Raw genomic sequence first — 109,421 nt, forward strand, 5'->3', positions numbered from 1 at the left:
AACTTTAGGTCGCTCATTATCTCGTAGAACTTCTCCTCCGCCTCCTTCACAGCCTTCTCGTCCTTTCCGTACCTCTCCTCGACCTTTGCTAAGAAGGAGGACACTCTCCTGAACATCATCTGTGGGGTCTCAATGTACCTCAGCGTGTTTGGGTCTTTCAGTAAGTATCTGGCCTCTAGGACCTTGAGGGAGTTATAGGTGAGCAACAAGTCCTTCTCGTTGAACTGCTTCCATCTACCCTTGCCGAAAACGTGGTTGTATATCCTAGCGAGGACGTACCTCTTAGCGAGATCCATTAGCTCAGGGTGCTCTAAGGAGTTCTCCACCAAGTTCCTCTCCACGATGTCGGCTATCGTCCTCGTGTCTATTACGTTGTCCTTGGCAAGCTGGAGGACGTCCTGTGCTATGCCGTCCATCACCTTGTCTGGGACGAAGCCGAGCTTGTTTAGTATCTTCTCGAACTTAAACTCCTCCTTTCTACCGTCTCTCTTCAGTACGAAGAGCTTGTTTAGAGTTGCTAAGCTAATGTTAGCTAGCATTTGAATCAAATAATATTTATCAGTTTACGCTAAATAATCTTCTCCATATGACTGGTGGTATGACCTTTTCTCCGTACAAGTTAGAATAGTAAGCAGCAGTAGTACTGGTTACTCATAAATAGATACATGATTTATATATAATATTGATTTGGGGAAAAATCTATAATATACGGATAAAAATCTTGAGAAGCTTAACCGCTAATGGACGTTTAATTAACTTCTTAACTATCAAAAACTTAACCAGTGCTCTGAGTAGCCATACTTGTAAATGAGGATTAAAAGGATGCAGATGTGGGAAAACTCCTGGACAAATATTTGATGACAGATAAAATTATTCGTTTCTGCTTTCCCATTTATTACCTACGTAAAATCCTTTATGGAGGTATGCGGACCCGCCGGGACTCGAACCCGGGACCTTGGGCTCCGGAGGCCCACGCTCTGTCCTGGCTGAGCTACGGGTCCGTTACATCTTAGTCAAGGGTTTTATACCCAAAGATTTTAAACCATTTCTTAGCACTGTCTCTACTCCCTTTACGAGGAATATCCTCGTGACCCTCTTCTTTTCGTCCTTCTCTTGGAGCACTCTCTCCTTATCGTACCACGCGTTAAAGAGGTCTGAGAACTGCCTCAGGAAGACCGTCAGTACCTCCGGGCTCATGTCATCTGCTGCCTTGGCGAAGACCTCGGGGAACCTAGCTATCATCATGAGGATTTTCCTCTTCTCGCCCACCAGCTCCGAGGGGTCAACGTTACTTACATCTAGGCGATCTGTTACCTTAGCTAGTATGTTGTAGGCCCTGGCGTAGGTGTACTGTAAATAGGGCCCGCTATTCTCCTCCAAGTTAGTTACCTTGTTTACGTTGAACGTAACTGGTTTGTTAGCTGACACGGACACTATGGCGTACCTTATTGCTGAGTTAACTATCTCGTCTAGCTCCTCCACGTTGCCCTTCTTCTCCCTGACCTTTGCCTCAACGACCTCCTTTACTTTCTCGTACACTTCATCAAAGGAAACGTACCTCCCTAACCTCCCGCTCATCCTCATGCCTTGGAGGCTCACCATTCCGTAGGAATAGTGGATCAAGTTCTTAGCGTGCTCCGGGTATCCGAGCAGGTAAAGCGTTGCCCTCAGTTGCATTTGAGGTACTGCCTGTTGCTCGGCTATTACGTTTATCACGACGTCTGCCTTAAAATCCGAGAATTTCTTGAAAGTGTAGGCGACGTCCCTTAAGGTGTACAAGGTCGTCCCGTCTGACCTCATTAACACTAACGGCGGTAGCTCTAGTCCTTTCGGTATCCTGAGCTCCTCCTTGACTGACTCGTCTACAAAGTTCTCTAGATCCAACGCCCAAGTGCCCTTGTAGTTTACCCTAGCCCTCGAGTCCATTGTCTCCTCGAGCACCTTCTTGACGTCCCCGTTCCAGAGGAGGTCGCTCTCATAGTCGAAGACGTCAAAGGATATTCCGAGCTTTCCAAGGCTTTCCATAAAGCCCTCTAAGGCGTAGTTCACGTATTTCCTTACTATCTGTTTAGTCCTTTCGTCCCCCCTCTCATACCTTTCGATTATGTCGAGGATCACCTTCTCAGGGTCCTCTTCCTTCATTATGCCGTCAGAGAGTACGTCAAAGTACTCCTCGTTCCTCTCCCTTAGTCCTTGTGCCACAGCAACTAGCTCGTCCCTCTTGGATATCTTTTCCTTGTACTCGCTCTCACTAGCGTTCTTTAACTCCTGGGTTATCTGCCTTATCTCGAGGATAACGTTGGTCATGGCGTAGATTAGACCTAGCCACTCGTCTTTTTTTACCCCAGCAGATGGCTCTGGGTAGTTCAGCTTGGATAGCCCATATATGAGTATCGCCACCTGCCTCCCGCTATCGTTGACGTAAAACCTCGAGTTCACTAGGTGCCCCCTGGCCCTTAGAAGTCTGACTAAAGTGTCCCCCAGAATAGCGTTCCTCAAGTGGCCTATGTGCAAGGGGTGTATTGGATTGGCACTAGTGTGCTCCACCACTATCCTCTTTGGCTTGTCCACCTTCTCTAGCCCGTAGTCCTCACTTAAACTGGAGAAGACGCCGTTAAACACGCTCACCTCGTCTAGATTGACGTTTATGAAGATGCCGTCCCTCCTGAAGGACTTGACGTACTTACCCCTACCGCTAACGTCAACGTTGAGGTTCCTCGTGACAGACGGCAGAGGGAGCGAGAGGTCTCCTAGTCCCTCCTTTGATGGGTATTCTATGTTATTAAAGACTTTTTCCTCCTCGACGTTAATAACCTGCGATATTACCTTGGCCATCTCCCTCTTTGCTTCCCTTATTACGTTCACATGTGTAATAGGGTGTGTAGCTTTTAATTCTTTGCTAGCTGAAGTTGTAAAACATGAAAGTCGCGGACGTGTTGGTGGTGGAAAACGAGGGGCAGAAGGTAAACGATGAGAAAATAAGGGAAGTGATCGAGAGGGTAAGGTCGTCGGTGGACAACGTTATTATCACGAGAGTCCACCTCCCTGGCTCAAAGGACGAGGAAGGGCTATTGGGCATACACCTCATAGTGAGAGACGTTGCAGAAGCGTGAAGTGTGCCCCTATTACAAGAACGGCTACTGCACTTCACCTATGCTCGATACTCCGTCAGACAGCGTAGTTAGCCCCCAGAGGTGCTTTAAGACATACAAGGGCTGTAGGTTTTACGTTGACAAGGGAGAAGAGAAACAAGGTCTTGAAGTGTACGACGAGGAAAGGATAGAACAGGAAGTGAAGTTTTATCCTAGAGTAAACGTCTTGATGGAAAAAGTGGACAGCGAATGTCAGTTTTTCCAGTTATTGAGGACAAACTCGGGTTTCATTGCTTATTGTAAAGTCCTGGGGAGGATCTTGACTGAAAGCTCCGCTGAGCTGTGCGGCAAATACTGGCAAAAATGCCCAATAAGGGGTATTGAATAATAGAAGTCTTACTCGGTACCTAGCTTTGCGTATCTACCGTCTTCCAGTAAAGTTACCTGCCCTTTTTCGGAGAGGCTGGCTAAAGCCCTCCTTATCTTGTCCTCACTGGCAATACCAGACAGCTTACTGTGTAACTCCTTCAAGTTCATTGGCTTCTCCGACAAGAGGTCCAACAAGATCTGCTTTAGCTCCTCCTCGTTGGGAGCGGTCATTACAACGACGTCCTTATCTGAGTAAACAACCTTCAGCTTACTCTCTACTTCCTCTGTGTCTTCGGTATCAACCTTCTTTCTCCTCTTCCTAGCACTCATTATAGACACTATGATAAATATGTAAAATTTACTTTTAAATGTTCATTAAGAGTTTCGAAGCATCATTATATTGAAGTCTTTTATACACGATAGGTAATAAAACATTAATAGGCGGATTGGATTGGACCAGCCAGATTTCCTGAGGCACGTGGCGAGCAAGGTATTAACGCCCAACACCCTCGACTTAAAGAGGTTGGATGACGTGAGGAGGTTGCTCGCCAACGCCGAATCCAAGTACAAGTTTTCCTCTTATGGAGGAGACCCAAAGAAGTTAAAAGATTACCTCTTGAGCTCCGAGTTCACAGACCTCGTTCTGATCATTGGGGTAGAGTTGGCCAAGAAACTCCTCCAAGAGGTGATAAGCAGTTACACTGACCAGGAAATCAAGTCTGCTGCGGAGAAAGTCCTCCAAGAAATTGACGGTTATAAAGACCTTGAAGGATCGGACACTGTCGTGATGTATAAGAAGTTCTAAAAATGAGGTCTTAGCTTAGGGAGGGAGTGGGGGAAGAACTCTCTTCTCCTTCTCCCTTCTTCTCTCCTTCCTTCTTCTCGCTCTTGAGCTGGGAAGCTGCAACTAAGTCGTCTATCTTCAATATGGAAGTGGCCGCCTCAGTAGCGCTCTTCAGTACTTGCCTTGTTACCCTTATGGGCTCTACCACGTTAATTGAGTACATGTCGTCAATTATCTTTCCGTTAATTACATCAACGCCAGCGTTTACTAGCCCTTTCGCGTGCCTCGCCCTCATCTCCATTAGGGAGGACACGGGCTCTAGGCCTGCAGTCTCGGCCAAGATTACAGGGATCTCCTCTAACGCCTCAGCGTAGGCCTCGATAGCTAACTGCTCTTTCCCTCCAACAGTCCTGGCGTAGTCCCTTAGCCTCGCTGCGAGCTCTAGCTCTACAGCTCCTCCGCCGGGCAGGATATATGGCTCCATTAGGATGTTCCTTAGAGCGTGTAGGGCATCGTTAATGCTCCTCTCGGCCTCGTCTAGGGCCATGTCGTTGGAACCCCTCAGCAAGATGTTCACGGCCCTCGGGTTCCTCGCCCCTTCAATGAATACCATCTTGTCGTTACCTACCTTCCTCTCCTCCACTAGCTCAGCGTAACCGAGGTCCTCTGGCGTGGCGTCCTTGATGCTACTTATTATCCTAGCGCCAAGTGCCTTCTCCAGCTTCTCGATGTCGCTCCTCTTCACCCTCCTAACCGCTAGGATTCCCTTCTTGGCGAGGAAGTGCTGGGCTATGTCGTCAATTCCCTTCTGACAGATCACCACGTTAGCGCCAATTGACGCGAGCTTGTCGACCATCTCCTTGAGGTACTTGGCCTCCTCGTCTAGGAATGCCCTTATCTGCTCTGGGCTAGTTATGCTTATCTTAGCTGAGATCTCTGGCTTCTCCACCTCTAGTGCAGCGTCAAGTACGGCTATCTTTGCCTTTTCTACCCTCCTTGGCATCCCCGCGTGCACTACTTCCTTGTCAAGCACTATACCGTGGATGAGCTGGCTGTCCTCAATTGTCCCTCCCTTCTTCTTATCGATCTTTATCAAGTCAAGAGGAACGTTATAGCCTCCGGTTGGCAAAGGCTCTGCTACAGTGGTCACTGCGTCGATAACTATGTCCATTACCTTGTTGAGCTCGCTCCCCTCTGCCATGAACTTGCTGGACATAGTGGTGTAGGTTATCTTCTTTAGCGCCTCCCTAGCAGCTGGGGACTTTAGGTCACTGAGATCGATCTTAGTAGCTATCTGTGGCAAGAGCTCCACTGCCTTGTTAAAGGCCTTCTTGAACCCCTCAATGATTATGGTTGGGTGAATGTTCTGGTCAAGCAGGTTTTCTGCCTTCTCGAGGAAGAGGCCAGCCAACACTACTGCGCTGGTCGTTCCATCTCCCACTTCTGCATCTTGGGCCTTTGCTGCCTCAACTAGAAGCTTGGCAGCGGGGTGCTGTATCTCCATCTCCTTGACAATTGTCGCACCGTCGTTAGTTATCGTCACGTCTCCGAAGCTATCGATGAGCATCTTGTCAAGTCCCTTTGGACCCAAACTTGACCTCAGCATCTCGGCTAAGGTCCTTGCCGCTAGTATGTTGTTCCTTAGCGCGTCCCTACCGGTAGACCTAGAAGTACCCTCTTTAAACAGTAAGACTGGAACGGATGCCATTTTACGACACCTTTTCTGGAGACCTTTAGTATCGCTTATATATAAATTTTTCTTTATTTACGTCGTTAAGATTAGGGACATCTCTGGATCTAACTTTTTAATTTACAGGGTAAAAATAAGGAGGTTGTGCTCTGCATAAAGTGCAATAGATTTGATGGAGAGGTAAACGTTAGCGGGAAGTTGCTCTGCGTTCAGTGCGCTAGGGACGAAATCGTGAAGAGAGTTAGGAGGGAGCTGTCGTCCACCGGATTCCTGGAGAAAGACGACAGAGTACTCCTAGCTTATCCCACCTTTTACGGAAACGTGGCAGTCCTAATAAAAGAGATCGTGAGCAGAATATGTAAGGGATGTAACTTGACAATCGACGAATTGAAGGTGGAACCTAAGGGAGACATAAACGAGACATTATGGTCTCTATTTAAGGAAGTTTTTGACCTAAACTACAAGAAGGTCATTTTGCCCTTAACAGCCGACTTCTTCCTGTCGTACTTGATATACTCTATCTCGTCATTAAACCACGGGTTCCTGAGCTACTATGACCTAGTCACGGAGTTCAGGGGAGTGAAGTTTTTTATTCCCCTCTTCTCCACTCCGTTACAGGAGCTTAAGGGGTTCTCTGAAATAACCGGGGAGTTAAACACAAAAGACGAAGTTTTAGATGAAATATTGAAATGGTCCCACAAGGAGTTCCAAGATAACGAAATATTCCACACATTCTTGAACTCTTTGACTATATTCTCTGGAGAGAGATGTAAAATATGTGGAGCTTACGTAAGGCCTAACGAGGAGTACTGCCAGTACTGCTTAAGGCTTTCTTCTCAGAAGAGCTGAGCACTATCTCAAAGAAGAGTGCCCCAGGCTCGGGCTTAAACTTAGAAGGAGGGACAACTCCTGTGGCGGTGTAGTAAAAGTAGCCTGTGCTGAGGATTTCCTTAAAACCCTCTGGATCCAGGCTGCTGTAGTCCTTCAAGAGGCCTATCAGGTCTATCTGGGCCTTCACCTCTTTCATGCTTATCTCGTAACCGCATACCCTGCACGTGAAGTCTGGCATTATCGAGTTGAAACCGCACTTAGTACACTTTATTGGAGACCTTATTCCATAGGTGTCCCACTCGTACCTGAGGATGTCCACCAAGTCGCTTCTACCTCTCTTTACTGCCTCCTTATAGAGCTGGGGAGCTAACGCTACTATTCCTTTCTTGGTGTTGTAGACAACGAATTCTAGTTGCTCGTCGGTCATCTTCTCAATTTCCCTTATCCTCACAAGCTTCATAGCTAAGTACTCCATGAATCCATCTCTGTTGGCCAATAGCCTGTTCACGATGGTCGAAAGTTTCGGCTTACTCTTGACTTGACCCACTGCAGCTATAAAGGGTTCCTTTATGAGCTCCTTGTACTCGTCCCTCTCGAGCTGTAAATTGGAAATTGAGAGGGCGGTTACAGCGTCGTCTAGGTACTCGTCCAGTAACTTCTCAGGGTCCACATACTTGTCCTTGTTTGGCTTCTTCTTGCCCTTCTCGGCCTTGTCCTCCTTGACGTCAGCCTTCTTCTTGGCCAACTCCTCCACATTATACTGTTTGAGCCAAGTCTAAGAAATCTAGCGGAAGTATCTTCTTTTTCGCCGTTAGCTCCTGGTACTTATCCTCAAGGAACTTCATAAAGACTGGGCAGTTGTCGTACCTCCCTTCCCTAGTACACTTGTTCGCTAGGTCTAAGAAGCAATTAGAGGTCTTTTTGTCGTAATATGGACATACCTTGTAGTAGGTTTTAGCGCTCTTCACCATCTTCTCTATCCATATTCTCTTATGGTCCTTTTTCTCGGCCTCTTTCTCGGCCTTGGCAAGGGCCTTATTTATTTCCTCTTCTGACATCTTAACGGACTTATTTGAAGACAAGAATTCTCACCTTATACCCTATTTTCAGGATTTTGTATTATATACCTTGCTACTCTTACCTTATTAAACACTACTATACGGGGCCGTAATTTTTTGTCAGAAGAGTAAATAGAGTTTGTATAATCTAAACCTTAGCAACAACAAACACGCAATTCTTCACAAAACCAAAGAAGTAGATTTTAGCAGTCCTCTAGCTTCTTCTTGACAACTTGGGAGAAACCAACCCTGAAACCCAACTTGGGGTCGTTGTATAAGTAGACGATCCTCTTAGTCTGAAGCCCCCTCAATACCTTGAACAGCCACGCTGGATCCGCTTTGTACTCCTCCTGCAACTGGTCCAAGTATACGTATGTGGAGCCCCATTGTTTGTACCTAGATATTAAGTAAATTAATATTTCCCTCTCATCCTCATCTAATTTTTGAATGATTTCCGATAGACAAACCGTTGGGTCTCCTTTTTGTTGTTTCTTGATAGCCTTACTGGTTTTGTTGTCAATAAACGACAAAACTTCCTTGGCCTCTTTTGTCTCGTCTTGTCCCTTTTTGTTGTTTATTGGTTGATTAACAGGATCGATGAGCTGTTTAGCTATTGCCAGCATTTCCTTGAACCTAGAGTTGGAGTAGGAATCGATGATCGCCTTGGCCAAGTTCTCGCCATCTGGAGTTAAGTACCACCTGCCTCCCTCTTGGTAGACGAGGCCCTTTTTCTTCCAGTAGCTCAAGTAACTGCTTATGTACTTAGTCTCGTAACCTAAGTTCGTGGCTATCTCAGAAGTCCTCAAGGGCCTCGCGTGTAGGAGGACAACAACTGCCTCAATCAGTTTGGACCTAGGAGAACCCCTTAGGTAGGTCTTCGAAAGGTTCTCTGCAACTTCGTCGATAGCCTTGTCTCCCATCGCCAATATGTTTTCGCGAAGTTTTAAATGCTGTACCAAAATGGGCTTGTGTGTTAGCGAAGTAATATTTCTCTCATGTATTACTGCACGTTTTCACTGGCATAAACTCATTGTAGCCTACGATCACGTTGTAAACCCCCTGGAGGAGTCTGTCCACCTCCGGGTCCCCAGTGTCAATCCTCAAGCAGTCTATGCTCCTCAGCTTTTCCCTTGAAGATACAACTATGATTCCTTTCTTCCCCACTCTCTTTAGTACTTCAGGGCCTATCTCTTGGTTCCCTCTACCTATCAAGAACCCTTGACCACCGATAGGCGACAGGATCACCTTTAACTCCCCGGTTAAACCAATCAAGTCAAAGTAGCTGACCCCGGCCTTGACCAGCTTCTTGCCTAGGAATAAGTCAGTAGATAGGAAATTAGTAAAGTAACCTAGCCTTTCCTCAATACTTTTTACAGTTTTTCCTGGCCCCATAGCGTAATATACGTTATCCTTTATCATGTCTATTACAAACTCCGAAATGTCGTCGGTGTCGGAAGAGGAGTACTCCTCCTTGCTCGGGGTTAACAGATTCCCTGAGGATATTGTGCTAACTACGAAGAAGAGTTTGACCACGAAGTTCCCCCTTCTGTACTCCTCCTCGTCCACGTCCAAGACTTCAGCTTTGACCACCCTCGCGTTCCCCTGGACGTAATCGCGTAGGATCCTTGCTGCGGCTTCTGGAGTTGTAGCAAAGACCCCGCTGTGCATCTTTACCCCTGCTGGTATTCCGAGAATGGGCAGGTTCCTAGTTAGTGCTCCCGCTACGTCTCTAGCTGTCCCATCTCCTCCCACGAAAGTTATTACGTCTACTACGTCCTGAAGGATCTTCACGCTAGCTATCGTGTCTTCCCTAGTCGAGTTGTCCCTGCCGGCGTCAATGACCTCGTAATCGAAGTCTGTTCCTCTGAAGTAGACTTCCCCCATCTTCCCTCTTGGGACAAAGTACTTAACCCTGAGGGCGAGGTTGAGGAACCTCTTTACCCTAAAAGGCACCTCCGGGTTCTCAACCCTGAGGTCGTCACTGCCCTTCCTCCCGATCCTCCCGCCTGATCCCGCGTAAGGGTTAACTAGAAACCCGACCTTCATATTTTACCAAGTTCACAGCAACCTTATATGCGATGTACTTGTTCTGAGGGGTAACGAAGACTATTAGATCCTCTGGGACACAAGTGGGACAGCTTTCCCTTATTTCCTGTAAGAGGTTTCCCATGGAAAGTTCGTCGGTCTTAGGAGGGAGTTCTATGCCCTTGTCTGTGACAACAGCGATCAGCGTAGACTCGGCGCCGTTCTTGATTATGGCGTCCCTGAGGTTTATGATCCCCATCCTTTCTAGGATCTTCACGCCCCCACTAATCACGATCTCCATGGTGTCCCAGTTGATCGAGTTTAACCTAGCCGAGTGGATCGAAACTGCCCTTTTCCACTCCTCTACCGCCTTTTTACCCAGTTCGGTGAGCTCTGCCCCGCCCACTTTGTCAACCTTGATAACGTTTAGCTCCCTCAACCTCTTCACTAGCGTCTTTGTGGGCGCCTCAGAGAGGTCTAACCTCTTCATTATGCTCATCCTCCCTATGGGCTGTTCCTGCATTATTATCTCCAAGGCCATTACCACGTGGGCCTCATCGTACTTTGGCTTGTTCCCCTGCCTAGCCTTCACGGCCTCCTCTGCGATCTCTAGGATATCCATATTAATCCCTAATTCCATGAAGGTTTATGCTCAAAGGTAAAAATCTGTTATGCCTACTTGACCTAGAGAAGGAGGAGATAGAGAAGATAATGGACGCCTCCTTTTTAATGAAGCACTTTGTGTACTCCAATTCCGTTCCTAAGCCATTACAAGGTAAGAGGGTTGCCCTTATCTTCGAGAAGCCGAGCACTAGGACTAGGGTCAGCACGGAACTGGCTGTCAATTTACTGGGTGGTTACGTGATAGTGCTAAACAAGTCGGAGATACAGTGGAGCAGGGGCGAGCCGGTGGAGGACACCGCCAGGGTTCTGGGCAGAATGGTGAACGGCATAGGGGCGAGGGTCCTCTCCCACGATAGCCTTGTAAAGTTGGCAAGTTTCTCAGGCGTCCCCACCATAAACCTCCTGAGTGACCTCTCCCACCCCCTTCAAGCCCTAGCTGACTACATGACAGTTAGGGAGAAGTTCGGCGGGTACAAGGCTATAGCCTTTGTAGGCGACGGGAGCGACAACGTGCTGGTCAGCTTAATGGCCTTCGCCTCAAAGATGGGCCTAGAGCTGAGGGTCGCGTCACCGCCTGGGCTGAGGCCTAGGCCAGACATATGGAAAAGGATAGAAGAGGAGGCGGAAAGGTCTGGTGCAAACATAGAGTTCTACGAGGATCCCTACGAGGCTGTTAGGGGAAGTTACGTGGTATACACTGACGTGTGGGTGAGCATGGGTCAGGAAAACGTGGCCCAGCAGAAGAAGGAGATACTAAAGGACTACAAGGTGACGGAAGACCTAATGAGGTACACTGCCTCTGGGGGAATATTCATGCACTGCCTACCCGCTGTGAGGGGAGAAGAGGTGGAGGCAAGCGTAATAGACGGCAAGCGGAGTGCTGTGTGGGATCAAGCTGAGAACAGGCTCTACACGTCAATGGCGGTGTTCTCCTTGCTCATTTGAAGAAGGAGTCTATGGTCTTTTGGGCCAGCACAGAGCGGATGGACTTTACCTCCGTCAAGTTAACTTTTCCCCTTATCCTGGACTGGACGAACTTTATCGCCTCCTCGACTGTGTCGAAAGTAGAGACCTTGTTCTCCATGGCCTTCCTTACCGTTTCCCTAATGTGCCAGTTTCCAAGTGGGGCGAAGTACTCGGGAGTTATCTCCCTGATAATGATCACCCCTGCGCTCCTCCTCATCTTGCTTAGGTACTTCAGGACTGAGGTCCTTGCAGCAATGTACCCCCCGTCCATGAAGTCGTACTCCCCCCAGAAGTTCTCCCTTAAGTCTGAGACCACGAGCTCGCTGGACCAGAGGCTCAAGGGGTGCCATATCTCCATCCACGTCACGTTATATGCTGAGGGGTAAAGGATGACGTGGAAGTAGTTGCCCAAGTACTTTTGATAGTATACCTCAACTTTGTCTACAGACTCATACCCCCTTACCTCCTCTAGGAGTTGCTTCCCTATTGCGGAGTCCACGGCGGTAATTGCCCACCTAGTGGGGACCAGCCTCCTGTTCTTCTTCCTGCCTAAGAGACCTAGGGACATAGCGTTGATTATCTTGTACACCTCTTCCCCAGAGGAGTAGAGTTCCCTCACAGCCTCCTGGGCGTTCACGTCGTCGAAGATGAGCCTATCGAATGCTTTCGACAGCTTGGGGTTGTCAACTACTTTGACGTCCTTGGCCAGTACTGAGGGGCCTCTTGGCATCACGTAGCCGTCAAAGCGCAACTTTGCCTCTACATTTCCCTCTATCAAGCTCTCTGATCCCACCGGCGTATGAGAAATAGCAGTTAAGGCTATCTCCTTGTCGTAAAGCTCCCACACGTCCTTTACTTTAGCCTTTATTACGTTAGAGACAAGGGACGCGCGGTATGATATTATCTCGTTTATGGACTTTCTTCCCCACCACTCCCGTGGATTCTCGTACTCCTTCGCCTCGTCTCCAAAGACCCCAGGCGGGAGGTTAAAGGACAGGGAAACAGTGGGATAGCCCTTCTCTCCTACGACGACGCTGGGGGGAGTTGCGCCGTCAAGCCTTTTTGACTCGAGGTCTATTCTAAGCGTAGTATTTACTACTGCCCTAAACCTCTCTAGAATGGGGCAGGAGCTCAACCCACAGAGGAGCTTTTTCCCCTTACACCTCACGCACAGCTCTGCGGGTATTTTTCTCAAACAGCTTCCTCTGTATATACCATTCCGCGATCATTATTTTAGCCTTTACGCTGAGCCCTATCCCTATGGGCTTAGACCTCCTACTTCTCAAGGCCTCAAGGACTTCGTCCACATCGAATCCCTCCACTTCCACTTGGTTGTATGCAGAGCCTATTGCCTCCTTTACGTGGGAGTCGCTGTTTGCTAGCCCGAGGAGATGTAGGCGTTCTGAGGCCTCCTTTGCCTTTGCGTTGGCCCAGCTGGGTGCCTTTGAGTTAAAGACCTCTATTGCGTTGAACTTGTACTCGTACAAGTGATCCCCTATTCCCTTTCTAAATAGATCGAAAGGGTGAGATGGGAAGACGAAGCATGAGTTTTCCTTGGCGTAATCAACTAGCTCCCCAATTTCCCTCGGAGGAGAAGGGGGAAAGCTACACAGGATCACCACGTGTCCAAACCGGGTAGTGACCTCCTGGCCAGGAATAACCTTTCCCTTTACCCTCTCTATTCCTCTAGAGGTGTCGTGGTCGGTAATGGCTAGGTATATGCCCTTCTTCCTGGCGTACTCCACTATAGTCTCGGGGGACTCTTTTCCGTCGCTGAAAAAGGTATGAACGTGGAGATCTACCCTCATATGTACCCTAGCTCTCTCATTAGCTCTACAGTGAGTATGGTTATTCCTGCTGCCCCCCTAACTAGGTTGTCTCCCAGCACGACGAACCTCAGGACGCCGTTCTCAAACTTGAACCGCCCTACGTGGACTTCCATCCCGTTTCCGGTCTTTAGGTCAATCTCTGGCTGTGGCCTGTCCTCCTGCTCGTGGAGGACGATGGGCTTGGCTGGGGCAGTTGGTAGACCCCTTTCTTGGGGTAACGACTTGAAGGAACTCAAAGCCTTCTTTATCTCCTCCACTTTTCCCTCTTCAGTTATCACGTTGACCACGCCCATGTGGCCCACCTTCGTAGGTACCCTAGTCGAGGTGATAGTGGCGTCTATGCCGGCTGGGACTATTGAGTCCTCCTTTAGGCTACCCAGCATTTTGTTCATCTCCTTTGGTATCTTCTCCTCCTCTCCCTTAATGTAAGGTATGACGTTGTTCTCTATGGACATAAAGGAGAGCCCGTTGTAACCAGCACCGCTTACTGCCTGAAGCGTGGTAATTATGACCTTGCCCATGTTCAAGCTCTTTAAGATAGGCTTGAAGGGAATCGACAAGATCGAGGCGGTGCAGTTGGGGTTCTTGACTAGCAACCCCTTCCAACCCCTCTTCGACCTCTGGGTCTTTAGTAGCTCCAAGTGTTCCCAGTTTATCTCTGGGTTGATAAGGGGCACTTCTGGATCCATCCTAAATGGGCTAGCGTTGGACACTACGACCTTCCCCTCCCTGACCAGCTTTAGCTCTACGTCCTCTGCTAACTCGTTGGGAAGGGCCGAGAGCACCACGTCTACGTCCTTGTGGTCTTCTGGATTGGTGGACACAATCCTTAGATCCCTTATGCTCTCTGGGATCTCCCCTCCTTCAACCCACTTTACCGCCTCTTGGTATTTTCTACCTATTTTTGAGGGCGAAGCGCTGACCTTAGTTAGCTCAAGAAATGGGTGAGGTGCCAAAAGCTTTACCATCTTTTGCCCTACCATTCCGGTAGAGCCAAGTAACGAGACCCTTATCTTGTCCATTTTAGCACAACCTCGTGTAAATCTTTAGCTAGGTTTAAAGAGTCGTCTTTTTTCACTATAAATGTAACGCTCACGTTGTTGAGCCCCCTGGATACGGAGATCACGTTGTAGTTGGACGCCTCCCTGAGGACCTCCCTGTATACTTCCTTGAACTTGAGACCGCAACCAACTACGTTAACCGCGTCCACGTCTTCGAGCTCCACTCTTTCCACCTCAGGCAACTCCGTTAGCCTCTTGGAGAGCAGTTCAGCGTACTGCGAGTTTACAACTAGCTGTATCGTAGTCTCTGAAGCAGGCTGTGAGATGGACACGATGTTTACTCCAGAGTCCTTTGCTTCTTTCATTACCTTGGCTGCAGATCCAACCTTTCCCACTATGTCCGTGCTCTCTACAGTAACGAGTTTTAGCTCGTCCACCACCGCTATGCCCTTTATTCCCTTATCGTTGCTGCATTCCCCCTGCACGACTGTGTAACCCTCGTCGTAGAGGCCCTCAATTATAACTTGAACGTTGCTGTTCAACAGGGGCTCGAAGGTCCTCGGGTGGAGCCTTTTAGCCCCCATCTGCGAGAGCTCTATTGCCTCCTCCAACGACAGCCTCTTTATGGTCACAGCGTTTGGGAACTTCTTGGGGTCTCCGGTCATTATGCCGGGCACTTCCGTGATTAGCCTTACCTCTTCTATGCCCGTCAACTTCCCAAGAACAGTTGCAGTGTAGTCGCTACCTCCTCGCCCCAACGTAGTATACCTGTTGTTCTCGGTCTTCCCTATAAACCCTGGAACAACGACTACGTTGGCATTTAAGTCCAAGATTTTCTTTACCTCTAACGCGGAGAGCTTCTCTATGACCTTAGCGTCCCCAAAGTTGTTGTCCGTGACAAGTGGAGGCTCGGGGTACGCGATTGACTCTATCCTAGAGGAATTGAGGGACGCGTTAAGGACTATTGTGGCCATCCTCTCGCCGAAGGACAGGATGTAGTCCCTAACCCTCGGCGTCATCTCGTCGAGTACCCTTATTGACCACGCTATTTTAAAGAGTTCGTCGGCGAGCTTGGATATCTCCCTGAAGGCTTGTTCAAACGCGGACCCTTCAGTGACCTTAGAAAGGAGTTTGACGTGCTTGTCGTAAATGTCGCTGACTATGTCTACTGCCTTGTCCCTGTTCTCTGTGGCTGAGATCAGCTGGTTGGTTACTCCCTTTAGGGCTGAGGTGACCACTATGGTCTTTCCTTTAGCGTAACTCCTTATTTTCTCCACGATCAGCGAGAAGTCCCTTTCGTCCTTCTGTATAGAACCGCCTATTTTAACGACTGGCACTTACCTCACCTAATATGACCCTCTCAATCTCCTCCGGATTGAGGGAGACTATCCTCTTGTCTTGCCTTAGCATTGCGTCGGGATCCTTTAGAGCGTGACCGGTTAAAATTAACGCCACCTTGTCTCTCTTGTCTAGAATCCCCTCCCTCAATAGCTTATCGTACCCGGCCAAGGACGAGGCTGACGCTGGTTCAGCTCCAACTCCCTCATTTCTGGCCAACTCCTTTTGCGCCTCCATTATCTCGTTGTCAGAGACAGTTATTGCGTAACCCTTAGACTCCTTGATTGCCTTCATCGCCTTCATCCAGTTAACCGGCTTACCTATCCTTATGGCAGTGGCTATGGTCTCGGGGTTTTCCACGAACTCTGGCTTGTCAAGCCCCTTAATGATCGCGTTGGCGATTGGGGAAGCCCCCTCAGCTTGAACGCCTATCATCCTGGGAACCCTATCTATGACTCCAGCCTCCATGAGCTCCATGAAGCCCTTCCATATGGCGTATATGTTCCCAGCGTTGCCAACTGGAACTACTACTGCGTCTGGAACACCCATGTCTTCCACTATCTCGTAGGCAATGGTCTTCTGCCCTTCAAGCCTCCACGGGTTAAACGAGTTTAAGGGGTACACTATGCCAAGTTCTCTATAGATCTTCATTACAGAGCTCATGGCAACGTCGAAGCTTCCGTTTACCTCTATTATTGTGGCACCGTAAAGTACTGACTGGGCGAGTTTGCCTAGGGCAACCTTGCCTTTGGGCAAGAGGAGGAAAATCTTTAGCCCTGCCCTCGCTGCGTAAGCAGCGGCAGAGGCAGCAGTGTTGCCAGTTGAGGCAGCTACTACTACCTTGTGGTTCGTGTTAACGGCTGAGCTGATGGCAACAGTCATGCCCCTGTCCTTAAAGCTTCCCGTGGGGTTGGCTCCCTCGAACTTGTAGTAAACTTCTCCCCTTTCCCTTGACTTTATTAGAGGAGTACCTCCCTCGTTCAGCGTTATAACTTTGTCATATTTTCCGGGAATAGCTTCCCTATACCTCCAGACCCCCCTCCCTCTTAAGTTGGAGAAGGAGAAGGACTTGAGCTTTACGTTTATTTCCAGTATTCCCCCACATTTGGGACAAGTTATAATCCTTTGATCAAGGGGGGACTCATAGCCACAGCCCAAACACCTCATAGAGCCTTCTAGGCTGTTTCCAACCTTTATTCACCGTCAGCAAATGCTCATTTCCATAAAAATATAAGCTTTTTGTATTATTCTAGTTTATAATATGACTTTCAAGGATCTAAGAGATTATATAAAATTCATGGATGAAAGAGGCAAAATTATACACATTGAAGACGAGGTCGACCCGGTTTTAGAGATAGCGGAGGTGAGCAGAAGAGCTACTTACGCCAACTTACCCCCACTGCTCTTTGAGAGGGTGAAGAACTACGAGGGGTGGAAAGTCCTCACAAACGTGTTTGGCTCAATGGAAAGCGTGTACGACGTATTTGGTACAAGGGATCTCGAGGGGATATCTCAGTCGTTCCTCTCCATCTTGGGCGAGCTTCCCGTAACCCTGCTTGACAAGGTCAAGTCATTGGGCAACGCGTTGAGGATGGGCAAGTTCATGCCAAAGTCAAGCAGTCCTAAGTTCGAGGAGAACCCAATTGGCCTTACCGACGTTCCTGCGCTCAAAACTTGGCCAAAGGACGCTGGGAGGTACTTTACCTTTTCCATAGTTATAACTAAGGATCCCTCCGGCGTCAACAACCTAAGCGTCTACAGAGTCCAAGTGCTCAACGAAAGGGAGGCCATAGTGCACTGGCAGGCGTTCAAGAGGGGCTCTTTGACTGCCTCAAAGTACAAGGAAAGGGGCGTGACCAAGATACCCGTGGCCATAGTCAACGGAGTGGATCCAGTAATAGCGTTTACTGCCTCGTCTCCAGTACCTCCGGGGCTTGACAAGTACCTCTTTGCTGGCATACTGAGGGGAGAGGGCGTGGACGTCCACGAACTTAGTAACGGTATCCTAGTTCCCTCCCATGCAGAGTCTGTCTTCGAGGGTTACGTTGACTTAAACGACGTGAGGTTAGAGGGACCTTTCGGGGACCACTTGGGCTACTACACTCCGCAGGACTACTATCCCGTGTTTAAGCTGGAGAGGAGCTACGTCAGGAAGTCGCCCGTCTTTCACGCCACTTCAGTGGGTAAGCCTCCACTGGAGGACGCGTGGATAGGGAAGGCGGTGGAGAGGCTGTTCTTACCATTCCTTAAGGTGATTATTCCCGAGCTAGTGGACATGAACTTGCCAGAGTATGGTCTGTTTACGGGCATTGGCATCTTCTCCATCAGGAAGAGCTACCCGGGACAGGGGAAGAGGGCCATGATGTCAATATGGGGAACCGGGCAGTTGAGCTTACTCAAGGTGGTCATAGTAGTTGATTCCGACGTCAACGTGCACGATTTGAACCAAGTGCTCTACACTATAGCCTCAACCGTAGATCCAGCAAGGGACGTCTTAGTGATCCCGAACGTCCTCACAGACTCCCTAGACCACACTACTCCACATCCCCCTCTAGGGAGCAAAGTGGGAATCGACGCAACTAGGAAGTTCAAGGAAGAGCTTGGAAGGGAGTGGCCAGAGGAGGTTAAGAGCGACGAAGAGGTGGTAAAGAGGATTACGCCAATTTGGGAAAAGATCAGAGCGAAATATCCTCCCTTAAGGTAATGTCGCCGTCTTTAAAGATGACGGAGACCTCGACGACGTCGTTAGTTGTCAACGGTAACTCCATTTTCCCGTCTTTCTTGAGCTCCCCGTCTACCTTAACCTCGTCGGTTATTGTCCTAACTCCCACGTCTCCCTGTGGCGTCACTACTGTTACCTTGTACTTAACTAAAACTTCCCTTACAAAGAGGTTCTTACCTGAGATGTTTTCCAATATAAGCTTTCCTCCAAGTAATTTAGCTGTGAACCTCCTGGACATGATGCCCTTTCTCGCGTGTATATTATGGGATTCCCGTATTAAATCATACTACCATACAAGGTAATAATTAGACCCGTATGGCTAACAAGGTAGAAGAGTTCGTTAAGGGTTGGAACGGAAAACAGGAACCCAGTCTAGGGGAGAAACTAAAGGGCGCTTTCACCTCAAAACAGCCTCTAAGGTACAAGCTCGTGATGGCCCACTATAAGCTCAAGTCCACGATTAGTAGGCTAGAGGTATACATATCCAAGATGCAGGAAAGGGACAGGGTCCTCTTCGAGAGAGTAGTAGACGCCAAGATGTCTAAGGACACTGCAAGGGCTGCAATGTACGCCAACGAAATCGCCGAGATCAGGAAGGTCACGAAGCAGTTAATAGCGACCCAGATAGCGTTGGAACAAGTGGAGCTCAGGCTTGAGACTGTGACGGAGCTTGGAGACGTGTTCACAAACTTGATACCCGTAGTCGGAGTGGTAAAGGAGCTGAGGAACTCCATACGCGGCATGATGCCGGAGCTAAGCTTGGAGCTAGCTGACGTGGAAGAGGGCTTGCAGGAGGTCGTAATAGAGGCAGGAGACTTCACTGGTGCTAACCTAGAACAGGCACCGGCTAGCCCAGAGGCTAGGAAGATACTGGAGGAGGCCTCTGCAATAGCGGAACAGAGGATGAAGGAGAACTTCCCAGAGTTGCCTTCCTTCGTGACCAGTACGCAAAAGAGCAACGCTTCTCAAAAATAACCATTTTCACAAATTTTCTCTATATAATCTATTTTTTGTTCACTTTTACATTCTAAGCAAACTTTTAAGCCATAAGCTAGAGATTATTAATGGTGGAGGGTTATTGTCGAGGAGGTAGTAAGCGGTGGTTACATTCTCGACATTTCTAAGCTTAGAAAGGACATGATAGATATAGCAGGAGGAAAGGGGGCGAATTTAGGCGAACTGGTGAGCTTTGGTATAAGGGTTCCTCCAGGGTTTATAATTACCTCCAAGGCTTATTACTACTTTATTTCGTATAACAATCTTAACACGAAGATAAAGGAAATTTTAGACCAGGAAAAGGACGTAGAAGAGGCTAGCAAGAGGATAAAGGAGCTTATCTTAAAGTCAAAGATCCCAGAGGACCTCGAGCAAGCTATATTCTCTGCCTACGATGAACTAGCCAAAAGGGTCGGGACGGAGATCTTGGTCGCAGTGAGGTCCTCAGCTACGGCAGAGGACTTAGAAAACGCCAGTTTTGCGGGCCAGCAGGACACCTACTTGAACGTTACTAGGCCAGAGCTCCTCAACAACGTAAAAATGGTCTGGGCCAGCCTTTTCAACGCTAGGGCCATAGAGTATAGGAGGGCAAAGGGAATAGACGTGGAAAAGGTTGGAATAGCCGTCGTCGTACAAAAGATGGTGAACTCCAGATCAGCAGGCGTCATGTTCACCTTACACCCAGCCAACGGGGACAGGAACTTCGTAGTAATAGAGTCCTCGTGGGGTTTAGGAGAAGCTGTAGTGGGAGGGAAGGTAACTCCTGATGAGATAGTGATAGAGAAGTCCACTCTAAGGATCGTGGAAAAGAGGGCATCCCATAAGACCCTTAAGATCTACTATGATAGGGTTCAGAAGAAAAACGTTGAGGCAGAGCTAAAAGGCGAAGAGGCGGACAAGATTAGCTTGACCGACGAGGAAGCCATAGAGCTGGCTAAGTTGGCTTTGAAAATAGAGGAGCACTACGGCAGGCCAATGGATATAGAGTGGGCAATTGACGCCGACATGAAGTTCCCGGATAACGTGTTCGTAGTGCAGGCGAGGGTAGAGACTTTCTGGAGCTCTAAGGCTAAAGCCCAGCAAGAGGAGAAGAAGGTAGAGGTTCCCGAGAGGAAGGTTCTCATCAAGGGACTCGCTGCAAGCCCCGGTATAGCGAGCGGGAGGGCGAGGGTCATACTAGACGTTAAGGATACTAAGGACTTCCAGAAGGGCGACATACTGGTCACAAAGATGACGGATCCAGACTGGGTTCCAATCATGAAGATTGCATCAGCGATAGTCACAGATGAGGGAGGAATAACCAGTCACGCAGCGATAGTCTCTAGGGAACTTGGGATACCAGCGGTGGTTGGCACTAAGGAGGGAACCAAGCTCATCAAGGACGGGCAGGATATCACGGTAGACGCCACCAGAGGAGTGGTCTACGAAGGCAGGATAGTAACTGAAAAGGTAGAGGAGAAGCCAGTAACTGCCCAAGGTCTGAGCAGGGACATCCTCCTCAGTCTTTACCCAATAACTGGTACGAAGATTTATATGAACCTTGGCCAACCAGACGTAATAGAGAAGTACGTGGACCTCCCGTTTGACGGAATAGGCCTCATGAGGATAGAGTTCATAGTGAGCGAGTGGATAAGATACCACCCGCTGTACCTCATCAAAATAGGAAAACCGGAGGAGTTCGTGAACAAGCTGGCCGAGGGAGTAGCTAGGGTAGCTAGCGCAATCTATCCTAGGCCAGTGGTGGTTAGGTTCTCGGACTTTAAGACCAACGAATACAAGGGGCTCATAGGAGGGGAAGAATTCGAACCGGAGGAGAGGAACCCAATGTTGGGATGGAGGGGCGTCTCGAGGTACATTAGCCCACAGTACGAACCAGCATTCAGGCTAGAGGTGAGGGCAATAAAGAAGGTAAGGGAGGAGATGGGGTTAAACAACGTCTGGGTAATGTTCCCGTTCGTGAGAACGCTGACGGAACTTAGGAAGGCAATGAAAATAATGAAGGACGAGGGACTAGAGAGAGGCAAGAACTTTAAGGTCTGGGTGATGGCTGAAGTACCATCAGTTATTATGCTGGCTGATGAGTTCTCCAGGCTTGTGGACGGTTTTAGCATAGGAAGTAACGACCTAGCCCAATTAACTCTTGGCGTTGACAGGGACTCGGAGATCTTAGCCAGGACTGGATACTACGATGAAAGGGACCCAGCCGTGCTGAGGTCCATGAGAAAGTTGATAAGAGTAGCTCACAAGTACGGGAGGACTGTCTCCATATGCGGGCAAGCCCCCAGCGTTTACCCAGAGGTTACCGAGTTCCTGGTCAAGGAAGGGATAGATAGCGTGAGCGTCAATCCGGACGCCGTGGTCAGCACTAGAAGGTTGGTAGCTAGCATAGAGCAGAAACTAATGCTTCAAGGCTTGAGAAGAAAGTAAATTTTTCGCGCACTCCTTACATATCCTTCTACTTCCGTCGTAAAAAGAAGTACACTCTTGGCAAACGAGCCTTCCACAGCTTTCGCAATACCCTAGTGACAACCTTTCTCCGCACAGCTCGCATAGGCTCATCTCGCAGATCTTACAAATCCCTTTAATTGGGACGAAGTCGTCTTCGCATACCCTCCTCTTACACAGTCTGCACTCTCTGATGCTCTCCTTCTCCTCGCAAATCTCACATAACGAACTCCTTAAACCACCTGTATGCCTCGTCATCGTCCTTAGCCTGTACTGGCGGGTGCTTAAAGTAGAACGCAGATACCTTGTCCAAGGGCCCGCCAACTTTCCTGTCTAACGCGATCTTCACCGCCCTTATTACGTCTACTAATACGGCAGCGCAGTTGGACTTATCGTCTACCTCGAGGCTTGCCTCAACCTTAATGGGTATGCCAGCGAAACCCGAGCCCTTAACGTAAATGTAAGCAACTTTAGTGTTGCCGAGGAAAGGAACGTAGTCGCTGGGGCCTATCCTTATTTTTCCCTCGCTCTCTATCTCCACTGCGTTGTCCAACGTGCTAGTTACCGCTTTTGTCTTGCTTATCCTCTTAGAGTAAAGCCTCTCCTCGGTCTTCATGTTCAAGAAGTCGGTGTTCCCTCCAACGTTTAACTGGTAGGTCTCCTCCACCTTTACTCCCCTTAGCCTAAAGAGCGATGTTATGGCCCTGTGGAAGATCGTGGCCCCTATCTGTCCCTTTACATCGTCCCCAGCTAACGGAATGTTCTTAGCCTTAAACATCTTAGGGAACTTTCCAGTGGGGTCGCTGGCTATGAAGACCGGTATGGCGTTGACGAAGGCCACGTTAGCTTCTAAGGCAGCCCTGGCGTAGGCTCTTGTTGCGTTCTCACTACCTACAGGTAACATGTTGACGAGGATTTCAGCCTTGGAGTCCTTCAGTTCCCTTACCACGTCCTCTATTTTTCCGTCAACCTCAGGGTTAAACACGTTAAACATGTGAGGTGCGACGCCGTCTAGTACTGGCCCCTTACTCACTTTTACTCCCAGCTTTTTCATTTCAACGATCCTGGGGGTTATGTTGGGCTTCTCAAATATGGCCTCTGCCACGTCCTTCCCCACCTTGTTCTTGGAAACGTCAAATGCCGCTACAACCTCTATGTCAGTGATGGAGTAGTTTCCCACAAACGGTGTAATTAGTCCCTCAGTGAAGTTCCTTCCCCTCTGCTTGTAGTACTCTATACCTTGGATTAACATGGAGGCGCAGTTTCCTAGTCCTGCTATTGCTATCCTGATCATAATTTTTAAGCATGACAAAGAGTTAAAATATGTTTGTGATGAAAGGGAAAACCCGGACCAGTGAAGAAGTGGAGCGACACTGAGGCGATGTGTATGTTGAGGAGAATGTACATAAGGGTTTACGGTCTAGTGCAGGGAGTAGGGTTTAGGCGTTACGTTCAAATTAACGCCGCGAGGCTGGGGATAAGGGGGTACGCTAAGAACCTTCCAGACGGTACTGTGGAGGTGGTAGCGGAGGGTTACGAGGAAGCGTTAAACAAGCTCCTCGAGGTCGTCAAGAGGGGTCCCCCACTGTCGAAGGTAGAGAAAGTAGATTATCGCTTTGAGGACTACAGGGGAGACTTCGAGTCCTTTGAGACGTACTGAAATTCTTATATATCCGAACTTTTATTAACTTCTTGGTGTTCTTGTTGTACCAATGGTAGAAAGAGAGGAAATCTTACCGAAGTATTGGTATAACGTAATACCAGACCTCCCTAAGCCTTTACCTCCACCTAGGGATCCACCGGAAGCCGAGTTCTCCAGGATAGACCTCCTGAGGAAGATAATGCCAAAGGAGGTGCTAAGGCAACAGTTCACAGTCGAGAGGTTCATAAAGATCCCCGAGGACGTGAGAAACGCTTACCTTAACATAGGAAGGCCAACACCGCTGTTGAGGGCAAAGAGGCTTGAGGAAATGCTGGGAACCCCCGCTAAGATATACTTTAAGTTCGAGGGGGCGACGCCGACTGGCTCTCACAAGATAAACACAGCGTTGCCTCAAGCGTACTTCGCTAAAGAGGAAGGGGTGAACCACGTAGTTACGGAGACGGGAGCGGGCCAGTGGGGAACTGCAGTAGCGCTGTCCGCAAGGATGTTCGACATGAACGCCACTGTCTTCATGGTTAGGGTCAGCTACGAACAGAAGCCCCAAAGGAGGACCATAATGCAACTTTACGGAGCTGACGTCTACGCCAGTCCTACAAACTTAACGGAGTTTGGAAGAAAGATCTTAGCAGAGAACAAGGATCACCCAGGCTCTCTGGGTATAGCAATGAGCGAGGCAATAGAGTTTGCATTAAAGAACGAGATAAAGTACCTAGTGGGAAGCGTGTTGGACGTGGCGATCCTCCATCAAAGCGTAATCGGACTCGAGGCCATAAGGCAATTGGACGAGCTAGGCGAAGACCCAGACGTGCTAATAGGATGCGTTGGAGGGGGGAGTAACTTTGGTGGATTTGCATTTCCGTTCTACGGTGCTAAGAAGGGCAAGAAGTTCATAGCAGTAGGATCTTACGAGATCCCCAAATTCAGCAAGGGAGATTACGTTTACGATTTCCCGGACACCGCGGGTCTATTACCTCAAGTTAAGATGATAACCCTCGGCAAGGACTACGTGCCTCCGCCAATTTACGCTGGAGGACTTAGGTATCACGGTGCAGCACCGTCTCTGAGCTTGTTGATAAAGGAAAAAGTAGTGGAGTGGAGGGAATACAGCGAGCCAGAGATCTTTGAGGCGGCAAAGCTGTTTATGAGGGCACAAGGTATAGTACCTGCCCCAGAATCGGCTCACGCCATAAAGGCTGTCATAGACGAGGCATTGGAGGCTAAGAGAGCCAACGAAAAGAGGGTCATAGTGTTCAACTTAAGCGGTCACGGGTTACTCGACCTGCCAAACTACGAGTCAATGATGAAAAGGTCTTTGAAATGAGAAAGATGCTAGTCTCCTATATGACGTTGGGTTACCCAAACGTGGAGGGCTACTTGGAGTTCATTGACGGAGCTATTTCGCAGGGAAGCGACGTCCTAGAGGTGGGCATAAAGCCAAAGTTTGCCAAGTACGACGGTCCCGTCATTAGGAAGAGCTATAAGGCTGTTAACCTTAGCGAAGGCGAGACCTGGGAACTGCTAAAGGAGACGAGGAAGAGAAGCAACGTTCCAGCGATCGTGTTAACTTACTTGGAAGACTGGCTGGGAAAACTGGACGAGTTTCTGTCCAAGCTTAGGGAGGTAGGAGTTAACGGGGTGCTTTTCCCCGACTTGATAATAGACTTTACAGATGAGTACGAGAAGTACGTGAAGGCAATAAGGGATCACGGGTTAAAGGCTGTGATCTTCACCTCGCCCTCAGTTCCGGACACAATGATCCACGACCTCTCCAAGAACTCCGACCTTTTCCTGTACTACGGCGTGAGGCCTACCACGGGTGTCCCAATACCCGTGAGCGTAGACTCCTTGATAACTAGGGTAAGGACACTTGTGGAGAACAAGCTTGTGGTGGGGTTTGGCTTGTCTGACGTCGAAGACATGAGAAAGGCATTGAGGGCTGGGGCAGACGGAATTGCGATAGGGACTGCGTACATAGAGGAAGTGGAGAAGAGGGGAGTAAAGTCGGCCATCTCCCTAGTCAAGTACTTTAGGGGGGTGTTGGATGAGTTTTAGGGATCTCCTGATTAAGGTGACTGAGAGGAAAGATCTTACAGAGGACGAGGCTAGGGAACTCGCGGACCTGATGTTCGAGGGAAACATCAACGAGATAGTGACGTCCGCCTTCCTAGCCTCCTTGAAGACCAAGGGCGAGACCGTGGACGAGATAGTGGGGTTTGCCAGCTCAATGAAGGCCCACGCACTTAAGGTAGGTCCTCTAAACGCCCTAGACACAGCGGGTACTGGGGGGGACGGACTGGGGACAGTTAACGTGAGTACCGTATCAGCGATAGTTGTAAGTCAAGTTTACCCTGTAGCAAAACACGGCAACAGGGCGGCTAGTAGCAAGAGCGGTAGCGCGGACGTGTTAGAGGCATTTGGATACAACATTGCTGTCCCTCCTGAATCTGCAGAAAAGCTGTTAAAGAGGCACAACTTCGTCTTCCTTTTTGCGCAATTGTACCACCCAGCTATGAAGAACGTGGCAAACGTCAGAAGAACCTTGGGGATAAGGACAATATTCAACGTGTTGGGCCCCCTTACTAACCCAGCAGGCGTAAAGAGGCAAATGACCGGGGTCTTCTCTCCCTCGTTTATGGAAAGGATGGCCCTAGCAGGAGTCAAGTTGGGTTACGATAGGATGCTACTGGTTCACGGTGAACCCTGGCTTGACGAGGTTAGCCCATGTGGTAAAACGTACGTCTACGAAGTAAAGGGAAACAAGGTGGAGAGTTACGTGGTTGACTACTCCGAGTTTTTGAGGGAGAAGATACCAATTGAGAAGCTTACAGTAAAGGACAGCAAGGACTCCGCCATAAGGTCTTTGAGGGCCCTCTACGGTAAGGACAAGGAAGTAAGGGAGTTCATCAGGATTAACACAGCGTTCGCCCTTTACGCCTCCGGGGTGACTAAGGACTTACGTGACGGCTTTGAGCTCTCCGCCCAGCTTGTGGACACGGCGAGCCGTAAACTGTACGAGATAGTCGAAGGGAATGGAGACGTGTCTAAGCTCAAGGCCCTAATGGCAGAGGCGGGTATAAGTGAAGGTTAAAATCTGCGGTATATCCACCCTACTCGACGCGGTAAGCGTTTCCAAGATGGACGTCGACTTCCTAGGCGTTGTGATAGACAACGTTAGCCCTAGGTTCGCTAAACCCGAGTTCGTCTCCTTCAGCAAGAAGGTCTCCGACAAGCCCATTGTCGCAGTCAAGGTTAAGGGTTCAATAGGGACAATCGTGAAAGAAAGTGGGGGAGCTGACTTCATTCAAATACACAGGGTTCTCTCCGACGGCGAACTCGAGGAGCTAACCACGTATAATAGAAAGTTCATACTTTACGTCCCTGGAAGCGCAGAATATTATAAGTACGTGGGCAAGGCGTTTATGCACTCTGATCTAGTCCTGCTGGACTCGCCCAGGAAGGGTGAGAGGCTAAACTTGGAGTACGCTAAGGGGGTCTTGAGGGACTACCCAGACCTTGGGCTAGCTGGGGGAATCAACGAGGAGAACGTCAAGCAGTTCGTTGACCTAAACCCGGGGTGGATAGACGTATCAAGCGGGGTTGAAGCTTATCCAGGCAAGAAAGACCTTAACAAGGTCAAGAAAATCATAGGTGTTGCGAAATGGAAGTCCACCCAATAACGTCTTTTGCCCAACCGTACGAGGTTTTTAAGTGTATAGAAGGCTCAGAGGACTACGTTGCCCTCTTGGAAAGCGTCAACGGTCCCTCAAACCTGTCGAGGTACAGCATTATTGGATGGGGGACAAAGAGGTACGTTAAGGTAGACGAAGGGGACTCGCTGGAGGACAAATTGCTGGGCGCCCTACCACAGCAAGACCCCGAGTTCAAGTTCCTCGGCAACATGGTAGGTTACGTTTCCTATGACGCAGTAAGGCAATGGGAAAGAGTAAGGGATCTGAAGCTTCCCGCTGAGAAGTGGCCCTACGCAGAGTTCTTCTTGCCGGAAAACCTCATAGTTTACGACCACCAGGCGGGTAAAGTTTACCTCGACGGCGATATAAAGTACTACAACTGCGGAGAGATAGGAGAACTAAAGGTAGAGAGGTACGACGAGTCGATGAAAAAGGGCGAGTTCGAAGAAGGGGTTAAGAGAGTCCTGGAATACATAAGGGCAGGGTACGCATTTCAAGTGGTCCTCTCTAGGTTTTATCGTTTCTCCTACAAGGGTGACCTAATGAGGTTTTACTACAATTTGAGGAAAGTGAACCCGTCTCCTTACATGTTTTACCTTAAGTTTGGAAAGAGGAAGGTGATCGGATCGAGCCCCGAGCTACTCTTCTCGGTGAATAGGGGAATAGCGGAAAGTTACCCAATAGCTGGCACCAGGCCTAGGGGGTCGACCAGAGAAGAGGATCTGGCCCTAGAACAGGAGCTACTTGCGTCGGAGAAGGAGAGGGCAGAGCACCTTATGCTAGTTGACCTAGCAAGGAACGACTTGGGAAAGGTGTGTGTGCCAGGGACGGTTAAAGTTCCCGAGTTTATGTACGTGGAGAAGTACAGCCACGTCCAACACATAGTTAGCAAGGTTGTGGGGACGTTAAGGAAGAACTTGACCCCAGTGGACGTCCTTAAGGCCACGTTCCCTGCAGGGACAGTTAGTGGGGCCCCGAAGCCAATGGCAATGAACATTATCGAGGAGATAGAGCCGTTTAAGAGGGGGCCTTACGCGGGGGCCGTTGGTATCGTCTCCCAAAGCTCCGCTGAGTTCGCCATCGCCATAAGGACCGCGTTTGTCAACGACGACTTAATAAGGGTACAGGCAGGTGCAGGCATAGTGTACGATTCCGCGCCGGAGATGGAGTACTACGAGACTGAGCACAAGATGAAGGCATTACTAGTTTCCTTGGGTGAGAAAGGTGGACATAACTCTGATAATTGACAACTACGATAGCTTCGTCTACAACATTGCCCAGTCAGTGGCGGAGCTGGGCACTTACCCAATCGTGGTAAGGAATGACGAAATCACGCTGAGCGGAGTGGAGAGGATAAACCCAGACAGGATAATAATCTCCCCCGGGCCCGGATCCCCCGACAAGAAGGAGGACATAGGCATAGTTATAGACGTAATAAGAAAGCTGGGTAAGAGGATCCCTATCCTTGGAATATGCCTTGGTCACCAAGCCATAGGCTACGCGTTTGGTGCGAAGATAAGGAGGGCAAAGAAGGTCTTCCACGGCAAGCTCAGCAACATCGTGCTCCTGAACCAGTCCGTGCCAATATTTCAAGGCCTGCCGAGGGAGTTCAAAGCCACTAGGTACCACAGCCTTGTGGTCGATAACGTGTCATCGCCGTTAATACTCGACGCTAGATCAAAGGAGGACGACGAGATAATGGCCCTCCACCACGAGGAGTTCAAGATATACGGAGTGCAGTTCCACCCAGAGAGCATAGGGACTTCTGAAGGTCAAAAGATATTTTATAATTTCCTAAATAGGGTATAGAGATGCCCAGATATCTGGAAGGGTGGCTCAAGGAGGTCGTGGAAAACGCTCTTAGGAGGCCATACGTAGATGCCAAGAGGAAGAGGCCGATTTTCCCCTTATATAACGCCATCCTCAGGACTAAGGAGAGCGGAAGGAACGCTATTATAGCCGAGTACAAGACTAGGTCTCCCTCTGGTTTTAAGGCCGAGAGGGATCCAATAGAGTACGCTAAGTTCATGGAGGCTAACGGAGCCACCGCCCTTAGCGTTTTGACGGAGGACAAATTCTTCGGGGGCTCATACTCCACTTTAATTAGGATAGCCGACGAGGTTAGCATACCCGTGTTGATGAAGGACTTCGTGGTAACTGAAAGTCAAATAGACACAGCCTACAACATAGGGGCAGACTCAGTCCTTCTAATTGTGAGGATCTTGACGCAGAGAGAACTGACCAACCTAATAGAGTACTCTAGGACTTACAAGATGGAGCCCCTCGTGGAGGTACACAACGAGTATGAAGTAGAGATTGCGTTGGACAGTGGTGCCAAAATAATTGGCGTAAACTCTAGAGATCTCCAGAGCCTAAAGGTAGATATAGGGAGAGTTAAGAAGCTCTTGCAGTACATTCCAAACAAGATGATGAAGGTAGCGGAAAGCGGGATAGACAACAGGGAGACTATTAACGAGCTCAAAAAGGCTGGGGCGAACGCTTTCCTCATCGGTTCTGCCCTAATGACGGATCCAGCTAAAATTAAAGACTTGGTTTAACGATTTTTCCCAAATGATAACAGATTTCGCTAGTTCCTTGGGCAATCTAACGGGTGAATCAACCCTAGTTTACCAAGAAATAGCGAGGAAGGTGGAGAGGGAAAAGGGAATAAAGACCATAAACTTTGGCATAGGACAGCCAGACGTCAAGACCTTCCTTAGGATAAGGGAAGGGGCAAAGAGGGCGCTGGACGATGGGTTTACTGGCTACACCTCTGCGCTTGGAATAGACGAGCTAAGGCAAAAGATAGCCGATTACTTGTCCTCAAAGTACGGCGAAGTGAAGAAGGAGGAAGTTGCGATTACGCCAGGGGCTAAGACGGCCCTCTTCTTGACTTTCCTCCTTTACGTTAACCCCGGAGACGAAGTGATCTTGCCAGACCCGGGCTTCTACTCCTACGCAGAGGTGGTTAAATTACTAGGAGGCAAACCAGTTTATGCAAAGATGAGCTTCTCGGAAAGCGACGGCTTCTCGCTGAACGTTGAGGAACTGGAAAACTTGATCTCGAGAAAGACCAAAATGATAGTCCTCAACAACCCACACAACCCGACAGGCATGGTGTTCAAGCCCAGAGAGGTAATAAGGCTTCAGGAGATCGCCAGGGACAGGGGTATAATACTCCTATCGGACGAGATCTACGACTACTTCGTTTTTGAGGGAGAGATGAGGAGCGTACTCCAGGATCCAGCATGGAGGGACTACGTAATATACGTCAACGGTTTCAGCAAGACCTTCAGTATGACTGGCTGGAGGCTTGGTTACGTAGTTGCCAGGAAGGAGGTCATACAGAAGGTTGGTATACTAGCTTCAAACATATACACGTGTGCCACCAGCTTCGCCCAGAGGGGGGCTCTGGAGGCGTTTAACTCCTTTAGCGACGTGGAGGAGATGATCAAGCTATTCAAGAGGAGGAGGGACGTGATGTATCAGGAGCTCAAAAAGATCAAGCAATTTAAGGTGTACAAGTCCTTGGGAACTTTCTACATGTTCCCTGAGGTGAGCGATCTGCTAAAGCAGTGGAACACTGACACAAAGGGCCTTTCGGTGAGGTTAATAGAGGAGGCTGGCGTCATCACAATACCTGGAGAGGTGTTTCCTCTAGAAGTCGGAAAGAGGTTCTTGAGGTTCAGCTTCTCCATAGACGAGGAGAAAATTAAAGAGGGCGTAAACAGGATAAAGGAGATAATAGAGACTGATGAGAAAAAAGGATCATGACTGGTGATTGGAACTCCCATGGTCTGACTTCTCTATTTCCACCTTCTCCTCTTGGGACTCCACGTACTGCAACTCTACTATCTTAAGGGTTCTTGTAAGATCTTCTTCCACTCTCCTTATTTTTTCCAAGAAATCCTTACTGCCGTAGATCTTAGCCTTTATTGGCGCGTTCATAGCCAGCCTATTGGAGATCTTTGCGTTCCTGATCATAGAGGTGGCCCTCTTTAGGGTGTTGCCGACCTCTATGGCTTCTTCGTCCTCTTTTACGTCGTCCACCTTGGGAAGCTCCTCGAGCAGGATGCTTACCTTTTCTCCGTACATCCTCGAGTATATCTCCTCTGTTATGTGTGGGGCGATGGGGTGGAGGAGAATCAGTATGTCCTTCAGTATCCTCCTCAAGGTGTATATTGCTGATGGGTCGTCCTGGAATAGCCTGTACTTTACCAGCTCGAGGTACTCGTCTGCAACTATCTCCCAGAAGTAGTTGTATAGCTCTTGGAGGATGACGTAAAATTCGAAGGAATCGTAAGCATTTATAGCCCTTTCCACGAACTTCTTGTGCTCCGCTAACACCCATCTGTCTATTATGTGGAGGGAGCTTGGCTTCTCCACCTTCCGACCGCTAATGAACGGGTAGGCCAACCTACTCGCGTTCCAGAGCTTTTGCAGGAATAGCTTCTTACTCCTAACCACTTCCCACTTGAACGGGAAGTCGTCCCCAATTGCTGCGTCTAAAAGCGCCATCCTGATTGCGTCAGCCCCAAACTCGTCAATCCTATCCATTGGCGACACTACGTTACCCTTGCTCTTACTCATCCTAGTGCCGTCAGGGCCCAGGACTTGTCCGTTAATTAGGACCTGCTTAAAGGGCACGTCTCCTGCTAGCGTTAGCGTTCTAAAGAACGTGTAGAACAGCCACGTCCTGATTATGTCAGTTCCCTGTAACCTCAGGGAAGCTGGGAAAGCCTTAGAGAACCTCTTTTTGTTACTATAAAACCCAGAAAGGTAAAGGACAGTTACGCTGGAGTCTATCCAGACGTCGGCTACGTCAGTTACGGGCTTTAAGGGCAGGCCACACTGGGGACACTTCTCCGCAGGAGGTTTAGCCTTAGTAGGGTCTATTGGCAGGTCTTCTTCCCTTGCAGGCACTAGGTGGTTGTTGTCGCAGTACCAGAAAGGTAACGGAGTGCCGTAGGCCCTCTGCCTACTTATGTTCCAGTCCCAGTCTAGGCTTCTAATCCAGTCCTCAAGGTAGTACGACATTCTCGGGGGCTTGAACTTCATCTTCTTAGACTCCTCGAGTAACTTATCCCTAAACGGCAACACCTCTATGTATACTTGTTTCTTTGTTAAGAACTCTATGGGCGACATACAGTCGCTCCTTTCCGTGTGTGCAAGTACCCTGTGCTTTATCTTCTCCACTTTCCTAACGAAGCCCTTTTCCTTGAGTATTTCAACTATCTTCTTCCTGGCTTCCTCTACCTTGAGCCCGTCCACTATCCCAGTACCCTTCATTCTCCCCTTGTTGTCTATGAGCTCCGTAGAGGGCAAGTTGTACTTCAGTTTCCACTTTATGTCTTGAGGGTCTCCGTAAGTGCTTATCATGACAGCTCCAGTCCCAAAGTCCTTTTCCACCTCGCTGTCAGCTATGATCTTAACCTCCTTGTTGAATAGGGGGACTATTGTCACTTTCCCCACAAGGTTCTTGTACCTCTCGTCGTCTGGGTGGACTGCGATTGCCTGCGTTGCCCCTATCAGTTCGGGCCTAGTGGTAGCTATCACTATCTCTCCCCCTTCTTTCAGGGGGAATCCCACGTAAACTAAGATGCCCTCCTTCTCTATGTATCCCACTTCGCTCAAGGCCAGGGCCGTCTCGCACTTGGGGCACCAGTACACAGGCCCTTCCATCATCTTCACTAGCCCTTTACTGTACATGTCCAAGAGGCTCTTCTGGATCACCTTCCTGTACTCGGGGTCAAACGTCCTGTACTCAAACTGTTCCCAGTTCGGCCTATAGCCAAGCCTTATCATTGCCTTCTTCATTCTATCGATCATGTCGTGAGTCCACTCTACGCACTTCTGTAGGAAAAGTTCCCTGTTCTCCTTTGGAATTCCCAGCCTATACTGGACCTTGAGTTCAGTGGGTAGCCCTTGTGTGTCCCAGCCCTGTGGTAAAAGAACGTTGTACCCCTGTAGCTTCTTGAACCTACCGATTGTGTCGGCTATTGTTACCCAGTACGCGTGTCCCATGTGGAGCTCTCCGCTTGTGAACGGTGGGGGAGTGTCGATGAAGAACACGGGTTTGTTTGAGTCTTCGTCGAACTTGAAAACCTTCTCCCATACTTCCTGGCTTAACCAGAGGTTTTGCCACTTAGGCTCAATCTGTTTCGGTTCGTAATGTTTGGGCCACTCCTCCATCTTTTTGAGAACGTATTCTTGACTCAACAATAACTGGTCACCGCGTAATTAAGAGTTTTAAAACAAAGGTTCTTTTATACTTTACCTAAATATTCCTAATATGCAAATTGCGGTGATTGGCGGAGGAGTGGCCGGCTCCTACTTGTCCGTTCTCCTTCAGAGGTCCGGCCACGACGTCACTTTATTTGACTTGAAGGGTAAGTACTTTAAGCCATGTGGAGACGTCGTTCCCAACGTTTACGAGCCAAAGATACCTTGGAGGGTAAAGTTCAGGATAAAGAACTTTGCCTTCTACGTCGACGGGGAAAAGGTGTACGACGTGAACTATAGGCATACAAAGTGGAACGTTATAGACAAGGCTGGATGGATAAACTCCATGATAGAAGAGGTGAGGAAGAAGGTAATCGGAAACATCAAAGTGAACAGCAAAGACTTTGACCTCGTAGTGAAGGCTATGGGGCCTTACTTAATGGACAGGAAGGTAGTGTACACCACGAGGTCGATAATAAAGACTGAGGAGTTCGACGACGTGGCTGTCCTAGAGTTCGACACCAAGTACACAGGTTTCTACTGGATATTCCCAGACGAGGATGGGGTGTACAACGTAGGAGCGGGTTTCCTAGAGTACAAGAACTCAAAGGAGTTGTTGTTCAACTACCTCAAGTCCAAGTTTAAGAAGTACGAGATTCTCGACACCAGGGGAGCGCCAATTACTGTGGATTTAGTTAAGGAAAAGGACTGGAGGATTGGCGAGGCCAGAGGGCTCGTCTTTCCCATGAGCGGGGAGGGAATTAGGCCTTCCGCGATATCAGCTGAAGAGGCTTTTAACGTAATTGTCAAAGGAAAGGAGTTTAACGAAGCCCTAAACCAAGGGCTAAGGAAGCTGGAGAGGAGGATAGCTATCCAGTACTTGTTGCTAAGAACATATATAAATTCAAATAACTATCTACGAAAGAAAATGCTCAAGACTTTCCTCTCCAACGGCGTTCTAGTGGACGCGTTTTTAGAGGACAAAATAGACCTAGAGGGCGTAGCGGAGTCCATGAGGGAGTTGAAGAATGGTTCAGCTATTATTAGATAACTCGAAGAGTAGGTCGGGAAAACATGTGATGAGGACAGTGCTCTTTAAGATAGACGGAGTTATTGAGGAGGTAACGTCAACGGGAATCGAAGTAACGCCAACGTATAAGGTAGGGAAGGCATTCATGGTCGACCTACCCTCAAAGGGGATCTTCGTTTACGTTATACTGATAAGGAACGTTTACAACAGGGTAAGGGGGAAGATCCTTGTGATAAAGGACGGGAACCCGGTGCTCGTGCTGAACTATAGGAAACTGAAGATAAAGAGGGTAAATGGAGATCCTTCCTTCTACGAGTATGTTAAGAAGGTAATAGAGCAAACTAAAATACCCGTAAAGAGGGTAAACTTGAAATGACGTCTAACTTCTCCGTAAGTTTATACGTTCTGACTGAACCTCAGAGAACTAGGGAAGTGTTCTTAGGGCTAGACAAAATGCTGAGCGACATGTGCAAGCCCATTAGGATTGGCGCCTCGTACATATGTTCGCCCTCAGATGACGTGCTAGTCTCAGTTTTTCTGAACGACGACGTTAAACGCTTTGCCATGGTAATAAAGGTTGAGGGCAAGAACGCGAGCGAGCTAGTAGACGTTGTATCTAAGATAAACGAGAAACTGAAGGAAATGGGAGTTCACGCCAGTTTACTTAGCTCTTTTAAAAGCTCCCTATAGGCGTCTTCAACGTTTTCGTCACTTATTTTTTCCACCTTAGCTATTGCGTTACAAATAAAGCTATATAGGCCGTTGCAAACCACCACCCTTACAACCTTTCCGTACTTGAAGTCCACATTAACGTTAACGTAGTCTATCTTACTCTTTCCCTTCAACTTTCTAGTTACGATTTCGGTGTCAGCGTATAAAATGTCCTTGTCTAAAATGAGGAAAACCCTTTTGTTGTCTACCGAGTACCTTTTTATCATATTACAGGTACCAGTTCAGTTCCACAGTAGGGGCATTTGCCCTTAAGTCCTCTCTTGTCAGCTTCGCAGAAGTAAGCCTTGTACTTCTTTTCGCACTTAGGGCACTTGTAAATTACGTCGACGCCTATTTTTAGCGACCTATTGCAAATCCTGCACTTTACAGTAAACCAACCCATGTGGCCGTAGGAGTTTATTCCTCTTGTCCTTATGCTCATGATTATCCACAACTTATGGATACACTTGTTATTTATACTTTTCGCGTCATCTTCCTCGGTTTTACTCGTGTTATTATGCCAGAATTTTAATATGCGTTTTTCAATAATATAGAGTAGATCTAATTGAGCGTGCTCGCTGAGTATTATAGGCCAGAGTTGATTAAAGTAAACGACTTCATCTCCTTCATCTCTTTAGTTAAAGAAAAGGAGGAAAAGGTGTCCAATTCCTCTAGCTTGGAGGATAGCTTCGTCGAGGGAAAGGTCGTAGTGTTCAACGTCAAGGACGGTAGGGTCATAAACAGCAACCTAGACGTTACCTACAAGTTCCCTTACCCCGTTTACGTCAACAAGGTTAGCGTGCCAAAGGAAATCGGCGAGACTGTGAAGTTTGACGACTTTCCAATAAACGTGGAAAACCCAGTGCTCGGAGTAAACGTGGACTTTTCCAAAGTCCCCTTCATAGTCGTTGAGACGTCCAACGGCTATAAAGTAATAACCAAGTCAGACGTGGAGGAAGTTAAACCAGTTAAGGAGAAGCCTAAAAAGGCAAAGGCTAAGAAGAAAAAGCGTGCTAAGAAGTCTGCTAAGAAACGCAAAATTAAGGGCAAGAGTTCTAGAAAGGGCTGAGGAGTTTAAGTTAAACAACTTGGGTGGCGAAGACCTCTGGTTCAGGGAGCTAGTTTTCTGCATATTGACTGCCAATTCCTCCTTCGTTTCCGCCTACTATTCCCTTCAATCTTTGGGCGACAATATATACGTTGGCACAAGGGAGGAGATAGCTAAGGCGCTGAAGGAGAGCGGTTATAGGTTTTACAACTTGAAGTCAACTTACATAATCAAGAATAGGGAGCTCATTTACGGTAAACTGAAGAGAACCGTAAAGGAAATTGCCGACGTAGACCAGCTAAGGGCACGCGAGTTCCTGATTAACTTACATGGGATAGGGATGAAGGAGGCTAGCCACTTTCTGAGGAACGTTGGTTACTTTGACCTAGCCATAATTGACAGACATATCTTGAATTTTATTCAAAATTACTTAGTTATAAGCAATAAACATTTGACAAAAACTAAGTATATTTATTTAGAATCAGTTTTAAGAGGAATCTCAGCTAATTTAGATATTCAACTAGGTCTTCTTGATTTGTTCATATGGTTTAAAGAAACTAAAACGTTAGTAAAGTGAATAAAAGTATATATACTAGTAGTTGCACGAATATGTGAGGTAAAAATGGACACAAAGGGACTAAACCTACATCTCGTAAAGTTAACCACGTTCAAGTTCATTCTGTCCTTTTCGTCAGTTTCCCTTTCATCATCATGTTAAACTAATTCTCGCGTTTGAGGTGATCTAAATGGCAGAGACCATAAACTCCGTAAAATATAATTCTATAAATAGAGAAAACCTTAGGATCTTGATAACAGACCCCATAGACAACTACATGTTAGATACATTGAAGAGCAATGGATTTAACGTCACCTACCTGCCCGACATAAAGAGAGAAGAACTACTGAAAGTTATTGAAAACTATCACGTCATAGTGGTCAGGAGCAGAACCAAGGTAGATAAGGAGATCATAGAAAGAGGTAAGAACCTCAAGATAATCGCTAGGGCCGGGATAGGCCTGGACAACATTGACACTGACGAGGCAGATAAGAGGAACATAAAGGTCGTCTATGCTCCTGGTGCTTCCACCGATTCCGCGGCAGAGCTAACAATTGGGCTTATGATAGCAGCTGCTAGGAACATGTACACGTCCATGAGCCTGGCCAAATCTGGCATCTTCAAGAAGGTGTCCGGAGTGGAGTTAAGCGGCAAGACAATAGGCATCATAGGGTTTGGTAGGATAGGAACAAAGGTAGCCCTAGTAGCTAAGGCAATGGGCATGAACGTTCTTGCCTACGACGTAGTTGACGTGAGGAAGAGGGCGGAAGAGATAGGAGCTAGGGCAGTAACTTTGGACGAGCTCTTGGCAAACTCCGACGTTATAAGCTTGCACGTCACTGTGGGAAAGGACGCTAAGCCTATTCTAAATAGGCAAGAGTTCGAGAAGATGAAGAATAACGTAATAATAGTGAACACTAGTAGGGCAGTCGCTATAGATGGACCTGCGTTGCTTGAATACGTAAAGAAGGGCAAAGTGTTGGCATATGCTACTGACGTGTTGTGGAATGAGCCTCCTAAGGATGAATGGGAGTGGGAACTGCTAAAGCACGAGAGAGTAATAGTGACTACTCACATAGGGGCCCAAACTAAGGAAGCCCAGTATAGGGTAGCAGTAATTACGACCCAGAACTTGCTGAACGCCATCAAAGAGATAGGTGTAAAGTGAATGCTTCTTATACCGGGCCCCGTTAACGTTCCCAGAAGCGTGGAGTTTGAGGCCACTAGGGTAGTGAACCACAGGTCGGACGCCTTCAGAGAGGTAGTGTCCCAACTGGAGGGAAAGCTAGCTAAGCTCTTCTCCTCCGATAGGGTAGCGTTGCTGACTGGATCTGGCACGCTAGCGGTAGAGGCAATGGTCTACTCTTTGCTCAGAAGGGGAGAAAAAGTTGTGGTGCTAACGTATGGTGAGTTCAGCGAGAGGTTGCTGGACTCAGTTAAGCGTAGAGGAGCACAGCCAGTTGTTTACAGAAAGGCCCCCGGAGAGTCGTTTAACGTAGAAGAAGTAAAGAAGGTGGTAGAGGAGAACAAGGACGCCTCTGCAGTGGCATTGGTCCATAACGAGACGAGCACTGGTATAGCGTTTAGGGAATTGAGGAGTGTGGTAAAGGCCATTAAGGATTCGGGGAAGAAGGCGCTGGTGGACTCCGTCTCCGGTTTCGCTGCCTATGAACTGCTGGTAAACGAGTGGGGAATCGACGCCGTGGCAACCGGTAGTCAAAAGGCCTTGGCGTCCGTGCCAGGTATGGGACTGGTAGCCCTATCCAAGGAAGGGATATCCAACTTGAGCTCAGTAGACGTTCCAGCATTTCACGACATACAACTCTACTTGAAGTTCCAAGACAAACACGAGACTCCCTTTACTCCAGCAGTAGGGGTATTCTTTGCGACCCTAAGGGCTGCAGAGCTTCTGGAAAGGGAAGGAATCAAAAACAGGTGGGCAAGACACGAGGCATGTGCCCGGTATCTCAGGAAGGTAACCACTGAGATTGGCTTCTCCCTTCTTGGTAACGAGTCCAATTTCTCCAACACTGTAGTGGCAGGCGTTCCCCCAATATCCCCCAAGTCCTTAATTGCCGAACTGAAGAACAGGGGCATTGAGGTCTCTGGGGGCATGGGAGAATTACGTGAGAAGATAGTCAGAATAGGCATACTGGGAGTAGTTGACGATAGGGCAATCCAAAAGCTTGTGACCGCGCTCTCTGATATTCTGAAACAAGAGGTAAGTCTAAAGGCGCCTTCCCAGTGCTCTCTGCCGGACTTCTTAAGGGCTGAAGTTGAATGGTAAGATTTATTTTTAGAAGTCAATCCCTATTTTCTAGTATGTCTGATAGTGAGTATTTAACTCCCTTAAACAAGACGTTCGCGGAGAGCTGGAAGACTAGACTTACCCTTTACGAGAGGGCAAGGGTGATCAGTGCTAGGGCCTTACAGCTGGCCATGGGTGCTCCTCCCCTTATTGACATAAGCAGTATGGATCAGAAGAGCCTTACCAGTATTGCAATCGCCCAAGAAGAGCTTAGGAGGAGAGTCCTCCCCATAACAATAAGGAGAAGGTACCCCAACGGCAAAGTAGAGTTAGTATCTCTGAGAAACCTATAAAGCGGTGTGTTATTGGTTGACAAAAAACCTTACGTCGTTATAATAGCTGAAAAACCTAAGGCTGGGAAAAAGATAGCTGAGGCCTTCGGAAAGTACTTCCAGCTTTCCTATCGTAGCGTAAAGTATTGGAAAGTGAGCTTTAATGGAGAACAGATAGTAATAGTCACTGCTGCAGGGCATCTTTACGGGTTACATGGAGCCAGCGGGTTTCCTGTCTACGATATGTCGTGGGAACCCTTGTGGAGAATAGACAAGAAGGCCTATTACACCAAAAAGTACATGGACGTGATAAACTACGTTGCGGGTAACGCTAAGTTCTTCGTAAACGCTTGTGACTACGACATCGAAGGTTCAGTCATAGGTTACCTTATTATAGACAAGCTAGGGGGCATCGCCAACGCAAAGAGGATGAAGATCAACGCGTTGACTAAGGACGAGATACTAAGGGCTTACTCTGACCTTCAGCCTCTTGACCTAACTATGGTAGACGCGGGTATAGCCAGGCACAAGGTAGACTGGTTGTGGGGGATTAACGTCAGTAGAGCCCTCATGTTGTCAGTAAAGAAGGTTTCCGGTAAGAGGGTTATCTTAAGCGCTGGAAGGGTTCAGAGCCCGACTTTGCTCCAAGTAGTTAACAGGGAAATGGAGAGGTACTTACATTTACCCTTACCGGAGTTCAAGGTCAAGGTAAAGGTGGAGGTAAAAGGCAGGGTATTCGATGTCCTCTTGGAGGGGAGATTCAACGTCCTTTCCGAGGCTAAGGAGTTAGCTGAGAGACTTAAGAGGGACGTACTGTTCGTGGAGGGGGTTTCGGTAGGCAAGACAAGACTAGTTAGACCTCCACCTTTTAACTTGATAGACCTACAGCTAGAGGCGGGGAGGCTCTTCGGCTTCTCCCCATATAAGGTGGAGAGGCTAGCAGAGGAACTTTACTTGGACGGCCTAATAAGTTATCCAAGGACTAACAGCCAGAAAATACCCCCGACAGTAAATGTGAGGGAAATAGTGGAGGGGATCTCCAGAGGACCCCTAGGTTATTTAGTCTCTCTCCTAAACAAGCTTACTCACGGGAAGTACGTTGTAAGGCAAGGGGAAAAGGACGATCCAGCTCACCCCGCAATCTACCCTACGCAGTACTTTGGCTCTAGGCTACCAAGGGATCAGTACAAGCTCTACGAGCTCATAGTAAGGAGGTTTCTCGCCTCCATGTCCGTGGACGCGTGGGTAGAGAGGCAGAGCGTTGCTTTGAGGTTCAAGAAAAGCGGGCTAAAGCTTAACCTAAGCCTCCAGGGGGTAGTGGAGAAGGGATGGCTGGAGATCTACCCTTACGTAAAGGTTAAGGACGAGGCCCTCCTTGAGGTTAAAGAAGGGGAGGAGGTAAACGTCAAAGGGATTAGCGTGGTTACCTCCCTGAGTAAGCCCCCACAGAGGTTCAGTAAGACCACGCTCTTGAAGTGGATGGAGAGCTCAAACTTGGGCACTGAGGCTACTAGGGGTATGATCATAGAGACCCTCTTTGAGAGGAAGTACGTAAAGCTGTCTGGGAGGTCGATAGTCCCAACCAAGCTAGGAATAGTTATAGCTGAGGTGCTAGGCCAATTCTTCGGCGAGCTGACAGACGTTAAGATGACTGCAGACATGGAACAAAAGCTAAACGACATAATATACGGTAAGACTAACTCAGAGGAAGTAGCAAACGAGATGAGGGAGAAAATAGCCAAGTACGTGGAGGTGTTTGACAGCAATAAGGAAAAGATAGGGGAGAAAATAGCCAAGGGACTTGGATACCTCCAGTACCAAAGGTGTAAGTACTGCGACTTCGAGGCAGAAGAGGGGGGGCTATGCAGGTATCACTTAAACGCTATGGAGAAGGTCAAGGAAGGGATAAACGAGTGGATGATAAGGACGGGCTATCCGAGGGACCGCGTTATCAAGTCGCTTGAGAAATCAAAATATACTGGTAAGTTCGTATTAGATGTAGTTAAAGAGATGATGTGAGACATGCCAGCCCGATCGGTGAGGTCCAACCCGAGGTATCTGAGATTTCATAGTGCCTTGAACTTCTCATACCAACTCTCGTAGGCCTTTATTATGTCCTGGTTTACACTGGGCTTCCTGTACTTGAGCACTTCTAGCAGGTCCTCAGTAGTCAACTCCCTAGGTGCCTGTAATCCCTTCTCGAATACTTCCTTCACAATCTTCATGTACGCAGTCTGAACCACGTCTCTTATGTCGCTCGCAGTATAGCCCTCGAGTGCCCTGGCTACCTCGTCCACGTTCACATTATGGGAAGGGATCTTGGAGAGGTAGTAATTGACTAGAGACTTGCGTTGCTGAAGGTCTGGCAGAGGGATGTAGACTCTCTTCTGGAACCTCCTCAGGAAGGGCTCGTCTAGTCTCCAGGGCTTGTTTGTCGCCCCTATTACGTATACCTTGTAGTTCTCGCTCTTATCTAGGAGCCCGTCCATCTCCTTCAGGAACTGGTTCCTAACCCTGACCTCTCCTCCAACCTCGTTACCGAAAACGCCTAACAGTGCGTCTATTTCGTCGATGAATATGATGGAAGGCTTGTTCTCCTTTTTGGACAGCTCTCTGGCTGTATTAAAGATCTTTGCTACGTTTTTCTCAGCTTCTCCTAGCCACTTCGACATAATCGATGCGGCATCAACTTGAAGGAAGTTGGAGTCTATTTCGTTAGCTACGGCTGCGGCTATCATAGTCTTCCCGCATCCGGGGGGGCCGAAGAGCAGTATGCCCCTTGGCCATCCTAGGGGGAACAGCTCTGGTCTCTTGGTGGGGTAAACTATCGCCTCCTTTAAGGCCTCCTTAACCTCGTCTAGTCCTACCACGTCGTTGAAAGATACCTTAGGTTTGTCCTTAACTACTAGCTCGTCAGTTGCATCACTTTTACCGTTATCTACCGTGGGCACTAACTCGGTGAGTACCTCAATTCTTCTCTTGTACTCGTTTATCATCTGCTCATACGCGTGCCTAGCAACGTGGTCTGGGTAGAGGGTTATTATCTGGGTTAAGATCTCGATGGCTTTCTTATAGTAGTTTACGGCTTCCTCAGCCTTACCCTCTTTGTCCGCCTTTACAGCTAAGATGGCGTACTTTCTTGCCATGTCCTCCAGCATTACCTGGGCACTCATGGTTAAGCCTCCAGGCTAATTAGTCCCTTACTCGACATCTCCCTTAACAGGTTTAGTACCTCTTCCTTCCCCACTCCGTACCTCTTTGAAACGTAGTCTAGGTCTAGGTAACCACCGGTCTCGGATATGTAGTTTAGAATTTCCTTCTCGTCCAGCCTCTTCTTTACCTCCACTTTGGCTGGGATCTCCGAGGGTGGGTGTGGTAGATCTGGTAGGAGCTCCCTTACCTTTTGCTCGGCACTCTTCTGGGCCTCCTCTAGGATCTTCTTTGCTTGTTCATCGATTACCGCGGGCACAACGCTTCTGTCGCTTATCATCCCCGTCTCTGTAGCTATGCTGTTTACGCTACTGGTTATTGAGTCCAAGGTCATGGCTATTTCAGGAGAGATTGTCTTTATCTGGTCCTTTAGCCCTTCAAGGATCCTCACAATGGGGAAAAGCACCAACGACACTCCTTGTACTTCTTGTACCGTGTCCAACCTCAGCCTTACTTTTTCTATTGCGAGGTAGGCAGTGTAGAAGACCTTTATTATTTTCCTTATTTCGGAGATCTCCTGGGCGTAGATCGTGGCCTTTGCGAAGTCGCCGTCTATCTGTGCCCTCACCACCTTGTCAAAGAGCTCCTTGTCCCTGTCTTTTAACCTCCTTATTGACTCGTCAATCCTCGTCTGCTGGTCCTTGAGCTTAATGGATATTTCAGTGAGAAGCCTCCCTAACTGTTCCTTCTTTTTCTTGTCGTTGTTAAAGTAAGAAACAAATAACTTTTTCAACATCCTATTTCACTGGCTTGGTCATAAAGTATTTATTACCTTTACTGGTATTGGTACGGGTAATTCCGAGTTGTTCTGAGAGGGCTTACTCCCCTGGTCTGAGGAACCAATTGTCTGGCTTGGAGCTTTTAAGTCGATTCCTTCCTTATCTAGTAGGTCCAGCTTTTCTAACGTTTTCCTTATGTCGTCCTTTTCCAGCATGTAACTGTCCTTAGCTAGCCTCAAGATCTCCATGGAGTTCTTATATGACGCCTCAGAGAGCTCAGCCGAGATGTAGCTCATCTTGACGGACATGATAGCCTTTTCTATCTGGGCTAACTGGTCCTCTACCTCGTTTAGCCTAGCCTTTAGGGAGTTTTTTACCTTTATGTAGTCGTCCTTGACCTTAAGCATCTCGCTGTCCAGCTTCCTCCTCATTTCGTCGTAAGTGGACTTAGGCACTTCTTGCTTGGAGTAGAGCTCCTCTAACGCCCTCTGCCTTTTCCTTATCTTTTCCATTAGCGTTAACGCCCTTATTGCTGCAGCCTTCCACTCTGGCAGGACCACTATGGAGTCTCCGTCCGCCTTTACCCTGGATGGGTCAATCGTGGTGAACGTATTGCCTTGGGCCACCTCGATCCCAGTTACTGTGCCGTCAATCTCGGTGTACACGAACACGAGGTAACCAAAGTCCCTGTTGTAGGGATCCTTCACCTTTTGCCCTATAAATTTCGTTAATACGTCTGCCGACACTACCATGGGTATTACTCCTCAAAAATACCCTTTGTCTCGGTATTTACTTAAAAGGGTTAGGGCTCCTCAGCAGGCATTTCTCTTCACCTTTAAGCGCTTTTAACCGTCATCATCGGTTTACGTCACAGTACTTGTATTATTGAGTCCCAGCCTATAAATAAAATTGATTTGGATATATTAGGTAAGGGAAAATGTCTCTTGGGACTCTGTATAACATAACTTCTCAAATTTTAGGTAACCACGTGAACTCCGGCTCCCTCTCAGAGATACTAGTACTAATCGGGTTGGCGATAATAGTATTGATGGTATTTGGAGGCATTGTGTACGGTCTCTTTAAGGTGTTCTCCCTAATACCTAGAATGACCACGAAGCAGTTCCTGCTGTTCCTGCTAGGCATAGCGCTAGTGCTAATTGCTATAGGCATACTCTTGCCTTAAACCCTTTTGTACCTAAAGCCATATTCTTTCTCTATTTCTAGGAGTCTGTTGTACTTGCTAGTCCTCTCTCCTCTAGCCGGCGCTCCTGTCTTTATGAAGTCGCTGTTGAGTCCCACCGCCAAATCGGCTATGAAGTTATCCTCAGTCTCCCCGCTCCTGTGGCTGACTACCGTCTTGACGGAGTTCTCCCTAGCCAAGTCGAAGAACTCCAAGGTCTCTGTCACAGTTCCAACTTGGTTTAGCTTCACTATCACCCCAGTTGTGGACTTAGCCTCTATGCCCTTCTTTAAGTACTTGGCGTTTGTCGTGTAGAGGTCGTCTCCTGTGACGATTACCTTTTTGAGCTTGCTCTGGAGTACGGAGAATCTCTCGAAGTCGTTCTCGTTAAATGGGTCCTCGAGGTAAAGTATTGGGTAGGTGTCAGCTAGGTCCTTGTAGAAGTCGATCATCTCGTCCGGAGTCTTCTTAGATCCGTCTATCTCGTACACGTTTTCCCTCTCGTTGTAGAAGTCAGATGCCGCAGCGTCCATTCCAAGATATATCTTGTCTTCGTAGCCGGAGTTCTTCACTGCAGTGTAGACGAGGTCTAACGCGTCCACCGTCTTTGAAAGGGGCGGAGAAATTCCCCCTTCGTCACCTAATGCCGTGTAGATCTTCCCATACCTCTCCGTTATCAAGTTCTTTAACGTCTTGTAGACCGCGGTAGACGCTTTAAGGGCCTCCTTTAACGAGTCGAAGCCCAACGGAATCACGATAAACTCTTGAATCTTCAATTGGTTTCCTGCGTGTTTCCCCCCGTTTAGTATATTAAGGAGGGGCACGGGGATGGTATGGGTTCTGAACCCCCCTATGTACTCGAAGACCTCCACCCCTAGGGCCTTGGCTGCAGTCTTGGCGACCGCTATGGAGGTGGAGATTATGGAGTTACCTCCTAGCCTAGACTTGTTCTCGGTGCCGTCAAGCTTTATCATGGTTGCGTCTACGTCCTTTTGGTATCTGACGTCCATACTGTGAAGAGCGTAGTTTATGTAGTAGTTCACCGACTCTACAGCTTTCCTAACTCCGCCGTCCTCGTCTCTCAGCTCCACAGCTTCCCTAATACCTCTAGAGGCGCCTGCAGGCGCGTCGCCGAAGTCCCTTATGCCTGCCTTAGTGGTGACGAAAGTCCTTACGGTGAAGTTGCCCCTAGAGTCAAGTATTTCCATTGCTTCTACCTTTTTTATTTCAAACCCACTACTCATTCTTTTAAATCACTTCTTTACTTATAGAGTTGAGAGTTTTAATGTACTACGCCTTCCTCATAATGCTGATCTATGGCTTGCTCTCGCCCATTTACTTCAGACTCCTGAGGGGAAAGTTAAGCAACGAGAAGGGCTTTTACGTTGTGTGGGTTACTGCCCCTTTCTTGGCATCATATTTTTACCTGTCCTCCTCCTTCCTTTACGCTTCGCTAATTGCCATAAATGCGTTGGGGTACTACTTGGTGTACAAGGGAATGACGTCCCACGTTTCTGACGGACTGTTATTCCTTTTGACATCGGTCATTATAATGTTATTTTATAAACTTTAAAACAAAGGTTTTTCACATGCCTAAGAAACAGAAGGACTCCAATGTTTGCCCAAATTGTGGGACTGTAGTGGATAAGCCAGTAAAGACGTGGAACTTGGTTTCTCCTTTGCCAGACGCCTACGGGAGGATAACCATAACCGTAATGGGTTCATACGTCTGTCCAAACTGCGGTCATCGGTGGAGGGCAGTAGTGTCTAAAATCAAGGCAGGAGGGGACTCAGTAGAGATCGAGGGGAAGAAGGGCGTGAAGAAATTCGGAGAGGAAAAGGGGAAGAAGGAAGAGGACAGGGGAGAGATAATAGAGTTGGACATAAGTGATTTGGATGAAGAAGAGTGACATCCTCATCGTTGGGTTTATAGTGCTCATTTACGTTCTCTACTTCTCCAATATCATCAGCTCTGCCAGCGTAGAAGGTGTCTCCATGTACCCAACGTTCCAGAACGGGGCCTTAACTTTCTACACGTCGCCTCATAACGTCTCCCTTGGGAACATAATCATCTACAAATCCCCTACCGTAGGAGCTTACGTTATACATAGAGTTGTCAGCGTGAACTACTATAACGGAGAAAAGTACTACGTTACGCAGGGAGTCGACAAGATATCGAACCCAAAGCCGGACAACCAAATAGGTCTAGAGCCACTGCCCGGAATTCCCTCAAACTTGGTGTTGGGGAAAGTCGACGAGTACCACGGGGTCATCTTCTCGATCCCTTACTTAGGCTATATATCGATATTGCTCAACTCGCTTATCTGAGAGCTCCTATTTTGTTCTCCTCCCTTAATTTTTTCACGAGGTAGGTTGGAGTTACCGTGGTTGGGTGGTTAGCCGTAACTTGGTCTAGTCTTCCCACAGAGGCATTGAGAGGGGTTCCCGAGATCTTCTTTGGGTCAGAGTAAGCCTCTGCTAGGATTTCCTTTAGGGCGTTTGCGAACTTGTCTAAAGTCTCCCTAGTCTCGGTCTCAGTTGGCTCTATCATTAAGGCCTCCTCTACTATGGGTGGGAAGTATATGGTGGGAGCGTAGAACCCCCTGTCCAGGAGCGCCTTTGCGACGTCAAACGCGGTGACTCCTGTGTCGTTCATCAGGGGCTTTGCACTGAACACCACTTCGTGCTTCCTGTACTTGCCGGGGAAAGGTAGCTCCAGTCCCCTAATTCCCCGTAGCCTAGATATTAAGTAATTGGTAGCCACTGTGCTCATTTTGCCTACAGCAGAAACACCTTGAGGTCCTAGGCCCAGTATATACGTGTAAGCTCTAGCTACGTTGCCCACGTTGCCGAAGAACGTTGAGATCTTTCCTATGGACTTCTTTGGGTAATAGAGAGAGTAACCCTTACCGGACTTTTGCACAATGGGGTAAGGTAGGTACTCTGCCATCTCACCTTTTGCACAGATAGCTCCAGCACCAGGCCCTCCTCCCCCGTGGGGTACTGCAAAAGTCTTGTGGAGGTTGACGTGTACTACGTCAAACCCCATATCGCCTGGCCTTGCAACTCCAAGTATTCCGTTTAGGTTTGCCCCGTCGTAGTAGAGCATTCCGTCTACGCTGTGGATTACCTTCGATATTTCCAGGATCTCCTCTTCAAAGAGGCCTAGAGTATTTGGGTTAGTTAGCATGAACCCTGCGACATTTTCGTTGACCACCTCCTTAAGGATGTCTAGGTTCACAAGCCCCCTGTTGTTGGACTTTATGTAAACCACCTTGAAACCTGCCATGGACGCACTAGCAGGGTTTGTTCCGTGGGCAGTGTCAGCCACGAGCATCTCGTCCCTTCTCCTTCCTTTTTCCTCGTGGTACTTCTTGATCATTAAGACCCCTGCCAGTTCTCCCGCGGAGCCAGCAGGCACTTGGAAACTACACTTGTCCATTCCTGTGACCTCGGCTATCCACTCCTGCATCTCGTAAAGCATCTCTAGTGCTCCCTGGACAGTACTGACGTCTTGGAGAGGGTGGAGGTTCTCCACCAGTGACTGGGACATCTCCTCCACCTTCGGGTTGTACTTCATGGTACAGGAGCCGAGAGGCATCATCCCTGTGTCTACCCCAAAGCTCATCTGGGACAGCCTTATGTAGTGCCTTACCGCCTCTAGTTCGCTCAGCTCCGGCAACTCTGCCTCCCTTTTCCTCCTTATCTTATTAGGGAGGCTAACGTTTACCTCTTTCCTTATCTCGTCTTCCCTAGGTATCAGCATCCCTCTCCTTCCCTTTCCCTTGTATTCAAAAATTAACGGCTCGTCCCACTTAGCTTGTCTCCACACCTTTGACCACCTTCTCCACCTTATCAACCAGCAAGTCTATTGCCTTCTTGGGGTGCACTTCCGTGAAGCAGAAGACCGCGGAGTAGTCGTCTATTCTAAGTCCTCCGTGTAGACCAGCCTTGAGCAACTTCTCGTGAATCCTTTGGTACTCAACAGGGAAAGTCAGCGTCACTTCTTCAAAGAAGTCCCCGAGGAACTTCCTCTTTCCTATGCCTCTGCTCTCCACCGACTTAGTAGCGTAGTGACTCCTCAAGTATACCTCTTCCGCAAGTTCCTTTAAGCCGTTCCTTCCCAACAAGGAGAGGTAGACCGCGACCGCTATCGCCATGAGGGCCTCGTTTGTGGTTATGTTCGAAGTGGCCTTCTCCCTTCTCGCGAACTGCTCCCTTGTCTGGAGGATTAACGTAAACCCCTCTTTTCCAAACGAGTCCTTAGTCAACCCCACTATTCTCCCCGGCATCTGCCTCACCAACTTTGCGTCCCACCTAGTAGCAAAGACGCCAAGGGAGGGACCGCCCATGCTTAATGGTATGCCCAGCTCCTGCGCGTCTCCAATAGCTATGTCAACGTCGTACTCCCCAGGAGGTTTTATGAGGGCTAGAGCCAACGGGTTAACGCCCATTATAGTTAAGGCACCCCTTTTCCTCGCAAGCTCCACCACGCCTTCTACTTCGGTTTCGAAGACTCCAAAGAAGTTTGGCGTCTGCAGGTACACGGCCCCTACGTCGTCTGTAAGCTTCCTCTCTAGGTCTTCAACGTCAATCTTTCCCTCTTCGTTGTACTTCACTTTCACTAGCTCTATTCCCTTTCCTCTCGCCCATGTCTCCGCCACCTTTAGGTGGTTTGGGTTTGCGTTGGCTGGTACGAGAACCTTCCTTTTTCCGTTTATCCTGTTGGCCATTAATATCGCCTCAGCTAAAGCCCCGGCCCAGTCGTAGAGGGAGGAGTTCACGACCTCCATCTGCAGTAGCTCGGCCATGTAGCTCTGGTACTCGAAGAGGGCCTGCAGAAGCCCTTGGTTTGCCTCTGGCTGATAGGGGGTGTAAGCGGTGTAGAACTCTGACCTAGAGACTATCATCTTCACGGCATAGGGCACGTAGTGGGGGCAAACCCCGCCCCCTAGGAAGGGAGGGTAAAGTAACTTCGCGTTCCTCTCGCTAAGTTCCTCGAGCCTCCTGGCGATCTCGTACTCCGACAGCGGTCTGCCGTAACCTACGTTTAGCTCCCTCTTGAGGACGATCTCCTTTGGAACGTCGCTGAAGAGCTCCTCAACGTCCTTTACCCCTATTTCCTTCAACATCTCCCTCAAGTCGCCTAAGTTCGGAAGCCAGGGATGCATTTCCATATAAATATCTTGATGAGATGTATCTAATAGGTAATAATGTTAAGTACACCCCTTTATGACGTGGAGGAAAAGGTGGGGGCAAGCTTTGGGGAGTTTGCTGGTTGGAGAATGCCGATGGAGTACTCCTCGTACCAAAAGGAGCACATGGCGGTTAGGCAAGAGGTAGCGTTTTTCGACCTCTCCCACATGGGCAGACTGAGGCTCAAGGGGAAGATATCGGAAGTGGAGACCCTAGTGGCCAAAACGGTCTCAAGGAAGGAAAACAACGTCATGATTGGACCCACAGCCTTCCTTAATGACAGGGGGGGTTTCGTGGACGACGTAATGGTTTACAAGCTGTCAGACGACGAGTTCCTAGTAGTTACGAACGCTGTAAACAGGGAGAAGGATATCCAGTGGATCAGGAAGAACTCCTCGCTGGAGGTAGAGGACCTAACCTTTAAGTACGTCATGCTCGCTATACAGGGGAGGAAGGTTTGGAACTACTTGGCTAGGGTTGACCTAGAGCCACTGCATTTCAAGCTCAACGCCGAGTTCATGGGAGAGAAGGTCTTCCTGCTCAGCAGGTCTGGGTGGACGGGGGAAGAGGGGGTAGAGGTTTGGGCCGACGTCGAGACGGGGAAGAGGCTAGTGGAAAAGCTAATCAGTATTGGAATGACCCCCGCAGGGCTCATCACCAGGGACAGCTTAAGGCAGGAGATGGGCTTCGTCCTCTATGGGGAGGACATCGACGAGAGCGTAAACCCCGTTGAGGCTAGGTACTGGGTGTTCTCGTTGGAGAAGGACTTCATAGGAAAGGCAAAAGTGGAGGAGTACTTGGCCAACGGCGTCGAGAAGTTGAGGGTGGGATTTAAGATGAACAAGGGAGAGAGATCGTTGCCAAGGAACGGCAACAAGCTGAAGCTTCTGGACAAGGAAGTAGGTTACGTCACCAGTTCCACCTATTCTCCCTACCTTTCAAGGGTCATAGGCATGGGTTACGTGAATTCGAGGAACTTCGTCCTAGGTTACAGCGTCCATGTTGAAGTGAGGGGTAAAAAATATTCGGTAAAGTTAACAGACTTTCCACTGGTGAAGGTACAATGAAGGTAGGGAAGTACGAGGTCTTGGAGGACAGATATTACACCGAAAGCGACGAGTGGGTAAAGATAGAAGGCGAGATAGTCACTGTGGGTATAACCGACTACGCCCAGAAGAAGCTCAGGGACATAGTTGGAGTGGAACTGCCACAAGTGGGAAGAGAGGTGAAAATGGGGGAGAGCATAGCAGTGGTGGAGTCGGTAAAGGCCGCAGCTGATATTTACTCCCCGCTCAGCGGAACCGTAGTTGAGGTAAACGAAGATCTCATAAGCGAACCAGAGTTAATAAACAGGGATCCATACGGAGCTGGGTGGATATTTAAGCTAAAGGTGGCAAACAAGGCTGAGGTAGAAAAATTATTAACTGCAGAAAAGTATAGTGAGAAGATAAGGGGAGATTGATGACCCCAGAATTTGAGGTAATAGAGCGCATTACACCGGTTATTTCAAAGCCCACTTACTTGATTGTGGGCCTTCCGGATGCAGGACTGGTTGGGTCGATAGCCACGGAGTTCTTGATAGAGAACTTCGGCCTTAAGGAGTTCGGGGAGGTGTACTCGACAAAGTACATCCCCCCAATAATGCACGTTACTGACGGGATTGCCAGGTCGCCATTAAGGCTTTACTACTCCCAGTCGCCAGGGATAATAGTCTTCCACGCTTGGACTGCCCTTCCCTCAAACGCTATTTACCCCTTGGCGAAGCTAGTCGTTGAGTACTCAAAGAAGTACGACGTCAGCAAGATAATCTCGATCACCGGCATTCCCATACAGAACAGGCTAGAGATCGACAGACCAAACGTTTACTGGATCTCCAACAACGCCCAACTTTCGGTAGAACTAGAGAAGACTGGGCTAATGCAGAAGTTCGGGGACGGCTACATAGCTGGGCCCTACGCTCCAATACTCATGGAGTCGGGGAGGGCAGGCATAGACAACTTTGTCATAGCAGTAGAGTCCTTCCTTGACCTCCCAGACCCAGAGGCGTCGGCTGTAGCCTTGGATATCCTTTCTAAGTACATAGGCTTCAAAGTAGACGTGAGCTCCCTCCTACATCAGGCTGAGGAGATAAGGGAGAGGATAAGGGGCCTCATGGAACAGACAAAGAAGGAGCTCCCCTCGTATACCCTAGGGAAGCCAATGACCTACACGTGACCTAAGATGCCTGCCACGTGGGATCTTTACGAGCTATTTAAGAGGCTAATGCGAGAGCAGGAGAAGGAGATGGAGGAGTTCTTCGAGGAGATGCAAAGGACCATAGAAGGCTTGACCCCCCTTTATACGATCTATGAGCAAGGGGAAGCCCTATACTACGTAGTCGACGTGCCCTTCGTGAACTACTCCACCGTCTACGTAAAGGCGGAGTCCAGAAGTCTCTTCTTTTCCTGCCAAGACAAAAAGGGGAGGAAGTACTCCTTGAGGTTACCGATTCCAGAAAAATATGATAAGTATGACATAAAGGTAGAAAATAGTAAAGGTTTCATAAGAATTATCATAAAGAAGGTTGAATCTTAAAAATAGGCTTTCATAACCCGTTATATACGATTTGCAACACATTTATAAACGGCGTTTAACATAGAACATATTGTTGACTCAAATTGGAGGAAGTAGACAGTTCCAAGGACATTGAGACTAGGAAAGTCCAAAAGTTGGGTTCATCCTCCCTGTTTATCACCTTACCTAAGAAGTGGATAAACCGTTGGAACATCAAGCCCGGGGACAAGATCCTCATTGAGGTATCGGAGGACGGGTCGTTAAAGCTCTTGGCGGAAAAGGTCAAGACCGTGGCCAATAAGAGGTCAATAAAGATCGACATAGACTCCTTAAAACAGCCCATGCCCGGCATCATACCTTGCCTTTACTCCCTTGGTTACGACGAGATCGTGTTCGAGTCCAAAAAGCCTTTGGTACAGAAGGACGTAGAGGAAATAGTAAACGTTACAAAGCAGATGGTCGGTTCAGAGGTAACAGAGGTGTCTGAGGGCAGGATAAAGGTGGAGTGCCTACTTGACTCCGAGAAGGTGGGCTTAGAGTCGTTGCTGAGGAGGATGCTTAACGTAATATCCAAGAAAGTGGACGAGATAGTCGCCTACTTGAACGGCGAAACTCCGAGGGAGTCTGCAAACAGCGACGACCTAAGGAGGATTTACTACATGTTGCTAAGGCGTATAGTGAGCGTAAGGTACGACACCGCGAGGAACATGACAAAGAACTTCTTCATAGTCATGAACGCCATCCTTCTCCTCAACACCGGGAACCTGATCAGCAAAATATACAACGTAGTTAAGTCGGAGGAGCTTGGAGAGGTGGAAAAGGGAGTAATCAAGGAGTCACTGCAGAGGATAAACGACCTATTGGACGAGGTTGTCATGACCGTGCTCTTCCCGAGCATAAAGAGGGTCGCAAACGGCCTCTCTATAATAAAACAGGTAAGGGCCAACATGACCACCGTAGACCAGAAGAAGCACCAGTTGCTCGTCAACTACATGGAAGACCTAGTCAGCTCCCTGGAGTCAGCACTGGACAACTCTTCGTGTACACTGTTCCTAGAGGACATGCCGTGGATAGAAAGAAACTTAACTCCATGAGGTTAAAATAGTGGTGAAATCAAATGTCAGTACTTAAGATCGAGGACCTTCACGTAGAGGTAGAAGGCAAGGAAGTGATTAAGGGTATCAGTCTTGAGGTGAAGAGCGGAGAAATACACGCATTGATGGGCCCCAACGGCTCCGGGAAGACTAGCTTGTCGTTGGCCATAATGGGACATCCTAAGTACAAGATAACAAAGGGGAGGATAACGCTAGACGGAGAGGACATAACTAGCCTAGAGACTGACGAGAAGGTAAAGCGGGGGCTTTTCCTAGCTTTCCAGAACCCTGTAGAGATCTCTGGTGTAAAGCTCTCCACCCTCTTGGTAGCAGAGCTGAACAGAGTGAGGGGTTCCAGCGACTCCGTAATGCAGATGTTCCAGACCATTAGGGAGTACGCAAAGACTGTTGGGATATCAGAGACCTTACTTAACAGGGGCATCTTTGAGGGATTCAGTGGGGGCGAAAAGAAGAGAACTGAAATACTCCAGATGCTCATTCTAAGGCCCAAGTTCGCCATCTTGGACGAGCCTGACTCAGGGGTAGACGTTGACGGGCTCAGAGTAATCTCAGAAATAGTTAACAAGCTTAAGAAAGAGATAAACACGGGGTACTTGATAATAACCCACTACAGGAGGATCTTGGACTACGTCAACGCTGACAAGGTCCACGTGCTTTACAAGGGGAAGATTGTCTCCTCTGGAGACATGAGCCTCGCTAGGCTCATAGACGAGAAGGGGTACGAGAGCGTAATTAAGAACTAAAAGCATAGGTTTATATTTTTTCTTTAACATAGTTAAAGGTGGAAGATCGAAATGCCGGAAGAAAAGCTTTCGTTGGACATAAACGAGATCCTTAACGCCTCGATAGAAGCAAAGTACGAGAAACTTGACGAGAAGGAATTCCACAGGAGGATTGTAAGCTCAGGCCTCAGCAGGAGCACGATTGAGGAGATCTCAAAGCTCAAGAAGGAGCCCGAGTGGATGCTCAGGCTAAGGTTAAAGTCGCTGGAGCTCTTTGAGAAGCTACCAACTCCCAACTGGTTACCGGACTTCCTCGGTTCCCTTGACGTTTCAAGCCTAGAGCTCTACGTAAAGCCCGGGATAGAGAAGACTAACAACTGGGACGAGATACCCAAGGAGATAAGGGAGTACTACGATAAGCTCGGCATCCCAGAGTCGGAGAAGAAGTACCTGGGAGGTCTAGTAGCCGTCCTGGAGTCTGAGCCCATTTACGCCAACGTAAAGGAGGAGCTCAAGAAAAAGGGGGTAATAATGATGCCACCGGAAGAGGCTGTCCAGAAGTACCCAGACGTGATCAAGGAGTACTTCATGAAGATCTTCCCTGCTTCAGACCACAAGTTCGCCGCCCTTCACGGGGCTCTGTGGAGCGGGGGAGTGTTCGTCTACGTCCCAAGGGGCGTCAAGATAACCACCCCAGTTGAGGGCTTCTTCGTGATAGGCTCGGAGATGGAGGGCCAGTTCGAGCACACTCTAGTCGTTGCAGACGAGGGGTCTTACATCCACTTCATCGAGGGTTGTAGTGCCCCTCAGTTCAAGAAGTTCTCCTTCCACGACGGGATGGTAGAGCTCTACGCTAAGAAGGACGCCCACATAAAGTTCACCACCGTGCAGAACTGGAGCAAGAACGTTATAAACTTCAACAACAAGAGGGCGTGGGCTGACGAGAACGCCAACATCGAGTGGGTAGAGGGCTCTCTGGGTTCAAAGTACTCCTTTGTCTATCCCTCGACCATACTCAGGGGAAGGAACGCCACCTCTACTAGCTTGGTCGTGACCATGGCCTCTGGGGAGGGCGAGTGGAAGGACAGCGGTTCCAAGATGATCCACGCAGCCCCCAACACCAGGAGTAAAGTAGTTAACAAGAACATAGGCTTTAATGGCGGAGTCAACATTTACAGGGGGTTAATTAGGGTAAACAAGGGTGCCACGGGGGCGAAGGCCTTTGTGAAGTGCGACTCCCTGATGCTTGACGAGAAGACCAAGGCCTACACCTTCCCGCACAACCAAGTGTTCGAGGACGACGCTGACGTGGCCCACGAGGCACACACCTTTAGGATGAGCGAGGACCAGCTGTTCTACTTGATGAACAGGGGGATAAACGAGAAGGAGGCCACCTCAATGCTCGTGCTGGGCTTCATAGATGAGATAATGAGGGAGTTGCCCTTCGAGTACGCCACAATGCTGAACAAGATTATTAAGCTGGAGTTGGAGAAGTTAGGGGCTGTAGCTTAAATGGGAGTAGTGAAAGAAGAGTCGGCCAAGGGCTACATCAAAAGGCTTGGTCACGAGGCAGAGAGGGAAGAGCTTTATTTAACGTACGTGAAGTCCCCTTACCAAGTAATCAACGACTCTCCGACGCTTAAGCACTACACTAACTGGAACGCCTTCGACTCCCTCTCCCTTGAGGTAAGGGAAGGGAAAAGGAAAGCCGACCTCACACCTCCCCTCAAGGACTACAAGCTAATCCTCGTCGCAAACAACGTAATAGAGGGGGCCGAGACCCTGGACTCTCCGGGAAACGCGGGCATCTCGCCAAAGGAGCACAAGCTAGTGGCCCTAAACTTGGCCCTCTCTAAAAAGGTAAAGATAGATAGGCCAGGGAGGTACCTCATTTACCACTACGCCGACGAAGACGTGTACTCCCCAATCAACGTGGAGGTGGAGGCAAAGGAAGACGTGTTTGAGGTGGTGTACTACGCTGAGGGCTACGGCAAGGCCACACAGAGCTCCACGATTTACATAGACGTGGGGAAGAACGCTGCGGTGAACTTTAGCTTAATCGTAAAGGGGGGAAACTCGTCTAATGTATTCTCTTACTCTAAGGCTAGGGTAGAGGGCTCAATAAGCACGTCAATATTCGTCACTGGCACTGCAAACGCACACGTCCAGTACAAGTCCCTCTTACAAGCGAACTCATCGGCCTCCTTCAACGCAAAGGCCCTTGGCACTAGGGACAACAACATAGACGTGGTGACTGACGTGATCCATGAGGGAGCTAGAAGCGTGAGCAACGGAGTTATGAAGTCAATAGCCGCAAACAACTCCCTCTCCGTCATAAGGGGAGACGCTAGGATAGAGGAAAACGCCTTTGACTCCTCGACCTCGATAATAGGAAGGGCGCTGATGCTAGGAAGGGACGCAAAGGCAGTTGTAGCACCCATGCTCGAGGTGAGGACTGGAAGGGTAGTGACAGCAAAACACTCAGCCTCCATTTCCAGGGTCAACGAGGACCAACTGTTCTACCTCCAGAACAGGGGGTTTGACAGGAAGGCAGCTGAGGGGCTATTGATCAGGGGATTCCTGAGTGACGAGAACGACTTGAGCGTGGTCAAGGACCTCGTCGAGAGAATAGTTTCTGAGCTCGGCTATTAGTTTCGCCCACCTCTCAATTTACAAATGAAAGAGATTTTTCATATATTCTCCTTGCTAGAAGGTAATACTGAGGGATCCATGCGAGTGATCACTTTTAAGGCGGAGGAAGACCTAGTGACAAAGCTAGACCTATACGCCATAAACAGGAGGATCTCCAGGAGCGAAATAATAAGGGAAGCCCTCAAGAGGTACTTGGAAGCAGAGTAGAGCCACCGGCGGGATTCGAACCCGCGACCACCGGCTCTCCTGCTGTACCTTACAAGGCCGGCGCTCTAGCCGGGCTGAGCTACGGTGGCATGAAATTAGTTGCCATTTTTGGAATTAAAGTTTACTTCGCTTTCCACTAGGCAAAAAATGCCGCCGCGGGGATTTGAACCCCGGACGACCGGATATCCCAGAGCACCGTATGAGTCCGGCGCTCTAACCAGGCTGAGCTACGGCGGCAAGTAGTTATATTCGTCCAAGAGTTAAAAATTTTGTGCGGTTTACTGGTCAACACTGGACGTAAGTGTGCATGAAGTTCTCCCAGATCAGCGGGATTAGGGCCTTTGTCCTAAAGTTGTATACGTCTATCTCCACTTCGTTCTTCATGGGCCCGCTCCTCTTAGCGTTGACCTTTACCTCAAGAGGGTCGGAGAAATAGGCCATGGCGTACTTTAGGCTCTCGTACTGTGGGGGGTTGTCGCAGTTAGCAATGATCCTCGCGTGCTTAGCGTCTTGGATCTCGAAGTCGGCCACGCAGTTGGAGGTGGTCAAGTTGCTCAACATCTCTGAAAACAGTTCCTCCGGGGTGTAGGGTATCTCGGACGCCCTAACCCCTAATGGGGGAAGGAGGAGCTTTACCGGGTTTCTGTGGTTTTTCACCTTTCTCAGGACTAGGTCGAAGTAGATGAAGATGAAGAGCTCCCCGCATAGCCTCAGCTTGCTGACCTTGGTCTCGCCTAGGAGGCCGAAGTCCTCTGAGACCTTTCCCAAGTACTTGGAGATGTCCTGTTCCCTCACGTTCTGCCTCGAGACTACTAGCGTCTTGCAGGAGACAAAGTTCTTTATCTTGTCGTCCTTGTAGAACTCAACGATGTAGGCGTCGAATTTCCTGCTTCCGGCCTTCTTCAGCGTGCTCTGGACGAGCCAGTAAAGGAAAGACATCTCAGGGTTCTTGGATATGACAAGCCACTCTCCTAGTTCGTCCCTTAAGTTGATGTCCTTGGGGTTGGCATTCCTCCTGAGAAAGTCAAACAAAAGTTGTACCCTCAGTATTCTGTTGGCACCAAACTTTAAAACCTTGTAATATCAAAGGACGGCCCGTCAAAGAGGCCGTTTTAGGTAAGGCCAAGGCGGTACTCACGCTAGACCTTAAGGTGGGGGTGTCCTTCAATCCCTCTTTGAGTTAAGGAGCTTATATACATGTGAGATAGAGTGTGCGATAACTCTGGGCTAATAGAGGTAGTAGCCTTAGGGCAATTACCAGTTAGTAGCCATCTTAGCTGTCGCTTTTAGGAAAGCGCTAAATACTTTCAGTATAGGGGTGGGAGTGTGGGGGAGTATCCTAGTAGCCGGGCCCGGATTCGAACCGGGGTCCCAGGGGCCAGAGCCCTGGATCCTTGGCCGCTAGACTACCCGGCTACATAAAGATACAACACCGGTAACTAAAAAGCTTACTTTCCGCTTAAGGCAAGCGACTCTAGATAGGACGTGCTGAGCCCACCTAGGGCTAAATATAGTAACATCAGAACGAGGCTTCGGGGCAACGCAGAATGGGTGGACGTACGTGGTTACCTTATACCCTACTGCCTCTCCCCCTCAGTACCCACAGCACCAATAGGACTAGCAAGCTGGCAATTCCGATAGGTAGGACGTAGAGGAGCCCCCATAACCACAACAAGTAGTTGACTACCGAAGCCCCTACGCTACCTATGGTAGCAAGGTGGCGTTTGCCCTTATCGGCTAGGAGGTATACGATCCCCGTTATGGCGAAGTACACGGCAAAGCCCAGCAGGGTTCGGGAGGTGGGCGAAGACCCATTAGTTATAGTTGACGTCGATGAGGTCGTAAAGGACGTCTAAGTGGAGCTGGCGTTAAGTACTAGGCTGTTCTGCGTGGTTAGGTTTGTCGCTACTATTATCGTGCTGGTCCCCGCGTTAAGGTACGCTGACACTTGAACGACTTTGTAGGGCTGAGAATAATTGACTTACTGTACATTTAAGGGCTGTCCATTTACGAAGACGCTTACGTTGTTGTACGTGGTCTCTAGGTAGAGAGTAATGCAATTGGCGTTACTCGTGTATATGTCAATTGCCAGAGCCGTGCAGTTCCATTTGACGTCTGTCATAAGCTTCGGTTTCCCATGTTGTTGGCGTAGAACGGGTATAAGTTGGGGGTTGATAGACGAGTCAGCTTCGATAGCGGCTATACCCCACGACTGGGTCTCCGAACTAACTGGAAGTCAGTAGGCTGGTTGTTACCTACGAGGAGCTCCAACACGTCCAAGTAGTTGTACTGTACTCCAACGCCGTTGAGGAACCTAACAGGGTCTAGGTGGGGAAGCTCGTTGAGCGCATCAAAGTCCACGTAAAGCTCCTCTGAAGGGACTTTAAAGAACGACAGCCCGGTTAAGTTTAGGTAAGTCCTTGCGCTGTTGGCTATGACTACCTTGGAGCCGTTAGTTACGTTTCCGGTAAAGCCCTCTCAGAGAGGGTTCTGTCCATCAGACCCACTGTCGATTATGAAGTCCTCCATCCCTTGGTAACCAAGACCCCGTCGGGTAACCTGACTACAATGGGCGAGAGGTACGCCAGGGGCATTGCGATGTTGTAGCGAGTCGAGGCAGAGAAGTTCATGTATAAGAGGTTATCCCCAGGGTTTTAAACCAGTTTATCCACGTGTTAAAGCCCAGTCTCTGTAGGGTACTCGAAGTGCTTTATGAACGACCCGTTGATGTCGACCTCATGTAGGAACTGCAATATTGAGTTAACGCGTCTCGGATACGTCTGCCAATACTGGGGACAGCCTGCAGAAACTTAGCCTGGTCGTCGAGTCAGAAGTTGTTGTTCGCTTTGTGCGATTCGTAAAACTCGTACGAGCCTGTTAGCGACTTTGACTAGAGGTTCTTTACCTCTGTGATGGCTGCTTGGGACAACTATTGCAGAAGGGGGAGCTGAAGGGCACTTTGTAACAGCTGGGAGAACTGTCCCCATTACTGTGAGGAGTAGAAGGGGAAAGAGAGAGCCTACTCATACCTCACCACTTGAGTTCGCTGGCCCATCAAGGAGATGTGGTGCGGGGGAACCCCCGCCACAGTGCTCCGGCCGGGATTTGAACCCGGGTCACAGGCTCGAAAGGCCTGCATACTCTCGGTGCCCTAGTAGATGGCAGGGCTTGACCGGGCTATACTACCGGAGCACTGTGATAATAATTGAGAACTTAGATTTAAAGTTTTCTTGTACTAACGATCTACGCTTCGTCCTACTGTAACGTGCTGACATCGGGCTTGTGTCACGCTTAAATTTCCCCGTTTCCACTTATTTTTCGATGGTTTTATACGTTACCTTGAGGTCTCCGCAAGAGGACTGGACCAGGGGGATTGACTGGACTAAGAACTCCTTGATCGTGCTTGACGTAAAGGAGTCCAACGGGTTGGCTAGGCTCCTCGCGGAGTTCAAGGGCGACGAGGGAGCTCTCCAAAAGCTCAACGGCAAGTTTACAAAGGTCTCCAAGTTCAAGTACCTCGGCACCATAGAGCTAGACACTCCCGTCGAGAGGATACTCTCCGGTTACATAATCCTAAACGGAGTTGTGTGGCCAGAAGAGGTCAGATGGACGGTTATACTAAGCGACTACGCTGAGCTGAAGAGACTCCTCAGGGAGTTCGTGGACAAGAAGATTGAAGTAAAGATAATCCGGGTCGTGAAGGCGAAGTCGCAGGACGTGCTGACTGCAAGGCAAGAGCAGATCTTGAAGATAGCCTTTGAAGCAGGTTTCTTTGACTACCCAAGGAAGATAAAGATACAAGAGTTAGCTGAGAAGCTCAACATGAGCGTCTCCAACTTGTCCGAGATCCTCAGAAGGGCGGAGAAGAACGTCATAAGCAACTACTTGGGGGAAAAGGACTTTGATCCACGGAGGGGGTAGGTGGGAAAGGGGGAGGCCACCGGAGGTCAAGGACTTCAGCGTTAACTTGAACCCCTTAAGCACTCCTGCTTTCCTTGAGGAGCTAATCGAGGAGGCGGTGAAGAGGGGAGTTCACAAGTTCTATCCTGACGACTACTCATCCCTTAAACAGGTAATTGCAGAGGTGTATGGCGTAGACCCAGGGCTGGTGGGCGTGTTCAACGGGGCTATGGAGGCAATAAGGCTCCTGGGAAAGGGCTTTTCTGTGCCGGAGCCCAACTTCGTAGAGTACCCGAGGTCGTCAATATACTTTGCGGAGGAGGTAGGCGACTCCTTCCGCTTCCCCATCAGGGGAGAGAAGGTGATAATTTCCAACCCCAATAACCCCACAGGGGCAGAGGCTTCCTTTAACGAGGTTCTCTCCGCCCTCCAGCTAGGGAAGGAAGTAGTGGTGGATGAGTCCTTCGCCGACATAAGCCCAGTCAAGAGCTTCGCTAAGTACGTGGAGGAGTTCCCCAACCTCCTCGTAATCTCTACTTTTACCAAGTCGCTTTCCGTTCCTGGTCTGAGGATAGGGTTCACCTTGGGGGCTAAGTCGAGGGAGCTGGAGGCAAAGGCTATCCCATGGAGGGTGAACTCCATTGCCTACTACGTGTTCTCGAACGTGGACCCCAAGGAGGTCAGGAGGTTCTTTGCAGAGAGTAGGAGGAAGGTGGAGGGGCTTTTGACTATCTACTCCTCCAAGAAGTTACCGGGTAAGGCATACCGCAGTAGGGCCCCGTTCTTCCTGTGGAGGACACCTTGCACCTCTAGGGACGTCGTCCAGTACTTATTAGGAAAGGGGTACCTAGTGAGGGATGCCAGCAACTTCGTTGGTCTGGACTCTCACTACATCAGGGTAGCCCTAAAGGACGGGTTTGAGGATATAATACAATTTGTATTAAATCTCTGCGAAAATTACCAAAGGGTTTTAAAGGGAAGTTTCAAAGTTTTAGAGAGATGAGCAGACTGCTTAAGTACGCGGTAGTCGGCGGACTAGGTACATTGGTGAACGAGGGCGTCGTCCTCTTTACGGCAAAGTTGCTCCCCCTTTCAGTTTCCCTTGCCCTCGCAATAGAGGTGTCAATCCTCTTTAACTTCGTCTTGAACGACTTTTGGACCTTCAATGACAAGAGGACTGGGAGCGTTTGGAGGAGGTTGGGCAAGTTCCACCTCTCCTCCCTCTCCGGCGGAGTGGTGCAGTACATTGTTGTGGTGGCCCTCCTAATTGCGGTGCTACACTTCGGCAACTTAACGGAGATCTTGAGCGTCCTCTTCTTCTCCTCTTTTGTGAAGTTGCAGTCCATCTTGCTTGGCGCTATCAACTTCGTTGGCATAGCGTCGGGGTTTCTGGTCAGGTTCCTCACTAGCGTCAAGTTTGTGTGGTCTTGACGGTGTAGTAGACCCTCTTCCTCCCCTTCCCCCTGTTCTCTACCTTTAGGATCTGGATCTCCCCTATCTCCCTCGTGTTCTTCACGTGTGGCCCCCCGTCTGCTTGGATGTCCACTCCGGGGATTTCCACTATCCTCCAGACTGGCACCTCTGGGGGGTTCCTGCCCATCAGCTTCACTATCCCGGGTATCATCATTGCCTCCTCCCTTGGGAGGAAGTACACCTTTACCTCTATCCCCTTCTTGGCGACCTCGTTGGCCTCCCTCACTATTTCAGCTAGGACGCTCTTGTCCTCCACGTTGAAGTCGTCCTTAGCGTACTCTGGCGTAATGCTGCCTCCAGTAACCATCGCGTTGTACTTGCTGAAGGCTATGGCCGAAATTATGTGGGAGGCGGTGTGCAACCTCATCATCGCGTACCTTCTCTCCCAGTCTATCACTCCCTTTATTACCGCCCCCTCCGGCACCTTTTCCTCGACCTTGTGGACTATTTCCCCGTCTTTCCTCTTGACCTCAGTTACCTTGTACTCCTTTCCCTCAAAGATCAGCTTTCCCACGTCGTTCTCTAGCCCTCCCCCGCCTGGGTAGAAAGCAGTCTTGTCCAACACTACCCCTTCCTCCGTTGACTTTACTACCATAGCCTCGAACTCCCTCACGTACGAGTCCTTTAAGAACAGTTCCTCTGTCATCGTTAACTGTTTATTCTCCGGGAATTTAAAGGGGTTTGTCCTCTTTTGTATTCCCATAAAAGCCTTTACCCGTTTCCAGTCCCCCTTAAACGCGAAAATACCTCCTCATTACCCTCCGTTCACCAACTTCCAGGAGGAGTGAAAACGTCCTAGGAAAACGTCGGTTGAGAAGGGCACCATATTACATTTCTTGACTCTTAAAAGCCAAACAGAACAATATTGTAGTTAAGATGCTCGGTAAAAACTTCCAAAAGTATTGGGCTGGATCGGAAGAAAAGGCCATTTGGGGAGGAGTAAAGGGCGTATTTAAGGGGAGGCAGCCCCTTAAGTACAAGCTCGTTCAAGCTCACTACCAGTTGCGCTCCATGATAAGCAGGCTCGACGCTTACATAGGGAGGATGCAGGAGAGGGACAAGATACTCTTTGAGAGGGTCGTTGAGGCGCAGATGGCTAAGGACACAGCAAGGGCAGCGATGTACGCAAACGAGGTGGCTGAAATAAGGAAGATAAGCAAACAGCTGTTGATGACGCAGATAGCCCTTGAGCAGGTGGAGCTAAGGCTCGAGACCGTTAGCGAGATAGGCGATGTCTTTGTGAACCTAGTGCCAGTGGTGGGAGTGATCAACGAGCTGAGAGGAGTGTTGAAGGGAGTTATGCCGGAGCTATCCGTGGAGTTAGGTGCCCTAGGAGAAGGGCTACAGGAGGTGGTAGTGGAGGCCGGAGACTTCGCAGGAGCCTACTCGTACTCCTCGGCGCCAACTGCGGAGGCAAGGAAGATTCTGGAGGAGGCATCTGCCATTGCAGAGCAGAAGATGAAGGAGAAGTTCCCCGACCTTCCTGCAGCCACCCTAACCCAAAAGGCATAAAAACGCTTTTTTATTCTACTCTGTATCCTCATTTTTGTGGAAGGCGAAAATTACACTGTTACTCCTTGGGAAGTTAAGGGTAAGGTGGACTACGACAAGCTCATAATCCAGTTTGGTACACAGAAGGTCACCGAGGAGCTGAAGCAGAGGATATCGAGGCTAGTTGGAGGAGACCTTCACGTAATGTTGAGGAGGAACGTGTTCTTCTCCCACAGAGACCTCGACCTAGTCCTAAAGGACTACGAGGAGGGGCGCAGGTTTTTCCTCTATACGGGGAGGGCGCCCTCACTAGGGATGCACATAGGCCACCTCATCCCCTTCATATTTACCAGGTGGCTCCAGGAGAAGTTCAAGGTAAATCTCTATATAGAGATCACAGACGACGAGAAGTTCATGAGGAACGTTGACTACACGCTGGACCAGACGAGGCAGTGGGCCTACGAGAACATCTTGGACATAATAGCTGTCGGCTTCGACCCAGACAGGACTTTCATCTTCCAGGACACGGAGTACATAAAGAACATGTACCCCATAGCCGTTAAGATAGCAAAGAAGCTGACCTTCAACGAGGTAAAGGCGACCTTTGGGCTGGACACCTCTTCTAATATTGGCATAATCTTCTACCCTGCCCTCCAGATAGCCCCGACTATGTTCGAGAAGAGGAGGTGCTTGATCCCTGCAGGTATCGACCAAGACCCCTACTGGAGGCTCCAGAGGGACATAGCGGAGAGCCTTGGTTATTACAAGGCAGCGCAGATACATAGCAAGTTCCTCCCACCGCTCACGGGACCAGAGGGGAAGATGAGCTCCTCAAACCCGGAGTCCGCCATCTACTTGACGGACGACCCAAAGACTGTCGAGAGGAAGATCATGAAGTACGCCTTCTCCGGTGGCCAGCCAACAATTGAGCTCCACAGGAAATACGGCGGTAACCCAGACATCGACGTGCCTTTCCAGTGGCTCTACTACTTCTTTGAGCCCGACGACAACAGGATAAAGAAAATAGAGGAGGAGTATAGGTCTGGGAAGATGCTCACGGGGGAACTAAAGCAGATCCTAATAGAGAGGCTAAACGAGTTCCTGGAGCAACACAGGCAGAAGAGGGAGGAAGCTAAGGACAGGGTAAGGCTGTTCAAGTACGAGGGCAAGTTAGCTACTGAGATGTGGAATAAGATTCATGAGTAGGCTTGTAAATGTTTAGTTTCTTTAAGTAATACACTACAAGGTTTGTGGAGACGTCTAGCTGTTTGGCTATCTTGTAGATGGACGCCCCGCTCTTGTACATTTCCTCTATCACCTTGATCTTGTCCTCGCTCAACCTCCTCTTCCTCTTTACGAGGCCGTACCTCCTCAGTATCCTGAGTACAGTGTTGGAGTTCACTCCAAGCTCCTTGCTTATCCTGTTTGCGCTGTAGCCCTTCTTCCCCAGCTCTACTATCTTTTCCTCGGTCTCCTTGGGCAGTTTCCCCCTGAACTGGACCCCCGCGTCCTTGAGCAGTTTCCTAGCCCTAGAGTAGCTGAGGTTTAGCTGTTGGGCTATCTTCCTTATGCTCATCCCTGCCTCGTACAGCTCCTTAGCCTTCCTAATCATTTCCTCCTCTTGCATAATTATGCCTCTCCACTATGCTCTTTAAATTTTTTCCAAAATCTTTTTTAATACATGACGCATTTTCTCGTCTCATACAAAATAAAAATTCTTAATGTTGAATTTTTTATGTTATTGGGTAATTTTGAAAGCTTTTAAGCGGAGTTGGAGATGCTGATGTAATGAAAGTTGGAGTTTGCTCCGTGAGTAGAAAGTACGCGAAGATTTTCGACGTGCTCGAGGTCCAGAAGACCTTCTACGACGAGGTGAGCCAAGAGGAGCTCAAGAGGTGGAGGGGGTACAGCGATAAGGTTGAGTACACCGTTAAGGCGTTACAAGTCATAACCCATACCTACAACTCCAACTTCGCCAAGATGAGGAGGTTTAAACTAGAGGACAAGGCAAACGCTGGTGACTTTAAGCTAAACAAGGACACGGAGAAGGCGTTGGAGGTCACCTTAGAGGAGGCTAAGGTTCTAGGCTCAAGGATAATCGTTTTTCAGAGTCCGCCCTCCTTTTCCCCGACTAGGGAGAACGTGGATAACATAAGGCAGTTCTTCTCGGTGGTGGACAGGAACTTCATTTATGGCTGGGAGCCAAGGGGGGTGTGGTACGCTAACGTGGATCTACTTCTCGAGGTATTAAGGAACATCAAGGCGATACACGTAGTTGACCCGTTTAGGCACGACCCCCTCTACGGGGAGGTAAAGTACTTCAGACTACACGGCATAGGGGGAGGAGAGGTTAACTATAAGTACGACTACACGGAGGAGGACTTGCGCAAGCTCAAGGAAAAGGTGGACGAAAAATCTTATGTCCTCTTCAATAACGTATACTCCGTCAAAAACGCTCTGAGGTTCAAGGAGATCACGTCATGATATCCTTCGCGCTAGGTGTTTTGCTCGGTATGTCCATGGCAGCTCCACCTGGTCCAGTTAACGCCATGATCTTGAGGGAGTCGATGAAGTCCAAACTCCACGGCAGTAGCGTGGGATTTGGCGCCATGACTGCGGACTTCATATTCTTTCTAGTGGTCTACTTCATAAGGGCCGACATACCACCGCTGGCCTTGAAATTCCTTTACTTGGTGGGTGGGTTACTCCTGCTGTTTTTAGCCTACCTTACCCTCAAGTCTAGTCCCTCCGTCAAAACGTCTGTCAGGGGGAACTACTTTACCGGGCTTGTTATGGGCTTGACCAATCCATACCAGATCAGTTGGTGGGTGACGATAGGGATCTACATGATAGACAGTTTGGGCGCGTTGAGCGTCTTGGGCTTCTTTTCTGGGATAGTGGTCTGGGTCCTCACATTTCCCTACTTCTCCAACTTATACGTAAAAAGGTACGTCAAATACGTAAACTTTGTGTCCTTTGTCATCCTGGCTTCTTTCGGAGCTTACATCTTGATCCAGGGTATAAGGCTTTTATAAAGAGCGGATTATGTTTTCGAGGTCCTTGCAGAGCTCCTTTGCCCTGCTGATCATCTTGGAGATCACTTCGTCCTTGTTTATGTAGTATATGTACTTTGGCCTCCCGCCCTTAGAGCCGGAGCTCTTCTGTTTCTCCACGAGGCCGGCGTCGGAGAGGCGCTTTAAAATCAAGCTCGCCCTGCTCTTGCTTATCCCCAGCTCGGAGGAGACGAAGTCCACGTCTTTTCCTTCGTTGCTCTTGACTATTTTCATGAACGCCTCTACGTCCGCCTCGGAAAGGCCGTATCCCACCATCAAGAATCTCTTTAATATGACGCTTTTTTCAGTAATTTCAATACTCATTTAACTTTTCACCATAAAGATTTTAGTTTTTATTGTTTTTAAAGTTATTTCCATAAGCGTAACCTTAATTTTTTATTGGTGTAGCAGGAAATAATACCTATGAACCAAGAGCTGAAGGAAAAAATCATTGAGGTACTCAAGACAGGGGACAAGACCTCCACGGAGATCATGAGGGAGCTCCTCAAGCAAGACGTCAACTTTAACGCAGTTGAATTCAGGGAGACCTTGGCTGAAATGGTAAGGGAGGGTATAGTGGAGAAGTACCCAGTCTACGAGACCAAAAGGTTTTACTTCCGCGTTAAGAGGTAGTGCCCTTTTCCACTATGTTGATTACCCTGTCAGCTATGTTAAGGAACTCCTTAGAAGTGGGAGAGTCGACGTACTTCAGGAAGAACGGCTCCCCAGCGTCATTTGCCTCAGCTATCCTCGGATCTAATGGCACTTGTCCTAAGAGGGGAACTCCCATCTCCTCCGCCATCTTCTTTCCCTTGTTCTCTCCGAAGATGTAGTACGGCTTCCCGTCAGATGGGCACACGAAGTAGCTCATGTTCTCTACTATGCCGAGTATCCTGGTGTTTACTGTCTTTACGAAAGTGATCGACTTCTTAACGGCGAGGGTAGAAACCTCAGAGGGTATTGTGACTATGACCGCTCCAGTTATGTCCGGGAGTAGTTGGGCCACAGATAACGCCTCGTCTCCTGTGCCCGGGGGCATGTCCACCACTAGGTAATCTAACGTCCCCCAGTTTACGTCGCCTAGGAATTGCTTTATTGCAGTGTGCTTTATCGAACCCCTCCACACCACTGGGGTGTCGTCCCTTGGAAGGAGGAAGTCTATTGAGACCACCTTTATTCCGAAGGGTCCCTGCACTGGGTTTATTCCCTTGTCATCTGCGGTGAGTACTTGCCCCCTTACTCCTAGCATTTTGGGGACCGAGGGTCCGTGGAAGTCGACGTCTACTATACCCACGGTTTTTCCAGAAGCGGCCAAAGCCATAGCCAGATTCGATGAGACGAAGGACTTGCCAACGCCTCCTTTTCCGCTGAGCACGATTATCTTGTACTTCACGTTTTTCATCCTCATCTGTATCTTCATGTCTGCTGCAGGGACTTGTGGCTGGGCCTTCCTAAGGTCCCTTGGTTGCCTTTGTGGTTGCTGTGGGGACTGGATCCTAAACGGATTACTGCTCATTATGATATACGTTATCGTGAGAGGTAATAATTTTATCTAATTTGAGCAGGAGATCTTCGACCTCAGGGGAGGAAAGCCAGTCTACGTCCTTGTTGCACTCACCTTTCTCTACCATGGAAATTACCTCTTCCGTCGTCTTCTCGCTTACGTCGATCTCACAGACGCTTTGGAACCAGTCCTTAGCCTCCTGACTCACCACTCCCAAGATCTCCGCCTCTACGTTCTCCGCTACCTTGAGGTCGTTCCATCCCCTCTTCTTAAGCTCTTCGTATAGCTTTAGTGGGTTCTTCCTCAGGAGGATCACCTTGTCCGCCCTGTCCAAGAGCGAAGGGTATATGGTCTCTACGACGACGTCGCGTAGGCGTTCCACTTCCCTGTTGACCTTCTCTATTACGCTCTCGTCTATGTTGTACGTCTGCCTTTCCTCGTCGTAGTTAACGTAGAGTTTGTTTTCTATGATAAACTGGGAAACCGAAAAATAACTCAAGTTGTACCTCTTCGCCAGTTCCTTGGCTACAGTTGTCTTGCCTACTCCTGGAGTTCCCGAGACTAGAATTATCATCTATACGCTAGGATGAACTCAATAATAAATAACGCTAACGAGGTGCCTATGAGGAGCAACTTCACCTGCTTGTCTCCTTCCCCCTTGGCAATCTCGTAGAGTCCGTAGGGCATCATTGCTATGCCTATGATTAGTAGAGCCTCTTCTATTAAGTTCATGAGGTCTAGGCTTCTCCGCTTCTCTTTAAAAGATAAGGGGTCGCTAAAGCCAGTAGTACTCCTGTGAGAATTCCCCCCAGATGGGCGACGAAGTTGACGTGGGGTATGACGTCGCTCAAGATAAATACGAAGAGCAATATGCCCAAGCCGTTGTAGTCGACCCTGTGCATCTCTACCATGTCTTCTATCACGTAAAAGGCAAAGACGCCGAATATCCCCCCAGAAGCTCCCTCACTTGCAGTGAAAGGAGGGAAGAAGAAAAGGGTAAAGACGTTGCCTACTAGCCCAGAGAGGAGGAACACCAAGTACTCGAACTTCCCCGCCCTCGATCCAAACAAGTAGTAGATAACGCCTAACGAGAAGAAGTTGAAGAAGAAGTCCAGGAAGCTGTTTGTCACGAATATTGAGGTAAGCAGGCTGAAGTAATCCCCTCTGAGTACCAAGTAGTTCACTTGTATTAGGTAGTAGAAGGTAGGGTTGCCAGTTAAGTAGAGGAGATTTCCTACTAAAAAGCCCAGGAGGACAGCTATCATTAGGGCTATCGTAGTTTTCATATCTGACCAGTGAAGATCATCATAGCTACAGCCGCTATAATCATTGCTATCCAGGCACCTATGTTCCACCTAAACACCTTAAGCCCGTCCAGTATCCAGAAGGGTAACAAGTTGAAGAAGGCCACCACGGCGTTAAAGGCCGATATATAGAATAGAAAGAAAGACGCTAGGCCAGAGGTAGTCAAAGCTAGTATGTACGTGGCTAGTATGTACGTGAGAATGGAAATAGCCAAGTTGGTCGCAGGACCAACAGCAGCGGACTTACCCTCTATCTCTCTATTTGTAGAGAAAAACCTACACGAGAGTAGCGTGTACCCTGAGAAGAAGACCAGCCCAAAGACGGGCAATATGTTGATTAGTAGCGTGTACCCTGAGAAGAAGACCAGCCCAAAGACGGGCAATATGTTGATTACGGTGGTGGTCAGAAACCCGGTGAAGCTAACGGTAAACCTGGAAAAGCAACCGTATCTTCTAGCCATTTGCCTGTGCGCTAGCTCATGTGGGATTACCGCGATAACTGCCGCAGTTATTACTGCCGGTATGACAAACGGAGCTAGTGGACGTGAGATGATGAAATATAGCGGTATTGCTTTCACAGCTATCGAAAGTATAGCTAACAGGAAGGATGTCGGCTCACTTAAGTTTCTAAATCTCCACTCTAACTCATCCAAAGTAGCCAAATTTGGTCATAAATGTATGGATTTTCAGCTATAAAATACTGCTCACGCCCAAGTTTTCTTTCCCAACGTCGTTCACGTACTTCAGGTTGGTGGAGTCCACCATCCATATGACCGCGTTAAGGTCCTTGTTGACCGCAAGCAGGTAGTCACTCTGCTTGGCTCTAACCAATCCCTCAAACCTCAGTTCCTTCATCTTTCTAAAGGCGTTGAATGCCTCGAAAACCAGGAACTTGTAGAGAAATGGCATAGTTATTAGAGCGTCCTTATACTTATTGACGTCTTTCATGACTTTCTCCACTTCCATGTTTATCAATTTCGAGTCTATTAGGGTCACCTTGCTGACGTCCTTGAAGTTGCTTATGACCGCGAAGAGCTTGGTTTGATAATTGGGGAAGTTGACCCAAAATTCGAACACCCTAGAGAACACCTCTGGTCCCTCTGGAACGTTTAACCTCTTATAATACACTGAGTAGCTAGTGACCCTCTCCTCGAAGTACGCAGTGACCCAGTTTGCGAAAGCCTTACTCCCTATTCCCAAGTTCCTCAGTTCCTCGGCCATACCCTTGGAGAATGCAACTAGGTGCCCGTCGTCCGTTATTACCTTTTCCTCTGAGTTGACTATCATGTCTACGAATATCTCAAACATTCTAAAAGAAAAGTTTCAAACAGACGTTTATAAGCATTTTCTGTAATGAAGAAAAAGACTTTACATTTTCAAGTACATGGAGTATATCTCTGCCTCTATTTTCATGTTCTTAGCAATGATCTCGTTAATTACCCTCTTGTCCTCCGTCGTCGGGTTGGCGGAGCTTATGATCTTCTCCACTTCCTCGAGTAGTTTAAGGGCGTCCTTTAGAGACGACATAAGTAATTTCTTCCTTCATGAGATAAATAGGTTCCAGTCGTAAAATTGGTATTTCCCAAACGATTTTAGCAAAGCTATTATCAATTATACATGTGTACTCCAAACTACTTTTACTCGTCCCTTGGATAGTCCTCCTAGTTATCCTAGTCCCTTTCGCGCTTAACATACAGAAGGACTTCGTGTACAGCGACTCACCCTTTCTAGGAAAGGAGTACCAGAGCGTCGTGGTAGACTACATCGTTTCTCAGTACTTTAAGCTAAGTGAAAACTCAAGCATATACGTAATAGTAAACGGAACGTATAACCAGAGCTACGAAGAGGTTAAGTCAAACTTGAAGTACCTCCAAGACTACGTCCTAATAACGCCTTACGAGTACGTGGAACAGGCAAACAAGACCTATCTAAAAGAGGTCTCCCCTGAAGTAGAGAACATCACCTCGTCTCTGGAGCCGCTTCACCAACTTTACTTGAACTTGAGCAGAGAGAGACAGCTCCTCCTGGACAACTTCACTTACTTCGAGTATCAGCTCAACGTCACCTACGGTATACCTACAGGGAGTTTCCACTCCAATTCCTCAGATGCGCTAACCTTCAGCCTGGTATATCAGAGGTTGCTAGAGGAGGGGTACTCACAGCTCGACGCTTCGAGGAAAGCTGGGCTCTTCGTGTTCAAGGACCCATACGTCTTGCTCTTCTCCTTTAGTAACTACAGCAATTTTTCCCACGCCTACAACGCGTTATCGTCCTTCAATAACTACTCTTACCTAGTCTACCTGCTCACCGGTAAGCCCGTCCCAAACGAGGCGTTAATAGATCCGGAGCAGTTTGCGGTAAGCGAGATAGAGAAGGAGCTACCCCCTCCGCCAATTTCGATCTCCGACTTCCACAAGGGCAACGAGTGGCTCTTCATAGTCGTGGTTCCGAAAAACGAGAGCTTGACTTCAGTGGAGGAGTTCATACAGCATGTTAACGGGTCTGTAACAGGCCACTTGGCCATCTACGCCCAGTCCGCCTATTACACTCAAGGTAACTTGGAGATTATAGACGTAGTGACAGTTCTGCTGGTGGGGGCCCTCCTCATAGCGTTGTTACGCTCCCTAGTGCCCATACTATTGCTCATCACTTCTGCAGTAATCGGAGTGGTTCTAGCTTACGGAATTCTGCACATCCTAACGCTCTTCGGCTACCAAGTTTACTACATCTCTGGGTTAGTCATCCCTCCCATAGTATTTGGAATAACCGTTGACTACTCCATCCTCTTCGTCTACCGTTACTTTGAGGAGATAAGGAAAGGTGCAAAAGACCCGCTGAAGACAGCGTTTAAGACAGCGGGTAGAGGTGCGATCTTTAGCGGGATAAGCATAACAATAGGCTTTGCCTCCTTTGTAATCTCATCATCCCCTCTATTGAGGAACATAGGGGAGGCGTTAATAGTAGCGTCGGTATCCTCCATAGTTCCCGCAGTCATGTTCAACTATACCGCGTTGATGGTAATCCCCCAGAGGGTGTTGGGCTTCCCTAGGAGGGAGGTGCCCAACCCCACTGATACTAGGCAAAAGTACTTGGAGAGCGCGGCTAGGTACTCCATATCCAAGAAGGTGGTAGTTGTATCAGCGATGCTAGCCTTAGCCCTGCTCTCCTACTTTATCTTCGCCACCCATCCCAGCAACGTGGACGTGAACGAGATCGTCCCGAGCTACTCGTCTTCAGTTAGGGGTCTAGGACAACTGGGCTCGCTCTTCAACTACAGCGTTGACTATGTGTTAATAAAGGGGAACCCTAACTCTACCTACGGAGAGGTCGCAGCTCTAGCCAAGAAGGTAATTTCCGAGGGAGGGCTAGCCTATAGCCCCTTCTCTATAGGCAAGAAAGTCCTTAACAAGAGCGAATACGTGGGAGGCTTCTACAGTCACAACTACACTCTAGTTGAGGTTTACATACCTTACCCAGTGTTCAGTCAAGGGGCAATAAACTTGACAAGGGAGCTCATAAACCAAGGCTACATGATGGGGGGAAGCAACGCCCAGAGGATAGACATAGTAGATAACACAGTCTCCATTTACTACTCCGAGGTCTTGCCCCTCACAATAGGTCTCATAACCTTGTACCTCTTCCTGGTACTGGGCTCGGCAATAGTCCCAATAAGGCTAAGCTTGACCCTCTTGGTCAGCTCCCTAGTAGGGGTGGCTGTAATGGATGCGGTGTTCCATAGTCCCTATTGGCTGTCGCCCTTAATAGTGTTTGCCCTGCTCTTTAGCCTTGGAATAGACTACGACATGTTCATTATCTTGAGGATAGTGGAGGAAAGGGGAGAGGAAGAGGAAAGAATAGTCTCGGGGGTAAAGAACACTGGCCTAGTGGTAACTACCGCAGGCCTTATACTCTCGGGTGCCTTCTTCTCCCTCGTGTTCACCAACATGAAGTTCCTGCAGGAGATAGGCTTTGCCGTGAGCTTCTCGGTGCTCTTCGACACGTTCGTGGTGAGACCCATCTTTGTACCGGCAATCATGGCAGTGCTCAAGAAGTACAATTGGTGGCCTAGGGTTAGGAGGCTGTTATCCAGCTAAATAGTTCACGTGTTCTTTGGCTGAACCCCCCCTTCTAATATCTCCCTATACCTTCTGGAGACGTTTATCACCTTTCTCGCTACCTCCAGTGGGTCTGAGCCAAAGACGTAGGTTATCGGCTCGATCCCCTTACCTCCCAAGTGTATAACGGCGTCTTCCCCGTTGTAAGCTTTTACTATCTCCTCAGCTATCTCCTCATCGTTCGCGTAGTCTCTTGGTCCCGCTTCGACGTATCTCAGCCCTACACTCTTCATGGCCTCTAACACGTTTTTATCGAACTTTATATTCATGACTGACCTAACCTTGGGGAACCTCTTGTTCACGTGAATGAGTATGATTGCCAAGTGCCTGCTCCCTCCCCACATTGGCTTCGATACTGGGGTAGGTAGCCCCCTGACCTTTGCTATCCTGCCGGGTACAGCTATCACGTCAGCCACGTCATGGGGGTTCCTCTTGGAGAAAGCAATGTTACTAAGTACCTCTGGGATTAGGAGCCCGATCGTTTCGTTCTGCAACATGGATATAGCCAATGAGATCTCCTCTTCTTCGTCCTCCCTGTAAAACGACTCGCATATGTTACAGTCCAGGGGTATTGTGGGGTTTACGCGCCTATGGTAATTACAGAACTTCAGCTCGCTCAGCATCTTCAAGCCCTGCATGGTCACGAAGTACATGGTATCCTTGACGTTGTTCTTTACCAATATTTCGGTAAGCTCATCTAGGAACTCCTGGATTTCCTTGTCACTGAGCCCAAGTTCCCTGAGCTTTTCCGAGTATATCTCCTCCTTCACGTCTAAGTACTGCTTTACTGCAGGTTGAGTGACTCCCAGGAGGGAGGCTATCTTAGTCTGGCTTATGTTCATGGTTCTTAGTCTCTTCGCCTCCAAAGCCCTTATATTCGGCAGGAGAACATTAGTAATCAGAGATATGGGAGTTTCCAATTTTATCAGATTGAATATGAACTCCGTCCACTCTTTTAAATTATCTCTAACTGCCGTGGACGGTAGCCTCCACGAGGTTTACACGAAGGAGGGAGTCTTCTCCTACGTTGTTGCAGCCAAGGTAGACTTTATGCTAGAGGGGGAGAGGCTCAAGTTCTCTTCTTACGAGGTTAAGGACGATCTCGTTGAGGGGCAGGGAGATGAAGCTATGCGGAGGCTTGAGTACGAGCTAGCTAATTCCTCTAACGCCGAAGTCGTCCTTATGGACAGGAAGCTGACCATGGACGTGGAGAAGGGGTACTCAGTCCCCAAGCACGCCATAGGGATAGTAAAGGACTTCGACCCAAAGGTAAGGGCACAGCTTGACGGTACGTTTAACGAGTACCCTTGGCTCTTGGTGGAAAAAGAAGGGGAACTGACTACAGGCTACTTCAAGCTCAACAGAGTTAGCTGGGTCTTCAGGGTAGAGACAAACTTCAAGAATTCTGAGGAAGTGCTCTCGTTCCTCTACGTTTGTGGCAACTACCCCATACCAGAGGCGTTGGGCTACAATTACCCACTCTTCGTGGCAGACAAGGTAGTCAAGCTGTTCAGGAACAGGATGCAAAGGGCCGTAGAGCTGGGCGTGGGGAAGACGTTAAAATATAGGGAATTTAGGAGTTTAATTGAACAGCGTAGGGCGAAGAACAATGGATGGCGTTTTTGAGGAAATAAGGGGTAGACTCAGGGAGGTAAAGGTACTAACTAGGCAGACCGCTGACGGAAGGGGTTTCGTGAGTTTCAGGAGTTTTTTGGTTGAGATGCCGTTCACAGCAGGGAAGGCGCTTAGCATAGGAAAGCTCTTGGCTGTGAAGACGATGGAGGAGAACTCCTATTTACTACTCGAAGTGGTGGACTTCCTGCCAATGCACTACGGCATGCTAGAGTTAGACCAGTCAGTACCTAGGGAGATCAGGGAAGAGGTGATGAGGAGGGTGGAGGAGAACTGGGGGAGCGAAGACCCAAATGCTTGGATTGAAGTGCACGCTTACCCTATAGGTTATTTACTGGAGGTTGACGGTGGCGTAAAGTTCAAGAAGGGTTACGTGCCTCCATTGCTTGCTTCTACAGTATATGTGTTGAACCAGGGGGTATTCAAGAAGTTCGTCTGCGAGGAGAAGGGAGTAAAAATAGGGGAGATAATAGGTGAGGGCATCCCGCTGACAGTCGACCTAAGGAGAGCCATAAACTACCACATAGGAGTGTTCGCGTTTACTGGGTCAGGTAAGTCCAATTTGACGTCTCTGCTAATAAGAAGGGCTTTGAGTAGTTTGGACGTAAAGGTCGTCGTGGTGGACATCTCGATGGAGTACGCCGTCCTATTGTTGGACCAGCTACTGAAGCATGAGTCGAGGCTGGTTACCACCGAAAGGCTAGCCCTCACCCCAGAGGAAGGGGCTAGAAGGTTCCTGAGAACTCACGTTATACCTGAGGAGGTGGCAGACCTAAGGGACAGGATTAGGCAAGCGTCTGTCGACGTTTATCCGAAGATGAGGCACCTCTATGTGCCTCCTGAAGAGTTCCAGTACTTAACTTACGGGGATCTGTTGGCAATGGTAAGCGCCCAGATAAGCGATAAGTACACTTCCTTCGCGCAGAAACCCTTGTTCGGGCTACTCCTGAAGAAGTTGGACTCCTTTATGAGGGAGAGGAAGCTGAGCAAGGAGGACATAGTCGACGACTCAGTCTCCCAGATATTGGACCAAGTGGAGGAAGAGGCGAGGGCCAGCGGCCTGAAGGAGAGCGCGACCATCTTTTCCTTTTTGTCGGGGCTGAAGGCTTATTTCAACGAGCCCATTCAAGAGACAGAGGACTACGACATAGAGAAGCTCGCAATAGAGGTCCTTGATTCGTCCCCTTCTTCACCTAGGCTGTTTGTCCTCGAGTTGCCCAACATAGACGAGGCTAGGGGGATAGTGGCCTCGCTGATCAACGAGGTGATGAACAGGAGGAAAAGGCTCTACTCCGCCACCCCAGTGCTCTTCGTCATAGACGAGGCCCAGGAGTTCATACCCTTCGACACTAGGCAGAAGGACAAGAGTGAATCATCTAGTAACGCCATTGAGAAGCTGTTGAGGCACGGTAGGAAGTACCACCTCCACGCCTTGATAAGCACCCAGAGGCTCGCTTACTTAAACACCAACGTGTTACAACAGCTTCACACCTACTTCATAAGTACGCTACCTAGGCCCTACGATAGGCAGTTAGTGGCGGAAACCTTTGGAATAAACGACGCCCTAATGGACAGGACCCTTGACCTAGAGGTGGGGCAGTGGCTTTTGGTTAGCTTTAAGGCGGCTCTCCCTCATGACGTACCTGTCCTCTTCACTGCCGACCACAACTTAGAGGAGCTCAGAAGGGGATTAAACGGAAGCTAAAACTCAGCACTCAAGACCGTCTTCATCCCTCCGCCAATTTACCCACCGCTCATCATTGAGTAGTTTTATACTGGTAAGTTAAAACGCTTTAGTAAAAGGCGAAAAGAGATTTTTGCTAAACTATAGCTTGAGAACAAAGGATCTTTCCTCGTCAATGACTGCGAGTTGCTCTCTCCATAACGATAATCCGCCCTGTTAAGGCAACATCTCACGTTACGTAAGCTTTTACCTCTGGCTACCCATGGTTAGCTTGAGCAATAAGGCAACCGTCAACAGGAAAAGTTCTGAGCCCAGCAGGTAAGACACGTAGATGTCGCTAAAGGAACCCAATAATACAACCAACGAAGAGGAAACAGGCCGCTCAAAAACGAGATCAGGGAGAAGCTGGTGAGAATACGTCAAGTGTTATTGGAGATTGTCTCGCCTAGCAACAAGTTTGAGGCTGGGAGATAGCAACCCCCATGCTAGCTTGAAGATGAGCAGCCTATCACAGACGCTAAGGCTATCGACAGGAGGGAGATTGTAGTAATCGATGACCACACGGAAAGCTTTATCCCAGACCTTGGAGTTCAACTTATACGATAAAATCCCTTCTAAACTGAGGAGGTCAAGTAGGAGTACCAAGGATAGGCCCAAAGTCTCTTTCCTCATAACCCTCGACAAGATTGATCGAGTTCACTCGTCTAGCTACTTATCGTTTTCTGAAGATCTGTATGGTAGACGGAGCACATGAGACTCACCTATGCAGTGTAGCGTTAAACTTGTGTAGCTAGACTTTTATCTGCTCTCCTCAAGATTTCCTCAATTAATATTCTTATGTGTTCCGTAGCTACCTCGTCACTCCTAAATGCGCTTAAGACCCCCTCCTTGTCAGGACCGTTATATTGGTAATCGTGAACTTGTAGGGCAATTGCCGTTATCATGGCTGCGTCCTTACCTATAAGTAGCGAGAGCTCTTCTAGGTAAGAAGTTGGGACTATAGCTATTAGCCAGTCAGCCTTTTCAACTGCCTTCCCGCCTTTTATCTTCTTCCTGCCTGGGTACTTCTTTATCAGCTCTTCCCGTTTGTCAACAAGCATTGCCCCGATCAACGCCTTCCAGGCTTGAAAAGCCTTCCCTGCAGCGTTTCTAACAAGTCCCTCTTCTAGGAACTTCTGAGCTAAATTAGCCTCAAACTTGGCCTCCTCTAGCCTTATCTGCTTGTAACTTTTAAGGTCAAACCAAGGCTTCGGAAGTTCCTGCACAGTTATTTTTACGGTTTACGAGTTAAAAATTAGTCACATGTCAGAGGAAAGGGTTTAAACGATCTAAAGTAATGCTATTATAAACACATGGCATACTAAATAATTTACGTGATTGAAACGTACATTAAATCGAAAATAGCAGTAAGGGGTGTCCCCCTATGCGACCGCCGGGATTTGAACCCGGGACCTCCTGCGTGGCAGGCAGGCGTCCTATCCAGGCTAGACTACGGCCGCAATTAAAATTCGCTAAACAGGGAATATATTTTTAACTACCTACTTCGAGGTAACCTACAACTCTTGGCTTTCCCTGCCTTACATTGACGTCTATGACTACAAACCTCCTTGAAGCAGGGACGTCAAATGGTAGCCTAACTGTCGCTTTTTCTCCATCAACCTTAAGCTCAGCCACTGCGGAGATCCCGTTACCTACCATGTGGTACTTCTTCTCCTCTACCTTCGACCAAGGGTACACCTTTATGTTTGCCGTGAACTCCTTAAGAGTCTTAGCCCCAGGTTTAACTAGCGCAAACGAATCCTTTAGCTCTTCCTCCTTTACGTTTCTCAGTGCAAACCCTATTCTAACGCCTACGCCTACTTCTTGCTGATCCTCGTCAAGCACTTGAATGCTCTTGACCTCGACCTCCTTTCCCTGGGGTAGGACTTTTAGTTTGTCGTGGACTTTAACGGGGGTGTATGAAAACCCGGTCACGACCACTCCTACTCCCTTCACTACAAAGACCCTGTCAATATAGACGAAACCTCTGTCCTCTTCCTTTACTTCTACTTCCCCCACTTCTTGGCGTACTTCAAAGACCTCAAGGCTTGTCCCTTTAAAGAGCTTCTTCACGTTTGCCTCTGGCAGAGGGGTAATTAATGCCCCCCTTACCCCAAGGGAGTCGACCAGCAAGGCTAACTCCCCTTCAGTCCACTTCGCCTCTAGGGGAACGTGGATAAACGAATAGGAGGAGAGACTTAGGGCTTCTGCTGCAGTTAGTATCCTCTCTGGGTACTCTGTGGGCACAAGCACTGACCTTATGTAGTCGCCGTTCCTCCTGTAGTATATCCTGATCTTGCCGTCCTCATGTAGTTTTCCGAGCTTTTCCGCCATTTTTCCGGTTTCTTCCTTTTGCGAAGATAATATTGATATTATTCCACCGTAATACAAATAAGCGTCACCGTTATAAGTATTAGTTGAGGAAAGATAGTTATGAGATTAACCATCATAGGCATTCTAGTAATCCTCTCTGGGATGGCGATGGTGATAATAGGCAGTCTCTCCTCTATGCCTACATCTGTGCCACAGACAGCGTCATCTCAGCCCACCGTAGGCGGAGTAGTGCTGATAGGCCCATTCCCCATAATCTTCGGCTACGGCAACTCAGCCCAGATAACGCCCTTGATCGCCCTTGGAGTAGTCTTCACGCTAATAGTCTTGGCTTTCTATCTCATTAATATTTACGTGATGAGAAAGATGGCGGAAAACAGATAACGGCGTTTGCGTAAAAATATTTTTTCCTCGTAGAACCATTTGTATACAGGGTGTTCAGTAATAGGGGTTGATAAAGAAAAGTTGTTAAAAAGAGCCTTGGAGGTAGTCGGCAAGGCAAAGGACAAGGGAGTAACGCTTAGGCTGATAGGAGGGGCAGCCATAGCCTCCATAGCTCCAAGGGGGGCGGAGCTGTTTCCTAGGAGCTACAAGGACGCTGACTATTTCGGTCTCTCGTCCCAGAGAAAGGAGATAATCTCCGTCATGGAGTCCCTAGGCATGGAACAGAACAAGAGGTTTAACGCTCTTCACGGCTCGATTAGGCTAATGTTTTACGACCAAGTCCTAGAGACCACAGTGGACGTGTTCCTGGACGAGTTCATGATGTGTCACAAACTGGTGCTGAAGGACAGGCTCCCAATATACTACCCGACGATACCTCCTTCTGACCTCCTCCTCACTAAGATGCAAATAATAAACCTCACGGAAAACGACAAGAAGGACGTCGCAGCCCTGCTCTACGACTTTGAGGTAGGCGATAAGGACTACGACAAGACCCTTGACTCCAACTACATAGCCGACCTCCTCTCAAACGACTGGGGCTTCTATAAGACCTACACAATAAATCACGACAGGATGCTGGAGTTCTTAAGGGAAAGCCCACACGCAGGGGTGATAGTCCCCAAGTTGCAGAAGCTGAGGGAAAAGATAGAGGCCCATCCAAAGTCGATGAAGTGGAAGATGCGCGCTAAGATAGGGGAGAAGGTAAAGTGGTACGAGGAGCCCGAAGAAGTCAACACCAACTTTAAGGATGCGGGGAGTGGGACTTGAACCCACGCAGGCCTTCGCCAGTAGGGCCTAAGCCTACCCCCTTTGGCCTAGCTCGGGCATCCCCGCACCTTAAAATATTTCTTGTTGCCTAATAAACTCAACGCCTAGGCAAAGGCATCGAGAAAAAACTTTAGTCCTTTACAGTCTCTAACACGGAGACCACATTCCAGATGGAGATCCTAGTATGCGTGGGCATGTTGGGGTCTTGGCTTATCTCCTCTAAGATCCCTATCGCGTTAGCGGCTCTCACGGCGGGGCTTGAGCTTTCGTCCTTTAGGTTCCTTATGGCGTCAGTGGCCGCCCTCCTAATGTTCCTCGGGACACTGGTGTCGTTGACTATTTTCTGAAGGAGTATGATTGCTTGCCTAATCTTTGCCTCGTTATCGTACAATGTGGCCATAACTTCATCACCAGTTATTTTTTTAATTTACTAGGATTTAGGTTTACTTTAGAACTAAAATGAGTAGCGATCATCTTGCAAAGAAGGGGGCCGAGCTATTAAGGCAAGGAGCTACCATGTTGAGCGAATCTTGCCCCATCTGTCACTCACCTCTATTTAGGTTAAAGAACGGAGACGTCGTGTGTCCGCTACACGGCAAGGTATACATTGTGAAGAGCGACGAGGAGGAAAAGAAGGTAAAGAAGGACCTCGTCCTGACTAGCACAGAGGACGAGCTAATAGAGGGGCTAAACCAAATGCTGAAGAAGCTCAAGGAAGATCCAAAGGACTCTGAGGCACTATTACAGGTTATAAGGTACCTAGACGCGATCGAAAGGATTAGGCGTATCCTAGGAACTTCTCAACAGAGTAAATAACTTCCTTGGACACCTCCTCGAGCTCCCTCTCTCCGTTAATTACCTTGAATCCCTCCCTCTTGGCCAGTTCTAGGTATTTTTCCCTTACCTTGTTTAGCAACTTAAGCTTCTCCTCGAAGTTGAATATGTCCTTCTTTTTGCTCAACCTCTTCATAGCAGTTTCCACTTTCACGTCGATCAGGATGGTCATATCGGGCTTTGGAAACTTCGAGTTGACCTCAAATATCCATTCCTCCTCAGCACCCATGGCAGACTGATAGGCTACGGAAGAATAAAAGTACCTGTCCGTAATAACCACTTCAGCGTTCTTCGACCTTATCCAGTCTAGATGTATTGATCTGTCCGCCGCAAACAGTAGTGTAAGCGTGATGGGGTCCTTCCATCCCTGGCTCTCTATTAGTTGGGTTATTTCCTTAGTGAAGGGCTCTTGGGTCAGCAAGGCGTTAATTCCCCTTCCGGCTAAGTAGGAGAAGAGAATCTGCGAAAGGGTAGTCTTTCCAGCTCCGTCTATACCCTCAAAGGCTATGAGTATCATTACGCCTAAATATCTTTTGTGTCCAATTCATTTAAGCCGATATGCCCGTGCCGTCGTTGACTGCCCTTAGCGCTATTAAGTACGCTGCCCTAACGTCCTTGTCCTTGATCCTAGCATATGGGTTTCTGGAGCTAGTCTTGTTCTCGTTTACCTTTCTAACTCCTCCGAACTTCATTGACAACATCTTGTAAACCAGCTCCCCGAGCCTGTTTCCCGTTCCAACGCCTATGTAAAGCTTGTCGTGAGGAACAGATCTAATCATGTCTTCTACGCTTTCCTCCACGTTGTCGATGGTCGTTTGCCTTACGTCTATTAGGTCTCCGTCTCCTAAGGCCACAATTGTTAGCCTATACGAGTTTGTATCTATTCCTATCAGTAGCTCGTTAAACTTCTCCTTACCTTTCGACTCACATATAGCCCTGTTTATGGCCAATCTAACGTGGTCTTCGTCGTTCACGGTTATATCTCCTTCGCTCTCTGATATGCCTATCCAGGAAAGCTTACCCAAGAACTCTTCCTTTTTCCTGATCTCCTTGATCACTATCGAAAATAGTCTGGGGTCCTCTACGCGCAATAGAGGTTTTTTATTACCCACAATTTGAATTTCTTAGTTAGTGGAATATAAGCGTTGTACAATAACAGAGTTCATATTTAAGAACAGTAGCTTTGTCTCAATTTACGGTCCCTCGGGTAGTGGAAAAACTCTTCTCGGCCTCCAAGTTTTGAAGGAATTCGAAAGCTCTGTGTTCATCTCCACGGAGGGCTCTGCATACAAGGGCAGGGTAAGGGGGTCCTTTAAGAACGCTTACTTCGCTGACGCTATGAGTGAGCTAGAGCTCTTGAACGCCATTTTCAAGGCCATTTCCCTCGAACCCAAAGTCGTAGTAGTCGACACTATTAACAAGTTCTTCAGGATGAGCAGGAGGCCGGAATACCTTCTACACCCGTTGATCTTACTTAAAAGGTTCTCCAGGTACGGAAAAGTCCTCCTAATTTGGGAGGTCTCGATGAATAATAAGGTCAGTGGCGAGAAGCTAATGAGGTACTTCTCCGGAGACGTTCTGAGGGTTACGAAGAGCTACGTGATAGGAAATTTAAGGAAATGCAAGTTTAGGATAACAGATGAAGGGGTAGTGGGATGCTTGGAGTGCTAGCGAACCTACTTTTAGGCCTATTGTACTATGTCCCTGCCTTTGTGGCCAACGGGACCGGTCCATTCGTCAAGAGGGGTACTCCTATCGATATGGGCAAAAACTTCTTGGACGGAAGGAGAATACTTGGAGACGGCAAAACCTTCGAGGGACTAATTGTTGCAGTTACCTTTGGGACCACAATTGGCGTAGTAATTTCGAGGTTCTTGGGAGTTGAGTGGATACCGGTGTCCTCGGTGGAGTCCCTATTCGCGATGCTGGGGGACATGGCGGGAGCTTTCGTAAAGAGGAGACTAAACATACCCAGGGGGGGAAGGGCGCTAGGCCTCGACCAGTTGGACTTCGTGTTTGGGGCCACTATAGGGCTACTTCTCCTGGACGTCTCCATTAACCTCTTCCAGTTCCTCTTCGTCGCCGGAGTGGCCTTTGCCATGCACGTCTTCACGAACAACGTCGCCTATCGATTAAAAATAAAAAGCGTGCCGTGGTAAATGTATAACATGGCCAACTCCAAGAGGACTTACTCGCAGATTCTCAATACCTACGTTTTGATCGTGCTGATCATAATTATCATGGTAGCCATAGCTGGGGTTCTGGCAGTCCCTTACTATATTTCACCTATAACTTATTCTAACGGGGGGTCCCCTCAAGCCACGGGTCTCCTCGTCTTAGGTAGTATACTTATAGTTCTGTTGTTGTCTGGGATCTACTTGATAGAGAGGAAGCAAATAGAGATGGGTTCCTTCCTTCTTCTGTTCGCTGTCATTATACTTACAATCCTGGTGTGGAGCCAGTACGGCTACTCGGCGGCGAACAATATAGTTCACAACATATGAGAGGACAAAACTTAAAAACAGCTCGTAAATCTTTAGTTTATGGAAAACCTAAAGATCAAGCTTTCAACTGGAAAAGAAGTTGAGATAAACGACGACGTGGTAGCAGTTCTTAATAAGTACGTAAGGACGCAGATAACCCTTGAGCAGTTGGCAAGGGATCTGGGACTTTCCGGATGGGAAGAGGCTTACGAGCTGATAAAGGAAGTACCTTCTTGGGTAATGTGGACTCCTTTGCCGATGTACAAAAGGTTGAGCTGATTAGACCTTCTTGTAGCACTCCGGTTTAACTTCGTAAATAAGCCCGCTTTTCCTCATGTCTGCGATAATTTTATCGACGTTCTGTTTCTCTATTCCTTCCCTTTCCGCCTCCTTTATCACCTCTCTCACCTTCGCACAACCCTCAGATTGAGCTAGAGTGTCAATTATTTCCAAGATCTTTACCATCTTTTCCCTGGTGCTCTTGGGTTTGCCTATCATTATGGTATCTATGTCAATGGTGCCTGACTCAACGTCAAGCCCTACTTTCTCCAAGAATATCCTCATAATGTTTATTGCCCTCTCAGCGTCCTCCTTTGTGGCCAACTGCTTTAGCCCCATCCTGGCGTAAGCCTCGGTCAGCCTAATGAGCGCCTCTAGCTGTCTTGGCGTTATGAGGATAGGCGAATCGGGGGTATCTGCGCTCTTTTTCCTCATTTCTACGTAGAAGTCCGCCAACAGCTTCTTCGCCTCGTCGTCCAGTTGTGGGTTTACGTACTTCCTGGCAAAGGCTATGTACTTTTTGAGGAAGTCTATGTCTAGGAGAGAGCTCTTCACAGACCTAGTCGAGTGCATGTTCAATATGTGGTTGGCCAACAGCTGGTCTTCTGATCCCGGTTTATCTATTAATATGAAGATTAGGTCAAACCTGGAAAGTATGGTGGGTGGGAGGTCGATGTTTTCCGATACGCCCCTCTCCTGAATGTACCTTCCAAACTTTGGATTGCCTGCTGCGATAATCGTGGCCCTTGCGTTTAGCTTAGCGACTATTCCGGCCTTCGCTATTGATACAGTCTGCTGTTCCATGGCCTCGTGTATTGCGACCCTGTCCTCCTCTCTCATCTTGTCTATTTCGTCAATAACTGCTATACCTCCGTCAGCCAGTACTAACGCTCCTGCCTCTAAGTAGTAGTCCCCCGTGTTCTTCTCCCTTACCACAGCTGCTGTAAGACCGGCCGCCGTGGCCCCCTTTCCTGTGGTGTAGACAGATCTAGGTGCGACCCTAGAGGCAAACTGTAGTAGCTGAGATTTCGCAGTACCGGGATCGCCTATGATGAGCACGTGTATGTCCCCCCTTATCCTAGTCCCGTCCGGCATCAACTTAGGTACTCCGCCGAAGAGCGCTAGCGCTATTGCTTCCTTTATCTCCCAGTGATCGTAAATTGAAGGGGCTATTGATGCTATCACCCTTTCCTTTATCCAAGGATCCCTGGCTATCTCCAGGATCTTTTTCTTGTCCTCCTCTGTTATTTCAACCTCGTCTAGGACTTTCTGAGACACCTCTACGCTTATTACCTTCAAGTATACGTCAAATACAGTCCTACTTCCTCTCTTGACCAAGGTGTCCTGTTTTAGCACGAGTATTCCGGTGAGCCTTACTCTATCGCCCGGCCTAGCTGAGTCAACTAGGTCGTCCTCAAGTATTGCCTCCAGTTGTCTAGGTAACTGTCCTGGAGGTACTTCCTCTGGCCTCTCTTGAACGATAGCCTTTTGCCAGTCTATTAGCCTGGTCTTCTCGGGAATTATTTCAAACTGTCCTACCTTACCACACCTAGGACAAACTGTGGGCATGTTAATGACTTCTCCCATCTCTCCTTCCTCTGGCCACTCGAACTCCTGGTTACACTCGGGATGGACGTGTTTAAACGTGGCCTTATATATCCTTTCCTTGATAGGAGTCTGCTTTGTCAGTATGCCCTCAACTACAATTATCTTGTTTATTTCAGTGCTTCTAATCTTCCTGAGCTCCACGACCCTAGGTACGTTTATTACCCTTACGTGTACTCTCTCCACTTCTAGTGGATAGGTGTTATCTATTTCCTCGAGAATTTTGAATAGCCTGTCCTCAAAGGCGGAGAGGGTCTGTAATGGATTACTTATTAACGCGTTGGCCAGACTCTCGTTAAACGAGAACAAGTCGTTAAAGTCTACGGTTAAGCTCCTCCTTCTGAAGGCAACCATCTCGTTTAGCTGTTCAGCGTATTTGAACTTCCCTGGTGGGTTCTGGAAGTTCTTTAAGAAGTCTTCAAACAAGCTTCCTACGTCAACTTGAGTTTCCAACTATCTCACCGTAGTAATTCTTTATAATCTCGCTCACAGTCTGATATACCAAATATTCTTCTCTGCTCATTCTACTTATAAGGTTTTGTTCATTTATATTCAGGAGGGCTAGCTGTATAATCTTCCTGAGCCTAATGGTCGATAGCTCCTTCATGACCGAATAGTACCTCTTTAGCTTTTCGAGGTCCTCTAGGCTATTTGAGCTCTTTAATTCTCTCTCTAGGAATTTGCTAAGGAGATAGAAGTCCTTGTCCAGCTTGAGGATGGACGCGGGGACGTTGACGTTTTGCTTCTCCTGGAAAAGTAACCTGCCCAAGTCCTCTAGGCCTGGCCTATTCACTTTTGCCTTACCTAACCTCTCGAGCTCTCTGGCCAGCCAAAGGGGTATCTCGTTCTCGCTCCCCTTGTACAAGGAGATCTGGTAAAATCCCAGATCCATTTGTCCACTGTCGTCTAGAACTATTACTTTCTGTTTCTGAGTAAGCGAAAGTCTTTTCAAAGCCCTTAACTTAGTTTTGAACACAGAAAATTAATTATATGGCATGGCTTTAGAGTTATTTTGCTAATGACTTCAAAGGAAGTTAAGCTTGTGATTACTACTGCTCCAAGTAAGGGAAAAAAGTGCGTCTCGGAGGTCTTAAACAGGATTATATTGAAAGATGAAACAGCCAAAGCTGAAGAGGTCGTTCAAAACGTAGTACTGGTTAAGACCTCCTTGCCTTCTTTTGAGGCCTACGGTCTCGTCATATCCGCCCCTCCCTCGTGCGCAAGGAAGATCTTTCCTGTGCTCAGATCCTTTCCTTCTAGCGATGTCAGGGCAATAATTGACGAGATATCTGAGCTCTTGCTTAAGTCAAAGGTTACTAAGTTCTTTGTGAACTGCTACGTAAGGACAAGCGATTTCGACTGTAAAGTCCTAGAGATAGGGATAGGCTTAAGACTTAAGGGAATCGCCGAGGTAGATTACAAGAACCCAGAGAAGGTCGTTCACGTGAACGTAATTAACGGCACGGCGTACGTCTCCCTCATGGGAAAGGATCAGGAAAAAGTTTCGGTTAAGAGTCTGAGTTAAAATAAATAGTAATACCACGAACAATTACGTATAGGCGAAAGTTATGTCTGACCCTATGGATATTATAAGCTCAGAACTTAACGCTCCTTCTGTGTTTAGAGAAAAGGCTGTGCTCTCCCCAGACTACCTACCTAAGAGGCTTCTACATAGGGAGGACAAGATAAGGGAGCTCACAATAGCTTTTAAGGAAGTGATAAGTGACCCAGGGAACACTTCAGTTAGGGCAGTCATCTGGGGGAGGACGGGGACTGGAAAGACAGCCACCGCAAAGTCATTTGGGAAGAGCTTTAAGGAAGTCGTCAATAAGAAGGGAATTAAGGTAGAATACGTTCATATCAACTGTCACAGGCAGAGGACCCTTTACCTCCTTACCCTCGAAGTCGCCAACACGCTAAAGCTCCCCATACCCGTTAGGGGGCTGTCCTCCCAGGAGGTCTTTAAGGTCATCCACGACTACTTGGACAGAAGGAACATGTACGTGATTGTGGCCCTAGACGAGTTTGACTATTTCGTCAACACCTCCTCTCAAGAGGACGTATACTTCTTGGTAAGGCTTTATGACGAGCTGTCTACTGCAGTGAAGAGGATCAGTTACATCTTCATAGTAAGGGACTTGTCGTACATAAACTCCTTAGATAAGAGCGTGAAGGATCACATACTTAGAAACATAATAGAGTTCAAGCCCTATAGCTCTTCGGAGCTTTACGACATAATGCGCGATAGGGTGACAGAGGCTTTTCAGGAGAATGCTGTAATGGCCGAGACCATTAGGTATATAGCTGACGTGAACGGTTTCGACAAAGGAGGTAGTGGGAACGCAAGGCTGTCCATAGAAACCTTGGAGCTAGCGGGCGAAATAGCAGATAGGGAGAAGTCTCCAGTTGTCACGGTAGAACATGCTAAACTTGCTAACTCGAAACTGAACCAAGAGGCTAGCGTTATCCTCGACGAGATAGGCGACCTAGAGCTCCACAACCTCCTCCTCATAAAGGCTGTCATGAACCTCACGAAGAAGTATAGGGACGACGAGTTTCCGATGGGAAAGGTAGAAGAGGAGTACCAGCAGGTGTGCAGGGACCTTGGAGAGAAGCCAAGGAGGCACACTCAAGTCTATGAATACGTGAGGAGGTTGAGGCTAATGGGCGTTCTCAGTACGCGTCAAAGCGGTAGGGGCCTTAGGGGGAGGACAACGTTGATATCTCTCGCTTTTCCGGTCACGCAAGACCTCGAGGATTACGTGAACAAGCAGATTAGGGTGAGGATTAATACAAGAGAAGAATAGGCTTAACTCTAGGGCCTATCAGAGGCTAAAGCTCCTATTAGCCCTCATGAAGTATGGGGAGTTGAGCGTCTCAAAGTTGGCCAAGCTATCTGGAGTTCGATTCTCGATATTGAAAGAGGAACTGGAGTACTTGAAGGGGAAGGAATACATAGAGGTGATGGAAGTTGGGAGAGTTAAGGTCGTTAAACTTAACTATTCTAACCATAAAGTTATAATTCTTAGAAACCTTCTTGAAGAAATTGAGGAAATATGAGCGCTAGGATGGTTGACATATCGCCTAAGGACGTAGTTTTAAGGGAGGCAGTAGCTGAGGGGTATATAAAGCTTAAGCCCAACACTATTGAGAGGATAAGGAAGGGGGAGATAGAGAAGGGCGATGTTATAGCGGTAGCAAAGGTCGCCGGAATCATGGCTGCAAAGAAGACTCCTGAATTGTTACCAATGTGTCACCCAATCCCCCTAGAGTACGTTAACGTTGAGGTAGAGCTAGAGGAAGACAAAGTTAAAGTCAGATCTACAATAAGGGCCCACTATAAGACAGGCGTGGAGATGGAAGCCTTAACTTCAGTCTCAGTTGCTTTGCTCACAGTATGGGATATGACGAAGCAATACGAAAAGGACGAAAACGGGCAATATCCTTCAACGTCTATAGAAGGGATAAAGATAGTGAGCAAGGTTAAGTCCTTCTAGTGTACCTCTTATAGGATCTCTTTGTGCGCTTCTCTTCTGGTTGATCTCCGGTTTCTTCTCTTCTTCCTCTCAAGTTTATGACGTAGTCCCTCTCTCGAGGTGAGAGGTCGAGTTTTTCTCCCATTTTCTCGTCGTAGTATTGCGTAAAGAAGGGATATACGTCATTGAGTATCTTCTGCGTTGATGAATGCATCCTTTTTCCGATTTTTTCCAGAATTGAGTTCATTATTTCCCTTGTTTCTTTCGTTTTGGAGAGAAGTTGTATTGTTTGAGGGAACTGATATTTTACCCATCTGGCTTTCCACCCTGGCTTCCCCTTCCCCTTTTCCGCCAGCGCCACACCGGGGCCCATGAGGTCAAATACGTAGCTTAATAGCCCCCAGTCGGAGAGCTTTGCCCTAGTTAAGAAGATCGAAGCCCTAGAGAGTGCGTCATATGCCCTCCATACGTCCTCCATGTTGCTGTACTGGAGGGGTATGTTTTCCGAGAACCACTTAATGAGTAGGTCGTAATCGACTTGTGAACTAGTCACGGCGTTCTTTGCCTGCCAAGCGTACTTGGCCCAGAAGACGCTCCTCAGTGTCTCGAAGGGGTCAAGCTCGCTTTCCTTCCTTTTGGATATTTCCTCTACTAGTTTTTTCGTTACCTTTTTGTATCCTTCCGCTACCGATTGAAGGATATTTATTGCGTATCTAGCGTCCCCATCACTTAGGTCTATGATTGAGCTAAGCGCTTCATCTTCGCACTCTATTTTTTCGTTTTGACATATTTTAGTTAGTATCCTCTTTAAGGCGTACTTTCCAAGTTTCTTCACTTCTATCATCTTGGCAGAGTTCCTCAGTTCTCTTAGCGAGGGATTCCAAGGGTCGTTAGCGGCCATTATCACGGGGTACTTTGTCTTCTGTATTAGCTCAAGGATAGTAGGTATGGCTCCCGTGTCCTCCTTTGTGTTAATTCCATCAACCTCGTCCAAGAATATGATCTTTCCCCTAGTTCCGAACAAGGAACCACTAGTAGCTGCCCTTTCAGCGATGTTCTTTATTGCAGTTAAGTTTCTGCTGTCACTGGCGTTCATCTCAAGGAGTTCCATTTTGTAATCGCGTGCCAAGGTTAGTGCAAGCGTCGTCTTGCCTGAGCCTGGAGGGCCGTAAAGTAATATTGCCTTTGCCTCAGGTTTTCCCTTTAGCCACGAGTCCATCCACTGTTTTACTTGCTCCTTTACGTCATCCTGGTTCTCGATTTCGTTCAAACTTTTAGGTCTGTACTTTATTGTCCAAGGAACCCTACTCATTGCTATTACCTAGGTACTTGTTGCCGTAAATCGCTATTTTCGCAAGTAGGCTGGATAGTTGTATTTCGTCGTCTGCGCCTTCAATAATTCTAAACTCGACTTCGCCTACGTAGTCCATCAGAAGTACCCTGAGTTCCTCTGGGATCGGGATCTCGTTGGAGGTAAGCTCCCTGTGAACTTGCTTGACTATGTCCTCCCCGGAGAGACCATAGGTCACAATGAGAGACCTCAGCTTTTCCCTAGCGTCTAAGAACTTTCCCTTAAGTGCGAGGTTTAACATGTCCCTTACTTCCTTAGGCTGGGCGAACCCCAATACTTTGTACACCGACTCAACTGTGACCTTACCGTACGACGACGCTGCTTGGAGTATATTGATGGACTTCCTCATGTCCCCCATTGTGATTTCGTAGATCGTCTCAAGGGCCTTTGGGTCGTAGGACACTTTCTCGTTCTTAGCTATGTATTCCAGTCTCACAACTACGTCCTCCTTCTTCAGGGGGTAGAACCTAAATAGGGCTGTCCTCGACTGTATTGGGTCAATTATCTTGCTCAAGTAGTTGCATGCTAGAATGAATCTAGTGGTCTCTGTGTATAGCTCCATAGTTCTCCTGAGCGCTTGTTGAGCATCTGCCGTCATGTTGTCCGCCTCGTCCAGTAGAATTACCTTGAATGGGACGTTAGAAGGTATCATTGTTCTGGCGAACTCCTTTACCTTGTTTCTGATCACGTCTATACCCCTTTCATCACTGGCGTTCAGTTCAAGAAAGAACTGCTCGTAGTTCTCACCGTAGAGGTCGTGCACTAAAGCTAAGGCCGCAGTGGTCTTTCCAGTACCTGGAGGCCCTGCGAAGAGAAGGTGAGGCATGTTCTTCTCTTGGACGAATTTCTTCAACCTATTCACTATATCAGTCTGGTTAACTATGTCGTCAAGTGTCCTAGGTCTGTATTTCTCAGCCCACAAAACCTCCTCGCTAGCTTCTACCATACTAAAATAATGATAGACTAAAAATAAAAAGTGATACTTCCTCACTTCCTCTTGTAAGTTCCCATTATTGAGCCCCTATCTATGACGTGGCCGTTCATCATCTCCTTCAACTTCTCGGCAGTCACGTCGCGCTTTGCGGGAAGTTCTATGTCCAACGCATAGACGTTAAAGTAGTATCTGTGGGGCCCATGGGTTCTCGGGGGACAAGGCCCTCCATACCCCACTTCTCCGAAGTCATTTAGACCTTGAATTCCGAGCTCGGACCTTCTCTTAACCCCATCTGGCAGGGAATTTACCTTCAAGTTATAAATAACCCAGTGATAGAAAGTTCCTCCAGGGGCATCAGGATCCTCTACAATAACAGCGTAAGTCTTGGCATTCTCCACTTTGTCCCATTGGAGAGGAGGTGAAACGTTCTCGCCATCGCACGTGTACTTTGTGGGGATAGGCTCTCCGTTCTTGAAAACCGACTTTACTTCCATGTAGGAATATAATAAAAACGACCTTAAATCTTCTTATTTGGGTAAACTTCTTTCTCTACATGTCCTGTAGTGTCTATCTTGGTGACTATGACCCCGGTTCCGGTATATGAGTCTCTTTTAATCGCGGCTAGAACTGCTCTGGCTGCCAGATCCATAGCCTCGTCACCGCTTATGTTTTCGCTATACCCGTCTTCTAAGACGCCCATTGCTACTGGAGATCCTGATCCAGTAGCTACGTACTTCTCCTCCGTCATGTCGCCGAAATAGTCTAGGTTAAACAGCCGGGGCGCGTTGTCAAAACCGCCTAAAAGGATCTGGACAACGTAAGGAAAATACTTGTTCTGGGAAAGAAGGTTAGCCAAATAAGTTGCTAGCGCTTTTACCGTAGTAGGTCTATTCCCAGCAACGTAGTTGTAGTGGTACAAGTTCTTTAATATATTGTAGATAAATTGAAGGTCTGCAACACTCCCAGCTGTAGTGACCCCTATTTTGTCTGTAACGTAAAGTATTTTCCTTACCATCTTGTTTGCAACAAAGAAACCCGCGCTTGCCCTCCTGTCAGCTGCTAGGACTACCGAGTCCCTTGCCACTACGCCAACAGTTGTGGTGCCCTTGAGAACTTTAATCTTAGTTTCCATGATTACCCGTCTATAATAATTAGTAGAAGATATATGAAACTTTCTTAAAAGGAGTAGACTTCCCTCGGAAAAAGATTAGAACAAACTAATATGAGTTAATTCAAAGTTAGAGGTAAGGGTAAAAAGGTTTCACATGCTATTGTAGTTCCTACCTATATGCTTGAGAATTGATATGACTAGTCCTACTCCTTTTTGTACATCAGGGTCCCTCAATGCGGACAACAATCCCATAAGACCTAGAGGCTTTACCGACTCTGTCTTAATCGCATCGCCTATCTCGTTTACTAACACTGTGTAGTACTTAAAGTTCTCTAAGTTCAGCTTACTTAGGTCTTTCATTATCTGATCCCAGTTGTTTAACAAGTTTAAGGTGAAGTCGTTAACTAGTCCCGAGACTACCTTACCGATGGTCTCTTCGTCCTTTAGAATCCCGGCAATTGGGTCAAGGATTCCAGACCTTTGCAGGTCACTTAGGAGGCCTAGGACTTTCTTGATCGACGCTAAATTGTCGTCGTTGGTTACTACGTCTAATAGCTCTACAAGGCTATTCCATCTTCCTAGCAAGCTAAGGACTTTGTCGTTAACTATAGCTCCCATTATTTTGCTCATGTACTCTTCGTCGTTTAGTAAGCCAAGCAGTGGGTCAACTATGCCCGACTTTCTCAACTGGGATATCATGTTCATTGCGAACTGCATGTTCTCCTTGGTAGTCTCGTTAGAGAGCATGTCCAGTAATTCGACTAAATTGTTCCAATTACTCGCCAGAGCAATAGTCCTGTCGTTAACTATAGCTCCCATTATTTTTCCTAGGTACTCCTCGTCGTCAAGGATTCCGCTTACTACGTCTATGAGGCCTAGCTTGTCTAATTTCTCTAAAAGATTCATAAGGTGGTTTACAGTGAGGATTTTGTCTCCAGTTAGGAGGTTATCCAAAAAACTAACTTCCACTTCCGACGCCGTACTAATCACCAGCTGGCCAGGAACTTCTCTAGGGCCATGTCTCCCTTTGTCCACATGAAGTACTTGGTGAATAGCTCTTTCTTCAAGTGGTTCACAGCAGCAGGCTCCGCCACGGACACGTTTCCGCCGTACCAAGTGTCGTCCTTAACGTTTACCGCGTAGCCCTCCAGTGGGTTATCGGCTACGCATACAATAGTTGGATAATAGCTGTCCACCTTTGTCTGTATGCCCAGCCTGTTTGCCAAGTGCTGTGCTGCTATTCTACCCGTCATCACTGCGAGATAGCCTAGTTTTGGTACGGTAATTGCGTTTGAGTCGCCAACTGCGTATACGTTGTCGTACTTTAATGAGACCATGTTCAGATCAGTTGGGATGAACCCTCCGTCGTCTACTAGGTCTGGAGTGGAGTTCTTTAGGGCAGGGTTACCAGTGTATGGTGGGAGGAGAATGCTAAGGTCAGATTCTAGCTTGTTCCCCTTTTCGTCAACAACCTCATGCTCTCTTATTTCCTTAAGTCTAAAGTTATGAACCAGCTTTATTCCCAGCTGGCCGTAGATAGAAGCTACAGTCTTCCTGGACTGCGGTGATAAGTCAGATAAGTACTCGCCTGGCGAGTACACGGTTATGTGAACCTTGTCCAACATCCCCTTCTTCTTGAAGTACCCGTGCAGCATTAGGGACATTTCAAATACAGGGCCTTCGCATGCTGAGTCAGCGTTAGGCACGAAGTTCTCGGGGACCTTGGGCTTCGGGTTGTGGCCTTGGTAGAAGGGACCCGAGCCGATGGTAATGTTCCCTCCTTTGAAGTCCTTCAGCCTCTCCCTAAGCTTAGTGGCAAATTCTGGCTCACATACGCTGTAGCCGTATTGGTCCCATCCCTTTACAAGTTCTGTAGCCAAGTGAGCTCCGATTCCAACTATCACGTAGTCGTAGTCCTCTTCCTCAGTTGAGCCATCGGGCTTGGTGTATATTACCTTGCTTGACCTAGCATCTATCTTCTGCACTTTACCCTCCTGGAACTTTATGCCTTTCTCCGGCAGAGCTTGGGCAAGGTCTATTTTGAGTTCCTCCACGTCTCTAACTCCTATTGCAACGTGGGGAAGTGCTGGCCTGAAGTACGAGAACCTGCTCTGGTTTATCACTTTAATCTCAGCTGTGCTTCCTATTAACCTCTTTAATGTGTATGCGGTAGTTAGACCTCCAAATCTAGCTCCTAAAACTAACACCTTGGTCATGTCTGATCATAAATAATTCTGCGGACATATTTAAAAAACTTTGTTTCGAAAATTTTTATATAATTTAAGCTTTAAATTACCTTTATTTTTTAAAAAATTATATATTTGCAATCATATTCAGAAACTTTTTAACTGCTAAAATATACATTTCCTTATGGAACTTCTCGAGAACTACGTGGAAGTAGGGGGTGCTAAGATACATTATATAGAGAGGGGAAAAGGCAGGCCCGTTATCTTACACCACGGGGCCAGGTTCAATGCCAGGACGTGGGAAGAGACCGGGACCGTATCCGCAATAGCCGAAGTTGGCTTTAGGGCGATCTCTGTCGACTTTCCAGGGTTTGGTAGGTCGGAAAGAGGGAACTTTAGTAACCTTAGCGAGTTCATAGGGGAATTCGTGAAGGCGTTAGGGCTCGAGAGGCCAATACTTTTAGGGGCCTCTATGGGAGGTGAGGCTGTCCTGGCGTACGCCGTAGATAACCGGGAAAAGGTAGGAGGTCTAATACTAGTTGGAGCGGTAGGAGTCACAAATTACGAAAGTAATCTCTCAAACTTAGACGGATTGCCCGTGCTCTTAATATGGGGTAAAAACGACACAGTATCGCCCAAGAGAAACTACGAGGCCATTCTGGGACACGTTAAGACAGCTCGCCTAGAGATCGTTGGTAGTCAACATGCTTGCTACCTTGATGACCCGAAAGGGTTTAACGAAAAAATTAAGGAATTTCTGAAGGGCTTATGATGGAAGAGGAACTCAAATCTAAACTCCTAGAAGTGCTCAAGGACAAGAGGTACTTAGAGGTACTGAGGCATCTGAAGAAGGCCAACGTGGACTACGGAAAGTCGATAATGCTCAACACTAAGATACCCATAGACCAGGTCGTGGAGATCCTTGATAGGCTGGAGAAGTTGGGCCTCATAGAAAGGGTTCATGGAGCTACCTTAAAGAACACTGAGGCCAAGTTCAAGTTGAGCTCGGAAGTCCATAAGCATCATACATACTACAAGCTGACAAGAGAAGGGGACCATCTACTCAGAAACCTAGACGAGAAGGAACTGATAAACGGATACATAGACCTGGTGAGGGGAGACGACCTAGCTAAAAATATACTTAAGCTAGCAGACGAGCTTAACGCTGATCATGCGTTAACCTACGCTAAGTTAACGCATAAGACTCTTGAGGAAATAATGCCCAAACTAGAGGAGCTCGAAAGAATAGGGCTCATAGAGGAGGCCAAAGCCAAGATAATAAAGTTCGGGGACAGAAAGTCTAAACCAAAGAAGGAGACAAGGACGCACCACAAGTACTACGGCCTATCTAGGATAGGGGAGTTGGTTGTAAGGGAAATGAAAAGGAAAGGACTGTTGGGTAAGTAGCTAAATCCTCTGTTTAAACCTCTCGTATACTTCTCTAATAGCCTTATTCAAATTTATCCCCTTACTTTCGTACTCCGAGAGCACGGTCCTGTTTTCCTTGAGTGTCTCCTCTAGGACGGCCTCTAACTTCCTCCTTAAGTAAAGCTCAATTAGCTTGTGCCTCCTTTCGATTACCCTCTTTTCGAAGAGGCCTCTGCTTTTGACGAACTCCTCGTGTTCCCTAAGCCGTTTAGTCAGTTCCTCTATTCCCATTCCCTTAAGCGCGCTCACCTTAACCACTTGTGGCTTCCATCCATCTCTCCAGAACGTCTCACCGCTCTCTATGGCGAACTTAATGGAGTCGTAGAGTGCCTCGGCCTCTGGTTTGTCGGCTTTGTTGACCACGTAGAAGTCACCTATTTCCATGATCCCCGCCTTAAGGGCTTGGATCTCGTCACCACTTCCCGGTATGGCCAACACTAGAATTGAGTGAACTACCGAAACAACGTCTGTGTCAGTCTGCCCAGAACCTACAGTTTCAAGGATTATCCTGTCGAAACCTAGACCGTCCAAAGCCTCTATTAACATAATTGCCTCCGCCGAGACTCCACCTAGGAACCCCCGTGAAGCTAGGCTCCTTATGAACACGTTTTTGTTCATGGTCTTGTCCTGCATCCTTATTCTGTTTCCCATGAAGGAGCCCTTGGAGAAGGGACTTGAGGGGTCTACCATGACTACCCCAACCTTTAACCCCTCCTTGGTGTAGTGGTCAATCAGAGTCGATATTAAAGTGCTCTTGCCAGCCCCAGGGGATCCCGTGATCCCTATAGTGTACGCTCTTCCAGCCCTAGCGCTCAGCTCTTCTAGGTACTCCATTCCCTCCTCTGAAAAATACTCTATCTTAGTCAAGATCCTTGATATGGAGAGCTCGTCTCCTTCTATTGCCTTTTTGAGGAGCTCACGATTCAACTTTAATACCTCTCTTTCTGGAGGCAACCGACTTTACTTTTTCGACGACTTCCTTTAAGCTGGATCCTGGCAAAAACACCTCGTCCACTCCCATCTCCTTTAGCCTCTCTATATCCTGTGGTGGTATAACTCCTCCCACTACTAGTCCCACGTCGTTTAAGCCGTACTTCTTCATGTATTCAACTACCCTAGGAACAAGCTCCAAGTGAGCCCCGCTCAGGATACTAATACCTATCACGTCCGCGTCTTCTTGTACTGTCGTCTTTACTATCTGCTCTGGCGTTTGTCTAAGACCCGTGTAAACTACTTCCATTCCTGCGTCTTTTAGCGCCCTTGCAATTACCTTTGCTCCCCTATCATGTCCATCCAGTCCAAGCTTGGCCACGATTACCTTAATCCTCTTTTCCATGTCTTCCCATAGAGTATTATTGCTTAAAATGTTTAAACTTTACTTTGATTTTGTCTAATCTCACGAAGAAATATGTTACTGCTAACATACGATAAAGATGCAACTAAACCAGTGGTTGGAATGTCCTTGATAAGTAATAAGACAAACCTCCCTTGGCGGGGTTAAGGTTTTAACATGAAAACGATTTCCTTTTATGGCGCTTCCTTTGGCGAACTAAAGATGAGGAGCCAGATTACTCCCGCAATTCCGGAAGCGTCAAAACCGCAGTTGTGAGGCTCTTCCCTAGTGGGTAAACAGAGGAAATTGAGGAAGTTGGCAGACGCAACAGCAAAGCTGTGGAACGAGACAAACTACGATAGACAACAATCAAGAAAAGAAAGTGGACCTCAATGACGCGTGGAGGAAGTACAAGGAGGTTCTAGGAGTTAACGCTCAAGCTGTTTTCAGAAGAACAACTTGGTCGTCCTTCTTCTCGTCATTAAAACAAAAACCGTCATTCGTGAATCACGGTTATCGGACCCGCCGGGATTCGAACCCGGGACCTCAGGCTCCGCAGGCCTGCGCTCCGTCCTGGCTGAGCTACGGGTCCTTCACAAAACTTATAAAAAGCTTGGCGACAGTAAATATAAAGTGTACGATCCCAAGGAAGTTGTCGCAAATTACGCCCTACAGCAAATTCCCAACAGGAACGTAATAGGTTTGGGTACTGGCAGGACGGTTAGGAAGCTGGTAGAGGCTCTTGCAAGGAACGGCATTCTTGAGAGCAAGACCTTTGTCACGAGTTCCATAGACACCGAACTGTTAGTTTCTTCCTATCGAGGGAAGGTGTTATCACTGTTTAATGGGGTGAAGCCAGAGATATACGTGGACAGCTTTGACGTGGTCTACCCTCAACGCGACTCGTACGTGATGATAAAGGGCGGAGGGGGAGCCCTACTTAGGGAGAAACTGCTATCCTTTTTCTCGGACCATAGAGTGTTCATAGGAGAGTCCTCAAAGCTGAAGACCTCGCCCCCATTCAAGGTCCCAGTAGAAGTGGTACCCGTAAGCGTTAGCTACGTTATGGAGAAGGTGAGGGAAAAATACGATATATCAGTAAGGGAAGGTGAGGGAAAAATAGGGCCGGTCGTTTCAGATAACGGAAACATCATACTTGACTTGGTGTTAACTAGGGCAGAAGACCTTTGTAAGTTAGACGAGGAACTTAAGCGTATACCGGGAGTAGTTGAGACAGGGGTCTTCTGTAGCCACTTGTACGACGAAATAGTACTAGGTAGTCCAGATGGAAGACTCGAGGTCTTTAAAAAAAGCTGAAATCTCGGTCAAGCAAGGAAGGATAGTAAAGCTTGTGTCCTCTGACTCCTATTTCTCAATTTTCGTCTTCTTGGGAAAGGACAAAAGCAAAGACCACATACTGGACGAGGACTCCTGCGACTGCAAGTCCTTCGTGTTCAGAAGGGTATACAGGGGCGACGGTTCCTGCTACCACGTGATGGCCTTGAAAATGGCCATGGAGAGGGAGAGCTACAGAACGTTGAGGGCCACGTCTAAGGAGGTGTTTGAAGTTCTCCTGGAAATTCACGCTTACGGAAAATCATTAAAACTCAGAAAATTACTAGTTAGTCAATGACGATTAATACACTAGAGGTAGTCCTCATAACTACCGTTATAGTCATATTTGCCGGGATAGCGTACGGGATTTTCGCCGAAGTCCTAGTCAGCTCCGGAAAGAAAGAGGTATTAATTAGAAACGAGAAATCTCCTAAGAGGAAGAGGTAAACAGGTATGGGTGGTAAGAGGAAGAAGAGGACTAAGGTAATAAGGCCCAAACCAAAGCTACCTAAGACGTTTGAGTGCCCTAGATGCGGTAGGATATCCATTTCCGTGGAAATAAAGGACGGGTTAGCAAAAATAAGGTGCGGAAGCTGTAACTTGTACGCGGAGGTGGAGGTGCCTCCTGTTTACGACGAGGCTAACGCCTACGGGAAGTTCCTAGACCTCTACTTGGATGGTAAGTTGCAAATAAAAGAGAACCCAGAAGATAATAGTGAAGGGGAAAATGAAACTGAAGGGGAAAGTGAGGAACCACATCAAGCGTCTAATTAATGAAGGCAGAATCCTGCATTTTTCCTTAATAGACCCGGACAAGGTAGACGACTTATCCTCGCTCTACAACGTGAGCAAAGAGCTTTACGAACACGGTACCAGTGCCTTTCTGGTTGGAGGCACGTTAGGCGTCTCAAGCGGTAAACTTGACGCCATCCTTGACCTACTTGACGACTTCCCAATTCCAAAGATAATCTTCCCGAGCAACATAAACTTGATCTCGCAGAAGGCTGACGCGATCCTCTTTATGTCTCTCCTTAACTCGGACGACCTATATTACGTTATAGGTGCCCAAGTGGCTGCTGCTCCCCTTATCAAGAAGCTTGACCTAGAAACTCTACCCACCGCCTACCTAATTGTTGGCCATGGAGGGACTGCAGCGCACGTAGGGAGAGCCAGGGTAATCCCCTACGATAACGTGGATCTTGCTGTTGCCTACTCCCTAGCTGCGCAGTACATGGGTATGGAGTTCGTTTACCTAGAGGCTGGATCTGGAGCCCCCGAGACTGTGAGGCCAGAGATGGTCCAGATTGTGAGGAGGCTCTCCTCAGTGAACGTTATGGTAGGAGGGGGCATTAGGTCTCCGGAAAGGGCGCTGGAACTAGCTAGGGCTGGAGCAAACATAATAGTTACTGGAAACGTAATAGAAAGGGACCCGCACAGAGCGATAAGCATAATAGAAAGCCTGGGAAAAGTTAAAGTAAGGGAATGAAGGATGCCGGCTACAAAGAAAAAGAAGGAGAACATTCCGCTTATGTCTATGGCTGGCCTAGTGAGGTATTACGAAGAGGAACACGAAAAAGTTAAGATTGACCCTAAAGTGGTGATAATAGGCAGCATCGTAGTTATAGGGATAGTCATAGCCCTTTCTAGACTAGTTCCCATTTAAGGAACGGGGCCATGATTTTTGACGTAAAGGAGATTAAGAGGCTTAGGGAAAGCTTGGGCATAACTCAAGCAGAGCTAGCCAAGAGAGTAGGCGTCTCCCAATCCCTTATAGCGAAGATAGAAAACGGGAAGATAGATCCAAAACTTTCAGTCGTAAAGAAAATATTTGACGAGCTTACCACCCTGATGGAGATTAACGAATATGCCGAAAGGGTCATGCACTCCCCTGTAATAGTGGCAACGTTAGACGAGAGCGTAAAGGATATAGTTGGCAAGATGGAAAAGCACGGCATATCCCAAGTACCGGTGGTCAATTCCTCCTTCGAACTGGTCGGGATAATATACGACTACGTTATTCTGAGAAAGTTGGCCGTTAAGAGCCCAAACGACATTTCGGTAAAGGACATCCTGGCCCCCCTACCTCCTCTCCTAGACCCTAAGACGCCAGTCAGGGAGGTCATGAAGCTCCTCACAAAATACTCTGTGGCGCTAGTTGTGGACAAGAAACTAAAACCACTGGGTATAATTACTAGGAGTGATTTAATAGGCTACCTAATTAATAGTAATAGGGGGCCGCAGTAGGGGGTCACGGGTAAAGCTGAGGAAACTCCAGCCTCCTAGCCCAGTGGAGTCCCAATAGGGACAAGGGCAGTCCCCTTGGCCACTGCACAGAAACGACATCCCTGAGGCCGGAGATGAAGATGATTGGACTCCCAGCGCGGCGACGTGCTGGGATACATGAGACCGGTCCCTGGGAATGAAACGGCAGTCCTCCACGGAGCAAGTCGAGGGGGAGATGAGCTTGGGCTCGATTCCCCTCTGGTACGCTAAGTCAAATCCCCCAATTTACAGAAGTTGGGTTATTGCTGCGGCCCCTTCACAACTTCAGCTTCTATTTTCAAGATCTCCTCTTTCCCCTTACCTTTGTACAGTTCCAAGAGATTCCCGTTTAACTCAAGAAAAGTGTGGCCCCACTTTACTTTGTTCATTATTTCGTAAGCCAGCTCCACCTCCCCAACTATGTAAAGTGCTGCAGCCACAGCCTCTATTGACGATAGTTTGAAGGGCTTGGCGTAGTTGATCGGGTTGCCTGCTAAGAGGAACGGCAACCTCCTGGAGAACTTGTTGTTAAACTTCATAAAGAACTCCTCGTCGGACTTATTCCAGGAAGAGTCGATTACAGTAATGCCCCGCCTCTTCACCGTCTCCCTGTCGTCCGCAGACACAGGAATTTGCGACAGTGGGTTTAAAACAATTCCAAATGGTCTGTAAGACTTTCTAGCATATCCAAACTTTATCATCCTTTTCCCTGTACATTTTTTAGGATCATCCTCGTCAAACTCGATAACGTAGATGTTAATTGACATCGTAAAATTCTTATAACTTTATAATTTATTAAACTAGTGGTAGGTAAGTTGGTATCTGCGATAATCCTCATAAATACAGACGCTGGAGGAGAAGAGGAAGTTTTCGAAAAGTTAAAGAGTTACAACGAGGTAACTGAGGCGTACATAGTTTACGGAGTTTACGACATAGTAGCAAAGGTTGAGGCCTCGGATATGGACTACCTCAGGAACTTCGTCAGCTCTACCATAAGGAAACTGCCGAAGGTAAGGTCCACGCTAACTATGATAATAATGGAAGGGAAATCTGTCAAGAAATGAGGTACGTAATAGGAGTAGACGACCACGATTCCCCGATTGGAGGATGTACAACCCATTTTTCTACTTTACTAATAAATTATTTCATTAGTAACGGCATACGCGTAGTTGACTTTCCGTACTTGATAAGGCTTAACCCAAACATTCCTTGGAAGACGAGGGGCAATGCTGCTGTCAAGATCACGGTTGAGTTTGACGGTACTAAGAGGGAGCTAGCAGACCTTGTGTGGGAGAAGTCATTAGAGTACGTTAACGGGTTCTCAAGAGGCCTCGAGTTCAAGAGAAAGCCAGGAGTAGCAGTGCTTGAAGAGGAGAGGTCAGACGAGCTATATCCCATCTACGTAAAGGCGGTATCAGACGTGGTCACCTTGGACCTAGCAAAGAGGGTAGCAGAAAGGTCCGGAGCTGAGGTAAGGGGGTATAGGGGAATTATAGGGTCTTTGGCCTCTATTGGATTTAAGGGTGAAGCGACTTACGAGCTAATAACTTACAGACAGGAGGACTACCTCGACAAGGATAGGGAAGTCGACGAGGAGAGCATAGCGTACTTCGACGAGTTGACGTTTCCCAAGACTTTCGCCAACTACGACTATATAAAGCGTAAACCCCTCATTACACCCCATGGGAAGGACCCGGTGCTCTACGGTATAAGGGGAACTAGCGTAACGCATTTGCTTTTAGGGCTAGAAGTCGTAAAGACTAAGGAACCGATATCCGAAACCATGATATTTAAGTCAAACCAAGGCACGGACGCCCACTTGATTAGGCCAGGGGACAAGTTCTACCAGACTTTTAGGGGGATATGCACAGTCGAGAAATCCGAAGTACGAAGGGGAGGAGACGTCGTAATCTCGTGTGATGAATTGCACGTGATCGTCTACAAGGAAACCGGGGAGTTAAACCTCGCAGCTCAGTTGCTGAAACAGGGAGACCAAGTAGAAATAGTAGGCGCAGTTAAACCCTCCACTGAGCTGGGTAAAGTGATAGAGGCGGAGAAGATAAGGGTAGTGTCGTTAAACGCTTACGAGTACAGAAACCCCAGGTGCTCCGAGTGCGGAGGGCCTTCTGAGTCCTTAGGGAAGGGAAAGGGGTTTAGGTGTAAAAAGTGCGGTTATAAGTTTCACGGAGAGAAGATGAAAGTAGAGATTCCAAGAGGACTTAGCTTGGGCACGTATCAAGCTAGGTACTATAGGCACTTGACCAGGCCCATATTCCTGGAAGTGGGCGAAGGGGAGAAAATTGAGTTCGAGGAAGTGTACAAGAGGCTAAGAGAAATACTGTCTAGTATGAACCCTAAACGAAAACCTTGAGCGCATCTCTGACTTAAACCAACACGATACATAATAATGATAGCTAAGGATTTATTGTCTTTCGTAGCGAAGTTCAAGTAGGGTTCCACGTTTCCGCGCGAAATTCCATTCAGTTGTAGCCACTAGAGCGAGAAGGTTAGGCGCTAAGAAGCCAATAGCTAAAGTAGCCTAGAGCTCCTCCCTATTCCTCCTCTACATGAGGCCCTCTCAGCCCCTCTATGTAGCTCTCAATTATCGAATTTACCTCGTCTGCTGTGTCCTCTTGGCAGTCCACCTTCTCGCCCTTCAGGATGGTCATAAGTACCTCGAAGGCCTTCTCCGCCATTGCTCCTACCTTCCAGTTGTTGAGGTCGTAGAAGAAGTCGCAGTTCTCAGTAATTACCTCGAATATTTCCTTGTCCCTGTTAACTACTGCCTCCTTCACCTCGCCGTTGAGGGAGGAGTTGAGGACTATCTCCCTGAACTTCTCACTTGCCTCAGCGTAAACCTTGCCGTAGGCCTCTGGGTAAGCAGCTGACTCGACCACATGCTCGGCTAGCTCGCTGCCCATGCGATACGTCCCCATCAGGGCGACAACAAGCGCCGTGAGCTTGGCAAGCTTCTTAACTAAATCCAAGTAGTTTTCTGGTAGCTTGAAAAGGCTCTTGATCTCCAGCGCTATCGCCTCGACGAGGTTCACGTTCCACTCGTAAGCGCCGAGATTCCTGGCTACCCTTGAGACGTCAAAGACCATGACTGGGTAGCCATAAGCGTTGCCAGAGGGCGTCTGGAGGTTGGTAAGCAAGCCCACGTAGTATATCAGCCCCCACAGCCCGCCGTTGGCGCACTCGAACCCGTCGCAGGCATTTGTGTTCCGGTTAATTGAAGAGCATTTAGTGTAGATGAAGGCTGGGGCGCCTAGGTCGAACTCATTAGGCGAGAGGACTAGGCCGTTGGAGAAGTTAACCTTTAGCACTTCCGCCAAGTACTTGTAAATCCACGCTAAGGTAGCCACGTCTAAGACCTGGTAAGTGCCTAAAGGCATGATCCGGGGTGGAGAGTCAGATAAGGCAGAAACAAGGCTAAGCTTGAGTTCTATGTTTCTTCCAAACTCTATAAAAGTAAGACCGTTACAGCCATAAACCTTACAACCGCGCGTATAATCATCTACAAGACGAGTAGCTATATCTGAGCCGTAGGTGTAGGCAACAGCGTACCACGGTATTATCGAACCAACTGTAGTGTCCTCTTGGTAGATTGGTGGGTTATACCACACCTCTACGTCCTTTGTCAGCGGATACACAGGTATCACTCCAAGCTTTCCACCTATCGCTTCCAGGTCCATCCCGAACTCCTCTAAGTACTTTGTCAATGAGAGGGACTTAAAGGACTTCCCTCCTTGTACTACCGCGAGTGTGGTCACGCCCTTTACTGCTGGAACCCAGCCTATGTAGAAGTAAACGTTCCTCCCCTCGTAGTTTACCCTCACTAGGATGCCCTGGCCGAAGGCCTTCCTCACGTCTGTGCTGAGGCAGTAGAAGGGCCCACACTGCGTAACAGAGACCCTAGTAGCCCTAAGCGGTAGGGCTATTGCTGAGTAATAGGCAAACCTCTGGTCGCTGGCGCTATACGCAGTGCTTGAGATTCCGTTGGCTGTGCACTTCAGCTCCTCCTCCTGCGCTTGCGAGTCCTTCTGCGTAGAAAGGCTTAACCTAGCGATGTTGGCGTAGAGCGCTGGAGCTAACGTTCCAGCTATTAGGAGTCCCACCGGTATTGCCCCTATTACCTTTTTCCAGAAGGAAGAGGATGGAGAGGGCTCTGGATACTCTCCCTCGTCTATTTCCTCCTCAACAGTTCCGTATATTTCCTCAAGCTCCCTACTCGCCAAGTTCCCACAATCTTAACTAGAATAATGATTTAAAAATGTTTTTATAATATTCTTACATCATGGCGAAATATTGATCTTCAAGTCCACGCGTATTACGTCGTCGTTAGGTGAAGCTTTACGTTATGGTGTTCCTAAACAACAGCCCCTTTCCAAGCTCTGGCTCATGATTCCTGAATATTCTGACATTCCTCCATAAGGACTGTACTTATTCTAGGAGCCTACTTAGGAGGTACCTGGACTACGCCCATGTGTTGCAAGATGACGCTAAAGCTAAGCAAGGTATCGACGTCGAGCTGAGCGGGTATCGCGAGAATCCAGCGGGTAGACTTTTTTAAACCCAAGGTCTGGCAAGCTTCATTCCTTCACCTAGCGAATCTCCTACTTATTAAAGCCTTGGTTATTACTTATACGACAGTCCAAGAGGGCTATAGTCTTTGTAAAGGCATTCCCAGACCTCGAATATCACGTAATCCACTATTATGCACTATGAACAGTAAGGACCACAGCACGGCGTACCTTCTGAATTCATAAAGGATTTACGGAAAACATCTTTCGCTCTCGTACATAAGGGGTTATCTGCCAAAAAGACTTAGCCTGGAGAGGGGGGCCTTGTGTCACTATATTCGCCAAACTAATGGTTCGAGTTCATTTAAAGAACTATACTATAATGGTACTAAGTTGTGGGGAGTTTGGCCCCCATAGTGGACCGGCCGGGATTTGAACCCGGGACCTCGCGGATGCCAACCGCGCACTCTTCCAGGCTGAGCTACCGGCCCACTACGGAAAATGATGTTTAAACTCATAATAAAAACTTTCCCCTAAAATTCCGTGTGTGGACAACAATTTTGTTATTTCGATACAAATTGAATTTCTTTTTATGGAAAAGTATTTTTAGGGTGAGGACGAGTTTATTTTATGAGGATGAGAAAATGAACAGATTTGATTTTCTCGTCCTCACATAAATTATTTCTTCACTTTTAAGGTATATAAATGTTAAGCCAAGATCTCACTCACTATTTATTAGTATTCACGTTAGTTTTCAGACATCTTTTCATAACTTGTCGCTAATTCTATAAAAACTTTCCACTATATAACAGATTATTAGTGAAAAATATTAAGAGTTAAAAAAAAGATATAACGAAAGTATATATAGAGGTGAGAAAATGTCTGAACTACAAAGAGCAATACTAAATCACATACAATCAATAAATCCCGACCATGTTTGTATTATTGGTATAGTAATATGTGATGTAGGGTGATAAAATGAGTGAAAACGGAAATGAAAAAGATCTTTTTTACATTTATGCTACGTTAACATGCAATCTATCTTGTATACATTGTTACGTTCCTTCTTCACCTAATTTGGTTGTTAAAAATGAACTCTCTTTAGATGAGATTAAAAAGTTTATAGATTACGGTAAGAAAATAAAGGTTAAGGGAATTAGATTAACAGGTGGAGAACCACTTTTAAGAAAAGATATTCTAGAAATAATAAATTACGCTATATCCAAGGATATGAGTGTAGAGGTAGAGACTAACGGTCTCTTAATAGATAATAATTTTCTTAAATCAGTGTCGGACCTAAACAAGATATATATTAGTATAAGTTTAGACGGTCCTAAAGAAGTTCATGAGAAGATTAGAGGAATTAACACTTTTGAAAGGACAGTTAACGTTTTACGCCTCTTAAAGCAATATAATGTGAAGAGGACAATAGTAACTACCCTTACAATAATGGACTGGATATACGATGAAGAAAAACTGAATAGTTTTATCAACCTTATTATAGACCTATATCCTAATGTATGGTATATTCACGTATGGGTTAGCCCAGCGGGTAGAGCGAAACTCCTTAAGTCTCCTAAGGTTAAAGAGATTTATGACGCTATAAAATTATTCTATTCGTTAAGAATAAAGTTGGATGGAAAGGTTCCTATAGTTCTGAATGTTCCTCCTGCAGTCATTCCAGAGGAGTTCACGGAGTTCATGTTAAAGGATAATCTATTAAATTTAGGTTGCCACTGGTGGAGAATAGCTGGAATAAGTAGTAATGGTAATGTATCAATATGCCATAGATTCGCGTCATTCCCAGAGATGAGAGCTGGAAATGTGAGAAGGGATGATTTTGACAAGATATTTTCAAATGAGATACTTAACAGAAGGGAAATAAGGCTGAAAGGGATATGTAGTAAATGCTTAATAAAAGAGTATTGCAGGGGATTCTGTAGGGCAGACGCCTACGAATTTTACAGAGACTTTAACGCACCGCATCCCCTATGCCAACTATTTTACGAAAACGGGTTCTTTAACAAGAATTTCATAATTGGGCAAATTTTTCTTTACTTTGTTTAGATTTACAGAACGTTTATATTTATCGGGTGAAAAGAGAATGAATGGCAAACATAGAAGAATTGCATTGCTATACTACATCTATATCTCAGACTATTTGTCCAGCTTCATTAGCATGGTAAGGAATTTAATATTCCCCATTTATGCTTATGAGCTAGGATATTCCCCCTTAATAATCGCATCTTTCTTAGGAATATTCTACTTATTAGTCGCGTTACTATCGTATCCTTCCTTATTCGTGGTTAAGAAGATAGGGGCTAGAAATTCAGTATTATTATGCAACCTAACGGATGCGATATCCCTCCTCCTCTTATCGTTTAACTCCCTGACATTCTTTTATTTATCGTTTGGAATAATTTCTATAGCTCAGATCTTTGCATCTCAATTTACAACTCTAATTGCTCATAACTTTGAGGAGAGCGAACTAAAGGGAATATATTCGAAAAGATATGGCATAGCAGTAGTGGGTTACTTATCCTCTATAGGTCTGTCAGCCATTACGAATTATTTTGGAATAGTCAAATACATATTCTTACCACTAGGGATAATCTATTTGCTAACGGTATTCTTCGTCTTACTATTCAGACCAACTGCATCCGAGGTAAAGAACTTCAAGTTGATACCATCTAAAGAGTCCATTTTAGCAGTGATAGTAGTTCGTTTCATAGGCAGTTTGATAACTGCCTTGACAATATCGCTACTTCAAGTCTTTTACCTAAAAATAGGTTTAAATGGTTTCGATGTTAGTATAGTCTACCTGCTGGAATATGTCGCAAATTTAATATCGTATAGAGTAGTTGATAAGATCAAGGAGGAGTCTTTGATCAAATATTATATCCCGTTGTCTGTCATCTCAAGTATTTTAGTCTCTTTAATATCGTTAAGGATTTACGCAGTAAGTGTATCAATGCTAATTGCATCAGATTTCGTAGGCACAATGGTGGGCCTTGTAGAGTCTGTCCTATCTATCAAGTTATTGAAGAGACTTAACCAGGTTGAAGTTGGTAATGTATTAAAAGAGATGTTTGGAACATTTGGAGGAATGATCGGAGTTGTAATGGAAGGATATCTACTATCGCTTGGACTTTACGCGTTGCCCTTCGTAATAAGAGCTATCATGAGCTTAGTAATTCGAGTTTGGCTCTATGACTACTATAAGAAAATGAAAGTAATTTGACAAGATAAAAAAGCCTCACATTTTAAGAGTGGATAAGATTTTTATATTCTATATTATTCAACTGAAGTAAACTGATTTCTCTGCACTAAGAGAAGTTCCCTTCATCAATTCGGGCTTACATTAGAGGGCTGAGAGACCCAGAGAAACCCCTCTCATAAATCCTATAATGATGAGCCAACTTAGCCATCAAAAATCAACAAGAAAGTGATCACTATAACATCAAGCCTAAGCCCATTATCCAATTTGTGAAGAACAAGGTGAGGCAGTAAAGTCCTCCAACTTGACAAGTAAGAGGTCTAGTGTAATCTAGTCCAAGGAATGAAACCTTAGCTTAGCATTTTAGGGTAGATATAATTTGGGTGAAGAAACAAAACGTATTCTCATCTCATAAAATAATACTCGTCCTCACCTAAAAATTCTTTTGTAATAAAGAAAATTCAATTTGTAACAAAATAATCAGATTATTGTCCACACATAAA

Annotated in this window: 130 protein-coding genes, 9 tRNA genes, 1 other RNA gene and 1 pseudogene (1 of these 141 running past the window's edge); 75 read left to right on the forward strand and 66 right to left on the reverse strand. The window is 47.8% G+C overall.

The genetic code is table 11. The features are described from left to right. The 3 genes from MPF33_06710 to MPF33_06720 all read right to left on the reverse strand — a co-directional run. On the reverse strand, positions 1 to 548 hold the start of the coding sequence (locus MPF33_06710) for an adenosylcobalamin-dependent ribonucleoside-diphosphate reductase (protein ID MCI2414919.1). 1,957 nt of this gene lie to the left of the window's left edge; the window shows 548 of its 2,505 coding nt (coding positions 1-548); the start codon lies at positions 546 to 548; its stop codon lies off the left edge, out of view. Positions 549 to 926: 378 nt separating this feature from the next. Next, a tRNA-Arg gene (locus MPF33_06715) sits at positions 927 to 1,001 on the reverse strand. Between the two features lies 1 nt (position 1,002). Continuing rightward, on the reverse strand, positions 1,003 to 2,865 hold the full coding sequence (locus MPF33_06720) for an arginine--tRNA ligase (protein MCI2414920.1): 1,863 nt from the start codon (positions 2,863 to 2,865) through the stop codon (positions 1,003 to 1,005). A 53-nt stretch (positions 2,866 to 2,918) separates the two neighbouring features. Between MPF33_06720 and MPF33_06725 the strand changes: the two genes are divergently transcribed. Continuing rightward, the gene (locus MPF33_06725; protein ID MCI2414921.1) at positions 2,919 to 3,113 is read left to right on the forward strand and encodes a hypothetical protein; all 195 of its coding nucleotides are present in this window, start codon (positions 2,919 to 2,921) and stop codon (positions 3,111 to 3,113) included. Continuing rightward, positions 3,100 to 3,480 carry a hypothetical protein gene (locus tag MPF33_06730; GenBank protein MCI2414922.1) on the forward strand — a complete coding sequence of 127 codons (381 nt, stop codon included), beginning with the start codon at positions 3,100 to 3,102 and terminating at the stop codon, positions 3,478 to 3,480. Before MPF33_06725 ends, MPF33_06730 begins: the two co-directional genes overlap by 14 nt. Positions 3,481 to 3,488: 8 nt before the next feature. Here MPF33_06730 and MPF33_06735 read toward each other — a convergent pair whose 3' ends face one another. Next, positions 3,489 to 3,791, reverse strand: coding sequence for a hypothetical protein (locus MPF33_06735; GenBank protein ID MCI2414923.1), 303 nt, complete (start codon positions 3,789 to 3,791; stop codon positions 3,489 to 3,491). Between the two features lie 121 nt (positions 3,792 to 3,912). On the opposite strand from MPF33_06735, the gene MPF33_06740 reads away from it, so the two are divergent. After that, positions 3,913 to 4,266, forward strand: coding sequence for a hypothetical protein (locus MPF33_06740; GenBank protein ID MCI2414924.1), 354 nt, complete (start codon positions 3,913 to 3,915; stop codon positions 4,264 to 4,266). Between the two features lie 10 nt (positions 4,267 to 4,276). Here MPF33_06740 and MPF33_06745 read toward each other — a convergent pair whose 3' ends face one another. After that, entirely contained in the window at positions 4,277 to 5,953 is a 1,677-nt protein-coding gene (locus MPF33_06745) for a thermosome subunit (GenBank protein ID MCI2414925.1), read from the reverse strand. A gap of 126 nt (positions 5,954 to 6,079) precedes the next feature. Between MPF33_06745 and MPF33_06750 the strand changes: the two genes are divergently transcribed. Continuing rightward, on the forward strand, positions 6,080 to 6,784 hold the full coding sequence (locus MPF33_06750) for a hypothetical protein (protein ID MCI2414926.1): 705 nt from the start codon (positions 6,080 to 6,082) through the stop codon (positions 6,782 to 6,784). Here the strand turns inward: MPF33_06750 and MPF33_06755 are convergent. The 5 genes from MPF33_06755 to MPF33_06775 form a co-directional block, all read right to left on the reverse strand. Beyond that, on the reverse strand, positions 6,732 to 7,511 hold the full coding sequence (locus MPF33_06755; GenBank protein ID MCI2414927.1) for a hypothetical protein: 780 nt from the start codon (positions 7,509 to 7,511) through the stop codon (positions 6,732 to 6,734). The genes MPF33_06750 and MPF33_06755 overlap by 53 nt on opposite strands. 10 nt (positions 7,512 to 7,521) lie before the next feature. Continuing rightward, positions 7,522 to 7,848 carry a hypothetical protein gene (locus MPF33_06760; protein MCI2414928.1) on the reverse strand — a complete coding sequence of 109 codons (327 nt, stop codon included), beginning with the start codon at positions 7,846 to 7,848 and terminating at the stop codon, positions 7,522 to 7,524. A gap of 179 nt (positions 7,849 to 8,027) precedes the next feature. Then, the gene (locus MPF33_06765; protein ID MCI2414929.1) at positions 8,028 to 8,744 is read right to left on the reverse strand and encodes a replication initiator protein WhiP; all 717 of its coding nucleotides are present in this window, start codon (positions 8,742 to 8,744) and stop codon (positions 8,028 to 8,030) included. A gap of 73 nt (positions 8,745 to 8,817) precedes the next feature. Next, positions 8,818 to 9,870, reverse strand: a complete 1,053-nt coding sequence (locus MPF33_06770) for an ATP-NAD kinase family protein (GenBank protein ID MCI2414930.1) — start codon at positions 9,868 to 9,870, stop codon at positions 8,818 to 8,820. Next, a complete protein-coding gene (locus tag MPF33_06775) occupies positions 9,848 to 10,471 on the reverse strand; it encodes a winged helix-turn-helix domain-containing protein (protein MCI2414931.1) in 624 nt (207 codons plus the stop codon). Before MPF33_06775 ends, MPF33_06770 begins: the two co-directional genes overlap by 23 nt. Before the next feature lie 26 nt (positions 10,472 to 10,497). Here MPF33_06775 and argF point away from each other — a divergent pair, with 26 nt between their 5' ends. Continuing rightward, on the forward strand, positions 10,498 to 11,418 hold the full coding sequence (gene argF / locus MPF33_06780; protein MCI2414932.1) for an ornithine carbamoyltransferase: 921 nt from the start codon (positions 10,498 to 10,500) through the stop codon (positions 11,416 to 11,418). Here argF and MPF33_06785 read toward each other — a convergent pair. Genes MPF33_06785 through thrC form a run of 5 tightly spaced genes read right to left on the reverse strand, consistent with a single transcriptional unit; the run spans position 11,411 to position 16,774 of the window. Continuing rightward, positions 11,411 to 12,634: an Nre family DNA repair protein gene (locus MPF33_06785; protein ID MCI2414933.1), complete on the reverse strand. Its 1,224-nt coding sequence runs from the start codon at positions 12,632 to 12,634 to the stop codon at positions 11,411 to 11,413. The genes argF and MPF33_06785 overlap by 8 nt on opposite strands. Beyond that, positions 12,597 to 13,247, reverse strand: coding sequence for a PHP domain-containing protein (locus tag MPF33_06790; protein ID MCI2414934.1), 651 nt, complete (start codon positions 13,245 to 13,247; stop codon positions 12,597 to 12,599). Before MPF33_06790 ends, MPF33_06785 begins: the two co-directional genes overlap by 38 nt. Beyond that, the gene (asd, locus tag MPF33_06795; protein ID MCI2414935.1) at positions 13,244 to 14,290 is read right to left on the reverse strand and encodes an aspartate-semialdehyde dehydrogenase; all 1,047 of its coding nucleotides are present in this window, start codon (positions 14,288 to 14,290) and stop codon (positions 13,244 to 13,246) included. Before asd ends, MPF33_06790 begins: the two co-directional genes overlap by 4 nt. Continuing rightward, entirely contained in the window at positions 14,278 to 15,606 is a 1,329-nt protein-coding gene (locus tag MPF33_06800; GenBank protein MCI2414936.1) for an aspartate kinase, read from the reverse strand. The genes asd and MPF33_06800 overlap by 13 nt, the downstream gene beginning before the upstream one ends. Next, positions 15,593 to 16,774 carry a threonine synthase gene (gene thrC / locus MPF33_06805; protein ID MCI2414937.1) on the reverse strand — a complete coding sequence of 394 codons (1,182 nt, stop codon included), beginning with the start codon at positions 16,772 to 16,774 and terminating at the stop codon, positions 15,593 to 15,595. Before thrC ends, MPF33_06800 begins: the two co-directional genes overlap by 14 nt. Positions 16,775 to 16,868: 94 nt before the next feature. On the opposite strand from thrC, the gene MPF33_06810 reads away from it, so the two are divergent. After that, positions 16,869 to 18,311 carry a UbiD family decarboxylase gene (locus MPF33_06810; protein ID MCI2414938.1) on the forward strand — a complete coding sequence of 481 codons (1,443 nt, stop codon included), beginning with the start codon at positions 16,869 to 16,871 and terminating at the stop codon, positions 18,309 to 18,311. Here the strand turns inward: MPF33_06810 and MPF33_06815 are convergent. Then, positions 18,283 to 18,567, reverse strand: coding sequence for a hypothetical protein (locus MPF33_06815; GenBank protein MCI2414939.1), 285 nt, complete (start codon positions 18,565 to 18,567; stop codon positions 18,283 to 18,285). The two genes, MPF33_06810 and MPF33_06815, sit on opposite strands and share 29 nt — an antisense overlap. 77 nt (positions 18,568 to 18,644) lie before the next feature. On the opposite strand from MPF33_06815, the gene MPF33_06820 reads away from it, so the two are divergent. Further along, positions 18,645 to 19,304, forward strand: a complete 660-nt coding sequence (locus MPF33_06820; GenBank protein MCI2414940.1) for a Snf7 family protein — start codon at positions 18,645 to 18,647, stop codon at positions 19,302 to 19,304. Between the two features lie 162 nt (positions 19,305 to 19,466). Continuing rightward, on the forward strand, positions 19,467 to 21,752 hold the full coding sequence (ppsA, locus tag MPF33_06825; GenBank protein MCI2414941.1) for a pyruvate, water dikinase: 2,286 nt from the start codon (positions 19,467 to 19,469) through the stop codon (positions 21,750 to 21,752). A gap of 235 nt (positions 21,753 to 21,987) precedes the next feature. Here ppsA and MPF33_06830 read toward each other — a convergent pair whose 3' ends face one another. Further along, a complete protein-coding gene (locus MPF33_06830; GenBank protein MCI2414942.1) occupies positions 21,988 to 23,064 on the reverse strand; it encodes an inositol-3-phosphate synthase in 1,077 nt (358 codons plus the stop codon). 93 nt (positions 23,065 to 23,157) lie between these two features. Here MPF33_06830 and MPF33_06835 point away from each other — a divergent pair, with 93 nt between their 5' ends. The 9 genes from MPF33_06835 to MPF33_06875 are packed head-to-tail and all read left to right on the forward strand — an operon-like array spanning position 23,158 to position 30,896. Continuing rightward, the gene (locus MPF33_06835; protein ID MCI2414943.1) at positions 23,158 to 23,430 is read left to right on the forward strand and encodes an acylphosphatase; all 273 of its coding nucleotides are present in this window, start codon (positions 23,158 to 23,160) and stop codon (positions 23,428 to 23,430) included. A 52-nt stretch (positions 23,431 to 23,482) separates the two neighbouring features. Next, positions 23,483 to 24,754 (forward strand): TrpB-like pyridoxal phosphate-dependent enzyme, encoded by a 1,272-nt coding sequence (locus MPF33_06840; protein ID MCI2414944.1) that lies wholly within the window; start codon positions 23,483 to 23,485, stop codon positions 24,752 to 24,754. Continuing rightward, on the forward strand, positions 24,751 to 25,485 hold the full coding sequence (gene trpA, locus MPF33_06845) for a tryptophan synthase subunit alpha (GenBank protein MCI2414945.1): 735 nt from the start codon (positions 24,751 to 24,753) through the stop codon (positions 25,483 to 25,485). Before MPF33_06840 ends, trpA begins: the two co-directional genes overlap by 4 nt. Further along, positions 25,475 to 26,521, forward strand: coding sequence for an anthranilate phosphoribosyltransferase (gene trpD, locus MPF33_06850; GenBank protein ID MCI2414946.1), 1,047 nt, complete (start codon positions 25,475 to 25,477; stop codon positions 26,519 to 26,521). The genes trpA and trpD overlap by 11 nt, the downstream gene beginning before the upstream one ends. Continuing rightward, a complete protein-coding gene (locus MPF33_06855) occupies positions 26,511 to 27,110 on the forward strand; it encodes a phosphoribosylanthranilate isomerase (protein MCI2414947.1) in 600 nt (199 codons plus the stop codon). The genes trpD and MPF33_06855 overlap by 11 nt, the downstream gene beginning before the upstream one ends. Further along, positions 27,092 to 28,369, forward strand: a complete 1,278-nt coding sequence (locus MPF33_06860) for an anthranilate synthase component I (protein ID MCI2414948.1) — start codon at positions 27,092 to 27,094, stop codon at positions 28,367 to 28,369. The genes MPF33_06855 and MPF33_06860 overlap by 19 nt, the downstream gene beginning before the upstream one ends. Beyond that, positions 28,347 to 28,931, forward strand: coding sequence for an aminodeoxychorismate/anthranilate synthase component II (locus tag MPF33_06865; protein ID MCI2414949.1), 585 nt, complete (start codon positions 28,347 to 28,349; stop codon positions 28,929 to 28,931). The genes MPF33_06860 and MPF33_06865 overlap by 23 nt, the downstream gene beginning before the upstream one ends. Before the next feature lie 2 nt (positions 28,932 to 28,933). Then, the gene (gene trpC, locus MPF33_06870; GenBank protein MCI2414950.1) at positions 28,934 to 29,680 is read left to right on the forward strand and encodes an indole-3-glycerol phosphate synthase TrpC; all 747 of its coding nucleotides are present in this window, start codon (positions 28,934 to 28,936) and stop codon (positions 29,678 to 29,680) included. Positions 29,681 to 29,693: 13 nt separating this feature from the next. Beyond that, positions 29,694 to 30,896 (forward strand): pyridoxal phosphate-dependent aminotransferase, encoded by a 1,203-nt coding sequence (locus tag MPF33_06875; protein MCI2414951.1) that lies wholly within the window; start codon positions 29,694 to 29,696, stop codon positions 30,894 to 30,896. Here the strand turns inward: MPF33_06875 and MPF33_06880 are convergent. Beyond that, positions 30,891 to 33,344 (reverse strand): valine--tRNA ligase, encoded by a 2,454-nt coding sequence (locus tag MPF33_06880; protein ID MCI2414952.1) that lies wholly within the window; start codon positions 33,342 to 33,344, stop codon positions 30,891 to 30,893. The two genes, MPF33_06875 and MPF33_06880, sit on opposite strands and share 6 nt — an antisense overlap. 70 nt (positions 33,345 to 33,414) lie before the next feature. Between MPF33_06880 and MPF33_06885 the strand changes: the two genes are divergently transcribed. From MPF33_06885 to MPF33_06895, 3 genes are read left to right on the forward strand one after another with little or no spacing between them, the layout of a single operon-like run. Then, positions 33,415 to 34,395: an NAD(P)/FAD-dependent oxidoreductase gene (locus MPF33_06885; protein MCI2414953.1), complete on the forward strand. Its 981-nt coding sequence runs from the start codon at positions 33,415 to 33,417 to the stop codon at positions 34,393 to 34,395. Next, entirely contained in the window at positions 34,373 to 34,750 is a 378-nt protein-coding gene (locus MPF33_06890; protein MCI2414954.1) for a hypothetical protein, read from the forward strand. Before MPF33_06885 ends, MPF33_06890 begins: the two co-directional genes overlap by 23 nt. Next, positions 34,747 to 35,064 carry a hypothetical protein gene (locus MPF33_06895; protein ID MCI2414955.1) on the forward strand — a complete coding sequence of 106 codons (318 nt, stop codon included), beginning with the start codon at positions 34,747 to 34,749 and terminating at the stop codon, positions 35,062 to 35,064. Before MPF33_06890 ends, MPF33_06895 begins: the two co-directional genes overlap by 4 nt. On the opposite strand, the gene MPF33_06900 is transcribed toward MPF33_06895, so the two are convergent. Then, entirely contained in the window at positions 35,025 to 35,312 is a 288-nt protein-coding gene (locus tag MPF33_06900; protein ID MCI2414956.1) for a hypothetical protein, read from the reverse strand. The two genes, MPF33_06895 and MPF33_06900, sit on opposite strands and share 40 nt — an antisense overlap. Then, entirely contained in the window at positions 35,309 to 35,527 is a 219-nt protein-coding gene (locus MPF33_06905; protein MCI2414957.1) for a hypothetical protein, read from the reverse strand. Before MPF33_06905 ends, MPF33_06900 begins: the two co-directional genes overlap by 4 nt. Before the next feature lie 123 nt (positions 35,528 to 35,650). Between MPF33_06905 and MPF33_06910 the strand changes: the two genes are divergently transcribed. The 6 genes from MPF33_06910 to MPF33_06935 all read left to right on the forward strand — a co-directional run bounded on the left by MPF33_06910 (position 35,651) and on the right by MPF33_06935 (position 41,288). Continuing rightward, positions 35,651 to 36,154 carry a hypothetical protein gene (locus tag MPF33_06910; GenBank protein MCI2414958.1) on the forward strand — a complete coding sequence of 168 codons (504 nt, stop codon included), beginning with the start codon at positions 35,651 to 35,653 and terminating at the stop codon, positions 36,152 to 36,154. Beyond that, positions 36,096 to 36,710 (forward strand): N-glycosylase/DNA lyase, encoded by a 615-nt coding sequence (locus tag MPF33_06915; GenBank protein MCI2414959.1) that lies wholly within the window; start codon positions 36,096 to 36,098, stop codon positions 36,708 to 36,710. Before MPF33_06910 ends, MPF33_06915 begins: the two co-directional genes overlap by 59 nt. Positions 36,711 to 36,879: 169 nt before the next feature. Continuing rightward, positions 36,880 to 37,857, forward strand: coding sequence for an NAD(P)-binding domain-containing protein (locus MPF33_06920; GenBank protein MCI2414960.1), 978 nt, complete (start codon positions 36,880 to 36,882; stop codon positions 37,855 to 37,857). Beyond that, positions 37,858 to 38,976, forward strand: a complete 1,119-nt coding sequence (locus MPF33_06925; GenBank protein ID MCI2414961.1) for an alanine--glyoxylate aminotransferase family protein — start codon at positions 37,858 to 37,860, stop codon at positions 38,974 to 38,976. 35 nt (positions 38,977 to 39,011) lie between these two features. Then, positions 39,012 to 39,290, forward strand: a complete 279-nt coding sequence (locus MPF33_06930; protein MCI2414962.1) for a DNA-directed RNA polymerase subunit K — start codon at positions 39,012 to 39,014, stop codon at positions 39,288 to 39,290. Positions 39,291 to 39,302: 12 nt separating this feature from the next. After that, positions 39,303 to 41,288: a DNA topoisomerase I gene (locus tag MPF33_06935; GenBank protein MCI2414963.1), complete on the forward strand. Its 1,986-nt coding sequence runs from the start codon at positions 39,303 to 39,305 to the stop codon at positions 41,286 to 41,288. Positions 41,289 to 41,335: 47 nt separating this feature from the next. Here MPF33_06935 and MPF33_06940 read toward each other — a convergent pair whose 3' ends face one another. The 3 genes from MPF33_06940 to MPF33_06950 are packed head-to-tail and all read right to left on the reverse strand — an operon-like array spanning position 41,336 to position 43,950. Then, on the reverse strand, positions 41,336 to 42,442 hold the full coding sequence (locus MPF33_06940; protein MCI2414964.1) for an AAA family ATPase: 1,107 nt from the start codon (positions 42,440 to 42,442) through the stop codon (positions 41,336 to 41,338). A gap of 2 nt (positions 42,443 to 42,444) precedes the next feature. Next, on the reverse strand, positions 42,445 to 43,215 hold the full coding sequence (locus tag MPF33_06945; protein MCI2414965.1) for a Snf7 family protein: 771 nt from the start codon (positions 43,213 to 43,215) through the stop codon (positions 42,445 to 42,447). 18 nt (positions 43,216 to 43,233) lie between these two features. Then, positions 43,234 to 43,950: a CdvA-like protein gene (locus MPF33_06950; GenBank protein ID MCI2414966.1), complete on the reverse strand. Its 717-nt coding sequence runs from the start codon at positions 43,948 to 43,950 to the stop codon at positions 43,234 to 43,236. A 185-nt stretch (positions 43,951 to 44,135) separates the two neighbouring features. Here MPF33_06950 and MPF33_06955 point away from each other — a divergent pair, with 185 nt between their 5' ends. Continuing rightward, entirely contained in the window at positions 44,136 to 44,381 is a 246-nt protein-coding gene (locus tag MPF33_06955) for a hypothetical protein (GenBank protein ID MCI2414967.1), read from the forward strand. On the opposite strand, the gene eno is transcribed toward MPF33_06955, so the two are convergent. After that, complete coding sequence (eno, locus tag MPF33_06960) at positions 44,378 to 45,622, reverse strand: phosphopyruvate hydratase (protein MCI2414968.1); 1,245 nt, start codon at positions 45,620 to 45,622, stop codon at positions 44,378 to 44,380. The two genes, MPF33_06955 and eno, sit on opposite strands and share 4 nt — an antisense overlap. Positions 45,623 to 45,663: 41 nt before the next feature. Between eno and MPF33_06965 the strand changes: the two genes are divergently transcribed. The 3 genes from MPF33_06965 to MPF33_06975 are packed head-to-tail and all read left to right on the forward strand — an operon-like array spanning position 45,664 to position 46,706. Then, the gene (locus MPF33_06965; protein ID MCI2414969.1) at positions 45,664 to 45,951 is read left to right on the forward strand and encodes a hypothetical protein; all 288 of its coding nucleotides are present in this window, start codon (positions 45,664 to 45,666) and stop codon (positions 45,949 to 45,951) included. 16 nt (positions 45,952 to 45,967) lie between these two features. Next, entirely contained in the window at positions 45,968 to 46,288 is a 321-nt protein-coding gene (locus MPF33_06970; GenBank protein MCI2414970.1) for a chromatin protein Cren7, read from the forward strand. Further along, positions 46,269 to 46,706, forward strand: coding sequence for a signal peptidase I (locus MPF33_06975; protein MCI2414971.1), 438 nt, complete (start codon positions 46,269 to 46,271; stop codon positions 46,704 to 46,706). Before MPF33_06970 ends, MPF33_06975 begins: the two co-directional genes overlap by 20 nt. Here MPF33_06975 and gcvPB read toward each other — a convergent pair. Both gcvPB and gcvPA read right to left on the reverse strand, forming a co-directional pair. After that, positions 46,699 to 48,210, reverse strand: coding sequence for an aminomethyl-transferring glycine dehydrogenase subunit GcvPB (gene gcvPB, locus MPF33_06980; protein ID MCI2414972.1), 1,512 nt, complete (start codon positions 48,208 to 48,210; stop codon positions 46,699 to 46,701). The two genes, MPF33_06975 and gcvPB, sit on opposite strands and share 8 nt — an antisense overlap. Then, positions 48,194 to 49,555, reverse strand: coding sequence for an aminomethyl-transferring glycine dehydrogenase subunit GcvPA (gene gcvPA / locus MPF33_06985; GenBank protein ID MCI2414973.1), 1,362 nt, complete (start codon positions 49,553 to 49,555; stop codon positions 48,194 to 48,196). The genes gcvPB and gcvPA overlap by 17 nt, the downstream gene beginning before the upstream one ends. 36 nt (positions 49,556 to 49,591) lie before the next feature. On the opposite strand from gcvPA, the gene gcvT reads away from it, so the two are divergent. The 9 genes from gcvT (at position 49,592) to MPF33_07030 (ending at position 56,823) form a co-directional block, all read left to right on the forward strand. Beyond that, positions 49,592 to 50,641 carry a glycine cleavage system aminomethyltransferase GcvT gene (gene gcvT, locus MPF33_06990; protein ID MCI2414974.1) on the forward strand — a complete coding sequence of 350 codons (1,050 nt, stop codon included), beginning with the start codon at positions 49,592 to 49,594 and terminating at the stop codon, positions 50,639 to 50,641. Continuing rightward, entirely contained in the window at positions 50,638 to 51,036 is a 399-nt protein-coding gene (gcvH, locus tag MPF33_06995; GenBank protein ID MCI2414975.1) for a glycine cleavage system protein GcvH, read from the forward strand. Before gcvT ends, gcvH begins: the two co-directional genes overlap by 4 nt. Then, positions 51,036 to 51,788, forward strand: coding sequence for a proteasome assembly chaperone family protein (locus MPF33_07000; GenBank protein ID MCI2414976.1), 753 nt, complete (start codon positions 51,036 to 51,038; stop codon positions 51,786 to 51,788). Before gcvH ends, MPF33_07000 begins: the two co-directional genes overlap by 1 nt. A gap of 6 nt (positions 51,789 to 51,794) precedes the next feature. Beyond that, positions 51,795 to 52,148, forward strand: a complete 354-nt coding sequence (locus tag MPF33_07005) for a hypothetical protein (GenBank protein MCI2414977.1) — start codon at positions 51,795 to 51,797, stop codon at positions 52,146 to 52,148. 83 nt (positions 52,149 to 52,231) lie between these two features. Beyond that, positions 52,232 to 53,221 (forward strand): AbrB/MazE/SpoVT family DNA-binding domain-containing protein, encoded by a 990-nt coding sequence (locus tag MPF33_07010; protein MCI2414978.1) that lies wholly within the window; start codon positions 52,232 to 52,234, stop codon positions 53,219 to 53,221. A gap of 23 nt (positions 53,222 to 53,244) precedes the next feature. Next, positions 53,245 to 53,985 (forward strand): Fe-S cluster assembly ATPase SufC, encoded by a 741-nt coding sequence (gene sufC, locus MPF33_07015; GenBank protein MCI2414979.1) that lies wholly within the window; start codon positions 53,245 to 53,247, stop codon positions 53,983 to 53,985. A gap of 51 nt (positions 53,986 to 54,036) precedes the next feature. Further along, a complete protein-coding gene (sufB, locus tag MPF33_07020) occupies positions 54,037 to 55,476 on the forward strand; it encodes a Fe-S cluster assembly protein SufB (GenBank protein ID MCI2414980.1) in 1,440 nt (479 codons plus the stop codon). Next, on the forward strand, positions 55,477 to 56,616 hold the full coding sequence (locus tag MPF33_07025) for a SufD family Fe-S cluster assembly protein (GenBank protein ID MCI2414981.1): 1,140 nt from the start codon (positions 55,477 to 55,479) through the stop codon (positions 56,614 to 56,616). A 78-nt stretch (positions 56,617 to 56,694) separates the two neighbouring features. Further along, positions 56,695 to 56,823 carry a ribbon-helix-helix protein, CopG family gene (locus MPF33_07030; protein ID MCI2414982.1) on the forward strand — a complete coding sequence of 43 codons (129 nt, stop codon included), beginning with the start codon at positions 56,695 to 56,697 and terminating at the stop codon, positions 56,821 to 56,823. Here MPF33_07030 and MPF33_07035 read toward each other — a convergent pair. The 8 genes from MPF33_07035 to MPF33_07070 form a co-directional block, all read right to left on the reverse strand. Further along, a tRNA-Thr gene (locus tag MPF33_07035) sits at positions 56,824 to 56,912 on the reverse strand. Between the two features lie 59 nt (positions 56,913 to 56,971). After that, positions 56,972 to 57,060: transfer RNA gene (locus MPF33_07040), tRNA-Met, on the reverse strand. Between the two features lie 48 nt (positions 57,061 to 57,108). Continuing rightward, complete coding sequence (locus tag MPF33_07045; protein MCI2414983.1) at positions 57,109 to 57,855, reverse strand: hypothetical protein; 747 nt, start codon at positions 57,853 to 57,855, stop codon at positions 57,109 to 57,111. A 311-nt stretch (positions 57,856 to 58,166) separates the two neighbouring features. Further along, positions 58,167 to 58,239, reverse strand: a tRNA-Gln gene (locus tag MPF33_07050). A 154-nt stretch (positions 58,240 to 58,393) separates the two neighbouring features. After that, the gene (locus tag MPF33_07055) at positions 58,394 to 58,597 is read right to left on the reverse strand and encodes a hypothetical protein (GenBank protein ID MCI2414984.1); all 204 of its coding nucleotides are present in this window, start codon (positions 58,595 to 58,597) and stop codon (positions 58,394 to 58,396) included. Positions 58,598 to 58,804: 207 nt separating this feature from the next. Continuing rightward, positions 58,805 to 58,945 (reverse strand): hypothetical protein, encoded by a 141-nt coding sequence (locus tag MPF33_07060; protein ID MCI2414985.1) that lies wholly within the window; start codon positions 58,943 to 58,945, stop codon positions 58,805 to 58,807. Positions 58,946 to 59,022: 77 nt separating this feature from the next. Further along, positions 59,023 to 59,184: a hypothetical protein gene (locus tag MPF33_07065; protein MCI2414986.1), complete on the reverse strand. Its 162-nt coding sequence runs from the start codon at positions 59,182 to 59,184 to the stop codon at positions 59,023 to 59,025. A gap of 729 nt (positions 59,185 to 59,913) precedes the next feature. Next, a tRNA-Glu gene (locus tag MPF33_07070) sits at positions 59,914 to 60,015 on the reverse strand. A 129-nt stretch (positions 60,016 to 60,144) separates the two neighbouring features. On the opposite strand from MPF33_07070, the gene MPF33_07075 reads away from it, so the two are divergent. Genes MPF33_07075 through MPF33_07085 form a run of 3 tightly spaced genes read left to right on the forward strand, consistent with a single transcriptional unit; the run spans position 60,145 to position 62,154 of the window. Then, positions 60,145 to 60,744 carry a helix-turn-helix domain-containing protein gene (locus MPF33_07075; GenBank protein ID MCI2414987.1) on the forward strand — a complete coding sequence of 200 codons (600 nt, stop codon included), beginning with the start codon at positions 60,145 to 60,147 and terminating at the stop codon, positions 60,742 to 60,744. After that, positions 60,725 to 61,726 (forward strand): aminotransferase class I/II-fold pyridoxal phosphate-dependent enzyme, encoded by a 1,002-nt coding sequence (locus MPF33_07080; GenBank protein MCI2414988.1) that lies wholly within the window; start codon positions 60,725 to 60,727, stop codon positions 61,724 to 61,726. Before MPF33_07075 ends, MPF33_07080 begins: the two co-directional genes overlap by 20 nt. Next, entirely contained in the window at positions 61,723 to 62,154 is a 432-nt protein-coding gene (locus MPF33_07085; protein MCI2414989.1) for a GtrA family protein, read from the forward strand. Before MPF33_07080 ends, MPF33_07085 begins: the two co-directional genes overlap by 4 nt. On the opposite strand, the gene MPF33_07090 is transcribed toward MPF33_07085, so the two are convergent. Next, complete coding sequence (locus tag MPF33_07090; protein MCI2414990.1) at positions 62,135 to 62,842, reverse strand: alanyl-tRNA editing protein; 708 nt, start codon at positions 62,840 to 62,842, stop codon at positions 62,135 to 62,137. The genes MPF33_07085 and MPF33_07090 overlap by 20 nt on opposite strands. Positions 62,843 to 63,072: 230 nt before the next feature. Here MPF33_07090 and MPF33_07095 point away from each other — a divergent pair, with 230 nt between their 5' ends. Beyond that, positions 63,073 to 63,708: a Snf7 family protein gene (locus tag MPF33_07095; protein ID MCI2414991.1), complete on the forward strand. Its 636-nt coding sequence runs from the start codon at positions 63,073 to 63,075 to the stop codon at positions 63,706 to 63,708. Positions 63,709 to 63,744: 36 nt separating this feature from the next. Next, positions 63,745 to 64,893 (forward strand): tryptophan--tRNA ligase, encoded by a 1,149-nt coding sequence (locus MPF33_07100; GenBank protein MCI2414992.1) that lies wholly within the window; start codon positions 63,745 to 63,747, stop codon positions 64,891 to 64,893. Here the strand turns inward: MPF33_07100 and cbp1 are convergent. Further along, on the reverse strand, positions 64,862 to 65,314 hold the full coding sequence (gene cbp1, locus MPF33_07105; GenBank protein MCI2414993.1) for a CRISPR DNA repeat-binding protein Cbp1: 453 nt from the start codon (positions 65,312 to 65,314) through the stop codon (positions 64,862 to 64,864). The two genes, MPF33_07100 and cbp1, sit on opposite strands and share 32 nt — an antisense overlap. Positions 65,315 to 65,475: 161 nt before the next feature. Here cbp1 and MPF33_07110 point away from each other — a divergent pair, with 161 nt between their 5' ends. Together MPF33_07110 and MPF33_07115 are read left to right on the forward strand one after the other, a co-directional pair. After that, entirely contained in the window at positions 65,476 to 66,171 is a 696-nt protein-coding gene (locus tag MPF33_07110; GenBank protein ID MCI2414994.1) for a DUF72 domain-containing protein, read from the forward strand. Then, entirely contained in the window at positions 66,168 to 66,722 is a 555-nt protein-coding gene (locus tag MPF33_07115) for a LysE family transporter (GenBank protein MCI2414995.1), read from the forward strand. Before MPF33_07110 ends, MPF33_07115 begins: the two co-directional genes overlap by 4 nt. On the opposite strand, the gene MPF33_07120 is transcribed toward MPF33_07115, so the two are convergent. Next, on the reverse strand, positions 66,717 to 67,064 hold the full coding sequence (locus MPF33_07120; GenBank protein ID MCI2414996.1) for a MarR family transcriptional regulator: 348 nt from the start codon (positions 67,062 to 67,064) through the stop codon (positions 66,717 to 66,719). The two genes, MPF33_07115 and MPF33_07120, sit on opposite strands and share 6 nt — an antisense overlap. Positions 67,065 to 67,163: 99 nt before the next feature. On the opposite strand from MPF33_07120, the gene MPF33_07125 reads away from it, so the two are divergent. Next, positions 67,164 to 67,373: a hypothetical protein gene (locus tag MPF33_07125; GenBank protein MCI2414997.1), complete on the forward strand. Its 210-nt coding sequence runs from the start codon at positions 67,164 to 67,166 to the stop codon at positions 67,371 to 67,373. On the opposite strand, the gene MPF33_07130 is transcribed toward MPF33_07125, so the two are convergent. From MPF33_07130 to MPF33_07160, 7 genes are read right to left on the reverse strand one after another with little or no spacing between them, the layout of a single operon-like run. Further along, positions 67,363 to 68,256 carry an Mrp/NBP35 family ATP-binding protein gene (locus tag MPF33_07130; GenBank protein MCI2414998.1) on the reverse strand — a complete coding sequence of 298 codons (894 nt, stop codon included), beginning with the start codon at positions 68,254 to 68,256 and terminating at the stop codon, positions 67,363 to 67,365. The two genes, MPF33_07125 and MPF33_07130, sit on opposite strands and share 11 nt — an antisense overlap. Next, positions 68,246 to 68,818 (reverse strand): adenylate kinase family protein, encoded by a 573-nt coding sequence (locus MPF33_07135; GenBank protein MCI2414999.1) that lies wholly within the window; start codon positions 68,816 to 68,818, stop codon positions 68,246 to 68,248. Before MPF33_07135 ends, MPF33_07130 begins: the two co-directional genes overlap by 11 nt. Continuing rightward, on the reverse strand, positions 68,815 to 68,976 hold the full coding sequence (locus tag MPF33_07140; protein ID MCI2415000.1) for a hypothetical protein: 162 nt from the start codon (positions 68,974 to 68,976) through the stop codon (positions 68,815 to 68,817). The genes MPF33_07135 and MPF33_07140 overlap by 4 nt, the downstream gene beginning before the upstream one ends. 5 nt (positions 68,977 to 68,981) lie before the next feature. Then, positions 68,982 to 69,530 (reverse strand): rhomboid family intramembrane serine protease, encoded by a 549-nt coding sequence (locus tag MPF33_07145; GenBank protein ID MCI2415001.1) that lies wholly within the window; start codon positions 69,528 to 69,530, stop codon positions 68,982 to 68,984. Continuing rightward, positions 69,527 to 70,210 (reverse strand): peptidase M50, encoded by a 684-nt coding sequence (locus MPF33_07150; GenBank protein ID MCI2415002.1) that lies wholly within the window; start codon positions 70,208 to 70,210, stop codon positions 69,527 to 69,529. Before MPF33_07150 ends, MPF33_07145 begins: the two co-directional genes overlap by 4 nt. 28 nt (positions 70,211 to 70,238) lie before the next feature. Continuing rightward, positions 70,239 to 70,856 carry a hypothetical protein gene (locus MPF33_07155; protein ID MCI2415003.1) on the reverse strand — a complete coding sequence of 206 codons (618 nt, stop codon included), beginning with the start codon at positions 70,854 to 70,856 and terminating at the stop codon, positions 70,239 to 70,241. Positions 70,857 to 70,916: 60 nt separating this feature from the next. Then, positions 70,917 to 71,075, reverse strand: coding sequence for a hypothetical protein (locus MPF33_07160; protein MCI2415004.1), 159 nt, complete (start codon positions 71,073 to 71,075; stop codon positions 70,917 to 70,919). 92 nt (positions 71,076 to 71,167) lie between these two features. Between MPF33_07160 and MPF33_07165 the strand changes: the two genes are divergently transcribed. Beyond that, complete coding sequence (locus tag MPF33_07165) at positions 71,168 to 73,642, forward strand: MMPL family transporter (GenBank protein ID MCI2415005.1); 2,475 nt, start codon at positions 71,168 to 71,170, stop codon at positions 73,640 to 73,642. A gap of 5 nt (positions 73,643 to 73,647) precedes the next feature. On the opposite strand, the gene MPF33_07170 is transcribed toward MPF33_07165, so the two are convergent. Beyond that, entirely contained in the window at positions 73,648 to 74,505 is an 858-nt protein-coding gene (locus MPF33_07170) for a transcriptional regulator (protein MCI2415006.1), read from the reverse strand. 133 nt (positions 74,506 to 74,638) lie between these two features. On the opposite strand from MPF33_07170, the gene MPF33_07175 reads away from it, so the two are divergent. Further along, positions 74,639 to 75,289, forward strand: coding sequence for a hypothetical protein (locus tag MPF33_07175; protein ID MCI2415007.1), 651 nt, complete (start codon positions 74,639 to 74,641; stop codon positions 75,287 to 75,289). Then, the gene (locus tag MPF33_07180; GenBank protein MCI2415008.1) at positions 75,273 to 77,000 is read left to right on the forward strand and encodes an ATP-binding protein; all 1,728 of its coding nucleotides are present in this window, start codon (positions 75,273 to 75,275) and stop codon (positions 76,998 to 77,000) included. Before MPF33_07175 ends, MPF33_07180 begins: the two co-directional genes overlap by 17 nt. Positions 77,001 to 77,755: 755 nt before the next feature. Here the strand turns inward: MPF33_07180 and MPF33_07185 are convergent. The 3 genes from MPF33_07185 to MPF33_07195 all read right to left on the reverse strand — a co-directional run bounded on the left by MPF33_07185 (position 77,756) and on the right by MPF33_07195 (position 79,409). Beyond that, the gene (locus tag MPF33_07185) at positions 77,756 to 78,244 is read right to left on the reverse strand and encodes a PaREP1 family protein (protein MCI2415009.1); all 489 of its coding nucleotides are present in this window, start codon (positions 78,242 to 78,244) and stop codon (positions 77,756 to 77,758) included. Positions 78,245 to 78,403: 159 nt separating this feature from the next. Further along, a tRNA-Gly gene (locus MPF33_07190) sits at positions 78,404 to 78,478 on the reverse strand. A 31-nt stretch (positions 78,479 to 78,509) separates the two neighbouring features. Then, on the reverse strand, positions 78,510 to 79,409 hold the full coding sequence (locus MPF33_07195) for a translation elongation factor (protein MCI2415010.1): 900 nt from the start codon (positions 79,407 to 79,409) through the stop codon (positions 78,510 to 78,512). 42 nt (positions 79,410 to 79,451) lie between these two features. Between MPF33_07195 and MPF33_07200 the strand changes: the two genes are divergently transcribed. Both MPF33_07200 and MPF33_07205 read left to right on the forward strand, forming a co-directional pair. Continuing rightward, a complete protein-coding gene (locus tag MPF33_07200) occupies positions 79,452 to 79,733 on the forward strand; it encodes a DUF131 domain-containing protein (protein MCI2415011.1) in 282 nt (93 codons plus the stop codon). Between the two features lie 60 nt (positions 79,734 to 79,793). After that, positions 79,794 to 80,561 (forward strand): hypothetical protein, encoded by a 768-nt coding sequence (locus MPF33_07205; GenBank protein MCI2415012.1) that lies wholly within the window; start codon positions 79,794 to 79,796, stop codon positions 80,559 to 80,561. Here the strand turns inward: MPF33_07205 and MPF33_07210 are convergent. Both MPF33_07210 and MPF33_07215 read right to left on the reverse strand, forming a co-directional pair. Next, positions 80,543 to 80,627: transfer RNA gene (locus MPF33_07210), tRNA-Leu, on the reverse strand. The genes MPF33_07205 and MPF33_07210 overlap by 19 nt on opposite strands. A gap of 64 nt (positions 80,628 to 80,691) precedes the next feature. Further along, the gene (locus tag MPF33_07215; GenBank protein ID MCI2415013.1) at positions 80,692 to 80,961 is read right to left on the reverse strand and encodes a UPF0147 family protein; all 270 of its coding nucleotides are present in this window, start codon (positions 80,959 to 80,961) and stop codon (positions 80,692 to 80,694) included. 59 nt (positions 80,962 to 81,020) lie between these two features. On the opposite strand from MPF33_07215, the gene MPF33_07220 reads away from it, so the two are divergent. Further along, the gene (locus MPF33_07220) at positions 81,021 to 81,377 is read left to right on the forward strand and encodes a hypothetical protein (protein ID MCI2415014.1); all 357 of its coding nucleotides are present in this window, start codon (positions 81,021 to 81,023) and stop codon (positions 81,375 to 81,377) included. On the opposite strand, the gene tmk is transcribed toward MPF33_07220, so the two are convergent. Further along, a complete protein-coding gene (gene tmk / locus MPF33_07225) occupies positions 81,340 to 81,912 on the reverse strand; it encodes a dTMP kinase (protein MCI2415015.1) in 573 nt (190 codons plus the stop codon). The genes MPF33_07220 and tmk overlap by 38 nt on opposite strands. Positions 81,913 to 81,943: 31 nt before the next feature. Then, entirely contained in the window at positions 81,944 to 82,507 is a 564-nt protein-coding gene (locus MPF33_07230; GenBank protein MCI2415016.1) for a hypothetical protein, read from the reverse strand. A 19-nt stretch (positions 82,508 to 82,526) separates the two neighbouring features. Here MPF33_07230 and MPF33_07235 point away from each other — a divergent pair, with 19 nt between their 5' ends. From MPF33_07235 to MPF33_07250, 4 genes are read left to right on the forward strand one after another with little or no spacing between them, the layout of a single operon-like run. Then, positions 82,527 to 83,066, forward strand: coding sequence for an AAA family ATPase (locus tag MPF33_07235; GenBank protein ID MCI2415017.1), 540 nt, complete (start codon positions 82,527 to 82,529; stop codon positions 83,064 to 83,066). Beyond that, on the forward strand, positions 83,051 to 83,554 hold the full coding sequence (locus tag MPF33_07240; protein ID MCI2415018.1) for a CDP-2,3-bis-(O-geranylgeranyl)-sn-glycerol synthase: 504 nt from the start codon (positions 83,051 to 83,053) through the stop codon (positions 83,552 to 83,554). The genes MPF33_07235 and MPF33_07240 overlap by 16 nt, the downstream gene beginning before the upstream one ends. 9 nt (positions 83,555 to 83,563) lie before the next feature. Continuing rightward, positions 83,564 to 83,899: a hypothetical protein gene (locus MPF33_07245; protein MCI2415019.1), complete on the forward strand. Its 336-nt coding sequence runs from the start codon at positions 83,564 to 83,566 to the stop codon at positions 83,897 to 83,899. A gap of 39 nt (positions 83,900 to 83,938) precedes the next feature. Continuing rightward, positions 83,939 to 84,157 carry a hypothetical protein gene (locus tag MPF33_07250; protein ID MCI2415020.1) on the forward strand — a complete coding sequence of 73 codons (219 nt, stop codon included), beginning with the start codon at positions 83,939 to 83,941 and terminating at the stop codon, positions 84,155 to 84,157. On the opposite strand, the gene MPF33_07255 is transcribed toward MPF33_07250, so the two are convergent. Next, complete coding sequence (locus tag MPF33_07255; protein ID MCI2415021.1) at positions 84,158 to 86,215, reverse strand: minichromosome maintenance protein MCM; 2,058 nt, start codon at positions 86,213 to 86,215, stop codon at positions 84,158 to 84,160. It lies immediately after the preceding gene. After that, positions 86,199 to 86,738, reverse strand: coding sequence for a DNA replication complex GINS family protein (locus MPF33_07260; protein ID MCI2415022.1), 540 nt, complete (start codon positions 86,736 to 86,738; stop codon positions 86,199 to 86,201). Before MPF33_07260 ends, MPF33_07255 begins: the two co-directional genes overlap by 17 nt. A 42-nt stretch (positions 86,739 to 86,780) precedes the next feature. On the opposite strand from MPF33_07260, the gene MPF33_07265 reads away from it, so the two are divergent. The 4 genes from MPF33_07265 to moaC all read left to right on the forward strand — a co-directional run bounded on the left by MPF33_07265 (position 86,781) and on the right by moaC (position 89,259). Further along, positions 86,781 to 87,287, forward strand: a complete 507-nt coding sequence (locus MPF33_07265) for a THUMP domain-containing protein (protein ID MCI2415023.1) — start codon at positions 86,781 to 86,783, stop codon at positions 87,285 to 87,287. Positions 87,288 to 87,330: 43 nt separating this feature from the next. Beyond that, positions 87,331 to 88,569, forward strand: coding sequence for an ORC1-type DNA replication protein (locus MPF33_07270; GenBank protein MCI2415024.1), 1,239 nt, complete (start codon positions 87,331 to 87,333; stop codon positions 88,567 to 88,569). Between the two features lie 61 nt (positions 88,570 to 88,630). Then, a complete protein-coding gene (locus MPF33_07275) occupies positions 88,631 to 88,822 on the forward strand; it encodes a hypothetical protein (GenBank protein MCI2415025.1) in 192 nt (63 codons plus the stop codon). Next, positions 88,819 to 89,259: a cyclic pyranopterin monophosphate synthase MoaC gene (gene moaC / locus MPF33_07280; GenBank protein ID MCI2415026.1), complete on the forward strand. Its 441-nt coding sequence runs from the start codon at positions 88,819 to 88,821 to the stop codon at positions 89,257 to 89,259. The genes MPF33_07275 and moaC overlap by 4 nt, the downstream gene beginning before the upstream one ends. Here moaC and MPF33_07285 read toward each other — a convergent pair. The 6 genes from MPF33_07285 to MPF33_07310 all read right to left on the reverse strand — a co-directional run bounded on the left by MPF33_07285 (position 89,246) and on the right by MPF33_07310 (position 94,850). Beyond that, complete coding sequence (locus MPF33_07285; protein ID MCI2415027.1) at positions 89,246 to 90,550, reverse strand: replication factor C large subunit; 1,305 nt, start codon at positions 90,548 to 90,550, stop codon at positions 89,246 to 89,248. The two genes, moaC and MPF33_07285, sit on opposite strands and share 14 nt — an antisense overlap. Continuing rightward, positions 90,543 to 91,535: a replication factor C small subunit gene (locus tag MPF33_07290; GenBank protein ID MCI2415028.1), complete on the reverse strand. Its 993-nt coding sequence runs from the start codon at positions 91,533 to 91,535 to the stop codon at positions 90,543 to 90,545. Before MPF33_07290 ends, MPF33_07285 begins: the two co-directional genes overlap by 8 nt. 41 nt (positions 91,536 to 91,576) lie before the next feature. After that, a complete protein-coding gene (locus tag MPF33_07295; GenBank protein MCI2415029.1) occupies positions 91,577 to 92,017 on the reverse strand; it encodes a YbhB/YbcL family Raf kinase inhibitor-like protein in 441 nt (146 codons plus the stop codon). Between the two features lie 23 nt (positions 92,018 to 92,040). After that, complete coding sequence (psmB, locus tag MPF33_07300) at positions 92,041 to 92,655, reverse strand: archaeal proteasome endopeptidase complex subunit beta (GenBank protein ID MCI2415030.1); 615 nt, start codon at positions 92,653 to 92,655, stop codon at positions 92,041 to 92,043. Positions 92,656 to 92,784: 129 nt separating this feature from the next. After that, positions 92,785 to 93,588 (reverse strand): DUF1641 domain-containing protein, encoded by an 804-nt coding sequence (locus MPF33_07305; GenBank protein ID MCI2415031.1) that lies wholly within the window; start codon positions 93,586 to 93,588, stop codon positions 92,785 to 92,787. Positions 93,589 to 93,620: 32 nt separating this feature from the next. Further along, positions 93,621 to 94,850 (reverse strand): NAD(P)/FAD-dependent oxidoreductase, encoded by a 1,230-nt coding sequence (locus MPF33_07310; protein ID MCI2415032.1) that lies wholly within the window; start codon positions 94,848 to 94,850, stop codon positions 93,621 to 93,623. Between the two features lie 154 nt (positions 94,851 to 95,004). Here MPF33_07310 and MPF33_07315 point away from each other — a divergent pair, with 154 nt between their 5' ends. Then, the gene (locus MPF33_07315; protein MCI2415033.1) at positions 95,005 to 95,592 is read left to right on the forward strand and encodes an alpha/beta hydrolase; all 588 of its coding nucleotides are present in this window, start codon (positions 95,005 to 95,007) and stop codon (positions 95,590 to 95,592) included. Next, entirely contained in the window at positions 95,592 to 96,227 is a 636-nt protein-coding gene (locus tag MPF33_07320) for a DUF2250 domain-containing protein (protein MCI2415034.1), read from the forward strand. Before MPF33_07315 ends, MPF33_07320 begins: the two co-directional genes overlap by 1 nt. On the opposite strand, the gene meaB is transcribed toward MPF33_07320, so the two are convergent. The 3 genes from meaB to MPF33_07335 form a co-directional block, all read right to left on the reverse strand. Continuing rightward, the gene (gene meaB, locus MPF33_07325; protein MCI2415035.1) at positions 96,228 to 97,175 is read right to left on the reverse strand and encodes a methylmalonyl Co-A mutase-associated GTPase MeaB; all 948 of its coding nucleotides are present in this window, start codon (positions 97,173 to 97,175) and stop codon (positions 96,228 to 96,230) included. Further along, positions 97,165 to 97,584: a cobalamin B12-binding domain-containing protein gene (locus tag MPF33_07330; GenBank protein ID MCI2415036.1), complete on the reverse strand. Its 420-nt coding sequence runs from the start codon at positions 97,582 to 97,584 to the stop codon at positions 97,165 to 97,167. The genes meaB and MPF33_07330 overlap by 11 nt, the downstream gene beginning before the upstream one ends. 514 nt (positions 97,585 to 98,098) lie before the next feature. Further along, positions 98,099 to 98,173, reverse strand: a tRNA-Arg gene (locus MPF33_07335). Positions 98,174 to 98,214: 41 nt separating this feature from the next. Between MPF33_07335 and rpiA the strand changes: the two genes are divergently transcribed. The 8 genes from rpiA to rnpB all read left to right on the forward strand — a co-directional run bounded on the left by rpiA (position 98,215) and on the right by rnpB (position 101,454). Continuing rightward, on the forward strand, positions 98,215 to 98,898 hold the full coding sequence (gene rpiA, locus MPF33_07340) for a ribose 5-phosphate isomerase A (protein ID MCI2415037.1): 684 nt from the start codon (positions 98,215 to 98,217) through the stop codon (positions 98,896 to 98,898). Next, positions 98,867 to 99,214 (forward strand): metal-binding protein, encoded by a 348-nt coding sequence (locus tag MPF33_07345; protein MCI2415038.1) that lies wholly within the window; start codon positions 98,867 to 98,869, stop codon positions 99,212 to 99,214. The genes rpiA and MPF33_07345 overlap by 32 nt, the downstream gene beginning before the upstream one ends. Then, positions 99,211 to 99,363 (forward strand): hypothetical protein, encoded by a 153-nt coding sequence (locus MPF33_07350; GenBank protein MCI2415039.1) that lies wholly within the window; start codon positions 99,211 to 99,213, stop codon positions 99,361 to 99,363. The genes MPF33_07345 and MPF33_07350 overlap by 4 nt, the downstream gene beginning before the upstream one ends. A 6-nt stretch (positions 99,364 to 99,369) precedes the next feature. After that, entirely contained in the window at positions 99,370 to 99,690 is a 321-nt protein-coding gene (locus MPF33_07355; GenBank protein ID MCI2415040.1) for a transcription elongation factor, read from the forward strand. Further along, a complete protein-coding gene (locus tag MPF33_07360) occupies positions 99,644 to 100,402 on the forward strand; it encodes a geranylgeranylglyceryl/heptaprenylglyceryl phosphate synthase (protein MCI2415041.1) in 759 nt (252 codons plus the stop codon). The genes MPF33_07355 and MPF33_07360 overlap by 47 nt, the downstream gene beginning before the upstream one ends. 3 nt (positions 100,403 to 100,405) lie before the next feature. Further along, positions 100,406 to 100,579: a preprotein translocase subunit Sec61beta gene (locus tag MPF33_07365; GenBank protein ID MCI2415042.1), complete on the forward strand. Its 174-nt coding sequence runs from the start codon at positions 100,406 to 100,408 to the stop codon at positions 100,577 to 100,579. A gap of 11 nt (positions 100,580 to 100,590) precedes the next feature. Next, positions 100,591 to 101,160: a CBS domain-containing protein gene (locus MPF33_07370; GenBank protein ID MCI2415043.1), complete on the forward strand. Its 570-nt coding sequence runs from the start codon at positions 100,591 to 100,593 to the stop codon at positions 101,158 to 101,160. Continuing rightward, positions 101,148 to 101,454: RNase P RNA component (gene rnpB / locus MPF33_07375), an RNA gene on the forward strand. The genes MPF33_07370 and rnpB overlap by 13 nt, the downstream gene beginning before the upstream one ends. A 62-nt stretch (positions 101,455 to 101,516) precedes the next feature. Here rnpB and MPF33_07380 read toward each other — a convergent pair. Then, positions 101,517 to 101,945, reverse strand: a pseudogene (locus tag MPF33_07380) (DUF367 family protein). 48 nt (positions 101,946 to 101,993) lie between these two features. Between MPF33_07380 and MPF33_07385 the strand changes: the two are divergent. After that, complete coding sequence (locus tag MPF33_07385; GenBank protein MCI2415044.1) at positions 101,994 to 102,242, forward strand: Lrp/AsnC ligand binding domain-containing protein; 249 nt, start codon at positions 101,994 to 101,996, stop codon at positions 102,240 to 102,242. Next, positions 102,239 to 103,549: a tRNA(Ile)(2)-agmatinylcytidine synthase gene (locus MPF33_07390; protein MCI2415045.1), complete on the forward strand. Its 1,311-nt coding sequence runs from the start codon at positions 102,239 to 102,241 to the stop codon at positions 103,547 to 103,549. Before MPF33_07385 ends, MPF33_07390 begins: the two co-directional genes overlap by 4 nt. A gap of 181 nt (positions 103,550 to 103,730) precedes the next feature. Here the strand turns inward: MPF33_07390 and MPF33_07395 are convergent, their stop codons facing one another. Together MPF33_07395 and MPF33_07400 are read right to left on the reverse strand one after the other, a co-directional pair. Beyond that, entirely contained in the window at positions 103,731 to 105,416 is a 1,686-nt protein-coding gene (locus MPF33_07395; GenBank protein ID MCI2415046.1) for a hypothetical protein, read from the reverse strand. A 702-nt stretch (positions 105,417 to 106,118) separates the two neighbouring features. Then, positions 106,119 to 106,192 (reverse strand) — tRNA-Ala (locus MPF33_07400). A gap of 487 nt (positions 106,193 to 106,679) precedes the next feature. On the opposite strand from MPF33_07400, the gene MPF33_07405 reads away from it, so the two are divergent. Together MPF33_07405 and MPF33_07410 are read left to right on the forward strand one after the other, a co-directional pair. Beyond that, positions 106,680 to 107,768, forward strand: a complete 1,089-nt coding sequence (locus tag MPF33_07405; protein MCI2415047.1) for a radical SAM protein — start codon at positions 106,680 to 106,682, stop codon at positions 107,766 to 107,768. A gap of 37 nt (positions 107,769 to 107,805) precedes the next feature. Then, a complete protein-coding gene (locus MPF33_07410; protein MCI2415048.1) occupies positions 107,806 to 108,942 on the forward strand; it encodes an MFS transporter in 1,137 nt (378 codons plus the stop codon). Positions 108,943 to 109,421 lie beyond the last annotated feature (479 nt).

This window comes from Candidatus Aramenus sp. CH1 (assembly GCA_022678445.1).
Lineage (GTDB): Archaea > Thermoproteota > Thermoprotei_A > Sulfolobales > Sulfolobaceae > Aramenus.

Excerpts from the sequence above, each read along its gene's own strand:
- MPF33_06725 (MCI2414921.1), top strand. The coding sequence starts at position 2,919 with ATGAAAGTCGCGGACGTGTTGGTGGTGGAAAACGAGGGGCAGAAGGTA.
- MPF33_06735 (MCI2414923.1), bottom strand. The coding sequence starts at position 3,791 with ATGAGTGCTAGGAAGAGGAGAAAGAAGGTTGATACCGAAGACACAGAG.
- MPF33_06745 (MCI2414925.1), bottom strand. The coding sequence starts at position 5,953 with ATGGCATCCGTTCCAGTCTTACTGTTTAAAGAGGGTACTTCTAGGTCT.
- MPF33_06765 (MCI2414929.1), bottom strand. The coding sequence starts at position 8,744 with ATGGGAGACAAGGCTATCGACGAAGTTGCAGAGAACCTTTCGAAGACC.
- MPF33_06770 (MCI2414930.1), bottom strand. The coding sequence starts at position 9,870 with ATGAAGGTCGGGTTTCTAGTTAACCCTTACGCGGGATCAGGCGGGAGG.
- MPF33_06775 (MCI2414931.1), bottom strand. The coding sequence starts at position 10,471 with ATGGATATCCTAGAGATCGCAGAGGAGGCCGTGAAGGCTAGGCAGGGG.
- argF (MCI2414932.1), top strand. The coding sequence starts at position 10,498 with ATGCTCAAAGGTAAAAATCTGTTATGCCTACTTGACCTAGAGAAGGAG.
- MPF33_06790 (MCI2414934.1), bottom strand. The coding sequence starts at position 13,247 with ATGAGGGTAGATCTCCACGTTCATACCTTTTTCAGCGACGGAAAAGAG.
- asd (MCI2414935.1), bottom strand. The coding sequence starts at position 14,290 with ATGGACAAGATAAGGGTCTCGTTACTTGGCTCTACCGGAATGGTAGGG.
- thrC (MCI2414937.1), bottom strand. The coding sequence starts at position 16,774 with ATGAGGTGTTTGGGCTGTGGCTATGAGTCCCCCCTTGATCAAAGGATT.
- MPF33_06810 (MCI2414938.1), top strand. The coding sequence starts at position 16,869 with ATGACTTTCAAGGATCTAAGAGATTATATAAAATTCATGGATGAAAGA.
- MPF33_06815 (MCI2414939.1), bottom strand. The coding sequence starts at position 18,567 with ATGTCCAGGAGGTTCACAGCTAAATTACTTGGAGGAAAGCTTATATTG.
- MPF33_06820 (MCI2414940.1), top strand. The coding sequence starts at position 18,645 with ATGGCTAACAAGGTAGAAGAGTTCGTTAAGGGTTGGAACGGAAAACAG.
- ppsA (MCI2414941.1), top strand. The coding sequence starts at position 19,467 with ATGATAGATATAGCAGGAGGAAAGGGGGCGAATTTAGGCGAACTGGTG.
- MPF33_06830 (MCI2414942.1), bottom strand. The coding sequence starts at position 23,064 with ATGATCAGGATAGCAATAGCAGGACTAGGAAACTGCGCCTCCATGTTA.
- MPF33_06835 (MCI2414943.1), top strand. The coding sequence starts at position 23,158 with ATGTTGAGGAGAATGTACATAAGGGTTTACGGTCTAGTGCAGGGAGTA.
- MPF33_06840 (MCI2414944.1), top strand. The coding sequence starts at position 23,483 with ATGGTAGAAAGAGAGGAAATCTTACCGAAGTATTGGTATAACGTAATA.
- trpA (MCI2414945.1), top strand. The coding sequence starts at position 24,751 with ATGAGAAAGATGCTAGTCTCCTATATGACGTTGGGTTACCCAAACGTG.
- trpD (MCI2414946.1), top strand. The coding sequence starts at position 25,475 with ATGAGTTTTAGGGATCTCCTGATTAAGGTGACTGAGAGGAAAGATCTT.
- MPF33_06860 (MCI2414948.1), top strand. The coding sequence starts at position 27,092 with ATGGAAGTCCACCCAATAACGTCTTTTGCCCAACCGTACGAGGTTTTT.
- trpC (MCI2414950.1), top strand. The coding sequence starts at position 28,934 with ATGCCCAGATATCTGGAAGGGTGGCTCAAGGAGGTCGTGGAAAACGCT.
- MPF33_06875 (MCI2414951.1), top strand. The coding sequence starts at position 29,694 with ATGATAACAGATTTCGCTAGTTCCTTGGGCAATCTAACGGGTGAATCA.
- MPF33_06885 (MCI2414953.1), top strand. The coding sequence starts at position 33,415 with ATGCAAATTGCGGTGATTGGCGGAGGAGTGGCCGGCTCCTACTTGTCC.
- MPF33_06890 (MCI2414954.1), top strand. The coding sequence starts at position 34,373 with ATGGTTCAGCTATTATTAGATAACTCGAAGAGTAGGTCGGGAAAACAT.
- MPF33_06895 (MCI2414955.1), top strand. The coding sequence starts at position 34,747 with ATGACGTCTAACTTCTCCGTAAGTTTATACGTTCTGACTGAACCTCAG.
- MPF33_06900 (MCI2414956.1), bottom strand. The coding sequence starts at position 35,312 with ATGATAAAAAGGTACTCGGTAGACAACAAAAGGGTTTTCCTCATTTTA.
- MPF33_06905 (MCI2414957.1), bottom strand. The coding sequence starts at position 35,527 with ATGAGCATAAGGACAAGAGGAATAAACTCCTACGGCCACATGGGTTGG.
- MPF33_06920 (MCI2414960.1), top strand. The coding sequence starts at position 36,880 with ATGGCAGAGACCATAAACTCCGTAAAATATAATTCTATAAATAGAGAA.
- MPF33_06925 (MCI2414961.1), top strand. The coding sequence starts at position 37,858 with ATGCTTCTTATACCGGGCCCCGTTAACGTTCCCAGAAGCGTGGAGTTT.
- MPF33_06930 (MCI2414962.1), top strand. The coding sequence starts at position 39,012 with ATGTCTGATAGTGAGTATTTAACTCCCTTAAACAAGACGTTCGCGGAG.
- MPF33_06940 (MCI2414964.1), bottom strand. The coding sequence starts at position 42,442 with ATGAGTGCCCAGGTAATGCTGGAGGACATGGCAAGAAAGTACGCCATC.
- MPF33_06945 (MCI2414965.1), bottom strand. The coding sequence starts at position 43,215 with ATGTTGAAAAAGTTATTTGTTTCTTACTTTAACAACGACAAGAAAAAG.
- MPF33_06950 (MCI2414966.1), bottom strand. The coding sequence starts at position 43,950 with ATGGTAGTGTCGGCAGACGTATTAACGAAATTTATAGGGCAAAAGGTG.
- MPF33_06955 (MCI2414967.1), top strand. The coding sequence starts at position 44,136 with ATGTCTCTTGGGACTCTGTATAACATAACTTCTCAAATTTTAGGTAAC.
- eno (MCI2414968.1), bottom strand. The coding sequence starts at position 45,622 with ATGAGTAGTGGGTTTGAAATAAAAAAGGTAGAAGCAATGGAAATACTT.
- MPF33_06965 (MCI2414969.1), top strand. The coding sequence starts at position 45,664 with ATGTACTACGCCTTCCTCATAATGCTGATCTATGGCTTGCTCTCGCCC.
- MPF33_06970 (MCI2414970.1), top strand. The coding sequence starts at position 45,968 with ATGCCTAAGAAACAGAAGGACTCCAATGTTTGCCCAAATTGTGGGACT.
- gcvPA (MCI2414973.1), bottom strand. The coding sequence starts at position 49,555 with ATGGAAATGCATCCCTGGCTTCCGAACTTAGGCGACTTGAGGGAGATG.
- gcvT (MCI2414974.1), top strand. The coding sequence starts at position 49,592 with ATGTTAAGTACACCCCTTTATGACGTGGAGGAAAAGGTGGGGGCAAGC.
- gcvH (MCI2414975.1), top strand. The coding sequence starts at position 50,638 with ATGAAGGTAGGGAAGTACGAGGTCTTGGAGGACAGATATTACACCGAA.
- MPF33_07000 (MCI2414976.1), top strand. The coding sequence starts at position 51,036 with ATGACCCCAGAATTTGAGGTAATAGAGCGCATTACACCGGTTATTTCA.
- MPF33_07005 (MCI2414977.1), top strand. The coding sequence starts at position 51,795 with ATGCCTGCCACGTGGGATCTTTACGAGCTATTTAAGAGGCTAATGCGA.
- sufC (MCI2414979.1), top strand. The coding sequence starts at position 53,245 with ATGTCAGTACTTAAGATCGAGGACCTTCACGTAGAGGTAGAAGGCAAG.
- sufB (MCI2414980.1), top strand. The coding sequence starts at position 54,037 with ATGCCGGAAGAAAAGCTTTCGTTGGACATAAACGAGATCCTTAACGCC.
- MPF33_07025 (MCI2414981.1), top strand. The coding sequence starts at position 55,477 with ATGGGAGTAGTGAAAGAAGAGTCGGCCAAGGGCTACATCAAAAGGCTT.
- MPF33_07030 (MCI2414982.1), top strand. The coding sequence starts at position 56,695 with ATGCGAGTGATCACTTTTAAGGCGGAGGAAGACCTAGTGACAAAGCTA.
- MPF33_07060 (MCI2414985.1), bottom strand. The coding sequence starts at position 58,945 with ATGACAGACGTCAAATGGAACTGCACGGCTCTGGCAATTGACATATAC.
- MPF33_07075 (MCI2414987.1), top strand. The coding sequence starts at position 60,145 with ATGGTTTTATACGTTACCTTGAGGTCTCCGCAAGAGGACTGGACCAGG.
- MPF33_07085 (MCI2414989.1), top strand. The coding sequence starts at position 61,723 with ATGAGCAGACTGCTTAAGTACGCGGTAGTCGGCGGACTAGGTACATTG.
- MPF33_07090 (MCI2414990.1), bottom strand. The coding sequence starts at position 62,842 with ATGACAGAGGAACTGTTCTTAAAGGACTCGTACGTGAGGGAGTTCGAG.
- MPF33_07095 (MCI2414991.1), top strand. The coding sequence starts at position 63,073 with ATGCTCGGTAAAAACTTCCAAAAGTATTGGGCTGGATCGGAAGAAAAG.
- cbp1 (MCI2414993.1), bottom strand. The coding sequence starts at position 65,314 with ATGCAAGAGGAGGAAATGATTAGGAAGGCTAAGGAGCTGTACGAGGCA.
- MPF33_07110 (MCI2414994.1), top strand. The coding sequence starts at position 65,476 with ATGAAAGTTGGAGTTTGCTCCGTGAGTAGAAAGTACGCGAAGATTTTC.
- MPF33_07115 (MCI2414995.1), top strand. The coding sequence starts at position 66,168 with ATGATATCCTTCGCGCTAGGTGTTTTGCTCGGTATGTCCATGGCAGCT.
- MPF33_07120 (MCI2414996.1), bottom strand. The coding sequence starts at position 67,064 with ATGAGTATTGAAATTACTGAAAAAAGCGTCATATTAAAGAGATTCTTG.
- MPF33_07125 (MCI2414997.1), top strand. The coding sequence starts at position 67,164 with ATGAACCAAGAGCTGAAGGAAAAAATCATTGAGGTACTCAAGACAGGG.
- MPF33_07130 (MCI2414998.1), bottom strand. The coding sequence starts at position 68,256 with ATGAGCAGTAATCCGTTTAGGATCCAGTCCCCACAGCAACCACAAAGG.
- MPF33_07135 (MCI2414999.1), bottom strand. The coding sequence starts at position 68,818 with ATGATAATTCTAGTCTCGGGAACTCCAGGAGTAGGCAAGACAACTGTA.
- MPF33_07140 (MCI2415000.1), bottom strand. The coding sequence starts at position 68,976 with ATGAACTTAATAGAAGAGGCTCTACTAATCATAGGCATAGCAATGATG.
- MPF33_07145 (MCI2415001.1), bottom strand. The coding sequence starts at position 69,530 with ATGAAAACTACGATAGCCCTAATGATAGCTGTCCTCCTGGGCTTTTTA.
- MPF33_07155 (MCI2415003.1), bottom strand. The coding sequence starts at position 70,856 with ATGTTTGAGATATTCGTAGACATGATAGTCAACTCAGAGGAAAAGGTA.
- MPF33_07160 (MCI2415004.1), bottom strand. The coding sequence starts at position 71,075 with ATGTCGTCTCTAAAGGACGCCCTTAAACTACTCGAGGAAGTGGAGAAG.
- MPF33_07170 (MCI2415006.1), bottom strand. The coding sequence starts at position 74,505 with ATGAACATAAGCCAGACTAAGATAGCCTCCCTCCTGGGAGTCACTCAA.
- MPF33_07180 (MCI2415008.1), top strand. The coding sequence starts at position 75,273 with ATGGATGGCGTTTTTGAGGAAATAAGGGGTAGACTCAGGGAGGTAAAG.
- MPF33_07200 (MCI2415011.1), top strand. The coding sequence starts at position 79,452 with ATGAGATTAACCATCATAGGCATTCTAGTAATCCTCTCTGGGATGGCG.
- MPF33_07215 (MCI2415013.1), bottom strand. The coding sequence starts at position 80,961 with ATGGCCACATTGTACGATAACGAGGCAAAGATTAGGCAAGCAATCATA.
- MPF33_07220 (MCI2415014.1), top strand. The coding sequence starts at position 81,021 with ATGAGTAGCGATCATCTTGCAAAGAAGGGGGCCGAGCTATTAAGGCAA.
- tmk (MCI2415015.1), bottom strand. The coding sequence starts at position 81,912 with ATGATACTCATAGCCTTTGAGGGTATAGACGGAGCTGGAAAGACTACC.
- MPF33_07240 (MCI2415018.1), top strand. The coding sequence starts at position 83,051 with ATGCTTGGAGTGCTAGCGAACCTACTTTTAGGCCTATTGTACTATGTC.
- MPF33_07245 (MCI2415019.1), top strand. The coding sequence starts at position 83,564 with ATGGCCAACTCCAAGAGGACTTACTCGCAGATTCTCAATACCTACGTT.
- MPF33_07250 (MCI2415020.1), top strand. The coding sequence starts at position 83,939 with ATGGAAAACCTAAAGATCAAGCTTTCAACTGGAAAAGAAGTTGAGATA.
- MPF33_07265 (MCI2415023.1), top strand. The coding sequence starts at position 86,781 with ATGACTTCAAAGGAAGTTAAGCTTGTGATTACTACTGCTCCAAGTAAG.
- MPF33_07270 (MCI2415024.1), top strand. The coding sequence starts at position 87,331 with ATGTCTGACCCTATGGATATTATAAGCTCAGAACTTAACGCTCCTTCT.
- moaC (MCI2415026.1), top strand. The coding sequence starts at position 88,819 with ATGAGCGCTAGGATGGTTGACATATCGCCTAAGGACGTAGTTTTAAGG.
- MPF33_07285 (MCI2415027.1), bottom strand. The coding sequence starts at position 90,550 with ATGAGTAGGGTTCCTTGGACAATAAAGTACAGACCTAAAAGTTTGAAC.
- MPF33_07290 (MCI2415028.1), bottom strand. The coding sequence starts at position 91,535 with ATGGTAGAAGCTAGCGAGGAGGTTTTGTGGGCTGAGAAATACAGACCT.
- MPF33_07295 (MCI2415029.1), bottom strand. The coding sequence starts at position 92,017 with ATGGAAGTAAAGTCGGTTTTCAAGAACGGAGAGCCTATCCCCACAAAG.
- psmB (MCI2415030.1), bottom strand. The coding sequence starts at position 92,655 with ATGGAAACTAAGATTAAAGTTCTCAAGGGCACCACAACTGTTGGCGTA.
- MPF33_07310 (MCI2415032.1), bottom strand. The coding sequence starts at position 94,850 with ATGACCAAGGTGTTAGTTTTAGGAGCTAGATTTGGAGGTCTAACTACC.
- MPF33_07315 (MCI2415033.1), top strand. The coding sequence starts at position 95,005 with ATGGAACTTCTCGAGAACTACGTGGAAGTAGGGGGTGCTAAGATACAT.
- MPF33_07320 (MCI2415034.1), top strand. The coding sequence starts at position 95,592 with ATGGAAGAGGAACTCAAATCTAAACTCCTAGAAGTGCTCAAGGACAAG.
- MPF33_07330 (MCI2415036.1), bottom strand. The coding sequence starts at position 97,584 with ATGGAAAAGAGGATTAAGGTAATCGTGGCCAAGCTTGGACTGGATGGA.
- MPF33_07345 (MCI2415038.1), top strand. The coding sequence starts at position 98,867 with ATGGAAGACTCGAGGTCTTTAAAAAAAGCTGAAATCTCGGTCAAGCAA.
- MPF33_07350 (MCI2415039.1), top strand. The coding sequence starts at position 99,211 with ATGACGATTAATACACTAGAGGTAGTCCTCATAACTACCGTTATAGTC.
- MPF33_07355 (MCI2415040.1), top strand. The coding sequence starts at position 99,370 with ATGGGTGGTAAGAGGAAGAAGAGGACTAAGGTAATAAGGCCCAAACCA.
- MPF33_07360 (MCI2415041.1), top strand. The coding sequence starts at position 99,644 with ATGAAACTGAAGGGGAAAGTGAGGAACCACATCAAGCGTCTAATTAAT.
- MPF33_07365 (MCI2415042.1), top strand. The coding sequence starts at position 100,406 with ATGCCGGCTACAAAGAAAAAGAAGGAGAACATTCCGCTTATGTCTATG.
- MPF33_07370 (MCI2415043.1), top strand. The coding sequence starts at position 100,591 with ATGATTTTTGACGTAAAGGAGATTAAGAGGCTTAGGGAAAGCTTGGGC.
- MPF33_07390 (MCI2415045.1), top strand. The coding sequence starts at position 102,239 with ATGAGGTACGTAATAGGAGTAGACGACCACGATTCCCCGATTGGAGGA.
- MPF33_07405 (MCI2415047.1), top strand. The coding sequence starts at position 106,680 with ATGAGTGAAAACGGAAATGAAAAAGATCTTTTTTACATTTATGCTACG.
- MPF33_07410 (MCI2415048.1), top strand. The coding sequence starts at position 107,806 with ATGAATGGCAAACATAGAAGAATTGCATTGCTATACTACATCTATATC.